A 110,846-nucleotide genomic window follows, 5' to 3' on the forward strand; every position below is an offset into this window, starting at 1 on the left:
ACGCGGCCGATGCCGCAGCCGAGATCGATCACCCGCACCCCGGGCCCGAGCAGGCCCCAGGCATCGAGCCGCGCGACGATCTCCCCGGTGGCCGCGCGCAGGAGGTCGGGATCGCCGAGGGCGTAGAGGGCGACGCTGCCCTCCGGCGCGGCCCGCGCCGCCCGGTCGAAGGCCGCGGCCAAGCGCGCCACCGCATCGGCCTCGCCCGCGGCGGAGGGCCCGTGATCGATGCCGCCGAGGACCGTGCGCACGGTCTCCCAGGCCTGCGGATTCGCCCGCCACAGGATCAGCGCCGCGGCGAGCCGCCCGCGCTCGGGCTCGGCCGCAGCGGCGAGGCGGCCGGCGAGGAGGGCCTCCACGGCGTCCCGGCTCCCGGCCCCGGCGGCGAGGTGCATCAGCGCGACGGGAGCCGGCGCCTCCCCGGAGGCCAGCCGGGCGAGCCAGTCGTCGCTCACGCCCATTGCAGGCTCCGGCAGCGGTTCCAGACGTCGGACGCCCCCCACTCGTACTTGTAGGGCTCCCGCCCGCGCAGGAAATGGAAGGACGGGGCCCCCTCCGCCCGGGCCGCGTCGAGGGCGGCGGCGATCACCGTCACGCCGGGGCTCTCGAAGCCGAAGGCCGGATCGAAGCCGCTGAGATAGGCATAGACCCCGCCACGGCCCCGCAGGGCGTAGAGCACCGCGGCGGCGGTGCCCGCGAGCCGCACCGCGTGGAAGCGCACGAGGCCCGCCGCCGCGAGCCGCGGCACCGCGGCGCGGTGGAAGTCCCGCACCGTCCCGTCGGCGAGGACGCCCGCCGCGCCGCGGCTCTCCCAGCGGGCGGCGTGGAGGGCGACGAGGTCCTCGAACAGGGCCGAGGCTCCGGCCGGATCGGCGCGGGAGAAGGTCTCGAACCCGCCGCGGCGCTCGGACCGGTTGCGGGCGAGCGCGATCTTGCGCCGCTTGGCCGGGGAACACAGATCCGCGAGGCGAGGGCCGCGACCTGACGCGCTTCCTTTCGCCGAACCGGGATCCACTTCGGCGGGAAGCGCCCTGCCGGCCTCCCGCGGCAGCGCCAGCACCGGGCAGGCCGCCCGATCCGCCACGACCTCCCGCGCGCCCGCCGGCACCGGCAGGCGCCACGCGGCGGCCCCGGGCGCCAGATCCTCGAAGGCGACGACGTCGAAGGCCGCCCGCTCCGCCGCGAGGCCGGCGGACAGGGCCGCGGCCGCCCCCTCCCCGGCCGGGTCGAGGAGCAGGTCGAGATGGTCGCTCGGGCCGATGCCGAGGAGGAGCAGGCGGCGCCCCTGCGGGCCGTCCTCGACATAGGCCGGGAGCAGCCCCGCGAGCCGGTCGCCCGCCTGGACCGCGAGGGTGAGCAGCCGCCCGGGCCGGAAGTGCCGCCACCACGGGATCAGCCAGGCCGGGGACTGGAACGGCGTGGCGGCGGGACAGCGCCCGAACAGGTCCCACCAAGCCGGCTCGATGCGGTCGAGATCCTCCGCCTCCCGCAGCACGCGGACCGTGCAGGCGGGCCCCGCGTCAGGCCGCCTGGGGATGGGACGGCCGCCCGCGGCCGCGGATGAGCTGCTCATAGGTCGCAAGATATCCCTCGATCATGGGCCGCAGGCCGAAGCGCGCCGCCGCGATCCGGCGGCAGGTCTCGGAATCGATCCGGCCGGCCTCGCGGATCGCCGCGGCCATGGCCCCGGGCGTCTCGACCAGGAACCCGGTGCGGCCCGGCTCCACCACCTCGGCCAGGGCCCCGGCCGGATAGGCGATCACCGGCGTGCCGCAGGCCATGGCCTCGCGGGCGACCAGCGAACTCGTCTCGGGCAGGCGCGCGGGCAGGAGCAGGCAGCGCGCGGCGTTGAGCAGGCGGCGCTTGCGGCGGAACCCCGCCGGGCCGAGATAGCGGCGGCGCCGGTCGAGGCGGGGCGCCACCGCCGCGGCGAAGAAGTCCCGATGGGCCGGATAGGGAAAGAGTTCGCCCGCCACCGCCAGGGCGCAGCCGGCACGGTGGGCCGCCTCGAGCGCGAGATCGACGCCCTTCTCGGGCGCGATCCGGCCGAGGAAGAGGGCGAAGTCCCCGCGCGCTCCCCCGCCGCGCAGGGCCTCGACCGGCACGCCGTTGGGGATCGGATCGAGGAGAGCGAGGCCCGGCGGCGCGCCCGCGTGCTGGTGGGCGGAGACGCAGTGGAGGAAGGTGCGCGGCCGCTCCGGCCGGAGGGCCACCGGATCGTACCAGGAGAAGGGCGCGTGCAAGGTCGCGAGGACCGGCGGTCCCGGCGGCGGCAGGTAGGTCTGGAAATCGATGCCGTGCATGTGAACGACGTCGATCTCCGGATGCGCCCGCAGGGCCGCCGCGACGGCGGCGGCGTGGCGCTCCCGCGCCGCGCGGATCGCCCCCTCGTCGAGCACGGCCGCCGCGCGCGGCACCGCGATCAGCTCGCCCGCGACCCGCGAGCCCGCGCAGGCGAGCACGAGGGAGCGGTGCCCCGCCGCCACGAGGGCCTCATCGAGGGCGGTCAGCACCTGCTCCGCGCCGCCCGCCGCGTCCGGCCCCACCGGGGCGAGCGGATAGGCGACGTGGAGGATCGTGAGCATGGGCCTAATCGCGGGCGAGGGCTTGGAGCACCGGGCGGCCGCCCGGCCAGCCGAGGCCGACCCGCGCCCCGCCCTCCGGGCCCCGTGCCGCGGCCTCGGCGAGGAGGCCGATCGCCGCCCGGTAGCCGTGCAGCGTGCCGACATCGACGTAGGCCGCCCCCGCCCGCACCCCCACCGCCCGGCCCCCCGCCGCCAGATGGGCGTTGACCAGGGTGCCGATATACTCGTCGCGGCCCTCCCGCTGCCGCCAGAGCCGGTGGAGGTCGCGCAGGGTGCGCCCCGGCATCTTGAAGGCGCCCCAGATCCACGAGGAGGTGGCGTCCTGCCGCTTCACCTGGATCTCGCGCACGGCCTCGCCGTCGAGCACCACCGCGTCGAAGAATTCCGGCCGCTCGACCGGGAAGAGCAGGAACGAGAGCACGTTGTCGGGCAGCAGGGCCAGAGCGTCGGCCGGGAACCACACCGTGTCCGGCAGGCCGACGATCACGGGCTCGTCCTCCCCGACGAGGGGCAGCGCCCGGAAGATCGCGTCGCAGAGGCCCGCCGCCTCGGACTGGACCATGTAGGCGATCGGCACGCCCGCGTAGCTCGCCCCGTAATAGTCGAGGATGTCGGACTTCCCCGGCGCGATCACGAAGCAGAGCTTGTCGGCCCCGCCGCGGATCATCCGCTCGACGAGGTACTCGCTCACCGCGCAGGGACGCTCGACGCCGTGATCGAGGCGGCTGCCGACCGGGAGAAGCTCCTTCGAGAAGGCGAGCGGCTGGATGCGGCTGCCGCGGCCCGCCGCCGGTACGATGCCCCACATGGCTCAGGCCTCTGCCGGGAGGGCGCCCGCGGGCGCCGGGGTTTCCTCGAGCGCCGCGATCAGCGTCGCGGCCCGCCGGGCCGAGCTGTGCTCGTCGAGGGTGCGCGCGCGGGCCGCTGCGGCCAGGGCGCGCCGCGCGCCCTCGTCCATGTCGAGGGCGGCCACCGCCTCGGCGGTGGTCTGCGCCACCACGATCTCGCGGCCCGGCGTGAAGAAGGCGTCGAGCCCCTCCCAGGCATCGGTGATCAGCGGCGTGCCGCAGGCGGCGGCCTCGAACAGCCGGCCGGACGGGCACCAGCCCATCGCCGCCATCGCCTCCCGGGTGACGTTGAGCGTGAAGCGCGACGAGGAGAAGAAGGCCGGATGCTCCGCCGGCGGCAGGTGGCGCACGAAGAAGATGTTGCGCGCCCACGGGAAATCCGCCGGGTACTGCGCCCCGCCGATGAGGAAGCGCTGCGATGGCCGCCGCCGGGCCGGCTCCACGAGCAGGCGCTCCACGCCTGCCTGCCGGTCGGCCGCGTAGGTGCCGAGATAGGAGAGATCGCTGGCGTAATGGGGCGCCGGCCGGGTCGGGCGGTGCGCATCCGGATCGACGTGGCCGTAGAGGGGCAGCACGCGCTCCGCCCCGAGCCGGGTGCGCAGGGCGTCGAGGGCGCCGCCGCCCGTGTAGCTCAGCACGAGGTCGAAGTCGCGCAGGCCTCGCGGACCGAGATAGGGCACGGCCTCGCCGGCCGCGAGCCGGGCGAGCGTCACCGGCGTGTCGAGGTCGTAGAAGACGCGCAGCCGCGCGCTCTGCGCGAGCCTGGTCGCCGCCAGCGCGTCCGGGCAGTAGGAGGTGACGATCACCGCATCGCTCTTGCGCACAGCCCGCGCGGCGCGGGCTTCGACCTCGGGCGTCCAGTCCGGGTAGAGGACGAGGTCGCCGCCCGGCAGGGCATGGAGGTCGCGGTTCTCCGCGTAGTAGGGCACGTCGCGCTCGAAGAAGGCGACGTGGTGCCCCGCCGCCGCGAGCGCGCGGCACAATCCCCGCCAGAGCGTCGCGTGGCCGTTGCCCCAGGACGACGAGACGGTGAGTCCGAACACGACGAGCCGCATCAGGCCTCCGCCCCCCGCAACCGGGATCGCGCGCCCGGCGGGGTGCCAACCCGGATACTGGTGGTGAGTTCCTGAATCCACGCTGCCGCAGGACAGGCGGTTGCCTCCGGACGCGTTTTGGCCGACAGCCGCGGGATTGATCGGGGGAGACAGGACCGTGTGGGAAGCCGAGGTGATCGACGGGCCGGAAACGGCCGAGGGGCTGATCTGGGTGCGGGCGCCGCGGGATTTCCCGAACGGTCTCGACGAACTCGTCGGCGGCCCCGTCTCGGTGGACGGCGTCGACCGCAGCATCCTGGACGTGGTGGAGCCCGAGGACGGGCGCGAGGTCCGCAAGGGCGACCGGCTCGGCCTGATCCTGGACCCGGCCTGAGGACGGCCGCCGCGGGGCGACCGCCGCGATATTTCTCCCCTCCCCTCTTGCGCATCGGGGCGGCTTTCGTGTTGCGTCGCAGCACGCCTCGGGAGATTCCGCGATGACCGCACGCCGCTTCGTGACCCTCGACGTCTTCACCGAGCGCCCGCTCGCCGGCAATCCGCTGGCCGTGGTGCTCGACGCGGAGGGGCTCGACGGCGCCGCCATGCAGGCCATCGCCCGCGAGTTCAACCTGTCCGAGACGGTGTTCGTGCTGCCGCCGGAGCAGCCCCGCCACCGGGCGCGCCTGCGCATCTTCACGCCCGCCCGGGAGCTGCCCTTCGCCGGGCATCCCACGGTCGGGACCGCCGTGCTGCTCGGCCTGCACGACCGGCGCGCCGGGGTCGCGGACGCGATCGCCTTCGGGCTGGAGGAGAAGGTGGGCGTGGTGCCCTGCGTGGTCGAGCCCGGCGAAGGCCGGGGGCGAGCGCGCTTCCGGCTGCCGCGCCTTCCCGAATTGTGGGGCGAGGGCGAGGATCCCGAACCCGCCACCGCCGCGGCGGCGCTCGGCCTCGCCGTCCAGGACATCGGCTACGCGCGCCACCGGCCGAGCCGGCACAGCGCGGGCACGCCCTTCACCCTCGTGCCGGTGCGCTCCCTCGACGCCCTCGGCCGGGCCCGGCCGAACGCCGAGGCGCTGGAACGGGCCTTCGGCGCGGCCGCGAAGGTCTTCCTCTACACGGGGGACACCGAGGATCCGGGCCATTCCTTCCGGGCGCGCATGTTCGCGCCGGGCGCCGGCATCGCGGAGGACCCGGCGACGGGGGCGGCGGTGGCGGCCTTCTCGGGCGCCCTGATGCAGTTCGAGCCCCTCGGCGAGGGCACCCACGACCTCGTCATCGCGCAGGGCTACGAGATGGGCCGCCCGAGCGAGATCGCGCTCCAGCTGGTGATCGAGGCGGGGGTGCTGCGCGCCGCGGAGATCGGCGGCAGCGCCGTGGTGATGACCGAGGGCGAGATCCGGGTGTGAGCGGCGGGATCAGCCTGACGCGGGTCGATCGCGTCGCCGCCGCGCTCGAACCCCACGACTGGGTTTGGGCGCGGGAGAACCGGGCGCGCATCATGGCGCACTGGGCCGAGCGCCTCGCCGCCAAGCCGCGGATGTTCAACGGACGCGTGCTGCTGGCGAGCCGGGTGACGATCCGCGACGGCACGGCCGAGGCCCGGCTGTTCGAGACCGACTTCGCGAGCCTGGTGGCGTTCCGGGATTTCGGCCTTCCCGATCCGTCCGTGAGCAACGTCTTCGCGGCGGTGGTGCCGTGCAGCCGCGACGGCGCCTATCTGCTCGGGCGCATGAACGGGCACACGGCCAATGCGGGCCAAGTGTACTTCGCCTGCGGCACGCCGGACCCCTCCGACGTCCGGGCCGACGGGGTCGTCGACCTGGCGGCGAGCGCGCTGCGCGAGCTGGAGGAGGAGACCGGCCTCGTGCCGCCGCCGGACGCGGAGGAGGGCTGGGTCCTGGTCCGCGACGGAGGCTATTTCGCCTTCCTCCGCCCGATGACGCTCGCGGAGGAGGCCGAGGCGCTGATCGCGCGGGCCGAGGCGCATTTCGCCACCGAGGCGGTGCCGGAACTCGCCGGCCTCGTGGCGGTGCGCAGCGCGCGGGACATCGATCCCGCCGTGATGCCGCCCTACGCGCAGGCCTTCCTGCACGACGCCCTGCGCGCGGGCTGAGCCGCCCGGTGCGTCATACGGTTTCCGGATGATCGCTTCGCGATGCGGAAACCGGCCTCGCTCAGGCGCCGCGCGGGCTCGTGATACGGTTTCCGAAAGTGATCTTCCGGAAACCGTATCAGATCTCGTAGATCAGCTCGGCGGGTTGGGGCGGGAACAGGTCGGGGCGGTGGCTGCGCCCGGAAGGGCAGGTCGCGCAGCGGCGCGTCATGCGCGCATGGAGGCGCTTGACGGTGTCGCTCGCCGTGGTGACGAACAGGAACGGAAACACCGCGTGCACGAAGGCCCCCGCCGCGGCGCCGAGCAGGGGTACCGCGAAGCTCAGGGCCACGCGCATGTGCTGGGTGTAGGTCTCGCCCACCGCCGCCGGGTGGGCGGTGAAGGGATTCCGAACCATCATGGCGGCCAGCTCCTCAAGCCTGGACGAGCCGGGCGGCCGGCTCCACGGACGCCATTCTAACAAGAGCCGGGCCAGATTGGTTAACGGCTCTGTGCGCCTCCGTGTCTGTGCGCCTCTGTGTGCGCGGGCGTGAGCCCGCCTTGGGCGTGAGACCGCCTACGGGTAACCGTAGCGGGCGCGGGCGGCGGCGTGCAGGCGCAGGGCCTCGCCCTCGCGCCCGGCGGAGCAGGCCGCCGCGGCCTGGGCGAGATCGGCCGAGAAGCGCTTGCCGACCGGCTCGTTGAGGTTGCCCGTGGCGACGTCGCTGTCGACGATGGCCTGGGTGCGGGCGATGGCCGGGCCGCAGCCGGCGCCGCCGGGCGGGATCGCCGGGGCGGCGGCGACGGGCGCCACGGCCGCAGCGGGCGGCGGGGTGTTCGGCTTGCAGGCGGCGAGGCTCATACCGAGCAGCAGGGCGGCGGCGAGGCCGGATTGCGGGGACATGGACGCTCTCCTGGCGGATCTGCGGCCGCGCTTGTGGCAAGGGCCGGCGCGGGGGTCAATGGAGCCCGGGACGGCGACGGCTTGCCATCCCGGCAGCCCCTCGGTACACAGGGTCCGATCAGGCGACCTGCCTTGAGGAGACCCGAGCCGTGGCGCATGCCGGCTCCCAGACGCTGCCGATGACGACCGCCCCGTGGGCGGCCCGGTCGCGCGCGCTCCTCCTTCCCGGCCTTCTTACCCGCCCCTGAGGGCCGTCCGGGCGCGCGCCTGGGCCTTCAGGGGAGCGCGACCAGCCGAGACCGATCTCATCGCGACCGCGCCGCCCGAGGGCCGCGCCGGGTCACCCAAGGACGAATTCCATCATGACCGAGACCACCGCCTCCGCCGCCGAGCGCGTCCTGATCTTCGACACCACCCTGCGCGACGGCGAGCAATGCCCCGGCGCCACCATGACCTTCGAGGAGAAGCTCGCGGTGGCCGAGATGCTCGACGCCATGGGCGTGGACATCATCGAGGCCGGCTTCCCGATCGCCTCGAACGGCGACTTCGAGGCGGTGGCCGAGATCGCCCGGCGCACGCAGAAGGCGGTGATCGCCGGCCTCGCCCGGGCCATCACGGCGGACATCGCGCGAGCCGGCGAGGCGGTGCGCTTCGCCAAGCGCGGGCGCATCCACACCTTCGTCTCGACCTCGCCGATCCACCTCGCCCACCAGATGCGCAAGAGCGAGGACGAGGTGCTGGAGATCATCCAAAAGACCGTGGCCCAGGCCCGCGACCTCGTGGAGGACGTGGAATGGTCGGCCATGGACGCGACGCGCACGCCGATCGACTATCTCTGCCGCTGCGTCGAGATGGCGATCAAGATGGGGGCGACCACCATCAACCTGCCCGACACGGTCGGCTACGCCACGCCCGACGAGTACCGCGCCATGTTCCGCCACGTGCGCGAGCGGGTGCCGAACGCCGACAAGGCGATCTTCTCGGTGCATTGCCACAACGACCTCGGCCTCGCGATCGCGAACTCGCTGGCGGGCATCGAGGGCGGCGCGCGCCAGGTGGAGTGCACCATCAACGGCATTGGCGAGCGGGCGGGCAATGCGGCGCTGGAGGAGGTGGTGATGGCGATCCGCACCCGCGCGGACGTCCTGCCCTACGCGACCGGGATCGACACCACGCAGATCATGCGCGCCTCGAAGCTGGTCGCGGCCGCGACGCATTTCCCCGTGCAGTACAACAAGGCGATCGTCGGCCGGAACGCCTTCGCCCATGAGAGCGGCATCCATCAGGACGGGATGCTCAAGAACCAGTCCACCTACGAGATCATGACGCCGGAATCGGTCGGCGTGCAGAAGACCTCGCTGGTGATGGGCAAGCATTCGGGCCGGGCCGCCTTCCGCTCCAAGCTGGAGGAGATGGGCTACCGCCTGTCCGACAACCAGTTCCAGGACGCGTTCGAGCGGTTCAAGGCGCTCGCCGACCGCAAGAAGAACGTCTACGACGAGGACATCGAGGCGCTGGTCGACGAGAATTTGGCGACGGCGCACGACCGCATCCGCCTCGTCTCGCTGACGGTGATCGCCGGGACGCGGGGACCGCAGCGGGCGACGATGCGGCTCGACATCGACGGACGAACGGCAACCGAGGAGGCGGACGGCAACGGCCCGGTGGACGCGGTCTTCAACGCGATCCACGCCCTGGTCCCGCACGAGGCGAAGCTCGAACTCTACGACGTGCACGCGGTGACGGAGGGCACCGACGCGCAGGCGGAGGTCTCGGTCCGCCTGCGCCAGGGCGAGCGCAGCGTGACGGCGCGGGGCGCCGATCCGGACACGCTGGTGGCGTCCGCGAAGGCCTATCTGGCAGCCCTGAACAAGCTGCTGGCCGGCGCGAACCGCCTGCATGCCCAGCATGCGGCGGCCGAATAGCCGCCGAAAAAACTTCGCGGCGGGTCGGATCCGGGGCTGGACAGGCCAAGCCCGACCCGCTAAACACCCGCTCATCGCCGGGGCGGTTGGTGGCCTCCCGGCGGCGCTTCAGAAAGAAGCGTCGGGTGCATAGCTCAGTTGGTAGAGCAGCTGACTCTTAATCAGCGGGTCCTAGGTTCGAGCCCTAGTGCACCCACCAAACATTCCCCTAATTAGATCAAAGAGATGGGCGAAAGCTTCTGCAATCCGTAGGAGCCTCGTTGGAAAGCCTTGGAGCTGGGGCGCTCAGCCCTCGTTCGCGCTGCGGCTCAGAGTCTTTTTGAGAATTCAGGGATGGGCCTTCCGTGGAAGAAGGATGGTGTCCATCGCGATGAGGATCATCGCCTCGGAGACGTCGAGACGTGGCTCGTAGTCGCGCACCAAGTGGCGCCAGCGTGTCAGCCAGCCGAAGCTGCGCTTCCACGACCCAGCGGCGGGGCAAGACCTGGAAGCCGGCGGCCTTGTCCATGAGCTGGAGCCGGTCGTAGGCGCCGTCCGCGAAGAGGCACCCACGGCCAGCGCTTGCGGATGGCGTCAGCATGATCTCGCCTCCAGCCGGGTCTGAGATGTCCGCCGGGGTCAGGTTCACCATCAGCCGCCGCCCGCCCGTATCGACCGCGATGTGGCGCTTGCGACCGGTCACCGTCTTGGCGGCGTCGTAGCCTCGCACGGTTCCGGGCGCCGGCGCCTTGACCGACGGGCTATCCACGACGGCCGCGGAGGGGCTCGCCGCGCGGCCACTCGCTCCCGGTCGCACATCAGGGCGAGGGCGTGGAGGGTCTGGAACAGGAAGAGTCGCATCAGGCGGCGGAACCACCCGCAGACCGTCCGCCATGGGCCAAACTCGGTCGGCAGCATCTCCCACCCGCAGCCCGAGCGCACGAGGTAGCGCAAGGCGTCCACGACCTCGCGCGGATCCACGCGCCGCGGCCGTCCGCGCCGGCGCGGGCGGGGCATCACCGGAGCGATCGGCGCCCACTCCTCGTCCGTGAGATCAGACGGGTACCGCTGGGTCTTCGTGGCAATCTCGGCCATCCGGCCACGGCTCTGCTCGGTCCACATCCCGAGCTTGAACACGCCCTCCGCCCCCAGGAAACACCGATACCTCACCTTTCAAAAGGGCTCTGAGAGCGACGGACGGGCTTTGATGTCACCGCATTTTCCACGACGAACCAGTATCCACTTCGTCGGAAAATACTCTAATGAGCGGTCGCTACGTTCTTGCCGATCCAGTCGAGGAGAATGTCAGCAATCTCAAGACTGTTATCGTCCTGCATGAGCATGTGCGAGTTCCCTTTGATGCCGATCTCCGGCAGCACGAGGAGCTCGGCCTTGCCGCCCGCAGCCGAGACCGCAGCCGCGAAGGCGCGGCAGTTCTTCAGGCGCGGTGCCCAGCGCGGGAACTCGTCGACGTAATCGCCAAACAGCACAAGGATCGGCACGCTCTTGTAGGGGGTGAGATCGGCCGTGGGCTCAGGGCAGGCGGCCGGCTCGATCGAGACGATTCCCGCCACGCCTTTGGTGCTGAGGGCCGCAGTCTGGAACGGGTAGATGCCCGACTGGGAGTGGCTCATTAGCACGGTCCCGCCAATCTTCTGTGCCAGTTCGGAGAGCGCGGCGACCGTCGGGTTCGGGTTTGGCAGGTTCGCCGCGCTGTCGGCGACCATCTGCTTCCAGAACTCGGCCTGCGCGGCGAGCGGGAAGCGCAGGCCGGGCATCACCTGCGGGTACTCACGACCGAACCGGAAGATGGCCCAGGCGCTCTCGTGCCCCGCGGAGAACACGGTCGGCAGCTTGTCGGCCGGTGCCTTGCCGAGACGGACTGCATTGATCGCGGAAGGATCCGTGGCGGACCGGCCGCGCCAAACCTGATCGATCACGTAGGTCGGATGACCGTGGCGCACGAAGGACTCGTCCCAACCCATCCTGCCATCGGGCGTCGTCTCCCAAGTCTTTCCCGTGAGGCAACAGCCGTGGATGAGCGTGATCGGCACACCAGTTCGACCGACCGGCACCTGATAACGAACGTACATCTGGTCGACCGTGATCGTGCCGGACGGATCGTAGTTCGGCAGGGTCGACAAGGTATCGGATTTGACCTCCCGACCGCCGATAAAGAAGCTGCCCTGCTTGGCAATCGTGAGTGGGCCGGGCTCGGGCTTGGCTGTCTCGGCGAGCGCCGGTGCCGCAAGAACGCAGAAGGCCGCGGCTATCAGTGACACGCGCATGAGATCGTCCTCCCTCGGGGCGCCCAGTTGGTCGGGCTTTGAACATCTTGATAGGACGCGCGGCCCCGGCTTGGCCATCGCGCCACGCTGTCCTACCAGCCATTGTCACGGTTTCAGGGTGATCCAGTTGACGGAGGAGGGGGGTCGCAGGCCGGATCATCGAAAGCCGAGGTCAGCGTCCCGCCCGAAACGGCCCTCTTCAGGGCTCCCCCATCTCGCTCGCCGCGATCAGGTCCTTTGCTCGCGCATGGGCGAGATCTCGAAGCCCGCGCTCATCGGTATTGCTGAGGTCCAAGTCCTCCCATGCCGGGCACCCCGGGATGCCCAGCCGGGTGATCTCGTGGATCTCGCGAGCGAGGATGTCGAGTGGGGTGGGCTCGGCAGTCGGTTCGGTCGCGGGGCCTGGATCAGTGAGTGGCGAGATCGAGGACGATCCGCTCCACGGCTTCGAGGAAATCGGCGTGCTCGCCCTGAATCGGCACATAGCGGCCCGCCTCCCATCTCTCGGCGGTGAACCATTCATGGGTCAGTTCGCCTTCGTCGCACGTCTGCCACAGCCGGACGCGGCCAATGGCGATGGCGGTCCCGTGGCGATAGACCCGCTTCGTGTGCGTTCCGTCCAAGCTCGGAAGCCACGCGTCATCGTAGTAGATCGACATCGGAAAGCCTCCCGGCCCCGCAGCCGCATCATACCCTATGCCGGCCTCGCCAGCAGGATCGCAGTCTTCACCGCCATGCGCTTCCGGGCAGCGGTCGCGTCCTCAGCCAGCACGTCACGCGCGTCGGCATTGCCGAGCATCACCGTCGCGGGATCCGGCGCGATCCCCTCCGTGATCAGGGCATGCCGGGCGAGGGGTCGGCGGGCGAGGAGTCGGCGGGGTAGTCGCGGACGGCGGTGTCGAGTTGCCCGTCGGCGATGGCTTCGAGCCTATGGAACTCACCGACCGCGGGGATGGTCGGCACCTCGGCCTCAGAAATCAGCAGCCGGGAAGAGCAGCGGGCCGGGGACGAGGTGTCGGAGGACTCGGATGGCCCCGGCCCGCTGATGGCGCCTCGGACGGACTTCCGGATCACATCGGACGCGCCACGGGCTCCACATCGCAGGAGAAGCCCCGAACCGTCGACCACAAAGGTTGAGCTTGGCTCCGCTAACCGGTTAGCCGCGCCCGTACTCCCACACCGCCACGCCCTCCCACGCCCCGGCTTGTGCCGCTGGCGCCGGCCGTCGGCGACGAAGGTGGACCGGGCGGGTCGAGAGGTCCGCCCGAGCCATCCCGCTTCTCGGTCAAGCCCGATCCCGGCCTCCCACATGCATCTCCGCCATCCACCGGCACCGTTCGGCCGGGAGGGGATTCGTCGGCATGGCAAAGATCGTCGCTCTCCACCATTTCGCGGTGGTGGTCCGCTGCAATTCCCTGCGCGAGGCCGCCGCCCAGCTCGACATTCATCCGAATGTCCTGGCGCGGCACATCGCGCAGCTCGAATACCACATGAACGCGCCGCTGCTGGAGCGCGGCCCGCTCGGCATCCGCCTGACCGCGGCCGGGGAACTGCTGGCCGCCAAGCTCGGGCGCACGATCAACGAACTCGACCACGTCGCCCGCCTCATCGACGACCTCAAGGGGCTGCGCAGCGGCGGCGTCAGCATCCACGCGGCGGAAGGGGTAGCCTCCGCAATCCTGCTGCCGGTCCTGACGGCCTTCTCCGCCAAGTTTCCCAGGATCAGCGTCAAGCTCCAGGTCGGGACCGCCCGGGACGCGGTGCGGGCGCTCGAAGACGCATCCTGCGACATGGCGCTCACGTTCTTCGCGCCGCCCTCCGCGACGATCACGGTCGTCAAGCACCTCCGGCTGCCGCAATTCATCATCGCCCGCCCGCACCACCCGGTGACGCTGCCCGGCGGGGCCGCGCCGCAGGCGCTCACCGGCTACGAATGGGTGCTGCCCGGCATGGATTACGGCGTGCGCACCCATATCGATCGGGTCTCGACGGCGGCCGGGCGCCGGATCGTTCCACGATACGAGGTGGCCTCCCTCGACCTGCAACGGCAGCTCATCCTGCGGGCCGGCGCCCTCGGGGTCCTCCCCCGCGCCGCGATGGCGGACGAGCTGGCGGCCGGCTCGGTCGTGGCCGTGCCCTTTCCGGAGACCATGCCGGTCGAGACCTCCCTGGACCTGTGCATCGCCCGCGACCGCCAGCCCAGCTTCGCGGCGGACAGCCTGCGGCGGGAGCTGGAGCGCGCCTTGCGGCCGCTCCAGGCCGGTGACACGGAAAGCGGTGCACAGGTGGCAGATTTTCGTCGTAGTCAGGTCACGCTGGGGCAATCATCCTGAGGCTCGTCAACGCCTGAATGCGGCCGCGCCTCCATGCCGGAATCGTCCTTGGCCTGCCGATCGTCGCCCCGGGGCGGGACCGCGCCTCCCGCGGTGCAGATCCCTGTTTGGGTGCGATGCAGCAAGTCAGCCGCGATTTCCGCTCGGTCGTCGATGGACATCGATTGATAAATCGCAACAATCCACCCGCCACGGCCTTGGCGAACGTCCGGTTGGTGCATCGATCACGAAGGGGCTCTGAGATGAGGTTTCGTCGGAATCTGATCGGCGTCATCGCCGCGGCAGCGACGGCGCTGCTGACGGCGGGCGGCTCACAAGCGCAGACGCTCAAGGTCGTGATGCATTCCGACGTCAAGATCGTCGATCCGATCTGGACCACGGCCTACATCGTCCGCAATCACGGCTACATGATCTACGACACCCTGTTCGCGCTCGACGGCAAGGGTGAGGTCAAGCCGCAGATGGTGGACAGCTACACGGAGTCGCCCGACAAGCTGACCTACACCTTCACCTTGCGGGACGGGCTCTCCTGGCACGACGGCAAGCCCGTCACGGCGGAGGATTGCATCGCCTCGATCAAGCGCTGGGGCGCCCGGGATGCGCTCGGGCAGAAGCTGATGACCTTCGTCGAGGCCATGACGGCGGACGACGCCAAGCGCTTCACCGTGAGGCTCAAGTCCCCGACCGGCCTCCTGCTGTTCGGCCTCGCGAAACCCTCCTCCAACGTGCCGTTCATGATGCCCAGGCGCGTGGCGGAGACCGATCCGAACACGCAGATCTCGGAATTCGTCGGCTCCGGCCCCTTCGTCCTCAAGACCGACGAGTGGAAGCCGGGCGACAGAATCGTCTACACCAAGTTCAAGGACTACAAGCCCCGCGCCGAGCCGGCCTCGGGCCTCGCCGGCGGCAAGGTCGTCAAGCTCGACCGGGTCGAGTGGCTCGCGATCTCCGATCAGCAGCAGGCCGTGAACGCGCTGCTCGCCGGCGAGATCGATGCCGTCGAGCAGCCGGCCTTCGACCTCATCCCGCTGCTCAAGGACGACAAGTCGATCAGGCTCGTCGACTACAATCCGCTCGGCCTGCAATACGCGATGCGGCCGAACCACCTGATCAAGCCCTTCGACAACCCGAAGGTGCGTCAGGCCCTCACCTACGCCCTGAACCAGACCGACTTCCTGCAGGCGGTGATCGGCGACCCGACCTACTACAAGGCCTGCAAGGCGATGTTCGTCTGCGGCACCCCGCTCGCCTCCGAGACGGGGATGGAGGGCCTGCTCGAATCGAACTTCGCCAAGTCGAAGCAGCTCCTCAAGGAGGCCGGCTACGACGGCACGTCGATCGTCCTGCTGCAATCGACCGACCTCCTGGCCCTCACCAATCTCGGCCCGGTCGCCAAGCAGCTCCTGGAGAAGGGCGGCTTCAAGGTCGACATGCAATCCTCCGACTGGCAGACCGTCGTCGCCCGGCGCGTGCGCAAGGACCCGGTCGACAAGGGCGGCTGGAACCTGATGCAGACCTCCTGGGTCTCCGCCGACATCCTGAACCCGGTGATGGCGAGCTTCTTCAACGCGAGCTGCGACAAGGCCGCCTTCGGCTGGCCCTGCGATGCCGAGATGGAAAAGCTGCGCGACGACTTCGCCCGCGAGACCGATCCGGCCAAGCAGAAGGCGATCGCGGAGGCGGTGCAGCTGCGCTGGCGCGACGTGGTCACCCACGTGCATCTCGGCCAATACTACGTGCCGATCGCCACGCGGCCGAACGTGAGCGGCTTCCTCACCGCGCCGGTGCCGGTGTTCTGGAACGTCGAGAAGAAATAGGCGCCGCGGGAGGTCCCGGCCGGCGCGTCCGGGACCTCCCCTGGAGACAAGCCGGGATCCGGGCCGCTTCCCGGGTCCCGGCCGAGACGCCCTCCTCCGGAAGGTCGGTCCCCGATGCTCGGTTACGTCCTGCGGCGCCTGCTGGCCGCCATCCCCGTCCTCGTGATCGTCGCCGTGCTGGTCTTCCTCATGCTGCGGCTGACGCCCGGCGATCCGGCCGCGGTGATCGCGGGCGACAACGCGTCGAGCGAGCAGATCGCCCTCGTGCGCGCCCGTCTCGGCCTCGACCAGCCCCTCCTGTCCCAGTTCGCGATCTGGGCCGGCAACCTGCTCACGGGCAATCTCGGCGAGTCGTTCTTCTTCAAGAAGAGCATCGCCGAGCTGATCCTGGGCCGGATCGAGCCGACCCTGTCGCTCGCCCTCGCCACGATGCTGATCGCGGTCGGCGTGGCGGTCCCGCTCGGGGTGATCGCGGCCTACCGGCACGGCTCGTGGATCGACCGCATCGTGATGGGCTTCTCGGTGCTCGGCTTCTCGGTGCCGGTCTTCGTGATCGGCTACCTGATGATCTACGTCTTCGCGATCACCCTCGGCTGGTTCCCGGTCCAGGGCTACCAGTCGCTCTCGGCCGGGTTCGGCGGCTACCTGCAGCGGCTGGTGCTGCCCGCCCTCACCCTCTCGGTCGTCTACATCGCGCTCATCGCCCGGATGACGCGGGCGAGCGTGCTGGAGGTGCTGCACGAGGACTACATCCGCACCGCCCGCGCCAAGGGCCAGGTGGAGCGCCGGATCCTGTTCCACCACGCCCTCAAGAACGCCGCCGTGCCGATCGTGACCGTGGTCGGCATCGGCATCGCCCTCCTCATCGGCGGGGTCGTCGTCACCGAGAGCGTCTTCGCCATCCCGGGCCTCGGCCGGCTCACCGTCGATGCGGTGCTCGCCCGCGACTACCCGACGATCCAGGCGCTGATCCTGCTCTTCTCCGGCGTCTATGTCGGCATCAACCTCCTGATCGACCTCACCTACGTCCTGTTCGACCCGAGGATCCGCCATTGAGTGCCGAGCCCAGCCTCCTCGCGCCCGTCGCCGCCGAGCCCTCGCCGCCGGCCAGGACCCTGCTGGCCCGGCTGATCTGCAACCCCGTCGTGGCGCTCGGCGCCGGCTTCCTCCTGCTCATGGCCCTGATCGGGGCTCTCGCCCCGGTCCTCGGCACCCTCGACCCGACGGCGATCGCCCCGGCGGCGCGCAACAAGGTGCCGGGCTTCGAGCGCACCATCCGCGCCGAGGACGGCTCGACCACCACCTACCGGCACCGCATGGGCACGGACACGCTCGGCCGGGACGTCTACAGCCGGGTGCTCTACGGGGCCCGGGTCTCCCTGGTGATCGCCGTCACGGTCGCCACCCTGTCGATCCTGATCGGCCTCGTCATCGGCCTCGTCGCCGGCTACGTGCGCGCCCTCGACGGGCCGATCATGCGCCTGATGGACGGGCTGATGGCGATCCCGGGGATCCTGCTCGCCATCGCGGTGGTCTCGCTGTTCCGGGCGGGGCTGCCCGCCGTGATCGTCGCGATCGTCGTCCCGGAGATCCCGCGCGTGGTGCGGCTGGTGCGCTCCATCGTGCTGTCGGTGCGCGAGGAACCCTATGTCGAGGCGGCGATCATGGCCGGCACGCGCCTGCCGACCCTGATGGTGCGCCACATCCTGCCCAACACCATCGCGCCCCTCATCGTGCAGGGCACCTTCATCGCCGCCTCCGCCATCCTGGTCGAGGCGATCCTCTCCTTCCTCGGCATCGGCATCCCGCCCGAGACGCCGAGCTGGGGCAACATCATGGCGGAGGGCCGCAACCTGTTCCGCGTCTACCCGCACTCCATCCTCTATCCGGGCGTCTTCCTGGGGCTGACGGTGCTCGCCGTGAACATGCTCGGCGACGGCCTGCGCGACACCCTCGATCCGAAGATGGCCGGCCGATGAGCGCGCCCCCCACCCCCGTCCTCGAGGTCTCGGGCCTCAGCATCGCGCTGCCCGGCGGCGGCGACCGCGCCCGCGCGGTGGACGACGTCTCCTTCCACGTGGCGCCGGGCGAGATCGTCTGCGTCGTCGGCGAATCCGGCTCGGGCAAGTCGGTGACCGCCTTCTCGGTGATGGGGCTCCTCGCCCGGGTGCTGAAGCCGGTCGCGGGCGCGATCCGGCTCGAAGGGGAGGATCTCCTCGCCGCCACGCCGCAGCGGCTGCGCGCCCTGCGCGGCGACCGGATGGCGATGATCTTCCAGGAGCCGATGACGGCGCTCAACCCGGTGCTCACCGTCGGCAGCCAGATCGAGGAGGTGCTGCGCATCCACACCATGCTCGGCGCCGCCGAGCGGCGGGCCAAGGTGCTCGCCATGCTGGAGGCCATGCACCTGCCCGATCCCGCGCGGATGCACGCCTCCTATCCGCACCAGCTCTCCGGCGGGCAGCGCCAGCGCGTGATGATCGCGGCCGCCCTCATCCTCGATCCGGCGCTCCTCATCGCCGACGAGCCGACCACCGCCCTCGACGTCACCACCCAGGCCCAGATCCTGAAGCTGATCCGCGAGATGCAGGAGCGCCGCGGCACCGGCGTGCTGTTCATCACCCACGATTTCGGCGTCGTCTCCGAGATCGCCGACCGCGTCGTGGTGATGCAGCGCGGCCGCATCGTCGAGCAGGGGCCGGCGGCCGAGGTGCTGCGGCGCCCGCAGCACCCCTACACGCAGATGCTGATGGCGGCGGTGCCGAGCATGACGCCCGCCGCGCGCCGCCCGGTGACCGGGCCGCTGGCCTTGGAGACGGCGGGCCTCGCCAAGACCTACGTCTCGCGCAGCCTGTTCGGGAAGGGCCGCAGCGTGCGCGCCGCCGCCGGGGTCGATCTGCGGATCCGGCGCGGCGAGACGGTCGGCATCGTCGGCGAATCCGGCTCCGGCAAGACCACGGTCGCCCGCTGCGTCGCCCGGCTGATGGCCCCGAGCGAGGGGCAGATCCTGGTCGGGGATCACGACATCGCCGGGATGTCCGAACGGCGGCTGCGGCCCTATCGCCGCCGGATCCAGGTGGTGTTCCAGGATCCGTTCCGCTCGCTCAATCCCCGCCTCACCGTGGGCGCCTCGATCGTCGAGGGGCCGGTGAATTTCGGCATGGCGCGCGAGGCCGCCCTGGCGCGCGCCCGCGAGCTGATGACCCTCGTCGGCCTCCAGCCCGGCGCGCTGACGCGCTACCCGCACCAGTTCTCGGGCGGGCAGCGCCAGCGCATCGCCATCGCCCGCGCGCTCGCCATGGAGCCCGAGATCCTGATCGCCGACGAGGCGGTCTCGGCCCTCGACGTCTCGGTGCAGCGCCAGGTTCTGGCGCTCCTCGACGACGTCCAGCAGCGCTTCAACCTCGCCATCCTGTTCATCACCCACGACCTGCGCGTGGCCGCGCAGATCTGCGACCGGCTGGTGGTGATGCAGAAGGGCGCCATCGTGGAGCAGGGGGAGACCGCGCGAATCTTCGCCGCCCCCGCCCATCCCTACACCCGGGCCCTGATCGAGGCCGCGCCGGGGCGCGACTTCGATCACGGGGCGGCGCCGGCCCGCGCCGGCACCGCCTGAGCGCCCCGGATCTTCGCGCGAGGACAGGAACGAGGCCATGACGCTGGCAATGAGCTGGGAGGAATGGGCGGCGCACGATGCCACGGCGCTCGCCGAGCGGGTCCGCACGAAGCAGGTCACGGCGGCCGAACTCGCCGCCCAGGTCGCTGCGGGAGTCGCCCGCACCAACCCCGCCCTGAGCGCCGTCGTCGAGCTGTTCGAGGATGCGGTGGCCGACCCCTTCGTGGACGGCACCAACGCGGCGGGCGCCTTCGCGGGGGTGCCGTTCCTGATGAAGGATCTCGGCCCGACGCTGAAGGGCCGGCTCCAGGAGATGGGCTCGCTCCTGATGCGCGGGAACCGGGCCCCCGCGGACAGCTACCTGACCGGGCGGATCCGGCAGGCCGGGCTGGCGATCCTCGGCCGCACCACCACGCCGGAATTCGGCGTGTGCAGCTCGGCGGAGAATCCGGCGGTCTACGTGACCCGCAATCCCTGGAACCTCGCCTTCACCACCTGCGGCTCCTCGGCCGGGACCGCGGCGGCGGTGGCGGCGGGCGTCGTCCCGATGGGCCATGCGACGGATGGCGGCGGCTCGATCCGCATCCCCGCGGGGGTGAACGGCAATATCGGGCTCAAGCCCTCGCGCGGGGTGTTCTCCATCGCGCCCGGCGGCTCCGACCTCATGAACGTCGTCTCCATCCAGGGCTGCCAGTCGCGCAGCGTGCGCGACACCGCCGCCTTCGTGGACCAGTGCCGCGGCGGCGCCCCGGGCGAGTTCATGACCTACTGGACCGCGCCCGAGCCCTATTCCGCCCTGATCGGGCGCGACCCGCCGCGCCTGCGCATCGCGCTCTCGCACGAATGGGGCGATTATCGCGCCGTTCCCCGGCACGTGGCGGAGCTGGAGCGGATCGGGCGCTTCCTGGCGACGCTCGGCCACCACGTGGACTGGGCCCTGCCGGCGATCGATTTCCGGGCCGCCTTCCGGGCGCAGACCACCTGCTACATCACGAATTTCGCGCAGACGATCGGCGGCCTCATCGCCGCCCGCGGCCTGGAGCGCCCCCCGGCCGACCTCGTCGAGCCGATGAACATCCGCATCTGGGAAGCCGGACGGGACGCGACCTACGCGGAGCGGGCCGAGATGCAGGCGGCGTTCAACGCGACCTCGCGCGGGTTCGGCGCCTTCCTGGAGGATTGGGACATCATCCTCACGCCGATCACGGCGCTGCCGACGCCGCGGGTCGGCACGACGGAGTACCTGACGCTCAGCGACAATCCGTCGGTGCAGGACTGGTTCGGCAACCTCTGGCGGAACTTCGCCTATACGCCGCTCTCCAACCTCTGCGGCATCCCGGCGATCTCCCTGCCGCTGGCCTGGAACGAGCACGGCCTGCCGCTGGGCATCCAGGCGCAGACCCGCCAGGGCCGGGACGGCCTGCTCCTGCAACTCGCCGCGCAGATCGAGCGGGCGATCGACGGGCGCTGGAACGACGGCCGCCGGCCCGGAGTGCACGTGACGCAGGAGGGCGGCGGCCGGTAGCCGCATAAGCCACGACGCAATCCGACACCCGCCTCGTTCCGGGCCCGGAACGAGGCGGGTGAGACGGTTTCCGGACGATCACCTTCGGAAACCGTATCACGAGCCCGCGCGGCGCCTGAGCGAGGCCGGTTTCCGCATCGCGAAGCGATCATCCGGAAACCGTATGAGACAACTGGCGCCGGCGTCAGAACGTCGGCGGGGTGCAGGCGCTGACCACCTCGCAGGGATGCGGGCCGACGCAGCGGAAGCGGTGCGGGCGGCGGCTGGAGAAGTAGTAGGCGTCCCCCGGCCCCAGGATGCGGCGCTCGTCGTCCACGGTCACCTCGAGCCGGCCGGAGAGCACGATCCCGCCCTCCTCGCCGTCATGCACCAGGGGCACGCGCCCCGTATCCGAGCCGGGCTCGTAGCGCTCCCTCAGGATCTGGAGCGCGCGGCCGAACAGGCTGTCGCCGACCTGCCGGTAGGAGATCCGGCCCTTGCCGATCTCGATCAGCTCCTCGGCCGCGTAGAACGCCTTCTCGGTGGGCTCGGGCGCGAGGGAGAAGAACTCCGAGAGCCCGATCGGGATCGCGTCGAGGATGCGCTTGAGCGCGCCGACCGAGGGATTGGTCTGCCCCGATTCGATCAGCGAGATCGTAGAATTCACCACGCCCGCCTTCCGGGCCAGGGCGCGCTGCGACAGCCCGTGCAGCAGCCGCACGTAGCGCAGCCGCGCCCCCACATCCTCGTCCGTCATCCGGGCCCTGTTGCGTGTGTTCGATATCCGCAACGATCGCGGCCGCGCTCCAGCAATGTCAACGATTTGCGCGGTCCAAGAAAAGGTCTTGTTGCCGCACGGAAACCGGTGTGTCTGCGGGGCGAACCGGAGGTCCCGCCATGTCCGCCACCCTGAACCCGAACGCCCCGCGCCTCGACGCCTACTGGATGCCCTTCACGGCCAACCGGCAGTTCAAGGCGGCGCCGCGGATGCTCGTCTCCGCGGAGGGCATGCACTACACCGCCGATGACGGGCGCAGCGTCCTCGACGGCACGGCGGGCCTGTGGTGCGTGAATGCCGGCCACGGGCGGCGGCGGATCGTGGAGGCGGTGGAGCGGCAGCTCTCGACCCTCGACTACGCCCCCTCCTTCCAGATGGGCCATCCCCTCGCCTTCCAGTTCGCCGAGCGCCTCGCGGAGATCGCGCCGGGCGGCCTCGACCGGGTGTTCTTCACCGGGTCGGGCTCCGAATCCGTGGACACCGCCCTCAAGATCGCCCTCGCCTATCAGCGCGCCATCGGCCAGGGCACCCGCACCCGGATCATCGGCCGCGAGCGCGGCTATCACGGGGTCGGCTTCGGCGGCATCTCGGCCGGCGGCCTCGTCAACAACCGCCGGATGTTCCCGCTCCTGCCCGGCGCCGACCACCTGCGCCACACGCACGATCCGGCCCGCAACAGCTTCGTGAAGGGGCAGCCGGAGCACGGCGCCGACCTCGCGGACGATCTGGAGCGCCTCGTCGCCCTGCACGGGGCGGAGACGATCGCCGCCGTGATTGTCGAGCCGGTGGCGGGCTCGACCGGCGTGCTCATCCCGCCGAAGGGCTATCTGGAGCGCCTGCGCGCCATCGCGAGCCGCCACGGCATCCTCCTGATCTTCGACGAGGTCATCACCGGCTTCGGCCGCCTCGGCGCGCCCTTCGCCACCGAGTATTTCGGCGTGACGCCCGACCTCGTGACCAGCGCCAAGGGGCTGACCAACGGCACCGTGCCGATGGGCGCGGTCTTCGCGAGCCGCGCCGTCCACGACGCGCTGATGACCGGGCCGGAGAACGCCATCGAGCTGTTCCACGGCTACACCTATTCGGGCCATCCGGTCGCCTGCGCGGCGGGCCTCGCCACCCTCGACATCTACGCGCAGGAGGGGCTCCTCACCCGCGCCGCCGGGCTTCAGGACTACTGGCACGAGGCGATGCACGCGCTGCGCGGGGCGAAGAACGTCATCGACATCCGCACCATCGGCCTCATCGCGGGCATCGAACTCGCGCCGCGCGAGGGCGCGCCGGGCGCCCGCGCCTACGAGGTCTTCGTCGATTGCTTCGAGAAGGGGCTGCTCATCCGCGTGACCGCCGACATCATCGCCTTCTCGCCGCCCCTGATCTGCGAGCGCGAGCACGTCGACACCATCGTGTCGGTCCTCTCCGACGCGCTGGCGCGCGCGGCCTGAGGCCCCCACCATCCCGGGCGCCGGACCGGATCCGGTCCGGCGCCGTTCCGACAGCGGAGATCCAGCATGCCGACCGAGATCGCTCACTTCGTGGACGGGGCCCGCGTCCCGGGCCGCAGCGGGCGCACGCAGCCCGCCTTCAACCCGGCGACGGGCGAGGCCACCGGCGCCGTGCACCTCGCGAGCGCGGCCGAGGTGGATGAAGCGGTGGCGAGCGCCAAGCGCGCCTTCCCCGGCTGGGCCGGCACGCCCCCCCTGCGCCGCGCCCGCATCCTCAACCGCTTCCTGCGCCTGTGCGAGGAGCGCACCGACCAGCTCGCCGCCATCATCACCGCCGAGCACGGCAAGGTGCTCTCGGACGCCAAGGGCGAGATCCAGCGCGGCCTCGAAGTGGTCGAGTTCGCCACCGGCATCCCGCAGCTCCTCAAGGGCGAGGTGACGGAGAATGTCGGCACCCGCGTCGACAGCCATGCCCTGCGCCAGCCCCTCGGCGTCGTGGCCGGCATCACGCCGTTCAACTTCCCCGTGATGGTGCCGATGTGGATGTTCCCGGTGGCGCTGGCCTGCGGGAACACCTTCATCCTGAAGCCGTCCGAGCGCGATCCCTCCGCCTCGCTGGTGCTCGCCGAGTGGCTGAAGGAGGCCGGCCTGCCGGACGGCGTGTTCAACGTCGTGCAGGGCGACAAGGAGGCGGTGGACGCCCTCCTGCACCATCCCGACGTGCAGGCGGTGTCCTTCGTCGGCTCGACCCCGATCGCCAAGTACATCTACGGCACCGCCGCGATGCAGGGGAAGCGCGCCCAGGCGCTGGGTGGCGCCAAGAACCACATGATCATCATGCCCGATGCCGACCTGGATCAGGCGGTGGACGCCCTGATGGGCGCGGCCTACGGCTCGGCGGGCGAGCGCTGCATGGCGATCTCGGTGGCGGTGCCGGTGGGCGAGAAGACCGCCGACGCGCTCATCGAGAAGCTCGTCCCGCGGGTGCGGGGGCTCAAGGTCGGCCCCGGCACCGATCCGGAGGCCGAGATGGGCCCGGTGGTGACGCAACAGCACCGCGACAGGGTGAAGGGCTACGTCGATCTCGGCGTCGCGGAGGGGGCGGAACTCGTCGTCGACGGCCGCGGGCTGACGCTGCAGGGCTACGAGAACGGCTACTTCATCGGCGGCTCGCTGTTCGACCGCGTGACGCCGGAGATGCGCATCTACAAGGAGGAGATCTTCGGCCCCGTGCTGGCGGTCGCCCGCGCGCCGGACTTCGCCACGGCGGCCACGTGGATCAACGAGCACGAATTCGGCAACGGCACCGCGATCTTCACCCGGGACGGCGATGCGGCGCGGGAATTCGCGCACGGGATCCAGGTCGGCATGGTCGGCATCAACGTGCCGATCCCGGTGCCGATGGCCTTCCACTCCTTCGGCGGCTGGAAGGCGTCGCTGTTCGGCGACCACCACATGCACGGCCCGGAGGGCGTGCGCTTCTACACCCGGCTGAAGACCATCACCACGCGCTGGCCGACCGGCATCCGCGCGGGCGCCGACTTCGTCATGCCGACCATGCGCTGACCGGCACCGCGGCGGCCCGAGGCCGGGCCGCCGCGCCTCATGACGGTTTCCGATCGATCGCCTGGCGATCGCTGCGCCATCGCTTGCGCGATGCGGAACCCGGCTTCGCCCAGGCGTGCGCGGAGCCCCGCTCCGCGCCGCGCGGGCCGGCGACTCGGTTTCCGGCCGGTCACGTCCGGAAACCGAGTCACAGGGGACGCCGCGCCACCAAGACGGCCCAGCCGTCCCGGTGGAAGCGCTCGCGCATCAGCGCGACGATCGTCTCCAGGTTGCCGATCGCCAGCTCCATCAGCGCGGTGCTGGTGCGCCCGACATGCAGGGCGCCGATCTCCAGGGGATGCGCTCCCGAGCCGCCCGGGGCCGCCTCGGGAGCGCCCGGGGCCGCGACGGCATCGAGACGGTCGGCCAGGGCGGTGATCGCCCGGCGCATCGGCTCGCGGTCGCCGGCGGGCGGCTCGGTCGCGCACACCATCGCCAGCACACGCACCCAGAACACGCAGGCGAGGATCGCAGGCAATTCGGAGGGGCGCTGCGCCCACCACACCAGCGTGCGGCGCGCCCGCAGGGGCCGCAGGGCGAGACGCAGGTCGCGCAGCAGCCGGTCGGCGCGGCGCAGCTCGCCGACCGGCGCCGCCGCCGCATCGCCCGCCAAGCGCCGGGCGCTCTCCCGCAGCACCCGCGCGAGCGCCGCCACGAGGTCGCCCCCCACCCGCCCCACATGCTCCTCGGTGGGGGCGGGCAGGATCGCGACGCTCACGATCGCCGCCGCCAGCGCGCCGATCGCGGTCTCTTCGAGGCGCACGATCAGGATCGTCTCGGCGGGCGTGCCGATCAGGCCGTAGATCAGCCCCAGCATGATCGTGACGCAGAAGATCGCGAGCACCTGCGAGAGGGCGAACACGTAGGCGAGCGCGAAGATGCAGACCACCAGCGCCCCGGCCTCCGCGACCGGATGGCCGGCCACCGCCACGCTGACGAGCACGCCCGCGACGAGGCCGAGCAGCGTGCCGCCGACCCGCTCCAGCCCCTTGTGGATGGCATCCCCGCTGGAGCGCGCGCCGAGGAACACGAGGTAGGCGGTCAGCACGGCCCAGAACCAGCGGTCCGGCGAGATGAGCTGGCCGCCGGCCATGCTGAGGAAGGCCGCGGCGGTGGCGCGGATCGCCGGGCGCCAGGCGGGGGCTGGCCGGGGCGCCGCGGGCGGGACCCCGGCCGTCGTGCCGCCCTGCTGCTGCTGCGCGAGACCGGCGAGCGCCTGCGCGAGGGCGAGGGCCGCCGCGTCGACCTCGGCGATGGCCGGACCGAGGGGTGCCGCGGGGCTGGCGGGCCGGGCGCGCAGCGCTCCGCGCCGCCCCACCGCGAGCCGCCGCGCCAGGAGGCGCGTCACGGCCGCGTCGCGCCGGCTCATCGGCCCGGCGGCGATGATCACCGACGAGAGGCTGATCAGGGCGAGTTCGAACCGCAGCAGCGCCAGATCGAGGGCCGGCCCGCCGCCCGCGCCGGTCGCGGCGAGGTGGTCCCCGGCCATCAGGACCGTCTCGTTGAGCTCCCCGAACAGCCGGCGCAGCCGCAGGCGCGCGGGCGGGCTGCGGTCGCGGGCGGCATCGAGGCTCGCATGAACGAGCTTGGCCCCCTGCCGCTCGACGGCCCGGACGAGGCGGCGCAGGGCCGCGAGCGGCGGCTCCCGCACGAGGGCGAAGCCGACGAGCCCGACCGCTCCCACCGCGGCCACGATGGCCAGGAGGATCGGCGGGACCTGCGCGGGCTCGACGTGCAGGAACAGGCCCAGATAGGTGTGCACGACGGCCGCGAGGCCGACCGGAACGGCGCGCACGCCCCAGGACTGGGCGGCGACGGCCGCGAACAGGATCGCCAGGAAGGCGGCCTGCCCGAGGAGCGGGGCGCCGCCGAGCAGCGCGGTCAGGAGCGTCGTGGCCATCGCCGCCGCGGCCATCGCCAGGATGGTGGCGAAGCGCTGGCGGGGCGCGGGCTCCCGCGGCAGCGAGGCGGTGAGGAGCGCCAGCATGAGGGCCGTCGCGGGTGCCGCGACCGGCAGCGCGTGCCAGACCAGCCCCGGCACGAGGATCGCCGCGGTGAGCACGACCGAGAGCGTGGTCCGGCAGGCGATGCGCAGGCGAAGCCCGCCCGGGTCCGAGGCCAGCGCCTCGAACCAGGCACGATCGAGCACGGTCCTGAGGATGCGTGGTGTGATCGGTCCCTCCCTCGCGCGGGCGGCGGGCGGCGCGTGAGCCCGCCTCAGGCGAGATATGGAGAGCACGGCCGGTGCCAACCGGAGACGGTGCGTGGGCGACGTCCGCTCCGGCTCCCCGCAGGTCCCGGCAGCCGCACCGATCCTCGTGCCGCCGTGCTTGCATCAGCAAGCCTCGAAGTGCCCCGGAACGGTGTTCCCCGGCACCGGAGCATCGGATCACCGTTCAGGCGTGCTGACGGCCATCCACTCAAGAGAACGTGTCGACCGGCCCGGTAGGCCGGCCTCCCCGCGTGCCCTACATCGGCGTTCAACTATGCCGTGCCGAGACGGGAGTTCCCGCATGATGCTCAACCGCCGGTCAGTGCTCGCCGGAGCGGCGGCCGTGGGGCTGTGGCCCGGGATCGGCCGCGCCGAGGCCGCGCCGCTGCTGCAGCGGCCCATCCCCTCCTCGGGCGAGACCGTGCCGGTGATCGGGGTCGGCACCTCGCGGCGCTACAACGTCGAGGCCACGCCCGAGGCCGTGGCGCCGCTGCGCGAGGCGGTGCGCCGCTTCCTCGATCTCGGCGGCCGGGTGATCGACACCGCTCCCGATTACGGCCGGGCCGAGGAGGTGCTGGGGGTGATCCTGCCCGAGGACGACCTCCGCCGGAAGGTGTTCCTCTGCACCAAGGTGGCGGCGCAGGGCCGCGAGGCCGGGCAGGCGCAGATCGAGCAGTCCTTCCGCCGCCTGCGCACGGACCGGATCGACCTGATCGCGGTCCACAACCTCATCGACACGGACACGCAGCTCGCCACGCTGAAGGCGCTCAAGGAGGCCGGGCGCATCCGCTATCTCGGCGCCACCACCTGGGTCGAGCGGCAATACGACGATCTCGAAGCCCTGATGCGGCGCGAGCGCCTCGACGTGGTCCAGCTCAACTACGCCATCGACGCGCGCAAGGCCGCCGAGCGCATCCTGCCCCTCGCCCGCGACCGCGGCACCGCCGTGATGGTCAACGTGCCGTTCGGGCGCGAGCGGCTGTTCACCCTCGTGCGCGGGCGGGCGCTGCCGCCCTTCGCGGCCGAGTTCGACTGCACCTCCTGGGCGCAGTTCTTCCTGAAATACGTCCTCTCGCACGAGGCGGTGACGTGCCCGGTGCCCGGCATGGCCCAGGCCCGCTACGTCGAGGACAACCTCGGCGCCGCACGCGGCCGCCTGCCCGACGCCGCCCAGCGCACGAAGATGGAGGAGTACATCGATGGCCTCTGATGCGACCCGCCGCACCCTCCTGCGGCTCGCGGGCCTCGGCGCCCTCGCGGGCGCGCTTCCGGCCGCCGCCCAGGGTCAGCCGAAGAGCCCGGTCGGCGTGATCGGCGCCGGCAATATCGGCAGCACCATCGGCGGCCTCTGGGTCAAGGCCGGGCATCCGGTGCTGTTCGCCTCCCGTCACCCGGAGGAGCTGGCCGGCCTCGTCAAGGAGCTGGGGCCGCTCGCCAAGGCCGGCACCGTGGCGGAGGCGCTCGCCTTCGGCGAGGCGGTGCTCCTCGCCGTGCCCTACCGGGCCTATCCGGATCTCGGCCGCGAGAACGCCAAGGCGCTCGCGGGCAAGGTCGTGCTCGATGCCGGCAACGCCACCCGGGCCCGCGACGGGGATCTGGCCGCCGAGGCCGAGGCGCAGGGCATCGGCGCGACCTCGGCCAAGTACCTGCCCGGAGCCCGCGTCGTGCGGGTGTTCAACGCCGCGAACTACCGGGTCTTCCAGCGCAACGCCCACCGCTCCGGCGCGCCGATGGCGGTGCCGCTCGCGGGCGACGACCCGACGGCGGTGGCCCTGGCCGAGGCGCTGGTGCGCGACGCGGGCTTCGATCCCGTGGTGGTCGGGCCCCTCGACGCGGCCCGCCGCTTCGCCATGGGCAGCCCCGGCTTCGGCCTCGAAGTGGCGGCGCCGGAGGCCCGCAAGGCCTACGGCCTGAAGCCGTGAGCGCCGCGGCCGACGCGCAGGCCATCGGCGCCCGGGTGCCCGCGTGGCTGCGCCGGCTGACCGACGTGCGGCCCGCCGAGGTGCCGGCGCTCGGCTGGTCCTGGCTCTACATCTTCGCGATCCTGTCGTCGTACTACGTGATGCGGCCGATCCGCGACCAGATGGGGCTCGCGGGCGGCCTCGAGAACCTGCCCTGGCTGTTCACCGCCACCCTGATCGGCATGCTGGCGCTCAACGTGCCGTTCGGCTGGCTGGTGCGCACGCTGCCGCGGGCCCGCTTCGTCCCCCTCACCTACCGCTTCTTCGCCCTCAACATCCTGGTCTTCGCCGGGGCCATCGCGGTCTCGGAGGGGGAGCGGCTGGTCTGGATCGGCCGCGTCTTCTTCGTCTGGCTGTCGATCTTCAACCTGTTCGTCGTCTCGATCTTCTGGGCGACCATCGTCGACGTGTTCGACACGGAGCAGGGCAAGCGCCTGTTCGGCTTCATCGCGGCGGGGGCGACGCTCGGGGCCATCACGGGCTCGGCCTTCACCGCCGTGCTCGCGCGGGACGTGCCCACCGCATTGCTGCTCATCGCCGCCGCGCTCCTGCTCGAAGTCGCGGTGTTCAGCATGCGCCGGCTCGCCCGCCTGTCGGACGCCCTGCGGCGCGAGCCCGGGGCCAGCACCGAGGCGATCGGCGGCGGCGTGATCGCGGGCATCACCCGCGCCCTCACCTCCCCCTACCTCCTCGCCATCAGCCTGTTCCTGCTGCTGTTCTCGATCACCTCGACCTTCCTGTACTTCGAGCAGGCGGCGATCGCGAAGCGCAGCTTCCCGGACCGGGGGGCGCAGACCGCCTTCTTCGCCAGCGTCGACCTCGCGGTGAACGCCCTGACGCTCGGCGTGCAGCTCTTCCTCACCGGGCGCATCGTGCGCCGCCTCGGCGTCGGGCTGACGCTGGCGATCCTGCCCCTCGTCAGCGTGCTCGGCTTCGGGCTGCTCGCCCTCTCGCCCACCATCACGGCGGTGGTGGTGTTCGGGGTGCTGCGCCGGGCCGGCAACTTCGCCATCGCCCGGCCGGTGCGCGAGGTGCTGTTCACCGTGCTGCCGCGGGAGGACCGCTACAAGGCCAAGAGCTTCATCGACACGGTGGTCTACCGCCTCGGCGATCAGGTCGGGGCGTGGTCCTACGCGCTGGCCGGAGCGATGGGGCTCGGCCCCACCGCCCTGCCGATCCTGGCGGTGCCGCTCTCGGCGATCTGGCTCCTCAACGGGCTCTGGCTCGGGCGGCGCCAGGAGGCCCTGGCGCAGGAGAGAGAGACGGAGCGGACGGACGAGGCGCCGCCCGCGCGCCCGCTCACGCGGGCTGCCGCTCCGCCAGGCTGAGGATCGTGTCCACCAGCACGCGGGTCGCCGCGTCGGCATCCTGCACGGTGATCGACTCGGCGGGGTTGTGGCTGATGCCGTCCTTGCAGCGCACGAACAGCATCGCCGCGGGGGCGATGGCCGCGAGCGCGGCGGCATCGTGCGTGGCGCCCGAGGGCAGGCGCGGCGGCGCGTAGCCGTGGCGGCGGGCCGCCGCCTCCAGGGCCGCCTGAAGGCCCGGATCGAGGACGACCGCCGTGTTGTCCATGAAGGTCTCGGCGGTGAAGCCGACGCCGCGGCGCGCCGCGATCGCGCGGCAGGCGTCATCGACCTCGGCGACGAGGCGGGCGCGCACGGCGTCGTCGGGCGCCCGCAGGTCGAGGGTGAAGTCCACCCGCCCCGCGATGACGTTGACGGCGCCGGGGGTCACCGCGAGCGCCCCCACCGTCGCCACCGCGGCGGGGGCCGCGGCGCCGAGCCGCTCGACCGCGAGCACCATCTCGGCGGCGGCGGCGAGGGCGTCCCTGCGCATGCCCATCGGCACGGTGCCGGCGTGGTTGGCCTCACCCGTGACGGTGCAGCGCGCCCGGGTGATGCCGGCGATGGCCGAGACCACGCCGACCGGCTGGTCGAGGGCCTGGAGCGCCGGCCCCTGCTCGATATGCACCTCCAGGAAGCCGAGGATCCCGGCCGGGTCGCGCCGCAGGGCCGCGATGCCGTCCGGATCGCCGCCGAAGCGGGTCAGGGCCTCGCGCAGGCTCACGCCGTCGGCGTCGCGCCCGTCGAGCCATTCGGGCTGGTAGCGGCCGGCCAGCGCCTTCGAGGTCGAGAGGCTGGTGGGGAAGCGGACGTTCTCCTCGTCCCCGAAGGCGACGAGTTCGAGGGCGAAGGGCAGGCTCGCCCCGCGCGCCGCGATCGCCTCGGCGGCGACGAGGCCGCCGATCACCCCGAGCGGGCCGTCGTAGCGTCCGGCATCGACGACGCTGTCGATGTGGGAGCCGATCATCAGCGCCGGCAGGCCGGGCTGCCGCCCCTCCCTGCGCCCGATGACGCTGCCCGCGGCATCGATCGCGACCTGGAAGCCCGCCGCCCGCATCCAGCCGGCCACCGCCTCGGCGGCGGCCCGGTGGGCGGGCGAGAGATAGAGCCGGGTCAGCCGGCCGGGCTCGTCGGTGTGGCGGGCGAGATCGTCGATCAGCGCCATCACGCGGGCGCCCAGGGAGAGGTCTTCGGTCATGCGCTCAACGGTTCGGCCGGAGGGGCGGCACCGGGACTGCAAGTCCGGCGCCACGGATCCGCCGGCAGGCGTAGCGCGATCGGGCTGCCCTCGCCAGCGGGTCCCTCACCCCCTGGCGGCGCGGCCGGCGGGCATCGGCGCCTCCCCCTCCGCCAACGCGGCGCCGAGCTCCGCGGCGAGCCCGAAGAAGCGCTCGCGCACCGCACCCGCGTAGGGGTTCAGCCGCTCGATCGCCGCGAACACCTCCGGGGCGTCGTGACGGACCATGCCGACCGCCTGCATGATCAGGTCGAAGCTCCGCGTGGTCATGCGGGTCGGCAGAGGCTCCATCTCCACCAGCACCTTGGCGATGAGGTGGGTCAGGCCCTGGACCGCGGCCATCTCGCGGTCGTGGGCCTCCGGCGTGGTCATCAGGACCGTCAGCCCGAGCCGCCGCAGGAAGGCCGCGGCCTCCGGCGCACGCCGGCCTCGGACGGGGCAGAGGGCGATGCGCAGGCCCCGGATGCCGTCGCGGGCGCTCTGCGGGCCGAACAGCGGATGGGTCGCGAGAATGTCGACCTCGGGCGGCAGCGTCTCGCGCAGGATCGCGGCCGGGAGCACCTTCACCGAGCCCACATCCGCGACCAGCGTGCCGGTGCGCAGATGCGGCGCGATCGCGCGGGCCGCCTCCGCGAGACGGGAGACCGGGGTGGCGAGGATCACCACCGGGCAACGGGCGGTCTCGCGCAGACCGGCCCGCACGGCCCCGGCCCCGTCGCCGAACGCCGCCTCCGACACGAACGGATCATGGGCCAGCACGGGGAGGCGGGGCGCGAGATGCCGTGCGATCAGGCGGCCGAAGGCGCCGAAACCGATGATGCCGACCGATGGCGGCACGGAGAATGGGTGGGGAGACGACACGACGTGACCTCCGGGAGAGAGGCGAGGCCAGCGGTCGGTGATCGAGGGTCAGCCGCTGACGACGCAGCGGCTGGGAAATGACAAGCACCCACCGCTCAAGGGAGCGGCGCGTAATACAGCCCGGACAGGAGGATGCTGGTCATGCGGCGGCTGTAGGCCAAGCCGGGGCGCGCCGTCAATCCGGTGGATCGGACTTCCCGAAGGCTTCACCCGCCGGAAGCGCCCGGCAGCGGGAGACCACGACAGCCTTCGTGGCGCGTGAACTCCCCGGCATCGAACGGCGGACGACCATCCAACACGCCCCTTTCCGGGCCCGGAAAGGCGGTGGGCAAGGCACCGATCGAGCGATGATCGGATCCTCGGCGGCGCGCCGACCACTGGGCGTTCGCCCGGTATTTTGCCTGCTAAATTTCTGCCGTCGATATATTTTGCCGGCAACTCGACTGCCGCTCTCCATGGGGCAGGGCGCTCTTCGCCAGCAGCATGTGCACGCCCTTGTTGCCGTCCACCGTCTGGGTGATGCGCAGGTTCCCGGCGAGCGAGCAGAGCATGTAGGCTTGGTTGCGCGTCAGCCGCGTGCGGGCGCAGACGTGCTTGACCATCTCGCGCACCGCCTGCCGCATGGCCTCGTCCAGGCTCTCGTGCAGGCCGATCGCCATCAGGTCGGTGGGAGTCTCCGCGAAGGGCCACGCGGCGTCGAGATCCTTGCGCACGGTGAGCCGGACGGTGCCGGTGAGGCCGGTCTCCAGGGCCGTGACGCAGACCTCGCCGTCGCCCTGCACCCCGTGTCCATCGCCCGCGTAGAAGCCCGCCCCCTCGTTGAAGACCGGCAGGTAGAGCGTGGTGCCGGCCTTCAGCTCCTTGTTGTCCATGTTGCCGCCGAAGGCCCGGGGCACCGGCGAGCTGACGCGCCCCCAGGCGCGGGGCGGCGCGGTGGCGAGGATGCCGAAGAACGGATCGAGCGGCAGCTCGGTGCCCCAGGGCAGCACCGCGACGCCGCGCTCGGCGTCGATGTCGGGATGGATGGTCTCGTAGTCGGTGAACTCGTCCGGGAGCGTGCCGAGCAGCGGCAGGATCGCGACGAAGCCCCAGTCCTGGCGCAGCTTCAGGTCGAGGATGTCGATCTGCAGCACGTCCCCGGGCAAGGCCCCGCGCACATGCACCGGGCCGGTGACGAAGTGGGGACCGAAGCCGGGGGAGAGCGCGTCGAGGGCCGCGAGGTAGTCGGCCGGGTTGCGGGCCGGATCCGGATGCAGCGAATTCCGGCCACCGGCCGGGCAGGAATGCAGGGTGACGGTGTCCCCGGACTCGACCGTGAGCACGGGCGCGTGCGCGGCATCGAAGCAGCCGAGCACCATGGTCTCGGGTGCGGCCGGGATCTCGTGATGGCGCGGCATCGGCATCCTCCTTCGCTCGGGGCGGAATCCCACGCGGGGCGCGGTCTTGCAGAAACCGGGCCGCGGGCCGGAAGCCCGGAGACTTCCGGGCACCGGCGTGCCACTCCTGTATCGCGCGGCCTCGCATCCGCGCGACAGGCCCGCGCGACAGGGAGGACGCGACACCATGCCCGTCACCATCGAAACCGGTCCGGCCGATCCGCCGAGCGCGGAGGAGATCGCGCGCTGGCGGAGCGTTCCGGTCGCCGTCGCGGTCGATCTCGGCTGGAGCCTCGGCCAGATCGACCCGGCGATCCGCCCGCTCCTGCCGCCGGGCCGCCAGCCCCGCCTGTTCGGGCGCGCCGTCACGGCCCTGTGCGAGCCGCCGGATTTCGGAGCCGTGCTGCACGCGCTGGACGTGATCGGGCCGGGCGACGTGCTGGTCATCGCGGCGGGCGGCCATGCGGAGACCGCGATGATCGGCGAGATCGTCGGCGGTCACCTGCGGCGGCGTGGCGGGGTCGGCCTGATCTGCGACGGCGCGGTGCGGGATGTCGGGATGCTCGCGGGCTGGGCCGACCTGCCGGTCTTCACCCGCTTCGTCACCCCGCGCGGGCCCGCCTCGGCCGAGCGCGGCGCCGTCAACGCGCCGGTGGTGATCGGCGGCGCGCGGGTGAATCCGGGCGACCTCCTGATCGGCGACGACGACGGGCTCGTCGTGCTGCCGCCCGCCGCGATCCGGGAGCGGATCGGTGCCGCGGAGGCGAAGCTCGCCCGCGAGGCCGAGTGGGAGGCGAGCCTCGCCGCCGGGCGCTCGATGCAGGAGACCTTCGGCCTGGCCGCGCCGCGGCCGGCAGGTGGCTGATACGGTTTCCGGAAGATCACTTTCGGAAACCGGATCAGTCGGCCTCATCGGCCCCGGACAGCGCGGCGTACCACGCCGCGTAGGGCGTGTTGCGGGCGAGGTGGCGGGTGTAGTCCGGCGCCCCGTCCGCCCACCAGACCGGGCCGCGCTCGCCGAGACCGCGCTTGGCCGCGTCGACCCGGCGGCGCGCCGCCGCGCGGGCGTCGGGATCGCCGGCCGCCGCGCGCACGGCGCGCCGGGCCCGCATCAGTTCGTCCACCAGCTCCTCGCGCCGCTCCGGGGCGAGGCCGGGATCGCTCAGCCGCCACAGCCGCCCCCGCACCACGAGGTAGCGGCCGTCCGGCGTGCGGGGCGCGGCCTCCCTCATTCCTCGATGATCACCCGGTTCGGCAGCTCGTCCGCGCTCCCGGGCTCCGGCGGCAGCCCGGCCGCCAGTCGCTCGCCCAGGCGCGTGACGGCGGCGACGAGGCCCGCCTCGACCTCGCCGCGGCGCAGGGCCGCCGTGAGATCGGCGATGAGGTCGGCCCAGGCCCGCGCGTCGAGCCGCGCCAGGACGCCCTCGTCCGCGACGATCTCGGCGTGCCGCTCGGCAAGGGCGAGGAACAGGAGGAGGCCGGTGCGCCCGCGGGTGCGGGTGAGCCCCCGCGCGCGGAAGGCGAATTGCGCCGCCTCGCGCACCCGCCCGCGCCGCAGGCTGCGCGGCATCAGGGCGAGGCGCAGCCGCTCCGAGAGGCTCGCCGTCAGGATCAGCGCCACGACCCCCGCCTGCGCCAGCAGCACGAGGCCGGTGCTCCAGCCCGTGAGCAGGAGGAGCGGCCAGGGCGCGACCAGCCCGCCGGCGAGGGCGGCGGTGAGCACCACGGAACGGTAGAGCCCGGCCCGCCCGCTCACCATGACGACGATCTCGCCCGCCGTGCCGGCTTCCGCCCGCGCCACCGCGGCGGCGATCCGCTCGCAGGCCGCGCGGCTCAGGAGGTCCTCCACCCTACCAGTCACCGGAGGCCCCTCCCCCACCCGACGAGCCGCCGCTCCCGGAGAAGCCGCCCCCGAGGCCACCGCCGCCCGAATAGCCGCCGCTCCAGCCCCCGGAGCCCGAGCCGGGACCCGGCAGGATCACGATGCCGCCACCGCGGCCGCGCCCGCCGCGGTTCATGCGCCAGAGCACGAAGACCACGAGGAAGAACAGCACGACGAGGAGGAGCACCTGCTCGGGCGCCACCTCGTCGGAGCGGACCTGAGGCCTGCGCTGCCATTCCTGCGCGTCCCCTGCCAGGATGGACAGGATCCCATCCACGCCGGCATCGATCCCGCCTGCGAAGTCGCCGGCCTTGAAGCGCGGCGCGATGGTGCCGGCGATGAGCACCTTGGACAGGGCGTCGGTGAGCGCGCCTTCGAGCCCGTAGCCCACCTCGATGCGCACCTTGCGCTCGCCCGGCGCCACGAGGAGGAGGACGCCGTTGTTGGCCTTCGCCTGGCCGAGCTTCCAGGCCCGGAACAGGCGGTTGGCGTAATCCTCGATGCTGGTGCCCTGAAGGCTCCGCACCGTCGCCACCACCACCTGATCCGAGGTCTTGTCCTCGTGGGCCTTGAGCTTGGCGTCGAGGGCGCCGCGCTGCTGGTCCGTGAGGAGGCCCGCCGCGTCGACCACCCGGCCGGTCAGGGCCGGGAAGGACAACTCGGCCGCGAGCGCCGCCGCCGCGAGCACGGCGAGCGCGAGGACCGGCAGGCAGAGCCGGAGAGCGGCCCGCATCCGAGACGCCTAGAACTTCACGTTCGGCGGCCGCGCGGAATCGGGCGTCGCCGTGAAGGTCTCCATCGGCTTCGCCTCGGGATAGAGCACCGCCGCGATCCAGCGGCCCGGGATGGTGCGCACCTCGGTGTTGTAGGCCTGCACCGCCGTGATGTAGTCGCGCCGCGCCACCGCGATCCGGTTCTCGGTGCCCTCGAGCTGCGATTGCAGGGCGAGGAAGTTCTGGTTCGACTTGAGGTCGGGATAGCGCTCGACGGTGACCAGGAGCCGGCCGAGGGCACCCGAGAGCTGGTTCTGGGCGTCCTGATATTCCTTGAACTTCTGCGGGTCGCTCACCGTGCCGGCATCGACCTTGACGCTGGAGGCCTTGGCGCGCGCCTCGGTGACCCCGATCAGCACGTCCTTCTCCTGCTGGGCATAGCCCTTCACGGTCTCGACGAGGTTGGGGATGAGGTCGGCGCGGCGCTGGTACTGGTTCTGCACCTCGCTCCAGGCCGATTTCGCCCGCTCCTCCAGGACCGGCACTTGGTTGACGGCGCTGCAGCCCGAAAGGCCGCCCGCCACTCCCGCCAGGGCCAGCGCCCCGGCGAGGCGCGACAGCCAGGGGCGGCTGCCTCCGATGCCATGCCCGCGCTTCGACCGCATTGCGACACCTCCCGCCCGTTTCCCGGCGGCCCCGATCCGGCCGCGGCTGCACACATAAGCGCTGCCGCGCCGCAGCGTTCCGGCCGCCGCAAGGTCAGCGTTCGGATGGGGTGCCGGTGCGGGCGGGCGGGGTCAAGAGGCGTCCCGGCCCGCCAAGCGGGGGCGCAGGTAGCTCGGATCGAACTCGGCGATGGCGGTGAGCCGCTCCCGGTCGAGGACGCGCAGCGAGCGCCCGCGCAGATCGGCCGCCCCCTGGCGGCGCAGCTCGTGCAAGGTGCGGTTCAGGTGGACCGTCGACATGCCGAGCGTGAGGGAGAGATCGACCTGCGTGATCGGCAGGTCGAAACCCGCCCCGGTGGCGAGCCCCACCACCTGGAACCGCTCCAGCAGCTCGCAGAACAGGTGGGCCGTGCGCTCCAGGGCCGAGCGGCAGCCGAGATTGGCGAGCCACATGCGCAGGATCGCCTCCTCGACGAGCTTGGCGGCACGCAGGCCCTGGGCGATGCCGTCGTGGACCGCGGTCAGCTCGCGCAGGAGCGGGCGCGGGATGAAGGCCACGCTGGAATGCGCCAGGGCGGCGGCGGAGAAATCCGCCCGCCGCAGCAGGGCGCCGTCCGCGTCGCAGACGTCGCCCGGCAGCAGATAGGACACGATGTGCCGGCCCCCGGCCGGGCGCTGCTTGTAGCGGCAGGCGGCGCCCGACAGGATCACGTAGGCTCCGCCCGGATCCTCGCCCTCGCGCAGGAGGTCGCTGCGCGGGCCGACCGCCCGCGGGGCCGCGCTCAGCCGGCTCAGGATGCCGATCTCGGCCTCCGTCAGATCGGCATGGCTCGCGAGCCGCCGCAGGAGCGCGTCGGGTTCCGGGCGCGGCTCGGGGCTCGGACAGATCCCACCTGCGGTCACGACGAGACCCGGGAACCGCGTGCGAGGTCGTGCAGGACCGCGAGCACGTCGCGCACCGCGGCCGGCTTGGCGAGCCAGGGCACGTCCAGGAACGCCGCCGCGAGCGGATCGCCGCGCTGGCAGCCCGTGTGCACCAGATAGGGAATCCGCCGCTCGCGCAGCTCGGAAGCGAGGACCGCGCAGGACCCGTCCTTGAGCCGCACATCGACCACCGCCGCGGCCGGACGCGCCTCCTCCAGGGCGGAGCGGACGTCGGAGATCCGCGTGAGCGGACCGATCACCCGATAGCCCGCCTCTTCCAGCGCCTCGGACAGATCCATTCCGACCAGAACGTCGTCCTCGATCAACAGAACCACCGGAAACCTTTCAGTACTGGTCATAGCCGTATCCGGCGGCGGCTCGAATAGCTGCGCTGACATAGGTGGAGAAGGCAGTGCAGCTTCGTCAATATCCTGGAAGGAACAGCCTCTGCTCTGTGTGATACCCGACACTTCAGGAAATGTCGGGTATCACACAGAACCTATAGGGGAAATTGCGTTTGCGGGCCGTGCTGGCAATAAGCCGGGCACTGCCTCGGCAACGATCCGGGCCGCGGCAGCGGGGAGACCGTCTAATACTCCCCCCACCTTGGAACGAACCGTGGCTCCGCTGCAGCAAACCGCCCTGCGCAACCGCCTGCTCAGGCAACTCCATCCGGCCGATTTCGAAGAGCTGCAGCCCCATCTCCACCCCCTGTCGACGCGTCTCAGGCAGGTGCTGATCGCGCCGAACGAGCCCGTGCGGGAGGTGTTCTTTCCCGAGACCGGCTTCGTGTCGGTGGTGACGGCGGGTCAGGGCAGCCGGGCCGAGGTCGGCCTGATCGGGCCGGAGGGGCTGGTGGGCGCCTCCCCGATCCTGCTCGGCAGCGACCGCACGCCGCACGAGCATTTCGTGCAGGGCCCGGGCGACGTGCTGGCGGTCGACAGCGCCGTGCTGACCGCGGCGGCCACCCGCAGCCCGAACCTGCGCCTCCTGTTCCTGCGCTTCGTGCAGGTGCAGATGGTCCAGACGGCGCAGACCGCCTTCGTCAACGCCACCTACCAGATCGAGGCCCGCCTCGCCCGCTGGCTGCTGATGTGCCTCGACCGCACGGAGGGGGATGAATTCCCCATCACGCACGAATTCCTCGCCCTCATGCTCGGCGTCCAGCGCACGAGCGTGACCCTGGCCCTGCAATCGCTGGAGGGCAGCCAGATGATCCGGGCCCGCCGCGGGCGCATCGCGGTGCTCGCACGGCGGGCCCTGGAGGAACTGGCCGAGGGAGCCTACGGCATCCCGGAAGCCGAGTATGCGCGGCTCCTCGGCGGAGCATGACCCGCGCGACCGCGCCTCGCCGCAGGCCCCCGCTGGAGCACACGCCCCACGGGCCGTAGGATCCGGGGCAGGGACCGGGATGCCCCCGGTCCCGGCACGACGGGAAGGTCCCCGCCCATGGCACCGCCGCCGCAAGCCACCCTGCGCAACCGCCTGCTCCGGCGGATGGCTTGCGAGGATTTCGCCCGCCTTCGCCCGCATCTCGAACCGGTCAGGACGGAACTCAGGCAGGTCCTGATCGAGACCGATGCGCCGATCGCGGCCCTCTACTTCCCCGAGACGGGCTTCAGCTCGATGACCACCCTCGGCGGGCGGGCGCGGGGCGAGATCGGGCTGGTGGGCCTGGAGGGGCTGGTGGGCGCCTCCCCGGTCCTGCTCGGCTGCGACCGCGGTCCCTTCACGCACATGGTGCAGGCGCCCGGCGCGATGCTGCGCATCGCGGCCGGGGCGCTGTTCGCCGCCGCCGAGGCGAGCCCCTCGCTGCGCCAGCTGCTCCTGCGCTCGGTGCAGGTGCAGATGATCCAGACGGCGCAGACGGCCGTCGTCAACGCCACCCATCAGATCGAGGCCCGCCTCGCCCGCTGGCTGCTGATGTGCCACGACCGCGTGGAGGGGGACGATCTCGACCTGACCCACGAGTTCCTGTCGCTGATGCTGGGCGTGCAGCGCACGAGCGTCACCCTGGCGCTCCAGACCCTCGAAGGACGCCAGATCATCCGCGCCCGGCGCGGGCGCATCACGATCGTCGACCGGCCGGCCCTGCTCGCCACGGCGGAGGGCGGCTACGGCATCCCGGAGGCCGAGCACGTCCGGCTGATCGAGGAAGGGGGATCGGGGCGGTGACGCAAGGCGACCGGTGCGATTCCCCCGCCGGCCATCCCCTTCGAACGCGGTGGCTCCCCGCTCGCCCCCTCAGGAGCGGCGCTGGCCGGAATCCCGGGCGGCGAGGCCCGGCAGGAGCTTGTCGAGGGTGAGGGGATAATCCCGCACGCGGATCCCGGTGGCGTTGTGGACGGCGTTCGCCACCGCCGCGCCGGCCCCGCAGATGCCGAGTTCGCCGAGCCCCTTGCTCTTGAGCGGATTCGCCCGGTCGTCGAGTTCGGGCAGGAACACCGCCTCCATCAGGGCGGCGCCGATCCCGAACACCATGCCGCCGATCGCCTGCGAGCGCGCGAGCTTCTGGTTGAGGATGCGCCCGCCCGTGAAGACGCCGAGCATCCGCCGCAGGCGGATCTCTCCCGTATCGGCATCGACCCCGACCTCGGCGAAATGCGCGCCGTAGGAATATTGCGCGAAGGCCTCGGTGTTGCGGCCGGGCTTGATCTCGCCCTCGGCCTCGATTCCCTCGGCGCCGATGAGCGCCGCGAGATCCGCCCGGCGGTTGCCGGAGGTGATGCGCCCCTCCGCGAAGACGGCGTTCGCCGGTTCGAGATCGGCCTTGGCGAGGAGCTTGGTGCGCAGGGCCTCGCAGGCGACGTAGAGGGCCGAGCCCGAACTCGCCGCCCCGAAGGAGCCGCCCGAGCCCGAGGAGGGCGGATCGGCGGTGTCGCCGAGGATCATCCGCACCCGCTCGACCGGCAGCCCCAGCATCTCGGCGGCGATCTGGCTCAGGATCGTGTAGGTCTCTGGGGGCTGGCCCCGCGCGGAGCGGAGACGAAAATCCCCCGGCAACGCGCCGGAATTCCGGGAGGATCCCCGTGCGGCAACACGCCCGCGCCCGCGTCGGGGACCCCTGCATCGGCGGAGGGGGTGGGGTGCGACCGCCACGGCTGGAGAGCGGGGCAGCGCCGTGCGATGCCCGGGCGGCCGAACCAGCCCCCGGCGGCCCGCACGAGAGGAGAGATCCGCGTGATCACCTTCTATTACAGCCTCGCGCCCAACCCGATGAAGGTCGTCCTCTGCCTGGAGGAGATGGGCCTGCCCTACGAGGCCCGGCCCGTGGACACCCGCAAGGGCGAGCAGCACGCGCCCGCCTTCGTGGCGCTCAACCCGAACGCCAAGGTCCCGGTCATCGTGGACGAGGAGGCGGGGGCGCGAGTCTTCGATTCGAACGCGATCCTGCTCTACCTCGCCGAGAAGACCGGGCGCTTCCTGCCCGAGGCCGGTCCGGCCGCCCGGGGCGATCTCCTCTCCTGGCTGATGTTCGTGGCGACGGGCATCGGGCCGTATTCCGGGCAGGCGGTGCATTTCCGCCATTTCGCCCCCGAGCCCAAGGATTACGCGGTGACGCGCTACCTCTACGAGGCACGGCGCCATTACGGCATCCTCGACGCCCGGCTGCGCGACCGCCCCTTCATGCTCGGCGATGCCTACACGATCGTCGACATGGCGGTGTGGGGCTGGGCCCGCATGGTGCCCTTCGTGCTCGGCTCCGGCCCCTCCGACGAATCGGTCTGGGGCGACCTGCCCCATCTCAAGCGGCTCCTCGACACCATCGGCGCACGCCCGGCGGCGCAGGCGGCGCTGGCCCTCCGGGAGCGGCACGCCTTCAAGGCGGAGATGGACGAGGAAGCGCGCCGCCACATGTTCCGCCACATCGCCACCCCGGCGGCCTGAGCGGGGCCCCGGCTCCGCCGCACGGGCGTGCGGTCCGGCTCCGCACCGATCGGTCGGAAGCCGGATCAGACGGCGGGCGCGGCCTCGCGCAGGCTGCTGAGCGGCGAGAGGGCGACCGCGGCCGCCTGCGTCAGGGCGCTCTCCGGCTGCGGCCGCAGGAACAGGTATCCCTGCATCGCACGGCAGCCGATGACGTGCAGCAGGAGCATCTGCTCGCGCGTCTCGACCCCTTCGGTGATGCACTGCATCTTCAGATTGCGGCACAGGTCGATGATCGACCGGACGATGTTCACGGAGGTCGGATTCCCGCAGATATCCGCCACGAAGGAGCGGTCGATCTTGAGCCGGTCGATGGGCAACTGGTGGACGTAGGACAGGCTCGAATGGCCGGTGCCGAAATCGTCGAGGGCGACGGTCAGCCCGAGGCGCTTCAGGTCGAGGAGGGCGCGCCGCCCCGCCGGCAGGTCGCGCATCAGCGCCGTCTCGGTCACCTCCACGATGATCCGCGCCGGCGGGATGCCGGCCGCCGCGATCGCCTCGGTGAGCCGCGCGAGGCTCTGCGGCGTGGCGAGGTCCTGGGCCGAGAGGTTGAACGACAGGCTCACCTCCGCCGGCCAGCTCCGCATCGCCGCGAGCGCCTTGCGGAACAGCGGCAGCGTGAGGGCGGGCATCAGGCCGGAGCGCTCGGCGACCGGAATGAACTCGGCCGGCGAGACGGACCCGAGGATCGGGCTGGTCCAGCGCGCCAGCGCCTCGTAGGCGGCGATGCGGCCTGCCGCGACGTCGATGATCGGCTGGTAGGCGAGATCGAATTCCCGCTCCAGGTCGGCGCTGCGCAGGGCCTGCTCGACGGCGGCGTGGCGGCGCAGCCGCGCCTCGTGCTCGGGCGCGTAGACGATCGCGGTGCCGCGATGGAGCGCCTTCGCGTGGTAGAGCGCGTAATCCGCCCGCTCCACCAGGGTCGCGGCGCAGGACGCCGCCGTGGGGAAGGCCGCGAAACCGATCGAGGCGCCGATCTGCGCCGTGGCGTCGCGCAGGGCATAAGGGGCCTGCAAGGCCGCGCAGAGCCGCCGCCCGAGGGCGTCGAGGTCGGGCTCGCCGTCGATGATCAGGCCGAACTCGTCGCCGCCGAGCCGCGCCGGCCAGCCGCAGCCCGCCGCCTGGAGGCGCCGGCCCACCTCGCACAGCACCCGATCACCCGCCAGATGGCCGAACGCGTCGTTGACCGGCTTGAACCCGTCGAGGTCGATGATCGCGATCGCGAGCGGTCCGTCCTGCCGCTCGGCCCGGTCGATCGCACTCTGGAGCCGCCCGAAGAAGGAGCGCCGGTTGGGCAGGCCGGTCAGCGGATCCGTCAGGGCCAGGGCCTCGTTCTCGGCGCCGAGCAGCACCAGGCGTCTGAAGGCGCCGTAGCAGATCGGCTGCATGCCGAACATCACGACGCTCACGCCCACGTAGGTGAGGGCCGTCACGCGGATCGCCAGCTCATCGGAGGACAGGAAGTAGAGGATGAGAGGCGCCGTGATCACGCCCATGATCGTGGTGACGGTGCGCAGGTGCGTCAGGCATAAGCAGCAGCAGACCAGGGTGACGTTCAGGAAGAACAGCACCTGCATCTGGTGGGCCGCATCGGCGTAGCGCGTCAGCAGCATGGCCCAGCCGGACACGCCGAGGCCGACGGCGATGAGGAGGGCTCGGGCCGCGGCGAGACGCCGCCGCGCCACCGCGGCATCGATGACTTGGCCCCGGCATCGCCACAGCACGACGCCGCGCCAGAGACAGACCGAGAGGATCAGGCCGAGGGCGGGTAGCGTCAGCCAATGCGGCGCAGTGCCGTAATGCGTGAAGGTTATCCCGAGCGTGTTGAGACCGAGCAGCGCGTACATCATCGGCGCCGTCTGCGTGAGCATGCGCGCTTGCGCGACCGAGACCTCGGCCGGCTCCGACGGAGCCGAGATGAGCCTGAGGATTTTGTCGATCGACGGCATGCCGAATCATCGCCCTATAGCCGGTCACGGTCAGCCTATAAGACGCAGCACCCCTTAAATATCTCGCAATGACCAAAGGGAACGGACACCCCCCGGCCGGATTGCGGCCGCAGGGCTGCCGGCCGGGGGGCGGGAGCCGCCGCACCCGCCGGGCATGGACCCGCCTTGACGTCGGACCCGGCCGCCATAGCTGCCCGGGCATGGATACTCCATAATAGTATAAGGAGGCCCGGTGCTGCTCTCCCTCGACGCCACGGCGATTCCCGAACCGGCCGAGAACGCCTCGCTGCCGGAGCCGGTGCGCGATCATCTCGGGCAAGTGCTGCGGGAACTCTACGCGGCCCATCAATCCGCGGAGCTGTCGCCCTCGCTCGACGCGCTGCTCGCGCAGCTCACCCACGCCCTCGACGCGCAGTCGGACGCGGACCTGCGCGACTTCCATGCCGGCCTCCTGAAGGCTCTGCCCTCGCTGCGCGCCTTCGCGATCAGCATGGCCGGGCGCGGCGCGGAGGCGGACGACCTCGTGCAGGAGACCGTGCTGCGGGCTTGGCAGAACCGCGAGCGGTTCACGCCCGGCACCAACCTCGACGCGTGGCTGTTCACGATCATGCGCAACCACTTCTACTCGCTGCGCCGCAAGCGCTCGCGCGAGGTGGAGGACGATGACGGGCAATACGCGGCCCAGCTCGCCGTGGCGCCGCGCCAGGATCATGGCGTGAGCCTCATGGAGGTCGAGCGGGCGCTGGGCCGCCTGCCTCCGGACATGCGCGAGACCCTGGTGCTCGTGGGCGTGCAGGAACTCACCTACGAGCAGGTGGCGACGATGATGGGCGTGGCGGTCGGCACCATCAAGAGCCGGGTGAACCGGGCGCGGGCGCGCCTCGCGGCGCTGCTCGGCTATACCGGCAGCGAACTCCAGGCCGATGCCCTGATCCAGTCGGCGCTCACCAACCGCGTCCCCCACCGGGGCTGATCCGGCGCGGCGGCTCCGCCGCCGCGCCCCTCGGGGCATGACATCGAAGCATGGCCGTTCCGCGCCGGGATCGCATTGTGGTGTGCGGTGCAGCGTGAGATACAAACGATCTCGCCGCCGCGATGGCGTCGCGGCGGCGAATGCCCTCTTGGGGCGTTTCCTCCCTAGACTTTCGGGCCGCTCCGCAAGGGCGGCCTTTTTTCTGCCTTGGGCCACAGGGTCTTAGCCGGAGCCGCGCGGCCCGACAAGCACAATTGTGCGCCATCGCCGGGGGCATGGCATTTTTGTGCGCAGCCCCGCGGGACCGCCGGTGCACGCGCGGGGCGCAGCTCGCCCCGCGCCGCCGTCAGGCCGCCCGATCCCGCGCGCGCAGGAGCATGCCGAACAGGTCGCGCGGCTCGTCGGGATCGGCCAGCAGGTCGAGTTCGGTGAAGAACGGGTAGGCTGCGAGCGTCGCGCGCAGGTAGCGCAGGGCCGAGAAATCCTCGATGGCGAAACCCACCGAGTCGAACAGCGTGACCTGGGCGGCCTCCCGCCGGCCCGGCACCCGCCCGGTGACGATCTGCCAGAGTTCGGTCACCGGATGGTCGGCGGGCAGTTGCTGGATCTCGCCCTCGATCCGGGTCTGGGGGGCGTATTCCACCACGATGTCGGAGCGCCGCAGCACGTCGGGATGCAGCTCGGTCTTGCCCGCGCAGTCGCCGCCGACGCCGTTGATGTGGATTCCCGCACCGACGAGGTTGTCGGTGAGGATGGTGGCGTTCTGCTTGTCGGCCGTGACGGTGGTGACGATCTCGGCGCCCTCGACCGCGGCGGCGATGCTGGTGCAGGGCTGGAGGTCGAAGCCGAGCCCGGCGAGGTTGCGCAGGCATTTCGCGGTCGCCGCGGGATCGATGTCGTAGAGCCGCAGGCGGTCGACGCCGAGGAGCGCCTTGAAGGCCAGGGCCTGGAACTCGGCCTGGGCGCCGTTGCCGATCAGCGCCATGGTGCGGGCGCCCGGGGGCGCGAGGTATTTCGCGGCGAGCGCCGAGGTCGCGGCCGTGCGCAGGGCCGTCAGGATCGTCATCTCGCTGAGAAGCACCGGGTAGCCGTTGCCGACATCCGCCAGCACCCCGAAGGCCGTCACCGTCTGACGGCCGGAGCGGATGTTCTTGGGGTGGCCGTTGACGTACTTGAAGCCGTAGGCCGTGCCGTCGCTCGTCGGCATCAGCTCGATGACGCCGTCGAGGCTGTGGGCGGCGATGCGGGGCGTCTTGTCGAAGCTCTCCCAGCGCCGGAAATCCGCCTCGATGCAGCCCGCGAGGTCGGCGAGCACGCGCTCGACGCCGACCGCGAGCACGATCCGCATCATGTGCTCGACGCTGACGAACGGCACGGTGTTGAGGGCGGGGGTCATCAGAAGCTCCGGGTCGGGCGGTCGAGGACGCGCCGGCCGAGCAGGCTCGCGGCGAGATCCACCATCAGCAGCGCGGTGCGGCCGCGCTCGTCGAGGAAGGGGTTGAGTTCCACGAGATCGAGGGAGCGCACGAGCCCGCTGTCGTGGAGCATCTCCATGACGAGATGCGCCTCGCGGAAGGTCGTCCCCCCCGGCACCGTGGTGCCGACGCCCGGCGCGATGCCGGGATCGAGGAAATCGACGTCGAAGCTGACATGCAGCAGGCCTTCCGCCGCCGCGACCTCGTCGAGGAAGCCGGCGAGCGGGCGCCCGATGCCCTCCTCGTCGATCATGCGCATGTCGTGGACCCGCACGCCCGCCTCGCGCAGGGCCGCGCGCTCCGCCGGATCGACGCTGCGCAGGCCGATCATGCAGACCCGCCGCGGATCGATCGGCGCCTCGAAGGGCGGGAAGTAGCCGGAGAAGCCCGGCCGCCCGGTGAGATAGGCCATCGGCACGCCGTGCAGGTTGCCGCTCGTCGTGCTGTCCAGGGTGTGGAAGTCCGGATGCGAATCGAGCCAGAGCACGAAGAGCGGGCGGCCCTCGGTGCGGGCGCGGCGGCTCATCCCCGCGATGGTGCCGGCCGAGAGGCTGTGGTCGCCGCCGAGGAAGAGCGGCAGGCTCTCGGCGGCGAGCCGCTCGGCCGTCTCCGCGAGGGCCGCGATCCAGCCCGCCACGGCCGGCAGGTTGCGGATGGCGCCGTTGGGATGGACCTGGGCCGGCCAGGGCGGCGCCGTGAGATCGCCCGCGTCGATCACCGCGAAACCGAGATCGCTCAGCGCCTCCGCGAGCCCGGCGGCCCGGTAGGCGCTCGGCCCCATGTCGCAGCCCCGCCGGCCGGCCCCCGCCTGCACCGGCGCTCCCACCAGAACACACCGCGAGCCCCGCATCCCCCACCTCCTGCTCACCGGAATCTAGAGCGGGTTCGTGGCGGATTGAACACATCAGATTGGCAGATTGGCAGGAGCGATCTATCGGATCGGCAGCTTGAGCTGAGCGGAACGGAGGCGCGATGGACGATCTCGACCGAAGGCTGATCACCATCCTGCGCCACGACGGCCGGCGCAGCATCTCCGACCTTGCCCTCGACCTCGGCGTGTCGCGCGCGACGGTGCGGGCACGGATCGAGCGCCTGGAGCGGGCGGGGGAGATCGTCGGCTACACGGTGGTGCTGCGGGCGGACGCGACCTCCCCGGCGGTGCGCGGCCTCACCCTGATCGAGGTCGAGGGACGGCGGGCGGACGACATCATCGCGGCGCTGACCGGCTTTCCGGAGGTCGGCGCGGTCCACACCACCAGCGGGCGCTGGGACATCATCGCCGAGATCCTGACCGAGACCCTGACCGGCCTCGACGCGGTGCTGAACCGGATCCGGCAGATCCCGGGCGTCACGGCCTCCGAGACCCACCTGCTGCTCGCCACGCCGCGCAGCACGAAGGCCCGCCTGTGAGACGGGGCGGTCCGGTTGCGGCGGCGAAGCGCCACCATATCTGGGCGGTGGCGCTCCTTATCGGAGCGCAGGACGGACAGTCATGGATCCTGACCACGCGGAGCGCGTCCTCATCGCCGGCGGCGGCGTCGCCGGCCTCGCCGTCGCGCGGGCGCTCGCCCGGCGCGGCATCCCCGCGCTCACGCTGGAGCGGCGCGACGGGCCGGCCGATGCCGGGCTCGCCATTAACCTGCCGGGCAACGCGATCCGGGCGCTGGTCGGCCTCGGCCTCGCGGAGGCGTTGCGGGAGACCGGCGTCCCGGTGCGGCGGCGCGAGTACCGCACGGACCGCGACCGGCTGCTCTTCGCCGTCGACGAGGCGGCGTTCTGGGGCCCCGACGCCGCCCCCCGCTGCCTGCGCCGGTCCGATCTCCTGCGCCTTCTCGGGGACGGTCTGCCGGCCGGGGCGGTCCGGCCGGATCGCGGCGTCGCGGATGTCCGGCCGTCGGAGCGCGGGGTGGCGGTCGGGCTCACGGACGGCACGACCGAGGCGGGCACCCTGCTGGTGGGGGCGGACGGCGTGCATTCGACGGTCCGCCGCCGCGTCTTCGGCGAGGAAGCCCCGCGATCCGCCCTGCTCGCCCGCGCGAGCTGGCGCTTCATGACCCCCAATCCCGGGGTCGATTGCTGGACCCTGTGGGCGGGGCCGCGGGGCATGGTCCTGCTCATCCCGGTGGATGGGGGCGAGGCCTATGGCTGGGTCGCGGCCAGCGGCCCCGCGGCGGATACGCCCGAGCTCGCGGCGGTTCAGGCCGCCTTCGAAACCTTTCCGGCGCGCATCCGCGAGATGCTCGCGCGGGTGCTGTCGCGGCCGGAGGCGATCTACCATTCGCCCCTGGAGGAGGTGCGCCTTCCGCGCTGGAGCCGGGACCGCGTGCTGCTGGTGGGCGACGCCGCTCACGCCACCGCGCCGGTCTGGGCGCAGGGTGCGGCGCTCGCCCTCGAGGACGCCCTGGTGCTGGCCGAGCTGCTGGCCACGCGGACGGATCGGAGCCGGATCGGCGCGGATTACGAGCAGGCCCGGCGCCCGCGCGTCGCCCACGTGCAGGCGATGACCGATCGCCTGTCGCGCACCGCGCGGCTGCCGACCTGGCTGCGCAGCGCCGTGCTCCCCGTCCTCGGACCGCGCAGCTACCGCGCGACCTATGGCCCGCTCCGCACCCCCGTCGTGCCGTGACCGGACAATGCTGAGGCATGGCGGGCCGGGCACGGGCAAATCCAGACCCCCCTTTCCGGGCCCACCACGCGGGCAAGCATCTGTTGGAGCCCACCGCGGACGGCGTTGATGGCCCATTCGCGGCGCCCGTGGTCTCTCGCCGCAAGAAGAAGCTCCAACCGGTGACCGCCGCCCCCGCCGACGAGCCGACGCCGCACGACCTGCCTGCTGCTCGACGAAGGGCGGATGCACGCCCATCTGCGCCGGCCGCGTCGGGGCCGGCCGGGCATGACTCCCAGGCGACGGCGTGGCGCGACCTCGTCGTCGTCTCCGGCCAGCTCGGGCCCCGCGCCGACGGCACCCCCACCGCCGCCGCGCCCTTCGCGGTGCAGGCGCGCCAAGCGCTCGGCAACCTGCTGGCGATCCTGGCCGAGGCCGGTTGCGGGCCGGAGCGGGTGACGGCCGACATCGTCGGCGTCGAGAACTGGCCGGTCTTCAACCGGGTCTATGCCGAGCTGTTCGGAGCGGCGAAGCCCGCCCGCACGGTGGTGCCGGCGCCGGAGCTGCACCACGGCTACCGGGTGGAGGCCGAGGCGATCGCCGCCCGGCCCTGACCCCGCTACTCCGCGGCGCGCCGCCCCCGCCTGACCCGCTCCCGCGGGGCTGGATCCGGGGCCTGCCCGACCCGTCCTTGCGCCGAGCGCTTGAGACGCGCGAGCCCGTCCATCAGGCCGGCGACCTCCTCCGGCGAGAGGTCGCCGAACAGCTCCTCCACCCAGGTCCTGTGCGCCTCCGCCATGGTGCGGAAGGCGGCCCGGCCCGCATGCGTCAGGCGGATCACCTGGGCCCGGCGGTCGTTGGGCGCGGTCTGGCGGGTAATGTAGCCCGAGGCGAGCAGCTTCTCGACCACCGCGGTGACGTTGCCGGCGGAGACCATCAGCAGCTTCGAGGCTTCGCTCAGCACGAGGCCGTCCTCCGCCTTGTCGAGCTGCGCCAGCAGGTCGAAGCGCGGCAGGGTGAAGTCGAACTGCGTGCGCAGCCGGCTGCGGATCTCGTTCTCGATCAGCGTCGTGCAGGTGAGGAGCCGCAGCCACGCCCGCAGGGTGAGCGTCTGGTCGGCGGTCTCGGCCGGCGGCACCGGCGCGGGGGCCGGGCTCATCGGCCGCGCCCCCGCCGCAGCGCCCGGGACGGACGGACAGGACACGGGCGATCGGCGATGGCGAAATCCGGCACGCGCGTTCGGTCTCCTCCCGGGCCCGGCTGGCCCGGCCAGGAGATTACTTCAATCTCTCAGCATGATCCAACGCGCGGCCGCCGGTGCGGGCCGCGGCGCGGGCGCCGTGGAGCAGATGCTTCATTCCTGAAGCATCTGGCGGCGGCGGCGCGTCCCGATATCGGGAGTCCGGCTTCCGCCCGGCCCCGGCATTGCGGTGCAGCACTCGTGGGCGCGGATGTCGATGGCGGCAATTCGCACACCAAAACAACACTTTGCCCTCAACTCGGGCAATGCTGCGCCGCACACGCAAATTCTCCCGATTGGCAGTTGTCAGCTGATATTTCATGCGTAAAGTATTTTACGAAACATGGGGGGCGCGGAGCCGTCGCCGCGTCCCGCGACTCGACTTCCAGCCCGCGGCGCCGGACAAGTGGCGGCCACGCTTTCGAGACGAAGGACACCTGGGATGAAGCCGATCCGGACCGACGCCATCCGCCGCCTCGGCGCGCTCCTTCTCGGCGCCACGGTGCTGGCCGGCCCGGCGGCCGCGCAGCCGGCGGCCCAGGAGGGCGGCAAGCTGCGGGTCGGCCTGATGTTCACCCTGAGCGGCCCCTCGGCGGTGCTCGGCGAGCAGGGGCGCGACGGCTTCCTCCTCGCCCTCGACACGCTCGGCAAGAAGCTCGGCGGCGTCGAGACCGAGGTGGTGACCGTCGACGACGAGCTGAAGCCCGACGTCGCCGCCAACAAGGCCCGCGAGCTGGTGCGGCGCGACCGCGTCGACTTCGTGGTCGGCCCGACCTTCTCCAACGTGCTGCGGGCGATCGCGCGGCCGGTGACGGAATCCGGCGCCTTCCTGATCAGCCCGAATGCCGGCACCTCCAACTATGCCGGCGCCGAGTGCAACCCGAACCTGTTCGTCTCCTCCTACCAGAACGATCAGGTGCACGAGGTTCTGGGCAAGTACGCGCAGAACAAGGGCTACAAGCGCCTCGTCCTGCTCGCCCCGAACTACCAGGCGGGCAAGGATTCGCTCGCGGGATTCAAGCATTCCTACAAGGGCGAGGTGGTGAACGAGATGTTCACGCCGCTCGGCCAGCTCGACTTCTCGGCGGAGCTGGCGCAGATCGCCGCCGCCCAGCCCGACGCGGTGTTCGCCTTCATGCCGGGCGGCATGGGCGTCAACCTCGTGCGGCAATACCGGCAGGCGGGTCTCGCCAACATCCCGTTCCTCTCCGCCTTCACGGTGGACGAGACCACGCTGCCCGCCCAGAAGGATGCGGCGGTCGGCTTCTTCGGCGGCGCCAACTGGGCGCCCGACATGGACAACCCGCAATCCAAGGCCTTCGTGGCCGCCTACGAGAAGAAGTACGGCAGCGTGCCGGGCACCTACGCCATGCAGGCCTACGACGCCGCCCTGATGATCGACAGCGCCGTCAAGGCGGCCAAGGGCAACCTCAAGGACAAGGACGCGATCCGGGCCGGCCTCAAGGCCGCCGACTTCACCTCGCTGCGCGGCGCCTTCAAGATCGGCAACAACCACTTCCCGATCCAGGACTTCTACCTCGTCAAGGCGGCCAAGCGCCCGGACGGCAAGTACGAGACTCAGATCGCGGAGAAGATCTTCTCGAACTACCAGGATTCCTACGCCGCCCAGTGCAAGATGTGACGGCGGGCGGCGGGCGCGGCGATGCTCAACCTGTTCCTGATCCAGGCCCTGAACGGCGTCCAGCTCGGCATCCTGCTGTTCCTGGTGGCGGCGGGGCTGACGCTGATCTTCGGCGTGATGGACCTCATCAACCTCGCCCACGGCGCCCTCTACATGGTCGGGGCCTACCTCGCCGCGACCCTGACCGGGCTCACCGGCAGCTTCCTCCTCGGCCTCGTGCTGGCCCTGCCGGCGACGCTCGTCGCCGGCCTCGTCCTCGAAGTACTGGTGATCCGCCACCTCTACGACCGCGACCACCTCGATCAGGTGCTGGCGACCTTCGGGCTGATCCTGATCCTGAACGAGGGCGTGCGCATCGTCTGGGGCGCCGCCCCGATGAGCGTGCCGGTGCCCGAGGCCCTGTCCGGCTCGGTGCGGCTCGTCGGAACCCTGCACTATCCGCTCTACCGTCTCGCCATCATCGCGGCGGGGCTCGCGGCGGCCCTCGGGCTGCACCTCCTCGTCAACCGCACCCGGCTCGGCATGCGGCTGCGGGCGGGGGCCACCCACGGGGCCATGGTGGCGGCGCTCGGCGTCGACATCCGGCGCCTGTTCATGGTGGTGTTCGGCCTCGGCGCCATGCTGGCGGGCTTCGCGGGCGCCATGGTGGCGCCGATCCTCTCGGTCGATCCCGGCATGGGCGATTCCGTGCTCATCCTCACCTTCGTGGTCATCGTGATCGGCGGCGTCGGCTCGGTGCGCGGCGCCTTCGTGGCGAGCCTGATCGTCGGCCTCGCCGACCAGCTCGGGCGCACCTTCGGGCCGATCCTGCTGCGCAGCCTGATGGACGCCTCCGCGGCCTCGCAGACCGGCCGGACCCTCGCCCCGATGCTGATCTACATCCTGATGGCGGCCGTGCTGTTCTTCCGCCCGGCCGGCCTGTTCCCGGCGCGCGGCCGATGAGCGGCGGCACCTCCGTGGCCGGCGCCATGCCCCGCCATCCGCGCCGCCCCGCGCTCTCGCGCCAGAGCGCCGCCCTCGCCCTGGTGCTCCTCGCCTTCGCGGTCCTGCCGGCCGCGGCGCAGGCGATCGGCCTGCCCTTCCTCGTCGTCACCGCGACCCGGATGATGATCCTCGGGCTCGCCGCCCTCTCCCTCGACCTCGTGCTCGGCTACGGCGCCATGGTGTCGTTCGGGCACGCGGCCTTCATCGGGATCGGCGCCTACGCGGTCGGCATCCTCGACGCGCACGGCATCCACGATCTCGCCGTGCAGGTCCCGGCGGCGCTCGCCGCCTGCGCGCTGTTCGCGCTGGCGACCGGGGCGATCTCGCTGCGCACCCGCGGCGTCTACTTCATCATGATCACGCTCGCCTTCGGGCAGATGGCGTATTTCTTCATGGTCTCGCTCGCCGCCTACGGGGGCGACGACGGCATGGCGCTCGCGCGGCGCTCGACCCTGTTCGGCCGCCCGCTGCTCGACGGCGACCTGCCGCTGTTCTACGCGGTGCTGGCGGTGCTGGCCGGCGCGCTCCTCGTCCTGCGGCGGGTGGTGGCCTCGCGCTTCGGCCGGGTGCTGCGCGGCACCCGCGACAATGCCGTGCGCATGGAGGCGATCGGCTTTTCCGCCCTCCCCTACCGGCTCACCGCCTACACCCTGGCCGGGGCCCTGGCGGGCCTCGCCGGGGTGCTCCTCGCCAATCAGGCGGAGTTCGTCTCGCCCGCCTACATGAGCTGGCAGCGCTCGGGCGAACTCATCGTCATGGTGGTGCTCGGCGGCATGGGCACCCTGGTCGGGCCCGTGGTCGGGGCGGCGGCGCTGATCGCCGTCGAGGAGGGGCTCGCGCAGTATTCCGAGCATTGGCGGCTCGGCCTCGGCCTCATCCTGGTGCTGACGGTGCTCCTCACCCGCGGCGGCCTCGCGGGCCTCGCCGCCCGGCTCACCGGAGGCCGGCCGTGAGCGCGCTCCTCTCGGTCCGCCACCTGCGCAAGGCCTACGGCGCCCTGCGGGTCACCGACGACGTCAGCCTCGACGTGGCGGCGGGGGAACTCCACGCCATCATCGGGCCGAACGGGGCCGGCAAGACCACCCTGATCCACCAGCTCTCCGGCCGCCTGCCGAGCGATGCGGGACAGGTGATCTTCGCGGGCGAGGACGTCACCCGCGCCGGCATGGTGGAGCGGGTGCGCCGGGGGCTGGCGCGCTCCTTCCAGATCACCTCGATCCTCGACGGTTTCAGCGTGCTGGAGAACGCCGCGATGGCCGTGCAGGCCCGCTCGGGATCGAGCTTCCGCTTCTGGCGCGACGCCTCCCGCGAGGCGGCCCTCAACGAGGCCGCGCTGGCGGCGCTCGCCCGGGTCGGGCTCGCCGACCGGGCGGGGCGGCGGGCGGGCAGCCTGTCGCACGGGGAGAAGCGCCAGCTCGAGATCGCCGTGGCCCTCGCCACCGGCGCCCGGATGCTGCTCCTCGACGAGCCGCTCGCCGGAACCGGTCCGGAGGAATCCGCCGTGCTGGTCGGGCTGTTGCGCGAATTGAAGGCGAGCCACACCCTGGTGCTGATCGAGCACGACATGGACGCGGTCTTCGCCCTCGCCGACCGGATCAGCGTGCTGGTCTACGGCCGGGTCGTGGCGAGCGGCGATCCGGCCGCGGTCCGGGCCGATCCGGAGGTGCGGGCGGCCTATCTCGGCGAGGAGGCGGCCTGATGCTGCGGGTCGAGGGCCTGGAGAGCGCCTACGGCGAGTCCCGCGTGCTGTTCGGGATCGACCTCACGGTCGGGCGCGGCGAGGTGGTGACGCTGATCGGCCGCAACGGCATGGGCAAGACCACGACGGTGCGCTCGATCTTCGGGCTCCTGAAGCCCCGGGCCGGGCGGATCAGCATCGACGGCGAGGACGTCACCGGGCGGCCCTCCCACGTCATCGCCCGGCGCGGCCTCGGCCTCGTGCCGGAGGGCCGGCAGATCTTCCCGACCCTCTCGGTGGAGGAGAACCTGCTCGCCACCCACCGGGCGCCCCCGGCGGGACCGGCGCAATGGACGCTGGAGGCGGTCTACCGGCTGTTCCCGCGGCTGAAGGAGCGGCGGCGCAACGGCGGCAACGAACTCTCGGGCGGCGAGCAGCAGATGCTGGCGATCGGCCGCGCCCTGATGACGAATCCGCGCCTCGTGGTGCTGGACGAGGCCACCGAGGGGCTCGCGCCCCTGATCCGCGAGGAGATCTGGGCCTGCCTGCGGGCGATCAAGGAGGCGGGCGAGGCGATCCTGGTGATCGACAAGAACGTCGACGCGCTGGTCCGCTTCGCCGACCGCCACGTGGTGATCGAGAAGGGCCGCGTGGCCTGGACCGGCACCAGCGACGACCTGCGCCGGAGCCCCGAGGTGAAGGACAGGTTCCTGCACGTGTAGCGGCATCGCCGCTGCCGGACGGGCGATCAGGAGGAAACCATGACGAGCATGACCGCAGGCGTGACCCCGGCCGGCGAGGGCATCGAGGGCATCCGCTGGAGCATCCTGGGCCAGACCTACGTGCCCAAGCAGCTCAGCGACTCCTCGCTCTCCTGGCACGCCACGCTGCCGCCGGGCACCTTCGTGCCGCCCCACATCCACCCGACCCAGGACGAGTTCATCTACATGCTCCAGGGCCGCCTGAGCCTGGAGCTGAACGGCGTGGCGAGCACCGCCGAGCCCGGCGACACCATCCGGCTGCCGCGGGGCATCCCGCACGGGCTGTTCAACCGCGGCGATGCGGACGTGAAGTGCCTGTTCTGGGTCGCGCCGGCGCGGCGCCTCTACGACCTGTTCTGGGCCCTGCACAATCTCGGGCCGAACGCCGACCCGGCCGACGTCGTGGCGGTCTCCGCCCGGCACGAGGTCGACTTCCTGCCCCCGCCGGACGCGGAGTGAGGCCATGCGCGTCGTCATCGTCGGCGCCGGAATCGGCGGGCTCGCCACCGCCCTGATGCTGCACCGGCGCGGCATCCGGGCCGTGATCTGCGAGCAATCCCCGGAGGTGCGCGAGGTCGGGGTCGGCATCAACACCCTGCCGCACGCGATCCGCGAACTCGCCGATCTCGGCCTGCTGCCCGCCCTCGACCAGGCCGCGATCCGCACCCGGGAGCTGCGCTACTACAACCGCCAGGGCCAGGAGGTCTGGCGCGAGCTGCGCGGCCTGGATGCGGGCCACCCGGTCCCGCAATTCTCGATCCATCGCGGGCGCCTGCAGGGCGTGCTCCATCGGGCCGTCCGCGAGCGTCTGGGGCCGGAGGCGGTGCAGACCGGGCTCGCCCTCTCGGGCTTCATGGAGGACGAGGGCGGCATCACGGCCCACTTCACCGATTCGGCGCGCGGCGATGCCGGGCGGACGCTGCGCGCCGACGTGCTGATCTGCGCCGACGGCATCCACTCGCTCGCCCGCCGCCGCTTCTACCCGGAGGAGGGCGCCCCCCGCTGGGACGGCGTGCTGATGTGGCGGGGCGCCACCGAATGGACGCCCTGGGGCGACGGGCGCACCATGGCGATCGGCGGCGGCATGGGCGCCAAATGCGTGCTCTACCCGATCGCCGATGCGGGGAACGGCCGCCAGCTCATGAACTGGGTGGTGCTCGCCAAGGTGGCGGACGGCACGGTCTCGCCGCCGCCGCGCGAGAGCTGGTCGCGACCGGCCCAGCGGGCGACGGTGCTGCCCTACGCGCGCCGCTTCACGATCCCTGACTTCGACTTTCCCGCGCTGGTCGAGGCGACGCCGCAGGCCTTCGAATACCCGATGTGCGACCGCGATCCCCTGCCCCGCTGGACGCATGGGCGAGTGACGCTGCTCGGCGACGCGGCGCACCCGATGTATCCGGTCGGCTCGAACGGGGCCTCGCAGGCGATTCTCGACGCGCGGGCGCTGGCCGATGCGCTCGCCAGCGCCGAGCACCCGGCCCAGGCGCTCCTCGCCTACGAGGCCGAGCGCCGGCCGAAGACGGCCGAGATCGTGCTGCTCAACCGCAAGGGTGGGCCCGAGCGGGTGATCGACGAGGTCGAGAAGCGCGCACCGGCCGGCTTCACCGCGGTCGAGGAGGTGCTGAGCGAGGCCGAACGGCGGGCGATCGTGAGTGGCTACGCGGGCAAGGCCGGCTTCGCGACCGCGACCGCCCCCTTGCGGGTGGCCGCGGAGTAGGGGCGCGGGGTTGCTCGGGATCGCGGCGCCGCCTCGCTTCGGTGACGAGGAGGTCACCAAAACCCCCTCCCCGCAGGCGGGGCGGGGAGATGCTCCCGGCCCGCGGTGTCAATCCGCGAGCACCCGCAGAGCCGGTTCCCGCACGGTCCGCATCGCGAGCGCCCCCGCGAATCCCGAAGCCCCCGCTAGGCAGCTCCGGCATGATAGTTTAAGCTTCAAGCATCGTCCTCGAACGGGTTGCCGTCATGAGCCAGCCCCGCCACGTCCTCGTCACCGGCGCGACGCGCGGGATCGGCCGGGCCATCGCGGCCGCCTTCGTGGCGGCGGGCGATCGGGTCACGGTGCTGGGGCGCAGCCCTGAGAGCGCCGCCCGGGCCCGCGACGCGATCGGCGCCGCGCACGCGGCGGCGGCGGATGTCGCCGACGAGGACGCCCTCGCCGCCGCCCTCGCGGAGGCCGCGGAGGCCGCCGGCCCGGTCGAGGTGCTCGTCAACAATGCCGGGGGCGCCGAGACCGCCCCGCTCGCCCGCAGCGACCGCGCCCAGCTGCGGCGCATGATGGCGCTCAACCTCGAACCCGTGCTCACCGCGACCCGGGCGGTGGTGCCCGCCATGCGGGCGCGCGGCACCGGCCGCATCGTCACCGTGGCCTCGACGGCGGGGCTCAAGGGCTACGCCTATGTGGGTGCCTATTGCGCGGCCAAGCACGCGGTGGTGGGGCTCACCCGAGCCCTCGCCCTCGAACTCGCCCCCACGGGCATCACCGTCAACGCGGTCTGCCCCGGCTACACCGACACCGATCTCGTGGCCGGCGCCCTCGACGGTCTCGCGGCGAAGACCGGACGCGCCCGGGACGACCTCCTCGGCGAGTTCACCCGCCACAATCCCCTCGGCCGGCTGATCCGGCCCGAGGAGGTGGCGGACAGCGTCCTGTGGCTCGCCGGCGCGGGCGCCTCGGGCATCACCGGACAAGCCGTCGCGGTGGCGGGGGGCGAGGTGTGAGCCCCGGCTCCGCGCAGCCGGTCCAGCAGGGAGGAACCATGACCCGCCAGAACGCCATCGCGGCCCCGCTCGGGGATTTCAGGCCGGCGCATTTCGGCCTGTCGCTGAGTGAGGGTATCGCCACCATCACCCTCGACCGGCCCGAGAAGAAGAACCCGCTCACCTTCGAGAGCTACGCGGAGCTGCGCGACACCTTCCGGGCGCTGCGCTACGAGGAGAGCGTCGCGGCGGTGGTGATCACCGGGGCGGGGGGCAACTTCTCCAGCGGCGGCGACGTGTTCGAGATCATCGAGCCCCTCACCCGCATGGGCGCGGCCGATCTCCACGCCTTCACCGCCATGACGGGCGACCTCGTCAAGGAGATGCGCGCCTGCCCGCAGCCCGTCGTCGCCGCGGTCGAGGGAATCTGCGCGGGCGCGGGCGCCATCATCGCCATGGCCTCCGACCTGCGGGTGGCCGCAGCGGGCGCCAAGGTGGCGTTCCTGTTCAACCGGGTCGGCCTCGCGGGCTGCGACATGGGGGCCTGCGCGATCCTGCCCCGGCTGATCGGCCAGGGCCGCGCCTCCGAGCTGCTCTATACGGGCCGCTTCATGACCGCCGAGGAGGGCGAGCGCTGGGGCTTCTTCAACCGCCTCGCCCCGGCGGGCGGCGCCCTCGCGGAGGCACAGGCGCTGGCGCGCAGCCTCGTCGCCGGCCCGACCTACGCCAACGGCCTCACCAAGCGGATGCTGCACATGGAATGGGCGATGGGGGTCGATGCCGCCATCGACGCCGAGGCCGTGGCCCAGGCGCTCTGCATGAAGACGCAGGATTTCCGCCGGGCCTTCGAGGCCTTCGCCGAGAAGCGCAAGCCGATCTTCGCGGGCGACTGAGATGCCGGACCGCAGCTTCCTCGACTGGCCCTTCTTCGAGCCCCGCCACCGCGACCTCGCGGCCGCCGCCGAGGACTGGGCCGCCCGCACCGTGCCCGGCTTGGCGGACCATCACGACGTCGACGGCTCCTGCCGCCGGCTGGTCGCGGCGCTCGGCGAGGCGGGCTTCCTCGCCTATGCCGCCCCCGAGGACGGGTGCTTCGACCTGCGGGCGCTCTGCCTCCTGCGCGAGACCTTCGCGCGCCACGACGGGCTCGCCGATTTCGCCTTCGCCATGCAGGGGCTCGGCACCGGGGCGCTCACCCTGTTCGGCACGCCGGAGCAGCGCGCGGCCGTGCTGCCGGGGGTGCGGGCGGGACGCAGCCTCGCGGCCTTCGCGCTGACCGAGCCGGAGGCGGGCTCGGACGTGGCGCAGATCGCGCTTGCGGCCGTGCCGGACGGCGAGGACGGCGTGCGCCTCGACGGGGAGAAGACCTGGATCTCCAACGGCGGCATCGCCGATCACTACGTCGTCTTTGCCCGCAGCGGCGAGGCACCGGGGGCGCGCGGCCTCTCGGCCTTTCTGGTGCCGGCGACGGCGCCGGGGCTCACGGTTGCCGAGCGCCTGGAAACCATCGCGCCCCACCCGCTCGCGCGGCTGCGCTTCGCGGCCTGCCGCATCCCCGCCCGGAACCGCATCGGCGCGGCCGGCGCCGGCTTCAAGGTCGCGATGGCGACCCTCGACGTGTTCCGCGCCACGGTGGGGGCGGCGGCGCTCGGTTTCGCCCGGCGCGCCCTCGACGCGGCGCTGGCGCGGGCGCAGGGCCGGCAGCTCTTCGGGGCGCCGCTCGCCGCCCTGCCGCTCGCCCAGACCAGCCTCGCCGAGATGGCGACCGCCATCGACACCGCGGCGCTCCACGTCTACCGCGCCGCCTGGACCCGGGACGCGGGCGCCCCCCGCATCACCCGCGAGGCGGCGATGGCCAAGATGGTCGCCACCGAAGCGGCCCAGGAGGTGATCGACCGTGCGGTGCAGCTCCACGGCGGCGAGGGCGTGCGGTCCGGCTCGGTGCCCGAGACCCTCTACCGCGAGATCCGGGCGCTGCGGATCTACGAGGGCGCCACCGAGGTGCAGAAGCTCGTCATCGCGCGCCAGCTGCTGGGCTGAATGCGCCCGAGCCCAGAGCCGCATGACCAAGCCCCGCCACCTGACGGAAGCCGCCTCGGCATCCTCGCCTATCGCGCATCCGATCAAGCCGGAGCTCGAAGGCAAGGATCCCGGCCGGAACACCGACCCGACCGGGACGCGCCTGTTCGTGGCCTTCGTCGACACGGTGAAGGCCCAGGGCGCCGGCTTCGTGGACTATCTCTGGCCGAAGCCGGGGCGGCGGGCAAGGCGCGGCGGGCCGAGGCGCTCGACCAGCTGATGCAGCGCTTCGAGGCCCGGACCGGCCGCCTCACCGGCGGCCTCGCCGCTGCGGCGGGCGATCTGGACAGCCACGGCCCGGACCCTGACCGCCACCGCCGCGCAGACCACCGCGCAGTCGGTCCGGGTGGTCGGCGCCGCCAGCGAGACCGCCGCCACCGCGTTCAGGGTGGCGGTGGCGGCCGAGGAGCTGGCGCGCTATTCCGGCGAACGCGGCCGGGAGGTGAGCGCGCTGCTCTCGGGAGTGACGGCCGCGTGACCCGCCGGGCCGTTCCGGATCTCGCCTCCGCCGCCGATTGAAGGACGTCCCGGCCGCGCGATCTATGCCGTCTCCGGGCAGCCGGAAGACCGGGAGGATTGCATGAAACGCCTGTGGACGCTGGTGTCCGCGCTCGCCATCGGCCTGCCGGCGCCCTGCGCCTTCGCTCGGACCAAGGCCGGACCGGTCCTCGTCCACGAGGGCCTATGCGAGGCCTCCGGGGCCGTCCCGTACCCGCCCGGGAGCTTCGGCGACCGCTTCCTCGTGGTGAACGACGAGGACAACGTGCTGCGCCTCTATCGGTCCGAGGAGAGCGGGCCGGCCCTCGCGCTCGACGGGGCCGATCTCGGTCCGGCCTTCGGGCTCGGGACCGGCCGGGACGCGCCGAAGGCGGATCTCGAGGCGGCCACCTGGCTCGGCGACGACCTCGTGGTGATCCGCTCCCACAGCCGCACCGACCGGGGCGAGGCCCGCGAGCCGCGGCGGCAGGTCATGGCCGTCTCGGTGGCCGGGGCCTCCGGGGCCCTGGCGCTCACGCCGAAGGGCCGCGCCTTCCAGCGACTCGCCGAGGCCTTCTCCGATCTCGATCCGCTCTTCGCGGAGCGCATCGCCCTCGACGTGCCGAAGCAGGCGGATCTCAGCCCCAAGCAACGCGGCTTCAACATCGAGGGGCTGGCGCCCGGCCCGGACGCGCGCTCGCTGCTGATCGGCCTGCGCAACCCGCTCGACGCGGAGAGGCACGCGATCGTGGTGCCGCTCGAGAATCCGGCCGAGGTGCTGGCGGGCGGAGCGGCGCCCCGGCTCGGCAAACCCACCGGCCTCGACCTTGAGGGCCGCGGCATCCGCGACATCGCCTTCGCGCCGCAGGCCCGGACCTACCTCATCGTCGCGGGCGGCACGGGCCGGGACGAGGCCTTCGACCTCTACCGCTGGTCGGGCGAGCCCGGCGCGGCGCCGGTTCGCGTGCCGGGCGCCGCGGAGATCCTGGCGGCCATCCCACATTTCCAGCCGGAGGGGCTGCTCCTCGCCCCGGATGCGAGCCGCGCGCGCCTGCTCAGCGACGACGGCGGCGGCTGCACGGACGACAAGCCGCAGCGCTTCCGCAGCATCCTCATCGAGCTGCGCTGACGCGCCCCGGCCCCCTCCCCGGATCTCCTTCCACTTTGTTCCGGTGGTCCCGGAAAGGGGCCGGCGCGATCATCTCAGGAAATGAGGCGGAGTCGTTCGGTGCAATCGAGCCGAGCCCCTCAGGCGGGGCCGGCGACCTCCAGGACGAGGAGCGCCGCGAGACTGACGAGCGCGAGCGGGATCTGCACCGGCCGCAGCCGCGCGAAGTGGCGCGGGGCCTCGCCGCTCCTCGCCGCGAGCGGATCGAGCAGGGCGACGAGCCCGTAGCCTGCGAGGAGAAGCCCGGTCGCGAGGGCCGGCCGGCCGGCGGTCAGCCCGAGGAGCGCCGAAAAGCCGAGGCCGAACAGGACCGTCATCGTGGCGATCTGCACGACGGTCGGCCCGCCCGGGGTGCGGAAGCTGAGGCCGCGCCGCACCCCGGCCAGAAAGGTGAGGATGGCGGCGGCCCAGAGGAGCGTCAGGGTGAGGACGAGCGTGCGCGCCGCGCCGCCGAGCGCCCAGGCGGCCACCGCGCCCGCGACCAGGGGCAGCATCGGCCCGAACCCGAGGACGAGGCTGAGCCACGGCACGCGCGGCGAAGCGTCCTCGGCCGTTGGCGAGGGCCTCACGATGCCGGGCTCCCCGGCGGATCGCGGCCGTCGAGGTCCGGATTGCGGCGGCGCAGATCCTCCGACAGCGCATCTCCGAAGGCGGACCACAGGGTCAGCGGCACCCCGCTCGCCGCCGCGATCCCGTCGACGCGGGCGGAGCGGGCGACGAACCCGGCCCCCGCCGCGACCACCAGCGCCCCTTCGGCGACGCTGCCCGTCAGGCTGCGCTCGCCGAACAGCACCTTCGTGTAGCCGGTGACGAGGGCGACGGTCAGCGCCCAGAGCACGATCGCCTCGTCGCGAGCGGGCGAGCGCGGCTGGCGCATCAGCCGGTAGGCACCCGCCGACATCAGCGGCAGCAGGACCGGCCAAGCCCCGGCGAAGACCGCGTCCGGCGGCTTCCAGGCCGGCGTGTCGAGCCGGCGATACCAGCGGGCGATGTCGGGATGGCTCCGGTCGGGCCGGTAGCGGCGGCTGATCAGGCCGCTGAGGGCGAGCGCCCCGCCCACGGCGAGGAGGGCCGCGCCCGGGGAGAGCGCGCCGTTGGATGATCGACGATGGGGCATCGGGTTGGCTCCGGGATCGGCCGGGCGCGCCGGCCCGCCTGCCCCAACGCCCGCCGCCGCGCGGGTGTTCACCCGCTGGCCGCGCCTCAGCTCAGGGCCTGGCTCGCCAGCCCGGAGGTGACCGGCGTCACCCCCGGCTCGGCGGGACGGGGAGGCCCGGGCCGGCCGCGCGACAGCGTGGTCACCGTGTCGTGGACCGGCACCGGAGCGCATCAGGACATCCGCGAACGGGCCGCTCTTGCGCCGCGTGTCGAGGCGCAGGAAGCGTCCGGCCCGAGCGGCCACGTGCGGGCGGGCCACCGCGATCGCGTCGGCGTCGCTCGCGGCGACGAGGGGACCGATCACGCGGCCGCGGCCGAAGGGCCGGCAGAGCGCGAAGGCGGCGATCCGCCCGTCGCGCAGGAGCACCCCCTCGGACGGCGCGCCCTTCGCCGCATGCCCCGTGGACGAGGCGGTGACGACGGCCGGCCGGGCAGTCGCCACCAGCGGCTGGGGACCGGTCCGCCCGCGCGAGCGCACCCGGGCCCTGCACCGCCGGGCCGACCTCATCGGGGCATCATAGGAAGGCGGTCTCGGCGGTTCACGGCAATCGCCGCCGGGCGAAAGCAGATTCTTCCGCATCGGCGCGCCCGGCCGGCCCGGCATAAGATGCGGCGGCCTCGCCGACGGACGGCGGATGATGTCGCCGGCCCGCCCTCGTCGCGACCATCTTCTTCGAGCCGTCGTCTACACATTCCCTCGAGAGCGTCGCGCCGGGGACACAAGGATGCGGACGGCAGAGATCGACCTGAGGACCTTCGCGTCCGAGCATCTCGACGAGGCGGTCGCCTGGACGGAGGCGCCGCCGATCGCGGCGCTCGCCGCCCTCGACCGCAGCGCCTGCGGCATGGACCGCACGGCCCTGATCGCCCGCCTCGCCGCCGAGGGGCGGATCGCGCTCCAGCACCGCGACGGCGTGCTGCGGGGCTTCGCGGCCCTGCGCCCCTTCGGCCGCGGCGAGGTGATCGGCCCCGTCGTCGCGGAGAACCCGGTGGAGGCGCGGGCGCTCCTGTCCTTCGTCATGGCCACGCGCCCCGGCGCCTTCCTGCGCGTCGACACGCCGGAGGAGACGGGCCTCGGCCCCTGGCTCGCCCCGGTCGGCCGCGGCGTCGCCATGCAGCGCGGCGGCGAGCCGCCGCGGCGGCAGGTCGCCGGCCCCCGCACCTTCGCCCTCGCGGCCCAAGCGCTCGGCTAATTCGCCCTCGGCCGATTCCGGAGACTCCTCATGCTCAGCAACTCCCTGATCGAACTCGACCGCGCCCATCTCGTCCACCCGGTCGCCTCCTATCGCGGCCACGAGCGGGTGGGCGTGCGTGTCCTGCGCTCCGCCAAGGGCGCCACCGTCACCGATGCCGGGGGCCACGAGCTGCTCGACGGCTTCGCCGGCCTCTGGTGCGTCAATGCGGGCTACGGGCACGAGAGCATCGTCGAGGCCGCCGCGCGGCAGATGCGCGAACTGCCCTACGCCACCGCCTATTTCGGGCTCGGCTCCGAACCCGCGATCCGGCTCGCCGCAGCCCTGGCGGAGCGCGCGCCGGGCGACCTCAACCACGTCTACTTCACCCTCGGCGGCTCGGACGCGGTGGACACCACGGTCCGGCTCATCCGCAACTACCAGACCGTGCGCGGCAAGCCGGAGAAGGACCAGTTCATCTCCCTGGAGCAGGGCTATCACGGCTCCTCGACGGTGGGCGCCGGCCTGACCGCGCTGCCCGCCTTCCACGCCAATTTCGGCCTGCCCTTCGACTGGCAGCACAAGATCCCCTCGCACTATGCCTACCGCAACCCCGCGGGCAGCGACCCGGCGGCGATCATCGCCGCCTCGCGCGCGGCACTGCTCGCCAAGGTGGAGGCGCTCGGCGGGCCAGAGCGCGTGGCGGCCTTCTACGCCGAGCCGATCCAGGGCTCGGGCGGCGTCCTCGTGCCGCCGCGGGGCTGGACCAAGGCGATGCGCGACCTCTGCGCGGATCTCGACATCCTGTTCGTCGCCGACGAGGTGATCACCGGCTTCGGCCGCACCGGGCCGCTCTTCGCCTGCAGCGAGGAGGAGATCGTCCCCGACCTGATGACCACCGCCAAGGGCCTCACCTCCGGCTACGTGCCGATGGGCGCGGTCTTCCTGTCGGACCGGATCTACGACACCATCGCGGACGGCGCCGGCGAGGCCGCGGTGGGCCACGGCTACACCTACTCGGCCCATCCGGTGAGCGCCGCGGTCGGCCTCGAAGTGCTGCGGCTCTACGAATCCGGCCTCTTGGAGAACGGCCGGCGGGCGGGCGCCCGGCTGATGGCGGGCCTGCGGGGCCTCGCCGACCATCCGCTGGTCGGCGAGGTGCGCGGGCGCGGCCTCCTCGCGGCGGTGGAACTCGTCACCGACAAGGCGCGCAAGACGCCCCTGCCGGCCGCCGCCGATCCGGCCCGGCGCATCTTCGACCGCGCCTGGACCAACGGGCTCGTGATCCGCGCCTTCGGCAACGGCATCCTCGGCTATGCGCCGCCCCTCTGCTGCACCGAGGCGGAGATCGACGCCATGGTCGAGCGGACCCGCCAGACCCTCGACCAGACCCTGGAGGACCCGGACGTCCGGGCGGCCATGGCCTGAGGCCTGGAGCCGGCAGCCGCTGCCGCCCCGGCGGCGCTGCCGCTCCGGCGGCGCTGCCGCCCGGATGGGCAGATTTCGCGCTGCCCATTACCTCCGCCGACGTCGTCTATTCCACCGGCAGGGCCGAGGGTCCAATCGGATCGGCTTGACGGTCCGAAGGGCGGCCGAGGGTTCGCGATCGGACCCCGGCCCTTCGCTCCGGAGCCGACGCTCCACCTCCGACCCATGTTGGGCATCTCGACGATCGCCCGGACTTCTCAAAAGCCGTCATATGGCGGTCGCCGTTCAAAGTCGGCCCGGGGTGGGAAGCGGCCTCCCGCGCGCTGATCGCGTGGCGTCAGATCGTCAACTCGCGCTCCAGCAGGGTCGTCGCCCGGTCCAGAACGCGCGGCCAGAGCCCGTCTGCGAGTGTGCAGAACTCGGCGAGGCACAGGAGCGCACGGATCTCGGCGAGCTTGACGTAGCCCGGCAGGGCCCGCCGCTCGGCCCCAGACAAGACGCGCCCCGTCTCGTAACCTGCCAGCAGCGCCACAATCAGCGCCCCGGCGCGCGACTGCTCCCGGGATACGAGGTGCCAAGCTGCGGTTCCGAGGTCGAGCAGGTAGGGGCCGTAGCCGCAATCATCGAAGTCGAGGAAGCCGACCGTGTTGCCTTGGACGACGGCGTTGGCCGACCACGCGTCCCCGTGGCAGTTTCCCGACGGCAGGTCGTGCGGTGCCGGATCGCCGAATAGCTCCGCGCGGCAATGGTCGATCGCGCGCCGAACGGCCTCGCTGCCGGGAACGCTCATCAGCGCCGCGGCGGCGCGCACGCATAGCGCCTCCGGGTTGAGAGGCCGCACGCCGCCGCCGTCGATCCCAGCAAGGGCACCATGCAGTTTCGCCAGGGCCGCCCCGAACAGCGTCACGTCGTCAGGGTGGTCGGTGACCGGTCGACCATCGAGGGCCTGGAACACGCAGGCAGCGCGGTCCAAACCGCCGAACGCGACGCGCGCGCAATCCGCACCGTCGACGGTGCGGACCGGTCGCGCCACGTCGATGCCCGGCATCGGCCGGACTTCGCGCAGCAGGCGCAACTCGAACGCGATCTCGGCGGGGGATCGACCGAGAGGCCGATAGAGACGCAAGTAGTAGACATCGTCGCCTGCGGCGAGACGGTAGGTCCGGTTGACGCCGGGGACGACCAACTCGCAGCCGGAGAACGCGCGCCCGTAGCACCGGGAGAGGTCGTGCAGGTCGATGTCGCTCATCAGCGCGGCTTACCACGCGCGGCTTGGTCCGGGCAGCATCGCCTGCTTCCGCCAAGGGTCGATAACGCTTCCCCGCATGGTCAAGCTGTGGGGTTCGGACCCTATACCGGGAACAGGCTGGTCAGCGGCATGTGGCTGCGGGCGATCGGCGTCTTCAGCACGACGAAGCTGAAATACTTGTCGATGCCGATATCCATGTCGATCAGGCGCTCCATCATGGTCTGATACTCGGCGATGCCGCTCGTCACGAACTTGACGAGGTAGTCGTAGCCGCCCGAGATGAGGTGGCATTCCACGGCCGCCTCCTCCTTCTCCATCGTCGCCAGGAAGCGGGCGAAGTCGATCTGGCGATGGTTCTTCAGCGTGATCTCGGTGAAGACCGTGAAGGTCTGGCCGAGCTTGGCGATGTTGATCAGCGCGGAATAGCCCGAGATGTAACCGGCCGCCTGCAGCTTCTTCACGCGCATCAGGCAGGGGCTCGGCGACAGATTGGCCAGCTCGGCAAGCTCCACGTTGGTGATGCGGCCGTTCTTCTGCAACTCGTAGAGGATCTTGATGTCGATTCTGTCGAGCTTCATGGCCGCTCCGCTGGGACGGGGCTGCGATCTCCCCTAGGGTAACGGCAGCACATTATGCTGCGCCGGCGCCGGGGCCAAGCCCGAAAGCCCCGCGCCGGACCCGGTGCGCGGCGGGGGGCGCCGGCCCGATGCGCTCGCAAGGTCCGAGCCAACGGAAGGAAATACCGCCACGCCCCGGTTTGCGGCGCGTGCCGCGCCGGCCGGCGGGTCGAATGCGCCCGTTCAGCCGGAGACCGAGATGCCCGCGCCGCTGCTTCCCATCGAGACCACGCCCTCCCTGCCCGACGTGGTCGTCATCGGCGGCGGGGTGGTCGGCACCTTCACCGCGGAGTACCTCGCCCGGCGCTGGCGCGCTGCGGCCCGGCGGCCTCGGCGGCTGGCAGGCCGGGCACGAGACGGCGGCGTGCTGGCGGCTCGACCAGCCGACGCCGATGGAGCGCCACCGCATCCTCGATCCGCGCCCGGATCCTCGCTTGGTGGCGGGGACGCACCGGCGCGCGCGCCTGCTGCCGGCCCTGCGCGGCACGACGATCACCGCCTCCTGGGCGAGTTCCATCGACTCGACCCCGGACGGCGTTCCGGCCATCGGCGAGGTGACGGGGCATCGGGGCTTCGTGCTGGCGGCGGGCTTCAGCGGCCACGGCTGCGGCATCGGCCCGGGTGCCGGCCACCTCATCCCCGACCTCCGCACCGGGGGCACCCCGATCGTGGATCCCCGCCCCTGTCATCCCGACCGCTTCCGGGAATCGGCAAGGTGGCGGATTTCTGAGGCGCGGGCCCTGCGGGGCCGCCCTTCCGGGATCGCGGAATCCGCCGCGCAGTGCGGGGACGAGGCGCCGACGCCGCGCCCCGTGGCGGTCGCCCCTCGCCTCAGCGAGCGTTGCATCTCCGTCCCCGCTGCAACCATCGGCTCCGCGCCTCTTCTGGATTTTAATCCATTTTTAACGAAATCGATCCCGCTGGCTCTTATCGATCGCGTTCATCCTTGATATTTTTCCATATATCCATCATGATATCCATCATGTTGCGCGCCTGCCGCAGGGTATTGTAGGAATTTCCAGCGCCGCATTCATGTTAGATTTTACATATTGCTTTCAAAGCGAATCGTGGCAATTTGCCTGCGTGCTTCGAGCGACGACAGGAGCCACCTCCGGGACGATCGATCCGCCTTCCTTTTCCCCACGATGCCGCGTTCACTGCCGGAACGATGGTCTCACGACGGCCCGAATGCCGACAGCGTGCTTGATCGTCATTGCCAATGACTGAGCCAATCCATCCGCCCACGACGTCATCCTGACATGCAGACGTTCGAGGATTGTTGAGCCTCCGCGCGCCGCGGCGGACGCATCCGGACAGACACGCGATCCCTGGAGCCCGTCTGCAAGGCTGCTTCCCAGCCCCTTGGAGGCAGTGACGGGTGGGATGAACCGAGTCGATTGAAGCTGCGAACACACTTGGACTCACCGCCCCGGCGATGAGGCCGCGAACCTGCGCGCGCAGGCATGTATTCGTGCGCTCAATCATACAAGCAACCAATACATCCAGACCTCAATACCTCGGCATCGAGAGACAATTCTTCCAGAACCTTCGGAGATCGGTATGGCAATCGTCACGGGCGGTGCGGGCAACGATACGCTGACCGGCACCAGCGGGGCAGACCAAGTGCGCGGCCTTGCCGGCGACGACACCCTGAACGGCGGGGCCGGCGACGACACGCTCATCGGCGGGGCCGGGCGGGACCGGCTCGTCGGCGGAGCCGGCCGGGACACGGCCAGCTACGCCACGGCCACTGCCGCCGTCACGCTCGACCTGAAGACCGGTCACCACACCGGCGACGCCGCCGGTGACACTTTCGAGGGCATCGAAGCCATCCTCGGCAGCAGCTTCAACGACCGTTTCGTGAGCGGCGCCGAGGCCGTGACCCTCAATGGCGGCAGCGGCGTCGATACTGTCGACTACTCCACCTCCGGCGCGGCCGTGAGCGTCAACCTCACGATCGGCACGGGCGCGGGCGGCGATGCGCAGGGCGACGGCTACGCCGGCATCGAGCGGGTGATCGGGTCGGCCTTCGGCGACCTGCTCGGCTCGGCGAGCCTCGGCCACGGCCTCGTCGGCGGGGCGGGCAACGACGTCTACGTGGTCGGCCACCAGAGCATCACGATCACCGAGGCGGCCGGCGAGGGCGACGACGAGATCCGCACGGCCCTGGCCGCCTATTCCATGGCGAGGTTCGCCCATGTCGAGCGGCTGACCTTCACCGGCGCCGGCGCCGCGACCCTCACGGGCAATGCCGGCGACAACACCATCACGGGCGGAGCGGGCAACGACACCTTGATCGGCGGCGCGGGCGCCGACCGGCTCCTGGGCGGGGCCGGCATCGACACCGCGAGCTACGCGACCGCCACTGCGGCGGTGCGGATTGATCTCAGGACCGGCATCCACACGGGGGACGCGGCCGGCGACAGCTTCGAGAGCATCGAGGCCTTCACCGGCTCGAACTTCAACGACACCTTCGTCGGCACGGCGGGCACCGACCTGTTCAATGGCGGCGCAGGAATCGACACCATCGACTATTCGCGCTCGGCCGGTGCGGTCACCGTCGATCTGACCGCCGGCACGGGCAGCGGCGGCGATGCCGAGCGCGATGTCCTGAGCAGCGTCGAGCGGGTGGTCGGATCGGCCTTCGGCGACCTGCTCGGCTCCGGCACCGCCGGCCACATCCTGGCGGGCGGGCGGGGCAACGACGTCTACTTGGCCAAGACCGCGAGCCTCGTCGTCGCGGAGGCGGCGGACGAGGGCGACGACGAGATCCGCACCCTCGCTCCCAATTTCTCGATGGCGCCCTTCGCCCATGTCGAGCGGCTCACGCTGATCGGCAAGGCGGACGCGATCCTGACCGGCAATGCCGGCGACAACATCATCACCGGCGGCGCCGGGAACGACCAGCTCAACGGCGGGGCCGGGGCCGACCGGCTCATCGGCAAGGCGGGCAACGACACGCTGATCGGCGGCGCGGGCGCCGACCGGCTCGAGGGCGGGGCCGGCACCGACACCGCGAGCTACGCCACCGCCGCAGCCGCGGTGCGGATCGATCTCACGACCGGCATCCACACGGGCGACGCGGCCGGCGACAGCTTCGAGAGCATCGAGGCCTTCACCGGCTCGGCCTTCAACGACACCTTCGTCGGCACGGCGGGCATCGACCTGTTCAACGGCGGCGCGGGCCTCGACACCATCGACTACTCGCTCTCCGCGGGCGCGGTGACCATCAACCTCGCGACCGCTGCGGTCAGCGGCGGCGACGCGGAGGGCGATGTCCTGAGCAGCGTCGAGCGGGTGATCGGCTCACGGTTCGGCGACACGCTCACCGCGCTGACCGGCGGGCATGTCCTGGCGGGTGGCGCGGGCAACGACATCTACGTGGTCGGCCACCAGGGCGTGACCATCACCGAGGCGGCGGATCAGGGCGACGACGAGATCCGCACGCGGCTCAGCACCTATTCCATGGCCGGGGCCGCCCATGTGGAACGCCTCACCTTCATCGGCACCGCAGCCGCGACACTCACGGGCAATGCCGGCGACAATGTCATCGCCGGCAACGACGGCAACGACACCCTGAGCGGCGGCGGCGGGGCGGACCGGCTCGTCGGGGGCAAGGGGAACGACAGCCTGATCGGGGGCGAGGGCGACGACGAACTCGTCGGCGGCGCCGGAAACGACACCTTGACCGGCGGGGCCGGCGCCGACCGCTTCCTCGGCGGGGACGGCATCGACACGGTCAGCTACGCCGACCGCGACGGCGGAATGACGATCCATCTCGCGGGCAGCGCCGGGGCCGGACAGGGCGAGGGCGACACCTTCGAGAGCATCGAGGCCATCCTCGGGACGCGCTACGGCGACAGGTTCATGGCCGGACCGAGCGCCGACAGCATCGATGGCGGGGCCGGAACCGACATGGTCAGCTATGCCGGCTCCGCGGGTGCGATCATCCTCGACCGGCGGGCGAAGTTCTCCACGGGCGACGCGGGCGGCGACAGGCTCGCGAACATCGAGATCATCGAAGGGACGCGCTTCGACGACGTCCTCATCGGCGACGATCGTGACGACATCTTCATCGGCGGCGGCGGCGCCGACCGGCTCGACGGCGGGAGCGGCATGGACGCCCTGTGGTATCTCACCAGTGCGGCCGGCGTCGCGGTCGATCTCGCGACCGGCGCGGCGAGCGGCGGCGATGCGGCGGGCGACACCGTCACCGGCATCGAGCACCTGATCGGATCGAACTTCGCCGACACGCTGACCGCATCCGTCGCGGGCAGCTGGCTCGAAGGCGGGGGCGGCAACGACACCATCTTCGGCGGCGACGCCGCCGACACGATCTCCGGCGGGATCGCGGCCACGACGGATCCCGGCGCCCTGGGTCCCGGCCCGGGCGGGCCGCAGGCGGACGTGATCCACGGCGGCGGCGGCGACGACGTGATCGAGGGCGCGAGCGACGACACCGGCACGCTGATCGACGGCGATGCCGGAAACGACAGGATCACCGTCGCCTCGGCCACCGCGCGCGGCGGCGCGGGGGACGACATCCTGACCGGGCGCTCCACGGGATACCAGCTCTACGGGGATGCCGGGAGCGACGAGCTTCATCTCGCCTCCGACGGCACGGCCGATGGCGGCGCGGGGGGCGACGTCTATCACGTGCGGTCCATCGTCGGGGGCCGCATCGCCGATACGGGCACGGACGGCCTCGACTACGTCATCATGGACAATGCCCGCACCAGCGCGGCCATCCTGACGGAACGGGTCGGGGACGATCTTCGCGTGACCGCGCAGGCCGATGCCAAGAACGGCCACGGCGAGAGCAGCTGGGTGACGCTGGTCGGCTGGTACACGGAGGCGCGCGCGATCGAAGGCATCTTCGCGGCGGATGGCAGCGCCGTCGCGACGCCGCTCTGAGGGTGGTTCGACCGCTTCCGGCAGCCGGATCGTCAGCCCGCGCGGCCGGGCCAAACCGGGCCCAGCCCGGTGGTCGAGATCGTTTCATCCCCAAAGGGAAGGTTCAGGTAGACTTAACCACGACGCCTCATAACTCTCGGCATTGATAGTTTCCTGGATATGGTGGCGCTGCTCGGGACGATGATGCGAGGACTGGGCCCCCACATGCTGGGGATCCTGCTCTACTCGCAGATCGTGCCGCTCGGCGCCGAACTCGCCGTCAAGGCGCGCGTCGCCCCCTCCGACATCACCCATGTGCGGGCGGGACAGCGCGCCCGCGCCAAGATCTCGGCGCTGAACGCGCGGCTCTTCGACGACGTGCCCGGCCTCGTCTCGCGCGTGGCTGCCGACGCGACCGCCGGTGAGAGAACCGGGCAGCACCATTTCGAGGTCGAGGTCCAGCTGAAGCCCGAGCAGGCCTCCGCGCGCGCCCTGCTCACCGCCGGCATGGTCGGGCAGGTCTATATCGAGGGCGAGAGCCGCACCTTCGCCTCGTACGTCCTCAGGCCGCTCATCGACAGCCTCGGTCGCTTCCGGGAACCCTGATCGTGGCGCGCGCTCCTGAGGCTGACCTGCGCCTGCCTGTGGCCGGACCCGCGACCGCCGGCGAACCCCCCGCCAGTGGGCTGCGTGCATCGATCGTCGAAGGGACCCGGCCCGCCCCGGAGCTCTCGGCTTCGGTGCCGGAGCAGGCGCGGGCGATCCGGTCGGTGCCGCCGCCCGCGCTGCCGCGCCTCTCCCTGCGGGGCAGCGCCCATCTGATGGATGCGGTCTCGATCGCCGTCGGCGAGAGTCCCCTCATCCGCGCCTGAGCCGCCTTCGCGCCGGTCATCGCGGGCACGGCCTGGATCGGGCGCGACCCGATCTCCGCGCCCTCCTTCGCCAGGCCCGGCAAGACCGCCGGCCTGTCCTTCGGCCTGCCCCTGCTCGATGGCGGGCCGCGCCTGTTCAACCGGAGCAGCGCGGAGAACGCGGCGCTCGCCGCCGATCTCCGCGCGCCACCGAAACCGTCGCGCTGGAGACCATCACCGCCGCGCTCGACCTCGATGTCGCAGTGCGCCAGTCGAAGGTGCTGGAGGACAATTTCCGCGATCTGATCCGCCTTCAGAAGGCCGTGCGCGACCGCGTCGCGGCGGGCCATGCGCGCCAGGGCGACGTCGCCGGCCTGGAGGCCGAGCTGAACGACGTCGCGCGCACCCTCGTCACGGCGCAGGCCGTGGCCGAGAAGTCCCAGACCGTGATCGCCGCCCAGATGCGGCAGGGCGCGCCGGGCCGCTTCGTGCTCCCCAACTGCGAAGCCGTCCCGCGCCAGGGCCTCGCCGCACTGCCCGCGCTGATCCGGTCGCGCAAAGCCGGGCTGCCGGCGAGCTGGCACCGCTACAACGCCGCCGATGCCCGCAAGGCCGCGATCGGCCGGTATCGGCCGCGCCTCGACCTCAAGGCCGATTGCAGGGCAGCGGAGAACTACCGCAGCTACGGCGCGCCCGACGGCTGGACCCTGGGCCTCAACGTCCCGCTGGTGGAGCTGAGCACCCTGGCAGACATCAGGGGGGCGGGCGACCTCACCGACGCGGCCATGTACCGGGCGATCGAGGAGGATCGCCGGGCGGTGACGCAGCTGAAGGTCGACCGGGTCGAACTCCGGTCGGCGGGTGAACGGGGCCGGCTCGCGCGCAGCAAGATCACGGCCCTGAGAACGGCCTACGCCCCCAAGGTCGACCAGTACGGGATCGGCCTGCTGCCCATCGACGACGTCCTGCTCGCGCGCCGCCGCCTCGCGCTCGCGACGACGGAGGAGATCGAGGCGATCAATGCGCGCTCCGCCGCGATCGTGCGCCTCGCGGCGACCTCGGGCCTCCTGCCCGAGATCGTCGGCAGCCGCGGCGCGCTCGCGGCCTTGCAGCCCTCTCCCGCGGGGATCCTCCCCACGGTCGGGGAGCGGCACCGGGTCTCGCCCCCGGAATCCGGCCGGCACCGGGGCGGGAGAGCCGTCTGGGTGGACGACGCCCATCATCTTGATCGAGGGGAGCGGGCGTTTCAGGTTCGCCCGATCGGGACAGCTTCAGTATACCCGAACCATGCCAGGCGGATCGCCCGCTCTCGTTCAGGCGGCGGCCCAGGCCGCGCCGGCGGCTTTGCGAAAGGAAACGGCATGACGGTGTCGAGCGACGACGACTTGGCGGGGCTGCAGCGGATCGGACGCATCGTTGCCGACACGCTGGCGGCGATGGGCAGGGCCATCGAGCCCGGCATGACCACGCTCGAACTCGATCAGATCGGGCGGGCGTTCATGGAAGCTGCCGGGGCCCGTTCGGCTCCGGAGACGGTCTACGCCTTTCCCGGGGCGACCTGCATCAGCGTCAACGAGGAGATCGCGCACGGCATCCCGGCCGCCCGCAGGATCAAGCCGGGCGACTTGGTCAACATCGACGTCTCCGCGGAGAAGGACGGCTATTTCGCGGATACCGGGGCGTCGTACGCCGTGCCGCCCGTGACCCGCGCGGTCGAGCGGCTGTGCAAGGACGGGCGCCGGGCGATGTGGACGGGCTTGCGTGAGGTCGGGGCCGGCAAGCCGCTGGCCGGCATCGGCCGGGCCGTGGGCGCCTTCGCGCGAAAGAACGGCTACACGCTGGTGCGCAATCTCGCCAGCCACGGCGTGGGCTTGTCGCTGCATGAGGAACCGACCGAGATCGCGACCTGGCCCGATGCCTCCGAGCGCCGGATCATGGGCGACGGGCTGGTGTTCACCGTCGAGCCCTTCCTGTCCCTCGGCGCCGAATTCGCGGAGGATGGCGACGACCCCTGGACCCTCTACAGCCAGCCGAGAGCCCTCACGGTCCAGTACGAGCACACCGTCGTTGCCACACGCAACGGACCGCTGATCCTCACCATGCCGGGGCATTAGGAGCGCGAGCGGCCCGGACCCGCGATGGCCGCGAGGTCCTCCCGAGCATCATGCGCCGAACCGGTGACCGGCTCGGCGCGATGCCGGATCGACGATCCGGATCGGACCGGGGACGATCCCGCCGCGTGCCGGTCAGGTCGGGAGAGGGTCGATCGGCAACCACTCGGCGGAACCCTGGAAGTGGATGGCGTCGACGTGGTGGAGGACGTCCCGTCCCTCGCTCGCGCTCGAGACCTGATAGCTGCCATCGGGCTTCTTGTGGGCGCTGCAATCCGAGGGCTTTCCGGGCAGCTCGACGTGGTTGACGCCGCCGCCGTCGATGGTGTCGTTCCCCGTGCCGCCGACGAAGACGTCGTTGCCGCCGCCTCCCCGCAGGATGTCATCGCCGCCGGTGCCGAGGATGAAGTCGTCGCCCTCCGTCCCGAGGGTCGGCAGGCTCGGCTTGGCGGCGAGGGCGGAGGTGGCGACGGCGGGATGATCGGCGGCGATGTGCTGGTCGCCGTCGCTGGCCGTGAGCGCGCTCGCCTTCTCGAAGGAGGTGTAGCTGACGCCCTGCCAGGTGAGCGCCCGGCCATGGATGTCCCAGCTGCCATCGGCGAGCGAGGTCTAGCCCGTGGCCTTGGCGGCCGCCGCGAAGGCCGCGGGCTGCTGGGGGTCGAGGGCGATCTCGAGGGTATCGGTGCCCGCTCCACCGGTGATGAGGCCGGCGCCGTCGCGGCTCGTTGTGCCGATCCGCAGCGTGTCGTTCCCCGCCCCCAGGTTGAGCGTCCCGTCGATCTGCCAGTCCCGGCCGATCTCCACCATCTCGGCCCCCGACCACGCCCCCACGAAGGCGCCCTTCAGCGTCAGCCCGTCGCCGATCTTCACCAGCGTGGTGGTGTTGATGCCCAGCAACCTGATCGCGCCGTTCACCGTGACGCCGTCGCCGATCGTGACCGGCACCTCCGTCCGGTCGGCGGCGGTGCCGCTGCCCGCGATGCTGATCCCCGCATCGGAGACGACCTTGTCGCCGAGAGTGAGGGTCTGGGCGGCCTTGGCGCCGCCCCCGTTCATCAGGATGGTGGCGATCCGGCTCTCGTCGCCGATCGTGAGCGTATTGGCGATGCCGCCGGCGCTCATCAGGATGTCGCCGCCGTTGAGATTGGCGCCCTTGCCGAGGCTGAGGCTGGCCGGGCCGGTGCTGGCGTCGAAGTTGAGGGCTCCCGTCCGCAAGGTGAAGTGGTCGCCGGCGATCAGGCTGTTCGCTCCCGCCCCGAAGGTCGCCCGCTGCGCCGGGGTCACGTTCTGGCCCAGGACGATGGCGTCGTCGCCGGCACCGACCTTGAGCGCCGCGACCGTGACGTTGCTCGACGCGTCGTCGTCCTCCGCCCCCCGTGATCGTCACGACGACGGTCTGGGTGGCGCGACCGCCTTTGCCGTCCGAGACCGCTCGGCCGGAGGCGCACCCTCGGCCCGCTCCGTGACATGGGCCGCGAGGGTCGAGCCGGTCACGTCGATGACCGGGGCTTGGTTCAGGCTCGGATCGTCGCGGGCGCCGTTGATCGCGACGACGACCGGGCGGGTCGCCATGCCCGTTATCGACCGTCACGGCGGAGGACGGGGCCCGGACCTCACCGGCGGCGAGGCCGTCGAGATCGGCATCCTTGATCTGGAAGCTCCAGCTCAATTGGCCGTCCGCCGCGGTGCCGAGGGTGAAGGCGCCGAGATAGCCCGGCCCGCCCGCGACGTAGCTCGCCGTGTGCCGGTCCGTGACGTCGGCACCCGTGAAGCCGATCGTGCCGGAGGTCGTCAGCGCGACGGCATTCGCCGGGCGCGCCATCGGAGAGTTCCGTGATGCTGCCCTCCCGTTCTTGGCGATGCGCATCACCCCGTCGGGATCGACACCGACGCGCCAGGTCGCCGTCTCGCCCTCCACGATCGCGTCCTTGGCGACGATGCCGTAGGCTTGGCCGCCCTGGTGGATCATGAACTCGATGTCGTGGCTCTCGCCGACCTGGCCGAGCCAGATCGTGTCGGCCTTGCCGTTCCCGAGATCGAAGATCTTCTGGTTCTTGCCGCCGTTGAGATCGTCGAACCGGGCGGTCACCGCGAGCGCGAAGGCGCCGTCGATCTGCTCGTGGTCGATGTTGTAGACGGTGGTGGGGCCGGCATTCAGGCTACCGGCCTCCTGGAGCGCCACCATGTCGACGCCCATGAGCCGGGCGACCGACGGAACGCCGCCCGTGTCGACCGCGAACAGCATCCACAAGCCGGGAATCGCGACATTGGCCTTAGGAATGGTGGCTTCGATCGTATTGCCGTCGATGATCTTGTGATCGAGTTCGATGAAGCGGACGTCGGCGTTGCCCGCATGCGTCGTGGCGCCGGACTTGATGAAGGTGATCTTGTCGATATCCGACGCACCGTCCACGGTGATGCGGAACGTCGCGCCGGCCTCGATGTTCTTCGGCGCCGCCGCGATCTCGGGGCGATCGGTGTTGATGTTGCCGTCCTTGTCGTGGAGATGGGCAGGCGTCAGGATCTGCGCGTTGGCGTTCTCCTGCGGCCCGGGCGAGCCGCTGACACCCGCGTGGATCGTGCCGTCCGGCAGCAGCAGCGCGGTCGAATGATACATCCGTGCGATCCTGCTGCTCCGAATCCGTGGTCTTGCCGGTCTCGGGATCCCAGAAGACGACCGAGCGCTGCGCATCGGCTGATGGGCGGCTCCGAGGCAGCCGCTCTTGCCGAAGGCTCGCGAATGGCAGGACGCTCCCTGCGCCAGGGCGGGCGCCCAGGCTCAGCAAGCCCCGCCGCCCGTCAGAGCGTCACGATAGGCAACATGCCCCGGCCCCTCGGGCCGGCTGAGCGCCACCGCGCCAGAGTCCAGCAACAGGACATCGCCCAGGAACGCCGCCGGGCAGCCCCAGCAATGCAGGGAATCGGCAAACATCAGGGGGACCGCCGAGACCTCGCCCGAAGCCCCGCAGATCGATGAACTCAGGGGCATGACAGCAGCCATATGCGAAGCGACCTTGATCGCTCCGCTGCCGGCACGCGCGGCTCCGGCCCATTCCAGTCCTTTTGCTGACCCATCACGCCGAGTGATAAACAGATCGTCGATGACGCTCCGATGCCTTACAGATTTTATCGGGATTTATATTACGGCATGTAGTGCGCTGAGCATTTAAAAACTTCCAAACATCGCAAGTTGGCGCTCATCGGGAGCTCGCCATAGTTAAGATGAGAATGAAGAATTCGCCGAAGATCGGCGAGATGTCGGCACGTCTCGGCAACACCGGCATGCGAACGGCTCCGGGGGATGGCACACGGCCGGCCCCGTCGCCCGCCTCACCCGCGGGCGCCGGCGGCAAGGCCCGCGGGAACGGGCCAAGGGCGCCGATGCGCGAGCGGCCGGAGCGAGCCGTCACGCCGGCCGACTTCGAAGTGCCAAAGGATGCGAGGCGACCCGGTGCCGGCCATCAGCCATCGCGCAGGATGAGATCCCCGCAGCCGGGCGAGCGCGTCACGCACTGAGAGACGGGACGGAAGCCGGTGGCGCTCTGCGAGGTCGCTCGATGCTCTGCTGGTGCTGATGGCGGAGACGGAGGGATTAGACGACTAGGATCCGTTAACCCATTCTAGCGACAGCAAGTCCAGGCGATTGCAGCCGTTTCCGGGTCGTATTACGGATCAAACCGGTTCATATCACCCCTGGGAGGGGGTCTGCCGGTGCCCCGCAAGCCTGACAAGGACAAGGCCTACCTCACAGTACACGACGGCGTCTGGCGCGTCTCCATGGGCGTGCCCCGGGAGCTTCGCGACCAGCTCGGCAGCCGCCTCGTCCGGTCCACCGGCACGAAGTCCCTGGGCGAGGCCAAGCTCGCCCGGGACCTCATCGTCCCCCAGTTCAAGAAGAAGATCGAGGATGCCTGGACCGCCCGGGGGGGCAAGCGAAACTCGCTCCTCGCCCTCACCCTGGAGACCCGCAGGCTGCTGGAGACCGCAGACGACAACCTGGCGGACTTCATGATCCAGGGCGCCCAGGAGCGGTACGAGGAAATCCTGAACGAGGGAGCGACCTGGGTGGACGAGCACACGCCTGACGGGATCATCCAGCGGCGCGTCCCCAAGCCGGAGGCGGTCAAGATGGTGTCCGAGATCCGGCGGGTTGCTGCCGGAGACACGCCGATCATCTACTACCACCAGGGCTTCGTCGACTCGCTCAAGATCAAGGCGCGCTCGAAGCTGGACGAGCCTCGCGCCCTCTCGATCCTGCTCGACTGGATGGAGTCGCAAGACATCGAACCGTTCATCGAGAACATCAACAAGCGCAACGCGATCCGCTTCCTCGACTGGCTCGACGCCGACACCAACCTGTCGTGGGCGAGCAAGGCCAAGTATTTCGGCCGGATCAAGTTCTACTGGGCGTGGCTCACCCGGCGCGAATACGCGAAGGAGAACCCCTTCAAGGACCTGAACCTGGACAAGCCCGAGACCGAGCGCGCCGACGACGAGCGGCCCTACACCGACGCGGAAGTTCAGAAGCTCCTCATGGGCAGCCCCATGGAAGGGCGCCGGATGCTCGACGTCATGATGATCGCGGCCCTGACCGGGGCGCGCCTCGACGCGGTGATCGACCTGAAGGTCGGCGGCCTGCGCAACGGGTATTTCACGTTCAAGGCGCAGAAGAAGGAGAGGGGCAGCCGCGACGTCCCGGTCCACCCGGACCTCGACGAGATCGTCGCGCGCCGGATCGCGGGCAAGGCGCCGGAGGACGACCTATTCCCTGAGTGGGGTCCCCCACCCTCTACTTCGGTTAAGCCCCGTTCATCTTACTTCTCGAAGCGGTACACCAAGTACACGTCAGATTTAGGGGTCCGAGACGAAGAGCCCGGCCGCAGGCGAAGCAAGATTAACTTCCACAGCTGGAGGCGCTGGTTCATCACGAAGCTCGAACGCGCCCGGGTCCGGGAGCCCCTGATCGCCGCCATCGTCGGCCACAAGCGCCCCGGCATGACCCTCGGGCTCTACAGCGGGGGGCCCGAGTTCATGGAGGCACAGGAGGCGATCGCCCTCGTGAAGCTCCCCCCGCTCGACGGCTCGCCCATCGTGGAGGAGCGGTCCCTGATGCCACGGAGGCGGTCATGAAATCCCCGATAGCCGGTTCGAATCCCAACCTCTCCGCCAAACCCTAGAGCCCTGCGGCCGCGCCGGGGGCGAGGACCTCCGACATGGCCCACTGGTTCACAGCAGACACCCATTTCCAGCATGAGAGCTGTATCCGCATGTGCAGCCGACCGTTCAACTCGGTCGGCGACATGGACAGGACGCTCGTCGAGCTCTGGAATGCTCGGGTCGGGCCGCGCGATACCGTTTGGCACCTTGGCGACTTCTCGTTCAAGGGCGACCCGACGCGGGACGCGGCGATCTTCGCGGCGCTCAACGGTCGCGCCAAGATCCTGATCCGGGGCAACCACGACAAGCCGCACGTCCTGGCGCTGCCGTGGACCGAGCCTCCCCGGGACCTGGCCGAGGTTTCGGTGGAAGGGACCCGCCTCGTTCTGTGCCATTACGGGATGCGCGCCTGGAAGGGCGCGTTCGGGGGCGCCCTGCAGCTGCACGGGCACACGCACGATCTCCTGCCTCCATCGACGCAGAGCTGCGACGTCGGCGTGGACAGCTGGGCTTACGCGCCGGTGTCCCTCGCCGAGATCAAGTCCCGGCTCGCAGGAGTCCGAGAGGAGCCGGAGGAGATCCGGCTCGCCCGCCTGAAGAAGGGCGGAGGTGGCCCGGTCGACGACGGCTAGGCGTTCCTGGGTGCCCACCGGGCCGCGTGCTCCTCCGCGAACGCCGAGCGCCAGCCGGTCGGCGCGGTCGGTTCGGGGGCAGGCTCCGGCGCCGGGCGGGGCAGCCTCTTGTCGGCGAACTGCTCGACGAGGGCGTCGATGTCGAAGGCCGTCCCGTCGTCGAAGGGGGCGGCCTCGGCCGCGGCGGCCGGCCCGGATTCGAGCGGGGCTTCCCCGGGCGCGTCGGGCTCGCCCTGCGCCGGAGGGGCGCCCTCATCCGACGGCGGGACGTCCTCGCCGGCCGCGATCCGGTCCAGGTCCTCGGCGCGCCGGCGCAGCTCGGCGGCCCCGTCGCGCGCGACGTCGGCCAGGACGGGGAGCATCCACCCCGGGACGGGCTTCGCGCCGTTGGCCCACTGGTTGATCCGCACGCGTGGCACCCCGCCGTCGACGACCTTTTCCAGCCTGTCGGAGAGGGCCTGCTGCCATGACGGCCCGTGCAGATGGGCACCCACGGTCATGAGCAGGCGCTGGCGCCGGGCGCGCTCTTCGGGGGTCAGGCGCTCGCGGGTCTCTGACATGGGGGCACTCCTCAAGGGTACGAATAGTAGCCCCTAAGAGGGCGCGCCGTAAGGGCTCGAATCTGCAACCGTGGACCGAGCCCTTGAAGGGTGCCGGGGCGTGAAGCCCCGGCCCGTTAGTCCCGCAGGCGATCGAGCCGCGCCGCGAAGGCTCGGACGATCGGCAGGGACTCCGCCGAGGCGGGCCCAGTGCGGATGTCGGAGGCCTTCATCCGGTCGATCGGCAGGCACTTCTCGACCACGATCTTCAGCTCGGAGGTCGCGATGTGCGTGGCGCTGCTGACGTAGTTGAGCTCGTAGTCGTAGTCGTCCGGCTCCGCGGCGAGCTCGACGAGCCGGCTCATGAGCGCCTCGCGGCTCTCGAAGGCCTCCAGCACCCTGAGGGGGAAGCGGCCGTAGCCGGAGCTGTCGCAGATGTAGAAGTTGGCCATGATGGTCACCTGAAGGAAGGCCGGTGCCCGGGGCCGGCGGTTGGGACGGGCATCCCTCAGGGGGAGCGTGAGTGCCTGTCGGCCCTCGTCGGGACCGCCCCGGCCGGGGCAATCCGGAGAAGGGCCGGGGCGCGGGGGCCCCGGCTCGTCAGCGAGCGAAAGCGATGACCTCCAGGGCGGGCAGGTCAGCGGCGAGGTTGCGTTCGGCGCGAGCCTTCTCGCGGGCGGCCCTGCGCTCAGCGACGGCCCTCGCCTTTGCGGCGCGCTCGACGATACCCTCGGCGAACGGGATGATGGGGCGTTCGCCGGCGCGCTTGCGCTCCGCCTTCGTCATCACGACGACGATGATGCGGCCGCGCTCGCCGGTCGCCCGCGTGACGGAGAGCGAGGGCTCCGCGCCCAGGCGGTTCAGCAGGGCGTTTCGGCTGTCCCGGTACTTCGTGCCGTAGCTCGCAGCCCGACCGGTCAGCTCCGACCCGGACCAAGTCCCGCAGTCGTTGAGCAGCCCGACCTGGTAGCCGCCGCGGGCGCAGGCGAAGGCGGCGACGCGGGCTTTCGGCGTGATGATCGTGCTCATGTCGATGTCCCTGTGACTGGCTGGCCCGGAGCGGGCAGCTGGAGGAAGGGCCGGGGCTTGCGCCCCGGCGGTCGGCTCAGGAGGGGAGCAAGGTCTCCGGGAGCGGGAGGTCGCGGAACTCGGCGTCGGCGATCTCGGAGAGCAGTGCGTCCAGGGCGTGGGGGCAGGGCTCGTCCGCCGCGGCCGGCTCGGCGGCGAGGTCGTCGAAGTGGAGGTCCATGTCGAAGGTGAGGTCGAGGGGCTGGGGCATCGGGGTCTCCCCGCGAGCAGGTTGCTCGCATGGGTTACTATTTAGTGCCGTTAACGGGATGACGCAAGCCTGATCGGCACTAAAAAGTAACCCTGTGGCGCGCTGCCACAGGGGATCGGTTCAGCCCTTCTTCCGGGGGCCCGGCGACCCGGCGCCGATCGCGAACATGTCCGGCAGCGGCGCGTCCGTGTATCGCTCAATGCGGGGGCACGGCTGGAGCGGCCCGGACAGCTTCGCTCGGATCTCCTCCGCCCATCGCTCCTGCTGGATCACGCGGGCGTCGCGGTCGAATAGCGGGTCGGCGTAGACGCCGCGGCCGGGCACCCAGATGACGCCCATGCAGTCCTGGATTCGGTCGTCGGGGTCCTCGCGGCCGTCGAGGACGGCTTCCAGGTGCGTCGACGTGCAGCCCGCCTGATGCATCCACCGGACGCGAGCGACCTGGCTCCGCAAGGCCTTGCGCAGGATGGCGCGCAGCTCGTCGACGCCGGGCTCGTAGTCCTCGCCGCGTGCCGCGGCGCGCTCCCATTCCTTCACGACGAGGCGGCGGACCGGGTTGCTGGGGTAGAGCTGGCTCATGTCAGGTCTCCTTTGGGTGGGGGTGGAAATCAGAAGGTGTCGGGATCGCGCATGCCGTCGACGCCGGCCCAGTCCGCCAGTAGCGACAGGCCGACGAAGGCAGGAGCCCAGACGGCGGCCCACATCAGGGGGGCCTCGTTCGGCCAGGCCTGCGGAGCGCCGACGGCCCAGAGGACGAACGCCGCGATGAAGAGGGCGCTGTTGGCGCGCAGGAAGACGAGCCCGCACGTCATGCGGATGCACTCGCGCCACGAGGGGTCGGCCCGGAGGTTGGCGGCGGCGGTGGCAAGGAGGCGGCGGATCATCATGCGGTCCTTTCGGCGTCAGCGGCGGCGAGGCCCGCGTCGGCGCGGACCCAGGTGAGAGCGTCCATGGGGGAGATCTCGGCCCGGCGGGCGAGCTCGATCGCGAGGGCCAGGTCCTCGACACCGAGGCGCCCGAGGAACCGGGGCTCGCCCGGGAGCGGGTGGACGCCGATCGACGGGTCCTCGTCCGGGGACCGGGGCGCCACGGGCACGGGGAGCCTGACACCGCCGCGGGGGCGCGTCAGGCCGAGGCGGCGCAGGTGCGTGAAGACGGCCGACTGGCTCGTCCCCCACATTGCGGCGAGGATCTTCGGGCTCGGCGTTTCGGCGTGCTGGACGCGGATCACGTCGTCGGGCGGGACGACCCGCTTCGGGCTTGGCTGCGCTGGAACAGGCATGGAGGGCTCCTCTGGGGCGGGTTCGGGGGCTGGGGGATTGGGGAGGGTCGGGAAAACGGCGAGCACGGCAGTGCGCTCGAATCCCGCGAGCGCGGCCGCGAGCGCGGGTGTCGGCTCGGGAAGCCGAGGCCGGCCTGCGGCGGGCTGCTCCGGCACGAGCGCGAGCGCTGCCACGCAGACGGCGTAGACCGCCTCGGCATGGGCACGTCGGGATTCGATGCGAGCCGCCGCGGTCGCGTCGCCGCGGGCGGCGTCCTTGGAATCCTGCGTGGCCCGGCCGCGCAGCTCGCCCGAGATGCGGGGCATGTCGAGGAGCCCGCGCGCGACGAATGCAGCACGGATCCCGTTGGGCCCCATCCCGGCCGCGACCTCCGCTGCCCGCATCTCGCCGATCGCGTAAGCAGTCTCGATCGCGGCCGCCTCCTGGGCGGGTGTCGAGGCGCGCACGCGGGGCGTGGCCGGCGCGTCCCAGCCGAGGAGGATCCGGCCGACGCGGATGCGATCCGATCGCTCGCGGTCGTGCATGAACCAATACCTGCTCGCGACGGCATCCGGGCCGTGCGAGGCCATGAGCCGGGCGATGGCCTGGGGGGTCGGGAAGGCGTGGATGGAGCGGTCGATGTCGCTCACGGGCGGGTCTCCGCCGACTCGTAGGCCCGGGGGAGCTCCCGCAGTCCGAGAGCGCTCAGGACGCGCGGGGAGATCTCGCGGCGACCCAGGAGCAACTTCGCCACGTAGCTCTGCGAGAGCCCGTGGCGGGCTCCCCAAGCGGCCTGACCGCCGGCGACGTCGACGGCCGCCTTGAGGCAGCGGAGGACGTCCTCGTCATGGAGAGGGGCGCGCTTAGCCATCACCGGGCGTCCCGCAGGCGCTCGCGGCCCCGCTCGTCCGTCGGGAGGCCATAGAGCCGCGCAGCCCGGTTGATCGTCCTGACCTCGACCCCGAAGATTCGAGCGATCCGCTTAAGCGGAACATCACTCATCGCCAGGGCCATCTGCAGCGCCGCTTCGTTCGGCGCTCTCCCGTTGACGAGCTCGCGCAGCTGCAGCTTGCGGCAACGGTACCGCACAGCGTTCTCGCCGACGGCGTACCTGCGGGCGATGTCAGCGTAGCCCTCGCCCGCAGCGAGGTGCTCCCTGAGCACTGCCGGCGCCACTCGGAACTCCTCTCTGCGCACAGTCATCTACACCTCCACCCTTCCACGCTAAGCATCTACGATGTAGCGTCATGCAGTCCATCGTTGTCCCTATCGGTACAACGATTCGGTTCAAAGGGGGAGATGAGTTGTGGCGGAAATGAGCGACAGGGTTAGCGAATGGAGTCCCGATCGGGACTGCCGGCCTACGGTGCGGGTGGTCCTGCGGGCGGGAACGAAGGTCAGCCGCGTCGGCGTCTGGGCCGGGACGAGGACGCAGACCCGAGCGCGGCTCGTGACCGGGTGGCCGTACTATTCAGCGGGGCCGCACTTCCTCGACGAGGCCCGCACCAAGTGGCAGCCCGCCTTCGACCTCCCGATCGGCGAGGTCGTCACGACTTGCCGCGTCCGGGACCCGGGCGAAGGGCAGCTCTTCCTCGTGCGCGAGGGCGGCCTGGAGCCGCTCAGCTACGCCGACGCATGGGACCGCGTGGACCCGGCCGGGGCCGCCGAGCGCGCCCTCGACCGCGAGCACGCCGCCCGGGCCGACGCGTCCCATCTGCCCCGTGAGCTGACCCGATTCGTCGGCGTTCACGGGTTGAAGGACGGGGTCCATCCCGTGGCGATTTCCCATTATTACGCAGAGCGTTGCACGGCCCGGCAGGCCTACTGGCGCAGGGCCACCAGGGCCGAGGTGGAGGCCCTGGGCGAGCGGGGCGCACGTGCGCAGGTGGATACTTGCATGTGACGCGAGCACGCTTCTCGGCAGAGGGGGCCGGCGTGGTGCCGAGCCCCCCGCCAGGAAACCAGTCGCTATGTCGCTCGCCCGAGTCCTCGCCTCGATCGCCCGTGCCATCCGGGGCGCCTTCACCTTCATCTGGGACGCCGTCGACGAGGCGGTCTCCCCCGTCACCAAGCGGATCCCGTGGCTCCGGGACCGCGCCCGCGCCGCCGGCGACGCCCTCGACCGAGGCGTCTCCACCACCGCCGACGTGGTCGCCGCCACGGCGGAGGTCGCGCTGAAGGCCCCGGGCGCCGTCGCCCGCGAGCTGGGCAGCGTGGTCGGGAGCATGCTCCCGGCGCCGCAGATCACCGGCCGAGCCCTCGCGGAGGGCGCGGCGATCTCCGACGACGAGATCCAGAAGATGATGGACCAGGCCGGCGTCGGCGAGGTCATCCCGCACTGCCCGCACGTCGGCGCCGGACACTTCTTGCAGCACGCCGTCGAGGCGTACCGCGATGGCGGCGAGAGGGCCCTCGCGCCGCACATCCGCTGGATCTCCGAGCCCGCGGCCGAGTGGATCCGAGCCCTGTCGCACTCCCAGATCGAGGCCGCGCTCGCGATGGCGCCGGAGGCCCTGAAGCGCCACACGATGCCCGAGAAAGCGTCGGACGTGTCTCCCCTCCTGCCGGAGCTCCTGCCGGTCGGACCGGCGCCAAAGGTCGATCCGACCTTGGTTACCGAAGAGATGAAGGCGGACATCATCGCGCGGGCGCGTCGGAGCATGCGCGGCGAGCGCGAGGGCATCGCGGAGATGATGAAGCGGGGCCCGGCCGCTCCGACGCGCCCGGAGCCGCGCTTCGACGCCACACCCGATGAGGCGCCCGTCTACCGCCGCGGCTACCGCCCGCGGGGCGCCTACTGACCCAACCTAGGGATTCCTGAAACGAGAAGGGCCCGCCGGTCTCCCGGCGGGCCCTTTCCTTTGCGCGGCACCCCGGTCAGGCGACGCCGCAGATCTCCTTCAGGCCGGCGGTCAGAGACTTCTCGGCGCGCAGGGCCTCGCGCAGGAGCCGGATCTCGCGCTGCGCCCCGGCCGCCTCTTGCTCGGCCTGAGCGGCCCGGGCCTCGGCGGCGGCCGCGCGGCGCAGGGCGGCGACCTGGCCGAGGCGGGCCTCCCGCAGCCGGAGGGCGACATCCTCGACCGCGCTGACCTGGCGGCGCTGCTCGCGGCGGATGTCCGACATGGCTCGCTGGATCCCGACATGCAGGCCTGCACCGACCATGCCGAGGCGGGAAGCGCTGTCGAGCGAGAGGTCGGTGGCGATGCCCATCGGGGTGTGTCCTGCGGCTGGTGTAAGCCCAGGAGAATCCACGGGGAGTCCGCCGTCAACGGCCTGCCGTTCGGGAAGGTAAAGGCTTCCCTGGCCCCCGTGGGCGCACGTCAGCCTGACGTCGGCCCGACGTCGGACCTTGTGCGCCTTCCAACATAAGAGAATTCTAAGAACGCTTAAGAGACTCTCGGGACTCAATAAAACGCTGATTTTCGGGGGCCGGGAAAACTTCGTAAAATCGTTTCACCCGTTTTTGGGGCGTTCCCGTACCCCCTCCCAAGGGACCCCGGAGCCGCCCCATCATCCTGTGGATAGAAGGCCCGCCCGATATGGGGAGCACGTGCGCAGTATTGGGTGCAGGTGCTCCCCCTGGATTTTCCTTGTATCCTCGATTCTGTTTAATGGAGTAACGCCAGGACAACCCTTCGACCCATTTTCCACTCGCCATAGAAGGGGGGCGCACGTGCCCCTTGCTCTTCAGGTCACCTGGTACGGCAGGGAGATGTCGAACCCGCTGAGGTTGGCATCCTGGAGGAGCGCGCCGGGGTCGAAGTACGTCCCGCCGAGATCAGGCGCTTCCTTGTTGGCGGCTGGCCGTCCCCTGCCTCGCTGACGAGAGCCTGCCGCCGTTCCTCGACGGGTCGAGGCGTCGAGCCGGCCATCCGAGGAGAGCGAAGCGGCGTCGGGCCCCCGCATGTGACCGGCCGCGTGGACGGACCCGGTCCGGTTCAAACCCGCAGCCGTAGCAGCCGCAATACGCCGCCTTCGCTGCCGCGGAGGACGAGCAGGGAATGCATCGACTACGCGAGGCACCCGACCCGCCTGCTTGAGACCTGCGCGGGGTGGAATCCCCTGCGGTAGGCGCGGTCCGGCTCACGGCGGAAGTCCGCGACAGGCGGCATCCTCGCAACCCCGGGGTGGCGCATGTCGGTCACGCTCTCGCTTCGAGCCGATGACGGACGCGGTCGGGGTTTTCAGCGGCCCAAGCCGGATCTTGGCTTCGCCCGCGGCCGGGCAGGCCTCGGGTCGCCAGCTCAAGCCGCCGTCAGTGCTTTGCGACCGGTGCCGGGATGGCGGGCGGCCGTCCCGGCGGCGCGGGCGTCCGCGGGCTGTGGCCGCACGACGGCCCGCGAGACCTCGTCGAACCGGGCCCTCGCGTCCGACCATCCCTGCACGAAGTCGAACAGCTCGCGCAGGGCCGGCGAGATCTCCTTGTAGGCCGCGAGCGCGGCGACGAGGGCTCCGAGCGAGAGACGGTCTTGGATGACCAGGTAGCCGCCGACCGAGAAGAAGAAGAACGGCGTCAGGTTGGCCGTGTAGTTGTAAAGGCCCTTGAGCCGGCCCTTGAGGTCGGCGATCTCGACGCGCACCCGCTCCAGCGCCTCGGCCTGGCGCATCTGCCGTAGCAGGGTCGAAGGATGTCCGGCCGGCCGGTTCTCAGGCCCGGTCAGGAGGCCGCCGAGCGCCCGGGTCGCGTGCACCCGCTCCCGCACCTTCGCGTTCAGGCGCCGCTGCAGCCGCGGCAGGAGCGAGAGCTGCACCGGCAGCATCACCATCGCGGCCAGCGCCAGGGCGGCATCCTGGAGGAGCAGGAAGGCGAGGCTGGTCAGGAGGGTGCCGCCCTGGACGAAGGGCACAGCCACCAGGCCCGCGCCGGCGTAGCCGATGGGCTCGACCTCCTGCACGGCGACGGCGGCCAGCGCGGCGCGGCGCTCGGGGGACAGCTCCCCGCGGGCCCGCCGGAAGACGGCGAGCCGCAGCCGGCGCACGAGGCGCTCATTCAGGCCCCCGCGGGCCCGGTTGACCGCGTACTTGGCGAGGCCGCCCAGCGTCAGCACGGCGAGGTAGCTCGCGCATAGCGCGAACAGCAGGCCGACGCGGCCCAGTTCGAGGCCGAGAAAGGCCATGCCGGGATGGCCGTCGCCCTCCGCGTCCGCCAGGGCGTGGTTGATGATGTGCTTGGGAATCTCCAGCACGAGCCAAGCCGCCGGGAGCGTCAGAAGGGAAAGCAGCAGCAGCCTCAGCTGCGGTCGGAGCGTCGCCTTCAGGACGTAGCGCTCAAGGGGCCAGCCCTCGTGGCTTCGCGCGCCGGGACGCCGGTGCCGTCCGCGCAGCCGTCGCCAACCGAGGCGGAGTGCCAGCCCTCCCGTCCAGGCCGGCGCCACGACGAGGACGAGGACCGAGACGAGCTCCATCCACCAATGGCCGTGGGGACCGTCCAGGCCGGCGACACGGTGGATCAGGTCGTGGATGACGACGGGCGTGAACAAGGGTGGCACCGCGACGAGAGGGTGGATGCAGGCGGGGCGGGGTCCCGCCCTGGGACCGTGCCGGATGGGAGGGCGTACCGGCCTACATGCGTTTCTTGATGCCGGAACCGACGAGCCACCAGTTGATGGGGTAGCTGGTCAGGAATCCCGCGACCATGGCGAGCTGCATGGCAGCCCAGAGCTCTACCGAGTTCACCGGGGCCCGCTGCCCCGGAGGTGCGGGAACAGGTAGAACTGCGCGAAGGCCATGAAACTGTATATGCCGACCTGCCAGGCGATCAGCGAGGCGGTATCCGCCTTCACGGCCGCCACGAGGCCCTCGCCGGGGGAGAGCCCCCGCATCGGCACGATGGCATAATACTGGAACACGATCCCGAGCGCGTAGGCGAAGACGAAGTCCAGCACCCAGACCGCGTACATCTTCTCCTCGAACAGGGAGTGCCAGCCGAACCAGACCGCCACCGCCGGCACCAGGAAGGCGAGCCACTCGGCGGCGACGTCGCCCAGCATGCAGCCGCTGCCGCAGTGGAGCGCGCCCTTGCCGACCATCACCGGGAACGGCGTGCCGGTCATGTTCGGCGGCTCCCCGCCCCGCTCCTTGGCGTGGTGGTGCGCCTCCATCGTGGCGAGGCGTCCGTATCGGAAGTAGGCCCACACCACGGCGGCAGTTCCGAACAGAGCGCTGACCGGCCAGACCACGTTCATCACGGTCATGTGCTGCGGGTGGCGGATGACCTGCACCGACAGCAGCAGGGCGCACGCGGCCCCTAGCAAGAGGGACGCGACGGTGAGGGCGTGTAGCCAGGTCGGAAACATGGAGGCTCCTAGCGGGCGGACGAAGGATCGAGCTTCGTCGCCCGCAGGCGCAGGGCGTTGCCGATCACGCTGACCGAGGAGAGCGCCATCGCCGCGGCCGCGATGACCGGCGAGAGCAGGATACCGAGGAACGGGTAGAGGATGCCCGCCGCAACCGGCACGCCGGCGGCGTTGTAGATGAAGGCGAAGAACAGGTTCTGACGGATGTTGCCCATCACCGCCCGCGACAGGCGCCGGGCCCGCACGATGCCGAGGAGGTCGCCTTTAAGCAGCGTCAGGCCGGCACTCTCGATGGCCACGTCCGTGCCCGTGCCCATGGCGATGCCGACGTCCGCCGCGGCGAGCGCGGGAGCGTCGTTGACGCCGTCTCCGGCCATCGCGACGACCTGACCGGCGGCCTTGTGGCGCTCGACCACGGCGGCCTTCTGGTCGGGCAGCACCTCGGCCTCGACCTCCTCGATGCCGAGCCGGCGCGCCACGGCATCGGCGGTTGTGCGGTTGTCCCCAGTCAGCATCACGACCCGGATGCCCTCGGCCCGAAGCGCGGCGAGCGCCTCGGGCGTCGTCGCCTTGACGGGGTCGGCGATGGCGATGACGCCGGCCACGCGCCCGTCGACGCCCGCGAAGATCGCCGTGGCGCCGTCGCGCCGGAGCTCTTCGGCCTCGGCCGCGTGGGCCGAGACATCGACGCCCTGCTCGCGCAGGAAGGCGGCGTTGCCGAGGGCCACGCGCCGGCCCTCGACGGTGCCGAGCGCACCCTTGCCCGTGGGACTGTCGAAATCCACCATGGGGGCCAGGCTGATGCCCCGCTCCTCGGCCGCCTTGACGATGGCCACGGCCAACGGGTGCTCGCTCGCGCGCTCGACGCTCGCCGAGAGGTGCAGCACGGTAGCCTCGTCGAAGCCGCCCGCCGGCACCACCCGCGTCACGGCCGGCTTGCCCTCGGTCAGCGTGCCGGTCTTGTCGACCACCAGCGTCGTGACCTTTTCCATACGTTCAAGCGCCTCGGCGTTCTTGACGAGGACGCCGGCCTGGGCGCCACGGCCGACCCCAACCATGATCGACATCGGCGTGGCGAGCCCGAGCGCGCAGGGGCAGGCGATGATGAGCACCGCCACCGCGGCCAGCAGCGCGAAGGTGAAGCGCGGTTCCGGCCCGAAGGCCATCCAGGCGACGAAGGCCACCGCCGCCACGCCGATGACCGCCGGCACGAACCAACCGGCGACCTGGTCGGCGAGGCGCTGGATGGGCGCGCGCGAGCGCTGCGCCTCGGCCACCATCTGGACGATGCGGGCCAGCATGGTGTCGCGCCCGACCTTGGTGGCCTCGACGACGAGCGAGCCGGACTGGTTGAGGCTGCCGCCGATGACCGCGCCGCCGACCTCCTTGGTGACGGGCATCGATTCCCCCGTGACCAAGCTCTCGTCGACGGAGCTGCGACCCTCCACGACGGCGCCGTCGACCGGCACCTTCTCGCCGGGCCGCACGCGCAGGCGGTCGCCGACGCCAATGGCGTCGAGTTGCACCTCCTCATCGGTGCCGTCGGGCCGGATGCGGCGGGCCGTCTTCGGCGCGAGGTCGAGCAGCGCGCGGAGGGCCCCGCCCGTGCTCTCGCGGGCCCGCAGCTCCAGCACTTGCCCGAGCAGCACCAGAACCGTGATGACGGCCGCCGCCTCGAAGTAGGCCGGCACCGCACCGCCATGCCCGCGCAGGGCCTCTGGGAAAAGCCCGGGCGCCAAGGTCGCGACTACGCTGTAGAGCCAGGCGACCCCCGTCCCGAGAGCGATCAGGGTGAACATGTTGAGGTTGCGGCTGCGGACGGATGCCCAGCCGCGCACGAAGAACGGCCAGCCGGCCCAGAGCACTACCGGGGTCGCCAGCGCGAACTGGATCCAGTTGGAGGTCTGCTGCCCGAGCCGCTCGGTCAGGCCGAACAGGTGGCCGCCCATCTCCAGCACGAACACGGGCAGGGTCAGGACCAGCCCGATCCAGAACCGGCGGGTCATGTCGACGAGCTCCTCGCTCGGGCCCTCGTCGGCGCCGATCATCGCCGGCTCCAGGGCCATGCCGCAGATCGGGCATGCCCCGGGGCCGACCTGCCGCACCTCCGGGTGCATCGGGCAGGTGTAGATCGTGCCCTCCGGTACCGGGTCGGACTTCTTCGCGGCTTGGCCGGGGTCGATAAAGCGGGCCGGGTCGGCTTCGAACTTGGTCCGGCAGCCGTTCGAGCAGAAGTAGTAGGGGTGCCTCTCGTGCTCGGCCCGGTGCCTCGTCGTATGCGGGTCGACCATCATCCCGCAGACCGGGTCCTGCACGCGGTAGGCACCGGCGTCGTTCGCCGCGATGCCGGCTTGGTCGCCGTGCGCATGGCCATGTGCGTGCCCGGCATGGCCGTGGCCGCCCGCGCAGGCGTAGCCTCCCGGGGCAGGATGGTGTCCCTGTGGCGCGTCGCTCATGACCGCTCCCTCCGCATGACCTAGGGCCCTGCCGCCGGACCGCGAACGGTCCGGCGGCCGCCAATGCCTTACTGCTGGCCTTCCTTCTTGGCGTTCTTGTCGAGCCAGGACGTGAGCTCCTTGATGCTCCTCTCCTGCTCCTGGATGGTCTTTTCGGCGATCTTCTTCGCCTCGGGATTGTCGCCGTTCCGCAGCCCGACTTGGGCCATCGCGATGGCGCCCTGGTGATGGGGGATCATGGCGCAGATCCAGGCGACGTCGGCGTCACCCGCCATCATCCCCTGCATCATGGGGCCGTTCATCTGCATCATGGCGTGCTGCAGGCCCTTCTGCGCCGCGGTCGCCTGGGTGCCCATGCCCTGCATGGCCTGGGACATGTGGCCCTGCATGTCCTTCATCATGGCGTCCTTGCCGGTCGACGCGGCCTTGCAGGCCGCTGGCAATTCGAACGAGGGGCCCTGCATGGAGCCGTGATCGTGCTCGGCGGCAAGGGCCGGAGCTGCGCAGGCGAGCGCGATGGCGAGGGTAAGGGTACGGACAAGCATCGTTGCCTCCTCAAGTCGGGTGCCGGGATGGCCGGGATGGCCTCCCGGTCAGGGTTCAGGCCGCCATCTTCCGGCAGCTCTCGGCGCAGCGGCGGCACTGCTGGACGCAGTCGTCCATGTCGCCGACCTGCTCGCAGCTCTTCGCGCAGGCCTCGCAGACCTCCGCACAGGCCCGGCAGGTGTGCCTGTGCTCGGGGGTGCCGGTCAGCATGAGGTGCGCCGAGGTCCGGCAGATCTCCGCGCAGGCCATCATCAGCCGGAAGTGTGCCGGCTCGACGTGCTTGCCGCCGGCCGGGAGGCAGTGGTTCGAGGCCATGCCCAGGCAGGTCTGGTAGCAGCGCAGGCACTCGTCGATGCAGGACTGCATCTCGCTCGACATCTGGTGCATTCAGGTACTCCGTCGTTGCAATGTTGACGCAAACGGCATGACTGGAGAACTGATTCAGAATAAAATAAGTCAGCAAGTCATGACCTGAAATACAAACTCCCGGAATACGATCGCGTTCAGAAATAAATACTCTGAACGCTCACGAATTTGGGAGCCTGACGCTGCTCAGGCCGGGCGCCCTCACTGGGTGCCCTTCTTCTTCAGGAAGGCCTCCATCTGGGCGATCTCGACGTCCTGGGCCTTGATGATGTCCTCGGCCAGCTTCCGGATCTCGGGGTCCTTGGAATACTGGAGGGCGACCTTGGCCATGGCGACGGCCCCCTTGTGGTGGGGGATCATGCCGCGCACGAAGTCGACGTCGACGTCGTTCGTGTAGCGGATGTCCATGTCCCGGTGCATCTCGGCGCCGACGTCCCGGAACGCCTTGGTCGCCGGCGTGTCCGCCTTGTCCGACGCGGCCATCGCGGCGTGGTCGTGCCCGCCATGCCCGGCATGGTCGTGGGCCTCGTGCGCCACGGCGATGCCCGAGAGGCCGAGGGCCAGGGCCGCGGCAGCGAGGGTCGAGGTCAGGGTCTTCATCGAAGGATTCTTTCTGGTGCGAGGGATCAGTTGAACTTGCCGCTGGCGGTCGCGCCGTCCGGGCCGGTGAGCTGCACGGCGCCCTTCGGGCTCTCGCCGAGCGCCGCCGCGGCCTTGCCGGTGAGGCGGTTGCCGTCGGCGGGCTCCAGGGGCACGCGGGCCGGCTTTCCGCCGACGACGAGGATGGCCGTGCCCTTGAAGCCCGCGGCCGACACCGGCTTCTGACCCTCGTCGGACAGGAACACGTCGACGGTCTCGCCCTTGGCGACGAGCTCGACGTGGAACTTGCCCGCGTCCGTCACCCGGCCGCCATGCTGTCCGGAGGTCTCGTGGGCGCACACGGCCGTCGCGGCGAGCAGGCTGGCGACGAGGGTCACTCGGGGAAGGATCATGGAGGGTCTCCTGGGTTGTGCGGGTCAGTAGGCGTCGGCCGGGCGTGGGCGCACGCCGTCCGGGGATGGGTGGGCCGGCGCCTCGGCGTGGAGGGCGCGCAGCCGCTCCAGCGGCCTGCGGCCGAAGCGCAGGAACAGGACCGGGGTCAGGAAGGTGTCGAGCAGCGTCGCGCTGACGAGGCCGCCGAAGATCGTCACCGCGACCGGGTGCAGGATCTCCTTGCCCGGGCTTGCGGCGTCGTAGAGCAGCGGCACCAGCGCGACGCCGGCCGAGAGGGCCGTCATCAGGACCGGCGTCAACCGCTCCAGGCTGCCGCGCACGACGAGGTCGGGCCCGAACGGCACGCCCTCGTGCAGCGACAGGTTGAGGTAGTGGCTGATCTTGAGGATGCCGTTGCGCGCGGCGATGCCGGTCAGCGTGATGAAGCCGATCATCGACGCCACCGACAGCGGCTGCCCGACCAGCCACAGGGCCGCCACCGAGCCGATCAGGGCGAGCGGCACGTTGCCCATGATGATGAGCGCCAGCGCGGCCGAGCGGTAGCGGCTGTAGAGGATGGCGAAGACCAGAGCCAGGGACAGGGCGGAGAGCGCGCCGATGGTCCGGCTCGCCTCCTCCTGCGCCTGGAAGGTGCCCTCCAGGCTGGTGAAGAAGCCCGGCGGGAGCGGCTCCTTCGCCACGGCCTCGCGGATGGCCGCCACGACGGTCGCCATGTCGCTCTCGCCGTTGGTGTTGGCCTGGACGACGATGCGGCGGCGGGCGTTCTCGCGCAGGATCTGGTTCGGCCCGTCCGTCTCGCGGATGTCGGCCACCTGCTTCGCCGGCACCCAGCCCGAGGGTGTCTCCAGCAGCAGGTCGCCGAGGCCCGTGGTTGTGCGGCGGTTTTCCGACAGGCGCAGCACCACGTCGAAGCGGCGCACGCCGTCGACGACCGTCGAGACCACCCGCCCGTTCGAGAGGCGGCTGATCTGCTCGACCACCGCCGCGGGCTGGACGCCGTAGAGGGCCGCCCGGGTGTAGTCGACCCGCACCTCAAGCTGCGGGATGCGCACCTGCCGCTCGACCTGCAGGTCGACGAGGCCCGGAATCGCGGCCATCCGCTCGCGGAGCGCGTTGGCCACCCGGCGCAGGGCATCAAGGTCCTCGCCGAATACCTTGAGCGCGATCTCGGCGCGCACGCCGGAGAGCATGTGGTCGAGCCGGTGCGAGATGGGCTGCCCGACGTTGACTGCCACCGGCAGGGCCGCGAGGCGCCCGCGGATGTCGGCGACGAGCGCCTCCTTCGGGCGCTTGGCGCCCTCGTCGAGCGCCACCTCGATCTCGGAGGAGTGGACCCCTTCCGCGTGCTCGTCGAGCTCGGCCCGGCCGGTGCGACGGCCAACTGCCTTCACGCCCGGGACGTCCAGCAGCAGTTTTTCCGCGATCAACCCAACCCGGTTGCTCTCGGCGAGCGAGATCCCCGGGTTGAAGGTCATGTTGACGGTGAACGAGCCCTCGTTGAACGGCGGCAGGAACGCGCGCGGCAGGTTCCAGGCGGCCACGCCCGCGGCCACGACGGCCACCACGACGCTGCCGACCAGCAGGCCCTGGTGCCGAAAGGCGACTTGCAGGAGGGCGGCGTTGCCGCGCTTGAGCAGCTTCAGGAAGCGGCTGTCGTGCTCCTCCAGGTTCTTCAGCCCCGGCAGCAGCAGGGATGCCAGGACCGGCGTCAGGGTGATGGAGGTGAGCAGGCTCGCCAGGATCGAGATGATGTAGGCCTGCCCGAGGGGGGCGAAGAGCCGGCCCTCGATGCCTGAGAGCGCGAAGAGCGGCACGAATACCAGGATGATGATCAGCGTCGCGTAGACGATGCCGGAGCGGACCTCGTTCGAGGCCTCCACCACCACCTGGAACACGCTCTTCGGGTTGCCGGCCCTCCGGTTCTCGCCGAGCCGCCGGTAGATGTTCTCGACGTCGACCACTGCGTCGTCGACGAGCTCGCCGATGGCGATGGCCAGACCGCCGAGCGTCATCGTGTTGATGGACAGCCCGAACAGGTGGAACACCACCGCGGTCGTCAGCACCGAGACCGGGATGGCGAGCAGCGAGATTGCCGTGGTGCGCACGTTCAGGAGGAAGGCGAACAGCACCACCGCCACCACCAGCACGGCCTCGACGAGGACGCGTTCCACGTTGCGGATCGAGGTCTCGATGAAGTCGGCCTGCCGGAACAGGACCTGGTCGGCCTTGATGCCGGATGGCAGGGTCGGCGACATCTCCTTCAGGGCGGTCTCGATGCTGCGGGTCAGCCGCACCGTGTCGACGTCGGGCTGCTTCTCGACCGAGACGATGACAGAGGGCTTGGCCATGTAGCCGGCATCGCCCCGCTTCACCTTCGCGGCGAAGGACACCTCGGCCACCTGGCGCAGGTGGACAGGCGTGTCGGCGACCGTCGCGACCACGAGGTTGCGCAGGTCGTCGAGGCTCATGGTCCGGCCGATGTTCCGGATGAGGTACTCGCGGGAATGCTGGTCGGTGAAGCCGCCGCCCGCGTTGGTGCCGAACTGGGCCAGCGCCGTCTCAAGCTGGGCGTTCGTCACCCCGAGCGAGCGCATGGCGGCCGGGTTCGGGCTGACCCGGAACTGGCGCACCTCGCCGCCGATGGGGATGACCTGCGCCACGCCCGGGATGGTGAGGAGCCGGGGCCGTATGGTGAAGTCGGCGACCTCGCGCACCTGCATCGGGGACGCGGTCTCGCTCGTGACCGCCACCAGCAGGATCTGGCCCATGATGGAGGAGATCGGCCCCATCACCGGGGTCACGCCCCGTGGCAGTTGGTCCTGCACCAGGGCCAGCCGCTCGGCGACCTGCTGGCGGTTACGGTAGATGTCCGTGCCCCAGTCGAACTCGACGTAGGTGATCGACAGCCCCACGCCCGAGACCGAGCGCACGCGGGTGACCCCGGGCAGCCCGTTCATCCGGGTCTCGATGGGATAGGTGACGAGCTGCTCGACCTCCTGAGGGGCGAAGCCTTCGGCCTCCGTCATGATGGTGACGGTCGGCTTGTTGAGGTCGGGGAAGACGTCGACCGGCAGCTTGGTCGCGGTGAAGGCGCCGTAGAGCACCAGCACCGTGGCCATGGCGAGCACGAGCAGGCGGTTGCGGATCGACTGGCTGACGAGGAAGGTGAACATCGCCGGCCTCCTCAGCGGACCTGGTCGAGGAGTTCGGCGCCCTGGGTCACGACCCTCTTGCCGGGTCCGATCCCCTCGGCCACCAGCACGCGGCCGCCGTCGAGCGGCTCGACCCGCACGGGCCGCGCCTCGAAGCGCTCCGCGGTGGTGTGCTCGTAGACGACGTCCTGCCCGTTGCCGGTGCGCACGACGGCCGAGCGCGGCAGCGCCAGGCCGGACTGCTCCGTGTCCGTCCCGGCCAGCACGGTGACGAACTGGCCGACCCGCAGGCCCGAGGCGTCGCCCTGGACGGCGAACTGCACCGGGATGGCCTGGTTGCGGTCGGCGAGCCCCGTGCCCTGGTAGGCGAGCTTCAGGGTCCGACCGTCCGCGAGCCGCGCGGTAGCATTTTGGGCCGCCGTCAGGGCGTCGAAGCTGAGGGCCTCGACCCAGAGACGGTTCGGGTCGACGATCTGGAAGACCATGGCGCCGGGCGCGGCCATCTGGCCGGCGACCGCGGTCGCCTGCGCAACCACCCCGTCGACCGGCGAGACCAGGGTCTCGGGCTGCTGCCGGATCTTGTCGAGGGCGGCGCGGCGGTCGTGCAGGCCGTTGAGCTCGGCCACCGCGTCGTCGAGCTGGGTCGTGGCGACGGCGCCGGTGGTCGCGAGCTTGCGATAGCGCTCGACCCGGCGCTCGACGATGGCGATCTGCTGGTCGAGCTCCCCCTGGCGCTGGCGCATATCGGAGACGTCGACGGCCTGGACCGGCGGCGTCACCGTGGCGAGCACGTCGCCCTTGCGCACCTTGGTGCCGAGGCGCGGGAAGATACCGGAAGGCGGGGGCGAGAGGCGACCGCCGACGGAGGACTGCACGACGCCGCTGGCGTTCGGGTCCGGGATGATGCGGCCGGGCAGCTCGACCGAGCGGTGGAAGCTGCCCCGCTCCGTCATGGTCGTGCGCAGCACCAGCAGGCGCTGCGTGGGCTTCGGCACGAAGACGGAGCCGTCGGGCAGGCGCTGCGCGAGGTCCGACGAGACCGGCGTGGTCTGGCGCGGCTCGATCAGGGCGGCCCCCTGCACGGGTGCGCCGTGGTCCTCGTCACCGTGCGCGAAGGCGGCGGTGCCGAGGACGAGGGTGATGCCGATGGCGAGCAGAGCAAGGGCCGGAGCCCCCCGACGGCCGCGTGCGAGCGCCGTCACGAGCACGCCGAGCAGGAAGGCGACGGCGACCGCGACCATCAGCGTCGGGTCCTTGGCCGTCAGGCGCTCCCTGAGGCTGTGGGCGACTTCGGATACGCGCGCCAGGGCAGCCTGCGCCGGAGCCGGCGCGGCAGGCGCGGCTGTCGCAGCGGCCTTCGGGTCGGGGACGGTGACCGCCACGGTCAGCACATCGACCGCGTCCCCGGCCGTGACGGTCGCCACGAGATCGTGCCGGCCAGGCTTCGACAGCCACGGGGCCGGCAGCGCGTAGCCGCCGTCGGTCGTGGCGGTCGCGACCTTGGGACCGTCCGGCGTCTCGACCTCGATGGTCGCGCCGGGCACCGGCTCGTTCGTCCGGAACCGGTCGAGGAACAGCGTCAGGGTCCCGTCGCGCGGGATGACGACGAGCTCGAAGGCGTCCGAGAGCGCCTCGCCGCGCGGGGCGATGCTCTTCGAGACAGGGGGCTGGGCGGCGCCGTGGTCGTGCCCCTCGTGGGCGAGCGCCGGCCCCGCGAGGACGGCGGCAAGCAGCGCCACCGCGCGCAGGGCGGCGGCAAAACGGGTCGACATGAACAGGAATCCTCGCGTCGGGAAGTCCGGACGGCGCCGTTCTCGGGCGCACTCCGGGCGTTGCGCGCCTCAGGCGCGCCCTACTTCACGCGAGGGTTCGTGGGGGCTTGGGCAGGGCCTCGGGGCCGGGGCCCGAACGGCCGGCGACGTCGCGCGGGATCAGCGTGACGGTCCGGAACAGGGCCGGCGACAGGGCATTGGGCCCTGACAGGACGCCGGTGGCGCAGCAGGCCATCGTCCCGCAGCAGCGGGTCTTGCAGCCGACCGGGCAGCACTCGTCCTGGCTCGGCTCGATGCGCGCGCCGTCGACCGTGGCCGGGGCGAGCGCGACCCTGGCCCATGCCGGCATGACGGCCCGGACAGCCACCTTGGGCGCCGCGGGCGCAACAGCCTTGGGCGCCGGAAAAGGGGCCACCTTCGGCTGCGCCGCGGCGTGGTGGCCGTGGTGGGCGTGCCCCTCGTGGGCCTGGACGGCGGACGGCGCGACGTAGGCGATGATCGCGAGGATCATCGCCGCCATCAGGCGCGCGATTTGCCGGTCGAGGCTCATGAGTTCTGGCTTACACCGATTCCGGTGGCGGGACTATGTCCGCCGTTGAGACGTGAATGCCTGCAGGCAAATTTGGTTGCCGTCGCGGCGTTTCAAGCCGCCGCGGGCAGCGGCTCGGCCGGGAAGCCCGCCGCGGCGATGGCCTGGGCGATCCGGTCCGCAGGGCCGGCGGCATCCCACACGGTCACGAGCTTGGCTCCGAGTTCGACCTCGACCCGTGCGTTCGGCTCGATGCCTTGGACCGCGCGGGTCACCGACTTGGCGCAGCCGCCGCAGCCCATCTTCTCGACCTTGAAGCGATGCATGACGCACTCCCTTGGATGGCGTCACACCCAGATGGGGCTTCCCATCATGGGAAGGTCAAGGGCCGGCACGGGCCCGTCAGGCCGGGACGGTCGTGACCCACGTGGCGGCGTGGTCCTGGTGGCCGTGCCGAATGCCCTCCCAGCCGAGCCAGCCCGTGTAGAGGCCAACCAGCACGATCAAGGCGGCCGACGCGTAGGGGGCCCGCCGGGCGAACGCACTGAAGCCGGACCAGCGGGTCGCCACGTGCTGAAAGCTGAGCGCCGCGATGACGCCGGCCGAGACCATTGTGAGCGCCAAGCCGACGCTGAAACAGACGACCAGCGCGAAGCCAAGGCTGAACTGCTTGAGCTGGATGCACAGAAGCAGGACGGTGATGGCGGCCGGGCATGGGATCAGCCCGCCCGTCAGGCCGAACATGACGATCTGGCCGGTCGTCACCTGCCTGCCCGAGAAGCGGCGACGGATGTCCTCGGCGTGGGCGCGGGCATGGGCGTCGTCCTCGTCGCCCAGGTTCATGTGGTCGTGGTCGTGCTCCTCGAACGCGACCTCGTGCACCTCGACCCCGGACGGTCCCTCCAGGTGCAGCCGCGTCATGAAGGCGTGCGGCTCCGGGATCTCCTCCATGCTCTCTAGGAAGTCGCCCCGGTGCGCGAACGCGAACGTCTGCCGCCCGCCATGCGGGCGGACCGTCTCGATGGTGATGGTCCCGGGGACCGGCAGCCCTCCTCGCTCGGCACGCACCCGCCAGCGCGGCGGCACGCCGTCCTCGAACACCTCCAGCGTCAGCAGGCCGGTCCCGGTCGTGATGTGCTTCGCACCGTCATGGTGGTGATGGTCGTGGTGCTGCTCGCGCCAGGTGCGCCACGCCATCCAGAGCGCGATGCCGACGATGAGGACGGCGGAGGCCAACTGGAAGTACGGCTCGGACGCCTCGCCGCCCCACTCCTGTCCAAGGTATTGCCCGCCCAGCGCGATGACCCACACGACCGCCGTGTGCGAGAGCGTCGCCGCCAGGCCGAGCAGGACCGCCTGGGTAACCGTGCCCCGGACCGCGATGATGAAGGCGGCCATCATCGTCTTCGAATGCCCGGGTTCGAGGCCATGGAGGGCCCCGAGGAGGATCGCGCTCGGCACGAACAGCCAGGCGTGGGCGGCCCCCTGCTGGAGCAGGTCGGCAAACGGGATCATGGGTCGCGTCCGTCCTATTTCAGGTAGGTCCGCACCACCTCGATGAGCTCGGCGGCGCCCCGGGCGCGCTCGGCGTCCGGCTCGGCGTCCGGGTTCACGACGTGGTGGCGGATGTGGTCTTCCATCAGCTCGGCGGTCAGGCCGTTGACGGCGCCACGCATCGAGGCGACCAGCATCAGGACGTCGGCGCAGCCGATCTCGGCCTCCAGGGCCCGTTCGACGGCTTCAGCCTGCCCCTTGAGCCGACGCACGCGGGCCAGGAGCTTGGTCTTGTCCTTGATCGTGTGAGCCATGGATACGGCTTCCGGTCTCGAATGATATATAGGGGGGTACCCTATCATTTGCCAAGCGGTGACCGCTCGACGGCGTGGCGAGGCCCTACCATGAGGAAGGACGACCCCTGCATATCGGTCTGCCAATTCGACGGCATGACCGGATGGTGCCTGGGCTGCGGGCGCACCGTCCCCGAGATACGAGCGTGGAGGAAGATGACGCCCTACCGGCGCACCGCCCTTGCGCGCGAGCTCCCGCGCAGGATCGGGCAGATGGCTTCCGCGGGACAGCGCCTCTCCCGGTCCGAAGAGGCTTGACACGCCCGGCCAAGCGGCGATGAATGGCGCCATCGGGGAGCGATCCCCCGACGAGGCTCCGGCTGAAGAATCGCGTCCCGACTGCATACGATGCAAGGACGCGTCATGCCCGTGCCCAACACCATTACCGTCGAAAAACTCGCGCGCCTGATCGGCACTTCCGGCTGCCCTGCCGTGGTCGACGTACGCTCCTACAGGGAATTCCTCGTCGACCAGCGCCACGTGCCCGGCTCCTTGCCACGGTCGGCGGAGAAGGTCGCCGAGTGGGCGCCGGGGCTGCGCGGCAGGTCCGTCGTGGTCGTCTGCGAGGACGGACGTCGTAATAGCCATGGAGTGGCCGCCTGGCTGCGCAGCGCCGGCGTCGAGGCCGAGGCCCTGCAAGGTGGCATCGCGGACTGGGCGGCCGCCGAGCTGCCGATGGTTCCGGCCAACAAGATCCGCAACCGCGACGAGCAGGGCCGCACCGTCTGGGTCACGCGCGCCCGACCCAAGGTCGACCGCATCGCCTGCCCCTGGCTGATCCGCCGCTTCGTCGACCCTGACGCGGTGTTCCTGTTCGTGCCGCCGAGCGAGGTCTCCGGGGTCGCGGAACGGTTCGAGGCGGCGCCTTTCGACATCGACGACCCGGGCACCTTCTGGAGCCACCGGGGCGAGCTCTGCACCTTCGACGTCATGGTCGAGGAGCTCGGCCTCGCGACGCCGCCGCTCCTGCACCTCGCGACGCTGGTGCGCGGAGCCGATACTGGCCGGCCCGACCTCGCCCCGGAAGCGGCGGGCCTTCTCGCGGCCTCGCTCGGCCTGTCGCGAATCTACGCGGACGACCTCGCTCAGCTCGACGCCGGGATGCTCCTCTACGACGCCTTCTACCGCTGGTGCCGGGACGCGACGGAGGAACGCCACACCTGGGAAGGCGACCGGACGAAGGGGAAGGCGTGACCATGGCCGCGACCGCAGGCATCCAAACGGCGCCGGCTCCCGGAGAGGCCGCCCCGGGAGCGCCGGTGCCCGTGACCCTGGCGCAAGCCCTGCCGGTCTGGGCCCGCATCGCCGCACTCTCCTTCGGCGGCCCGGCCGGGCAGATCGCCGTCATGCACCGCGTCCTCGTCGAGGAGAAGCGCTGGATCTCCGAGAACCGGTTCCTGCACGCGCTGAACTTCTGCACGCTGCTACCGGGACCCGAGGCCCAGCAGCTGGCCACCTATGTCGGCTGGCTGATGCACGGCACCCGCGGCGGCGTCGTCGCCGGCGGGCTGTTCGTCCTGCCGGGCGTCCTTGCCATCATGGCCCTGAGCTGGATCTACGCGCTCTACGGCAATGTCGGCCTCGTCGCCGGCCTGTTCTTCGGACTGAAGGCGGCGGTGCTCGCCATCGTGCTCCAGGCGGTGATCCGCATCGGGAAGCGGGCGCTCAAGGGCTCCCTCATGGTCGGGCTCGCGGCTGCGGCGTTCGTGGGCATCTTCTTCCTCGGTGTGCCGTTCCCGCTGATCGTGCTAACGGCCGGCGTCATCGGCTACCTCGGCGGCCGGGCCGGGCTGCCCCAGTTTAAGGCCGGCAGGCACGGGGCCGGCGGCAAGGCGGTGGCGGGCCCCTTCCTGCTCGACGACCACGAACTCCCCCGGGAGCGGGCCGCCGCCGGGCACACCCTGCGGATGCTGCTCGTCTGGGGAGCGATCTGGCTGGTTCCCGTCGCGGCCATCCTGCTCGCCCTCGGCTCGGACGACGTCTTCGCCCAGGTCGCGGTGTTCTTCTCCAAGATGGCGATGGTGACCTTCGGGGGCGCCTACGCGGTGCTCTCCTACGTCGCCCAGCAGGCGGTGGAGCATTACGGCTGGCTCAAGCCCGGCGAGATGCTGGACGGCCTCGGCATGGCCGAGACGACGCCCGGCCCGCTCATCATGGTCACCCAGTTCGTCGGCTTTCTCGCCGCCTATCGGGCGCCTGGCGCACTGCCGCCGCTCGTCGCCGGGACGCTGGGCGGTCTGCTCACCACCTGGGTGACCTTCGCGCCCTGCTTCCTCTGGATCTTCGTCGGCGCCCCTTACGTCGAGCGCCTGCGCGGAAACCGGGCCTTGGCCGGCGCGCTCTCGGCCATCACCGCGGCGGTGGTCGGCGTGATCCTCAACCTCGCGGTCTGGTTCGCCCTGCACACCGTCTTCGCCGAGACCCAGCCGTTCACGGCCGGGCCGATCCGGTTCGACGTGCCGGTACCGTCGAGCCTGAACCCGTGGGCGCTCGCCCTGGCGGCCGCGGCGGTGCTGGCGGTGTTCCGCTTCAAGGTCGGCATGGTCCCGACGCTCGCGGCCTGCGCCGCGGCCGGCGTCGCCCTGCACCTGGCGGGGCTGGTGTGATGGGCGCCGGACGCATCGCTGCCTTGGCCGTCATACTCGTCGTGACGGCAGGCCCCGCGTCCGCCGGCGAGGCGTTCCGGCGCCTGTCCGCCTCCGAGATCCGGACGTACCTCATCGGCAAGGAGGTCACGGACGAGGTGCACTGGGCCTATTCCTTCGAGCGAGGCGGCGGCTTGCGCGTGGTGTCGCTCGGACGCACCCGCACCGCGCGGTGGCGGATCGACGGCGACGGGCTCTGCCTCGATGGCCAGCCCTGCGTCGAGGTCTGGATGGCCGGCGACCGCGTCGAGTTCCGGCGGGGCGAAGGCACTCTCCCCGAGGAGGGTGTGCTGCAGGCGCCTGCCAGCCGGCGCTAAGGAACGAGAAACCCAGAGAGAGGAGACGACCATGCGCCGCTTGCTTGCATCCCTCGCCGTGCTGGGCACGGTCGCGCTCGCGTCCGCCGCGTCGGCGGGCGAACCCTGGCAGGACGCCATCGCCATCGGGCTCGGCAAGCCCGGCACCGCCATGCCGGGCGGGGTCTACCGCGTCGGCCTGCCCCGGACCGACCTGAACGTCACCCTCGACGGCGTGCAACTGAAGCCGTCCTTCGCCCTGGGTTCCTGGCTGGCCTTCGTGAAGCATGGGAGCGGCGACGAAGTCATGGTCATGGGCGACCTCGTGCTCACCGACGACGAGGTCAACCCGGTGATGAAGCGGCTGGTCGAGGGGGGGCTGGAGATCACGGCGCTGCACAATCACCTGCTGCGCAACACGCCCCACACCATGTACATGCACGTCGGCGGGCACGGGGATGCGGGCAAACTCGCGACCACGCTGCGCGAGGCCCTCGGCGCGAGCAAGACCCCCTTCGGTGGTGCGACGGCGGGGGCGACGCCTCCGAAGGCTGGCGGCGCGGAGCCCGCGTCCGCCGGGGAAGGGCCTGTGCCGGCGAAGGCGACGGCACCCGATCAGGCGCTCGACCTCGATACGGCGGCCATCGACGCGGTGCTCGGGCGCAAGGGCAAGGTCAACGGCGGCGTCTTTGCCGTGAGCGTGCCTCGTGCGGAGACGCCGAAGGACCATGGCATGGAGGTGCCGGAGGCGATGGGTTCGGCCATCGCCATCAACTTCCAGCCGACCGGCGGCGGCAAGGCGGCCATCACCGGCGACTTCGTCCTGACCGCCGACGAGGTGAACCCGGTGATCAAGGCGCTGCGGGCGAGCGGCATCGAGGTGACGGCGCTGCACAACCATATGCTCGACGACGAGCCGCGGCTTTTCTTCATGCACTTCTGGGCGAACGACGACGCGGCCAGGCTGGCCAAGGGCCTGCGGGACGCCCTCGACCAGGTGAAGGTCGCGAAGGGCTGACGCGTATGGCGAGGTCCGGCTCCCCTCCCTTCAAGGTCGCGGTCGTCTGGCGGGGCGACGCCCGGGCGCGCGCCGAGGCTCGCCCCGAGACCAGCCGGTTCGCCGCGGTCTTCGCCGCCCTTGAGCGGCAGGGGCTCGCCGCCGAGCCTGCCGTCTGGGTCGAGGGGCAGGCCGACGCTTTCCGGGCCCAGCTCGTGGCGACGGACGCGGCGCTGGTCTGGGTGAACCCGGTGACGGAGGACACCGGCGAGGGTCGCGCCGCCCTGGACGCGGTGCTGCGGGAGGTGGCCGCCGCCGGCGTCCTGGTCAGCGCCCATCCGGACGTGATCGACCGGATCGGCACCAAGGAGGTGCTGGTCCGGACGCGGGAGATGGGCTGGGGGACGGACACGCACCTCTATGCGGGCCATGCCGCCCTTGCGGCGGAGTTTCCCGGGCGCGTGGCCGAGGGGCCGCGGGTGTTGAAGCGCAGCCGCGGCAACGGCGGCATCGGCGTCTGGAAGGTCGAGCGAGCCGCGGGCCCCGAGGTCAGGGTGCAGGAGGCGCGTGACCGTACCGCGCGCACGGTGCCGCTCTACGCATTCCTAGCGGAGCGCGCCGCCGACTTCGCGGCCGGCGGCACTCTCGTCGACCAGCCGTTCCAGGCACGGCACCTGGAGGGAATGGTCCGTTGCTACGTGAGCGGCACGCAGGTCGCGGGATTCGGTGTCCAGTACGTGACCGCGCTGGCTCCGCCGGAGCACGGGCGCGCGCCGCCACGCCTCTACTCGGGGCCGGACGACGAACGCTTCCGGCGCCTGCGGGGCCTGATGGAAGCGGCGTGGATACCCGAGTTGGCGGAACGGCTGGGGTTGGGACCGGACGACTTGCCGGTCATCTGGGACGCAGACTTTCTATTGGGGCCAAAGGATGCCCCCGGCGAGGACACCTGGGTGCTCTGCGAGATCAATGCGAGCTCGGTCTACCCCATCCCCGACGAGGCGCATGACGCCCTGGCCGCGACGACGCTGCGGCGGCTGGCTGAGGCCCGTACCCGGTGAGTGGCCGGGTGACCTCGACGCGGCGGAGGGCTGACGTGCCAGATCGTCGAATTTGGGGACGTTCTGCGGCGGCCGCTCAGGCTGTCCGGCGCGCCTCAAGCATCGACCGCTTCATCCGCCGAGCTGCGGCACGCCGGAGGTCGTGACCGCTTCGAACGCTCAGATCGCGTCGGTGCCCCTGTAACGTGCGAACGGTGTCCGGATATTGGGGCCAAACAAGACGACCTCGTAGAGGTCGGGCTCCATGCCCGCGACCTCCATGCCCGGAGAGCCTGCCGGCATGCCCGGCACCGCCAGCCCGGTCCCGGCCGGCCGCTCCGCCAGGAGGCGCTTGATCGCGCTGGCCGGCACGTGCCCCTCGATTGCGTAGCCGCCGACCTGGGCGGTGTGGCAGGAGGCGAGATCCCGCGGCACGCCGAGGCGTGCCTTAACCGGGTTCACGGGCCCCTCGGTCACCGTCACCGTGAAGCCGGCATCGCGCAGGTGGGTCACCCACTTCTCGCAGCAACCGCAGTTCGGGTCCTTGGTCACCGCGACCGTGGGAAGCCCCTCCGCCAGGGCCCCCCGCCCGAGCGCCAACCACGCCGCGAGGCCCGCGAGCACGGCACGCCGGGACGGCATCGTATTGCTCCGCATCGTCATCTCCCGTTCGCTCTCACTCGGCCGCCTGCGGCAGCCTCACGTTCCCGTCCGCCGCCTCGCGTGCCACTTGGTCCGCTGGCGGCAACCCGCGCCCCTTCACCAGGGCGTAGACCGCCGGGATCACCACCAGGGTCAGCACGGTCGAGGAGACCATCCCGCCGATCATGGGCACCGCGATCCGCTGCATGACCTCGGAGCCCGAGCCGGTGCTCCAGAGGATGGGCAGGAGCCCGGCCATGATGGCGACCACCGTCATCATCTTGGGCCGGACACGCTCCACGGCCCCGACCATGATGGCCCGCCGCAGGTCCGCGCGCGTGAGGGGGCGGTCCGCGCGCGCGCACCCGACCCAGACCTCGTCGAGGGCGTGGTCGAGGTAGACCAGCATGATCACCCCGGTCTCCGCGGCGACGCCGGCGAGCGCGATGAAGCCGACCGCCACCGCGACCGACAGGTTGAAGCCCATCCACCAGAGCAGCCACACCCCGCCGACCAGCGCGAAGGGCAGCGACAGCATGACGATGAGCGTCTCGGTCAGGCGCCGGAAGTTGAGATAGAGGAGCAGGAACACGACGAGCAGTGTCAGCGGCACCACGATCCTCAGGCGCGCCTCGGCTCGTTCCAGGTACTCGTACTGCCCGCTCCACTGCAGGATCGTGCCCTGGGGCAGCTTGACCTCGTCGGCCACGGCCCGGCGCGCCTCGGCCACGTAGCCGCCGAGGTCCCGGCCCGCGATGTCGACGAAGACGTAGACCGCGAGTTGCCCGTTCTCGGTGCGGATCGAGGTCGGCCCTCGGGTGAGCTCGACCTTCGCCACCTCACCGAGCGGCACCGTGCCACCCGCCGGCAGCGGCACCTGGACCTCTGTCGCGATGGCCTTCGGGTCTGAGCGGAAGGCGCGCGGGTAGCGCACGTTGACCGTGTAGCGCTCGCGGCCCTCGACGGTGTTCGTCACGGACTGCCCACCCAAGGCGGTCGCGACGACGTCCTGCACGTCCCCGACCATCAGGCCGTAGCGCCCGAGCGTCTCGCGGTCCGGCGCGATGTCGAGGAAGTAGCCGCCGATGACGCGCTCCGCGTAGGCGCTGGAGGTGCCCGGCACGGCTCGGACGATCGCCTCGACCTGTCGGGCAACCCCCTCCATGGCCTTCAGGTCGGTGCCTAGCACCTTCACGCCCACCGGTGTGCGGATGCCGGTCGAGAGCATGTCGATGCGGGCGCGGATCGGCTGCGTCCAGGCATTCGACACGCCCGGGAACTGCAGGGCTCGGTCCATCTCTGCCTTCAGGCTCGCGAGCGTCACGCCCGGGCGCCACTCCGCCTTCGGCTTCAGCGTGATGACCGTCTCGAACATCTCCATCGGTGCCGGGTCGGTCGCGGTGTTGGCTCGTCCGGCCTTGCCGTAGACCGAGGTTACCTCGGGGAACGACTTGATGATGCGGTCCTGGGTCGCGAGGAGTTCGCCGGCCTTGGTCACCGAGATGCCCGGCAGGGTGGTCGGCATGTAGAGCAGCGTGCCCTCGTCGAGCTCCGGCATGAACTCCGAGCCGAGCTGCCGGGCCGGCCAGGCGGTCGCGGCCAGCACGCCCAAGGCGAGCAGGATGGTGAGCACCCGGGCCCGAAGCACGCCAGCGATGAGCGGCCGGTACAGCCAGATGAGAAGGCGGTTGAGCGGGTTGCGGTGCTCCGGGACGATGCGCCCGCGCACGAACAGCACCATGAGGACCGGCACCAGCGTCACCGACAGGAGCGCGGCGGCCGCCATGGCGAAGGTCTTGGTGTAGGCGAGCGGCCCGAACAGCCGTCCCTCCTGGCTCTCCAGGGTGAAGATCGGCAGGAAGGAGACCGTGATGACGAGGAGCGAGAAGAACAGGGAGGGGCCGACCTCCGCTGCAGCCTCGACCAGGATCTCGACCCGCGGCTTGCCCGGCGGCGCCCGTTCCAGGTGCTTGTGGGCGTTCTCGATCATCACGATGGCGGCGTCGATCATGGCGCCGACCGCGATGGCGATGCCGCCCAGGCTCATGATGTTGGCGCCGATTCCGAGCGCCTTCATGCCGGCGAAGGCCATCAGGATGCCGACCGGCAGCATCAGGATGGCGACCAGCGCGCTGCGCACGTGCAGCAGGAAGATGACGCAGACCAGGGAGACGACGACGCTCTCCTCGACCAGCGTGTGCCGCAGGGTATCGATGGCCGCGTCGATGAGTTGGGAGCGGTCGTAGACCGGCAGGATCTCCGTGCTGGCCGGCAGGCTTTTCGCGACCTCGGCCAGCTTCGCCTTGACCCCCTCAATGACGCTGAGTGCGTTGGCGCTGAAGCGCTGCAGGACGATGCCGCCGGCGACCTCGCCCTCGCCGTTCATCTCGGTGATGCCGCGCCGCTCGTCCGGCCCGAGCTCGACCCGGGCGACGTCCCTGACCCGCAACGGCGTGCCGCCGGAGGTCTTCAGCACGATGTTCTCGATGTCGGCGACGGTCCGGATGTAGCCGCGCCCGCGCACCATGAACTCGAACTCGGAGAGCTCGACCGTGCGGCCACCGACGTCGGCGTTGCTCGCGCGGATGGCGTCTCGGAGCTTGGTGAGGCTGATGCCCTGCGCCCGCAGCCGGTTCGGGTCGACGACGACGTTGTACTGCTTCACGAAACCGCCGACGCCCGCGACCTCGGCCACGCCCTCGGCCCGAGAGGCCCCGAAGCGGATGACCCAGTCCTGCAGGGACCGGAGCTCCGCGAGCGTCCGCTCACGCGCCACCACCACGTACTGGTAGACCCAGCCCACGCCGGTCGCGTCGGGCCCCAAAGTCGGGGTCACGCCCGCCGGAAGCTTGCTGCCGGCCGCGTTGAGGTACTCCAGCACCCGCGAGCGGCCCCAGTACGGGTCGGTGCCGTCCTCGAAGATCACGTAGACGAAGGACACGCCGAAGAACGAGAAGCCCCGGACCACCTTGGCCTTCGGCACCGTCAGCATGGCGGTCGTTAGGGGATACGTAACCTGATCTTCCACCACCTGCGGCGCCTGCCCGGGATACTCGGTGTAGACGATGGCCTGCACGTCCGAGAGGTCGGGGATGGCGTCCAGCGGCAGGGTTCGCAGCGCCAGCACGCCGGCGGCGACGGCGAACACCGTTCCGACCAGCACCAGGACGAGGTTTCGGGCCGACCAGCCGATGAGGCGCGCGATCACGGCGTGCCTCCCGCATTGGCGGCCTGCCGGTCGTCCTTCGGGGCGGCCAGGGACTGGAGCGCGGCCTTCAGGTTGCTCTCGGCGTCGATCAGGAAGTTCGCCGCCGTGACCACCCGGTCGCCGGCCGC

109 protein-coding genes, 1 tRNA gene and 6 pseudogenes (2 of these 116 cut by a window edge) are annotated in these 110,846 nt (G+C 71.5%); 54 read left to right on the forward strand and 62 right to left on the reverse strand.

All coding sequences use genetic code 11. From position 1 onward, the window contains the following. The 5 genes in view from ACE101_RS00290 to ACE101_RS00310 are tightly spaced (at most 4 nt apart) and all read right to left on the reverse strand, a layout consistent with a single transcriptional unit that may run on beyond the window. Positions 1-461 carry the 5' portion of a class I SAM-dependent methyltransferase gene (locus ACE101_RS00290; RefSeq protein ID WP_379125532.1) on the reverse strand. It extends 418 nt beyond the left edge of the window, so 461 of the gene's 879 nt are visible here — the first part of the coding sequence; its start codon is at positions 459-461; the stop codon falls past the left edge of the window. Then, positions 452-1,573, reverse strand: coding sequence for a GNAT family N-acetyltransferase (locus tag ACE101_RS00295; protein WP_379125533.1), 1,122 nt, complete (start codon positions 1,571-1,573; stop codon positions 452-454). The genes ACE101_RS00290 and ACE101_RS00295 overlap by 10 nt, the downstream gene beginning before the upstream one ends. Further along, a complete protein-coding gene (locus ACE101_RS00300) occupies positions 1,521-2,585 on the reverse strand; it encodes a glycosyltransferase (RefSeq protein WP_379125534.1) in 1,065 nt (354 codons plus the stop codon). The genes ACE101_RS00295 and ACE101_RS00300 overlap by 53 nt, the downstream gene beginning before the upstream one ends. 4 nt (positions 2,586-2,589) lie before the next feature. Continuing rightward, a complete protein-coding gene (locus ACE101_RS00305) occupies positions 2,590-3,393 on the reverse strand; it encodes a sugar phosphate nucleotidyltransferase (RefSeq protein WP_379125535.1) in 804 nt (267 codons plus the stop codon). Between the two features lie 3 nt (positions 3,394-3,396). Then, a complete protein-coding gene (locus ACE101_RS00310; RefSeq protein WP_379125536.1) occupies positions 3,397-4,488 on the reverse strand; it encodes a CgeB family protein in 1,092 nt (363 codons plus the stop codon). Between the two features lie 157 nt (positions 4,489-4,645). Here ACE101_RS00310 and ACE101_RS00315 point away from each other — a divergent pair, with 157 nt between their 5' ends. From ACE101_RS00315 to ACE101_RS00325, 3 genes are all read left to right on the forward strand, one after another. After that, positions 4,646-4,861, forward strand: coding sequence for a hypothetical protein (locus ACE101_RS00315; protein ID WP_379125538.1), 216 nt, complete (start codon positions 4,646-4,648; stop codon positions 4,859-4,861). A 103-nt stretch (positions 4,862-4,964) separates the two neighbouring features. Continuing rightward, complete coding sequence (locus ACE101_RS00320; RefSeq protein WP_379125539.1) at positions 4,965-5,873, forward strand: PhzF family phenazine biosynthesis protein; 909 nt, start codon at positions 4,965-4,967, stop codon at positions 5,871-5,873. Continuing rightward, positions 5,870-6,580, forward strand: coding sequence for an NUDIX hydrolase (locus ACE101_RS00325; protein WP_379125540.1), 711 nt, complete (start codon positions 5,870-5,872; stop codon positions 6,578-6,580). Before ACE101_RS00320 ends, ACE101_RS00325 begins: the two co-directional genes overlap by 4 nt. Positions 6,581-6,698: 118 nt before the next feature. On the opposite strand, the gene ACE101_RS00330 is transcribed toward ACE101_RS00325, so the two are convergent. Further along, positions 6,699-6,980 (reverse strand): DUF6356 family protein, encoded by a 282-nt coding sequence (locus tag ACE101_RS00330; protein ID WP_379125542.1) that lies wholly within the window; start codon positions 6,978-6,980, stop codon positions 6,699-6,701. Positions 6,981-7,136: 156 nt separating this feature from the next. After that, positions 7,137-7,463, reverse strand: a complete 327-nt coding sequence (locus tag ACE101_RS00335; protein WP_379125543.1) for a hypothetical protein — start codon at positions 7,461-7,463, stop codon at positions 7,137-7,139. A 362-nt stretch (positions 7,464-7,825) separates the two neighbouring features. On the opposite strand from ACE101_RS00335, the gene ACE101_RS00340 reads away from it, so the two are divergent. Both ACE101_RS00340 and ACE101_RS00345 read left to right on the forward strand, forming a co-directional pair. Continuing rightward, a complete protein-coding gene (locus ACE101_RS00340) occupies positions 7,826-9,388 on the forward strand; it encodes a 2-isopropylmalate synthase (RefSeq protein ID WP_379125544.1) in 1,563 nt (520 codons plus the stop codon). Between the two features lie 123 nt (positions 9,389-9,511). Further along, positions 9,512-9,587 (forward strand) — tRNA-Lys (locus ACE101_RS00345). 18 nt (positions 9,588-9,605) lie between these two features. Here ACE101_RS00345 and ACE101_RS00350 read toward each other — a convergent pair. From ACE101_RS00350 to ACE101_RS00370, 5 genes are all read right to left on the reverse strand, one after another. Continuing rightward, positions 9,606-10,184: a transposase gene (locus ACE101_RS00350; protein ID WP_379125545.1), complete on the reverse strand. Its 579-nt coding sequence runs from the start codon at positions 10,182-10,184 to the stop codon at positions 9,606-9,608. Beyond that, positions 10,067-10,489 carry a transposase gene (locus ACE101_RS00355; RefSeq protein ID WP_379138405.1) on the reverse strand — a complete coding sequence of 141 codons (423 nt, stop codon included), beginning with the start codon at positions 10,487-10,489 and terminating at the stop codon, positions 10,067-10,069. The genes ACE101_RS00350 and ACE101_RS00355 overlap by 118 nt, the downstream gene beginning before the upstream one ends. A gap of 137 nt (positions 10,490-10,626) precedes the next feature. Next, positions 10,627-11,655 (reverse strand): alpha/beta hydrolase family protein, encoded by a 1,029-nt coding sequence (locus tag ACE101_RS00360; RefSeq protein ID WP_379125546.1) that lies wholly within the window; start codon positions 11,653-11,655, stop codon positions 10,627-10,629. Positions 11,656-12,062: 407 nt separating this feature from the next. Beyond that, complete coding sequence (locus ACE101_RS00365) at positions 12,063-12,314, reverse strand: hypothetical protein (protein WP_379125547.1); 252 nt, start codon at positions 12,312-12,314, stop codon at positions 12,063-12,065. A 175-nt stretch (positions 12,315-12,489) separates the two neighbouring features. After that, the gene (locus tag ACE101_RS00370; protein WP_379125548.1) at positions 12,490-12,618 is read right to left on the reverse strand and encodes a hypothetical protein; all 129 of its coding nucleotides are present in this window, start codon (positions 12,616-12,618) and stop codon (positions 12,490-12,492) included. Between the two features lie 398 nt (positions 12,619-13,016). Here ACE101_RS00370 and ACE101_RS00375 point away from each other — a divergent pair, with 398 nt between their 5' ends. The 6 genes from ACE101_RS00375 (at position 13,017) to ACE101_RS00400 (ending at position 20,946) form a co-directional block, all read left to right on the forward strand. Then, the gene (locus ACE101_RS00375; protein ID WP_379125549.1) at positions 13,017-13,988 is read left to right on the forward strand and encodes a LysR family transcriptional regulator; all 972 of its coding nucleotides are present in this window, start codon (positions 13,017-13,019) and stop codon (positions 13,986-13,988) included. Positions 13,989-14,230: 242 nt separating this feature from the next. Further along, positions 14,231-15,805, forward strand: a complete 1,575-nt coding sequence (locus ACE101_RS00380) for an ABC transporter substrate-binding protein (RefSeq protein WP_379125550.1) — start codon at positions 14,231-14,233, stop codon at positions 15,803-15,805. Between the two features lie 114 nt (positions 15,806-15,919). Further along, the gene (locus tag ACE101_RS00385; protein WP_379125551.1) at positions 15,920-16,861 is read left to right on the forward strand and encodes an ABC transporter permease; all 942 of its coding nucleotides are present in this window, start codon (positions 15,920-15,922) and stop codon (positions 16,859-16,861) included. Beyond that, the gene (locus tag ACE101_RS00390; RefSeq protein WP_379125552.1) at positions 16,858-17,784 is read left to right on the forward strand and encodes an ABC transporter permease; all 927 of its coding nucleotides are present in this window, start codon (positions 16,858-16,860) and stop codon (positions 17,782-17,784) included. The genes ACE101_RS00385 and ACE101_RS00390 overlap by 4 nt, the downstream gene beginning before the upstream one ends. After that, a complete protein-coding gene (locus tag ACE101_RS00395; RefSeq protein ID WP_379125553.1) occupies positions 17,781-19,421 on the forward strand; it encodes an ABC transporter ATP-binding protein in 1,641 nt (546 codons plus the stop codon). Before ACE101_RS00390 ends, ACE101_RS00395 begins: the two co-directional genes overlap by 4 nt. A gap of 37 nt (positions 19,422-19,458) precedes the next feature. Then, positions 19,459-20,946, forward strand: coding sequence for an amidase (locus ACE101_RS00400; protein ID WP_379125554.1), 1,488 nt, complete (start codon positions 19,459-19,461; stop codon positions 20,944-20,946). A gap of 184 nt (positions 20,947-21,130) precedes the next feature. Here ACE101_RS00400 and ACE101_RS00405 read toward each other — a convergent pair whose 3' ends face one another. After that, entirely contained in the window at positions 21,131-21,682 is a 552-nt protein-coding gene (locus ACE101_RS00405) for a cupin domain-containing protein (protein WP_379125555.1), read from the reverse strand. Between the two features lie 140 nt (positions 21,683-21,822). On the opposite strand from ACE101_RS00405, the gene aptA reads away from it, so the two are divergent. Beyond that, the gene (gene aptA / locus ACE101_RS00410) at positions 21,823-23,148 is read left to right on the forward strand and encodes an omega-aminotransferase AptA (RefSeq protein WP_379125556.1); all 1,326 of its coding nucleotides are present in this window, start codon (positions 21,823-21,825) and stop codon (positions 23,146-23,148) included. Positions 23,149-23,214: 66 nt separating this feature from the next. After that, positions 23,215-24,714 (forward strand): CoA-acylating methylmalonate-semialdehyde dehydrogenase, encoded by a 1,500-nt coding sequence (locus tag ACE101_RS00415; protein WP_379125557.1) that lies wholly within the window; start codon positions 23,215-23,217, stop codon positions 24,712-24,714. Between the two features lie 187 nt (positions 24,715-24,901). On the opposite strand, the gene ACE101_RS00420 is transcribed toward ACE101_RS00415, so the two are convergent. Next, positions 24,902-26,902 (reverse strand): FUSC family protein, encoded by a 2,001-nt coding sequence (locus ACE101_RS00420; RefSeq protein ID WP_379125558.1) that lies wholly within the window; start codon positions 26,900-26,902, stop codon positions 24,902-24,904. 364 nt (positions 26,903-27,266) lie between these two features. On the opposite strand from ACE101_RS00420, the gene ACE101_RS00425 reads away from it, so the two are divergent. The 3 genes from ACE101_RS00425 to ACE101_RS00435 are packed head-to-tail and all read left to right on the forward strand — an operon-like array spanning position 27,267 to position 30,254. Continuing rightward, on the forward strand, positions 27,267-28,175 hold the full coding sequence (locus ACE101_RS00425) for an aldo/keto reductase (RefSeq protein WP_379125559.1): 909 nt from the start codon (positions 27,267-27,269) through the stop codon (positions 28,173-28,175). Next, positions 28,165-28,887: an NADPH-dependent F420 reductase gene (locus ACE101_RS00430; RefSeq protein ID WP_379125560.1), complete on the forward strand. Its 723-nt coding sequence runs from the start codon at positions 28,165-28,167 to the stop codon at positions 28,885-28,887. Before ACE101_RS00425 ends, ACE101_RS00430 begins: the two co-directional genes overlap by 11 nt. Next, positions 28,884-30,254, forward strand: a complete 1,371-nt coding sequence (locus ACE101_RS00435) for an NTP/NDP exchange transporter (protein ID WP_379125561.1) — start codon at positions 28,884-28,886, stop codon at positions 30,252-30,254. The genes ACE101_RS00430 and ACE101_RS00435 overlap by 4 nt, the downstream gene beginning before the upstream one ends. Here ACE101_RS00435 and ACE101_RS00440 read toward each other — a convergent pair. The 3 genes from ACE101_RS00440 to ACE101_RS00450 all read right to left on the reverse strand — a co-directional run bounded on the left by ACE101_RS00440 (position 30,226) and on the right by ACE101_RS00450 (position 33,767). Further along, the gene (locus ACE101_RS00440; protein ID WP_379125562.1) at positions 30,226-31,470 is read right to left on the reverse strand and encodes an allantoate amidohydrolase; all 1,245 of its coding nucleotides are present in this window, start codon (positions 31,468-31,470) and stop codon (positions 30,226-30,228) included. The two genes, ACE101_RS00435 and ACE101_RS00440, sit on opposite strands and share 29 nt — an antisense overlap. Before the next feature lie 105 nt (positions 31,471-31,575). Continuing rightward, on the reverse strand, positions 31,576-32,370 hold the full coding sequence (locus ACE101_RS00445) for a prephenate dehydrogenase/arogenate dehydrogenase family protein (RefSeq protein WP_379125563.1): 795 nt from the start codon (positions 32,368-32,370) through the stop codon (positions 31,576-31,578). 404 nt (positions 32,371-32,774) lie between these two features. Further along, positions 32,775-33,767: an acetamidase/formamidase family protein gene (locus ACE101_RS00450; protein WP_379125564.1), complete on the reverse strand. Its 993-nt coding sequence runs from the start codon at positions 33,765-33,767 to the stop codon at positions 32,775-32,777. Positions 33,768-33,933: 166 nt separating this feature from the next. Here ACE101_RS00450 and ACE101_RS00455 point away from each other — a divergent pair, with 166 nt between their 5' ends. Next, a complete protein-coding gene (locus tag ACE101_RS00455) occupies positions 33,934-34,611 on the forward strand; it encodes an RraA family protein (RefSeq protein ID WP_379125565.1) in 678 nt (225 codons plus the stop codon). Between the two features lie 34 nt (positions 34,612-34,645). Here ACE101_RS00455 and ACE101_RS00460 read toward each other — a convergent pair whose 3' ends face one another. The 6 genes from ACE101_RS00460 to ACE101_RS00485 form a co-directional block, all read right to left on the reverse strand. Continuing rightward, positions 34,646-34,978 carry a hypothetical protein gene (locus ACE101_RS00460; RefSeq protein ID WP_379125566.1) on the reverse strand — a complete coding sequence of 111 codons (333 nt, stop codon included), beginning with the start codon at positions 34,976-34,978 and terminating at the stop codon, positions 34,646-34,648. Beyond that, positions 34,975-35,607 (reverse strand): TPM domain-containing protein, encoded by a 633-nt coding sequence (locus tag ACE101_RS00465; protein WP_379125567.1) that lies wholly within the window; start codon positions 35,605-35,607, stop codon positions 34,975-34,977. The genes ACE101_RS00460 and ACE101_RS00465 overlap by 4 nt, the downstream gene beginning before the upstream one ends. Continuing rightward, positions 35,597-36,361: a TPM domain-containing protein gene (locus tag ACE101_RS00470; protein ID WP_379125568.1), complete on the reverse strand. Its 765-nt coding sequence runs from the start codon at positions 36,359-36,361 to the stop codon at positions 35,597-35,599. Before ACE101_RS00470 ends, ACE101_RS00465 begins: the two co-directional genes overlap by 11 nt. 9 nt (positions 36,362-36,370) lie before the next feature. Beyond that, on the reverse strand, positions 36,371-37,006 hold the full coding sequence (locus ACE101_RS00475; protein WP_379125569.1) for a LemA family protein: 636 nt from the start codon (positions 37,004-37,006) through the stop codon (positions 36,371-36,373). Positions 37,007-37,138: 132 nt separating this feature from the next. Next, a complete protein-coding gene (locus tag ACE101_RS00480; protein ID WP_379125570.1) occupies positions 37,139-37,909 on the reverse strand; it encodes a Crp/Fnr family transcriptional regulator in 771 nt (256 codons plus the stop codon). Continuing rightward, a complete protein-coding gene (locus tag ACE101_RS00485) occupies positions 37,906-38,265 on the reverse strand; it encodes a response regulator (protein WP_379125571.1) in 360 nt (119 codons plus the stop codon). The genes ACE101_RS00480 and ACE101_RS00485 overlap by 4 nt, the downstream gene beginning before the upstream one ends. Before the next feature lie 283 nt (positions 38,266-38,548). Here ACE101_RS00485 and ACE101_RS00490 point away from each other — a divergent pair, with 283 nt between their 5' ends. Both ACE101_RS00490 and ACE101_RS00495 read left to right on the forward strand, forming a co-directional pair. Next, positions 38,549-39,262 carry a Crp/Fnr family transcriptional regulator gene (locus ACE101_RS00490; protein WP_379125572.1) on the forward strand — a complete coding sequence of 238 codons (714 nt, stop codon included), beginning with the start codon at positions 38,549-38,551 and terminating at the stop codon, positions 39,260-39,262. A gap of 117 nt (positions 39,263-39,379) precedes the next feature. After that, complete coding sequence (locus ACE101_RS00495) at positions 39,380-40,105, forward strand: Crp/Fnr family transcriptional regulator (RefSeq protein ID WP_379125573.1); 726 nt, start codon at positions 39,380-39,382, stop codon at positions 40,103-40,105. Positions 40,106-40,174: 69 nt separating this feature from the next. Here the strand turns inward: ACE101_RS00495 and ACE101_RS00500 are convergent. Continuing rightward, positions 40,175-40,885, reverse strand: a pseudogene (locus ACE101_RS00500) (molybdopterin cofactor-binding domain-containing protein); the annotation flags it as partial. Between the two features lie 225 nt (positions 40,886-41,110). Here ACE101_RS00500 and ACE101_RS00505 point away from each other — a divergent pair. Beyond that, positions 41,111-41,818 (forward strand): glutathione S-transferase family protein, encoded by a 708-nt coding sequence (locus ACE101_RS00505; RefSeq protein ID WP_379125574.1) that lies wholly within the window; start codon positions 41,111-41,113, stop codon positions 41,816-41,818. 65 nt (positions 41,819-41,883) lie between these two features. Here ACE101_RS00505 and ACE101_RS00510 read toward each other — a convergent pair whose 3' ends face one another. After that, on the reverse strand, positions 41,884-43,728 hold the full coding sequence (locus ACE101_RS00510; RefSeq protein ID WP_379125575.1) for a putative bifunctional diguanylate cyclase/phosphodiesterase: 1,845 nt from the start codon (positions 43,726-43,728) through the stop codon (positions 41,884-41,886). Positions 43,729-44,038: 310 nt separating this feature from the next. On the opposite strand from ACE101_RS00510, the gene ACE101_RS00515 reads away from it, so the two are divergent. Beyond that, positions 44,039-44,779 (forward strand): sigma-70 family RNA polymerase sigma factor, encoded by a 741-nt coding sequence (locus ACE101_RS00515; RefSeq protein WP_379125576.1) that lies wholly within the window; start codon positions 44,039-44,041, stop codon positions 44,777-44,779. A gap of 346 nt (positions 44,780-45,125) precedes the next feature. Here ACE101_RS00515 and ocd read toward each other — a convergent pair whose 3' ends face one another. After that, positions 45,126-46,178 (reverse strand): ornithine cyclodeaminase, encoded by a 1,053-nt coding sequence (ocd, locus tag ACE101_RS00520; RefSeq protein ID WP_379138408.1) that lies wholly within the window; start codon positions 46,176-46,178, stop codon positions 45,126-45,128. Further along, complete coding sequence (rocF, locus tag ACE101_RS00525) at positions 46,175-47,104, reverse strand: arginase (RefSeq protein ID WP_379125577.1); 930 nt, start codon at positions 47,102-47,104, stop codon at positions 46,175-46,177. The genes ocd and rocF overlap by 4 nt, the downstream gene beginning before the upstream one ends. Positions 47,105-47,226: 122 nt before the next feature. Between rocF and ACE101_RS00530 the strand changes: the two genes are divergently transcribed. The 3 genes from ACE101_RS00530 to ACE101_RS00540 all read left to right on the forward strand — a co-directional run bounded on the left by ACE101_RS00530 (position 47,227) and on the right by ACE101_RS00540 (position 49,473). Beyond that, complete coding sequence (locus ACE101_RS00530) at positions 47,227-47,664, forward strand: Lrp/AsnC family transcriptional regulator (protein ID WP_379125578.1); 438 nt, start codon at positions 47,227-47,229, stop codon at positions 47,662-47,664. Positions 47,665-47,746: 82 nt separating this feature from the next. Continuing rightward, positions 47,747-48,880, forward strand: a complete 1,134-nt coding sequence (locus ACE101_RS00535; protein WP_379125579.1) for an FAD-dependent monooxygenase — start codon at positions 47,747-47,749, stop codon at positions 48,878-48,880. A 161-nt stretch (positions 48,881-49,041) separates the two neighbouring features. Then, positions 49,042-49,473: a RidA family protein gene (locus ACE101_RS00540; protein WP_379125580.1), complete on the forward strand. Its 432-nt coding sequence runs from the start codon at positions 49,042-49,044 to the stop codon at positions 49,471-49,473. Positions 49,474-49,478: 5 nt separating this feature from the next. On the opposite strand, the gene ACE101_RS00545 is transcribed toward ACE101_RS00540, so the two are convergent. Further along, positions 49,479-50,018, reverse strand: a complete 540-nt coding sequence (locus tag ACE101_RS00545; protein WP_379125581.1) for a MarR family winged helix-turn-helix transcriptional regulator — start codon at positions 50,016-50,018, stop codon at positions 49,479-49,481. Positions 50,019-50,541: 523 nt separating this feature from the next. Here ACE101_RS00545 and ACE101_RS00550 point away from each other — a divergent pair. The 13 genes and pseudogenes from ACE101_RS00550 to ACE101_RS00610 all read left to right on the forward strand — a co-directional run bounded on the left by ACE101_RS00550 (position 50,542) and on the right by ACE101_RS00610 (position 61,546). Further along, the gene (locus tag ACE101_RS00550; protein WP_379125582.1) at positions 50,542-51,741 is read left to right on the forward strand and encodes an ABC transporter substrate-binding protein; all 1,200 of its coding nucleotides are present in this window, start codon (positions 50,542-50,544) and stop codon (positions 51,739-51,741) included. A gap of 21 nt (positions 51,742-51,762) precedes the next feature. Further along, positions 51,763-52,683 carry a branched-chain amino acid ABC transporter permease gene (locus tag ACE101_RS00555; RefSeq protein ID WP_379125583.1) on the forward strand — a complete coding sequence of 307 codons (921 nt, stop codon included), beginning with the start codon at positions 51,763-51,765 and terminating at the stop codon, positions 52,681-52,683. Continuing rightward, a complete protein-coding gene (locus tag ACE101_RS00560; protein WP_379125584.1) occupies positions 52,680-53,678 on the forward strand; it encodes a branched-chain amino acid ABC transporter permease in 999 nt (332 codons plus the stop codon). The genes ACE101_RS00555 and ACE101_RS00560 overlap by 4 nt, the downstream gene beginning before the upstream one ends. Next, positions 53,675-54,424 (forward strand): ABC transporter ATP-binding protein, encoded by a 750-nt coding sequence (locus ACE101_RS00565; RefSeq protein WP_379125585.1) that lies wholly within the window; start codon positions 53,675-53,677, stop codon positions 54,422-54,424. Before ACE101_RS00560 ends, ACE101_RS00565 begins: the two co-directional genes overlap by 4 nt. Further along, positions 54,424-55,125, forward strand: a complete 702-nt coding sequence (locus ACE101_RS00570; RefSeq protein WP_379125586.1) for an ABC transporter ATP-binding protein — start codon at positions 54,424-54,426, stop codon at positions 55,123-55,125. The genes ACE101_RS00565 and ACE101_RS00570 overlap by 1 nt, the downstream gene beginning before the upstream one ends. A 39-nt stretch (positions 55,126-55,164) precedes the next feature. Next, positions 55,165-55,623 carry a cupin domain-containing protein gene (locus ACE101_RS00575; RefSeq protein WP_379125588.1) on the forward strand — a complete coding sequence of 153 codons (459 nt, stop codon included), beginning with the start codon at positions 55,165-55,167 and terminating at the stop codon, positions 55,621-55,623. A gap of 4 nt (positions 55,624-55,627) precedes the next feature. Further along, entirely contained in the window at positions 55,628-56,881 is a 1,254-nt protein-coding gene (locus tag ACE101_RS00580) for a flavin-dependent oxidoreductase (RefSeq protein WP_379125590.1), read from the forward strand. Between the two features lie 245 nt (positions 56,882-57,126). Beyond that, positions 57,127-57,882 (forward strand): SDR family NAD(P)-dependent oxidoreductase, encoded by a 756-nt coding sequence (locus ACE101_RS00585; RefSeq protein ID WP_379125591.1) that lies wholly within the window; start codon positions 57,127-57,129, stop codon positions 57,880-57,882. Between the two features lie 38 nt (positions 57,883-57,920). Beyond that, on the forward strand, positions 57,921-58,754 hold the full coding sequence (locus tag ACE101_RS00590) for an enoyl-CoA hydratase family protein (RefSeq protein ID WP_379125593.1): 834 nt from the start codon (positions 57,921-57,923) through the stop codon (positions 58,752-58,754). A gap of 1 nt (position 58,755) precedes the next feature. Further along, positions 58,756-59,901, forward strand: coding sequence for an acyl-CoA dehydrogenase family protein (locus ACE101_RS00595; protein ID WP_379125594.1), 1,146 nt, complete (start codon positions 58,756-58,758; stop codon positions 59,899-59,901). 58 nt (positions 59,902-59,959) lie between these two features. Then, positions 59,960-60,127, forward strand: a pseudogene (locus tag ACE101_RS00600) (cache domain-containing protein); the annotation flags it as partial. A gap of 159 nt (positions 60,128-60,286) precedes the next feature. After that, the gene (locus ACE101_RS00605) at positions 60,287-60,418 is read left to right on the forward strand and encodes a hypothetical protein (protein WP_379125597.1); all 132 of its coding nucleotides are present in this window, start codon (positions 60,287-60,289) and stop codon (positions 60,416-60,418) included. A 102-nt stretch (positions 60,419-60,520) separates the two neighbouring features. Then, positions 60,521-61,546 carry a DUF3616 domain-containing protein gene (locus ACE101_RS00610; protein WP_379125598.1) on the forward strand — a complete coding sequence of 342 codons (1,026 nt, stop codon included), beginning with the start codon at positions 60,521-60,523 and terminating at the stop codon, positions 61,544-61,546. A gap of 119 nt (positions 61,547-61,665) precedes the next feature. On the opposite strand, the gene ACE101_RS00615 is transcribed toward ACE101_RS00610, so the two are convergent. Together ACE101_RS00615 and ACE101_RS00620 are read right to left on the reverse strand one after the other, a co-directional pair. After that, a complete protein-coding gene (locus ACE101_RS00615; protein WP_379125599.1) occupies positions 61,666-62,154 on the reverse strand; it encodes a DUF3429 domain-containing protein in 489 nt (162 codons plus the stop codon). After that, the gene (locus ACE101_RS00620; protein ID WP_379125600.1) at positions 62,151-63,251 is read right to left on the reverse strand and encodes a tryptophan-rich sensory protein; all 1,101 of its coding nucleotides are present in this window, start codon (positions 63,249-63,251) and stop codon (positions 62,151-62,153) included. Before ACE101_RS00620 ends, ACE101_RS00615 begins: the two co-directional genes overlap by 4 nt. Positions 63,252-63,468: 217 nt before the next feature. Here ACE101_RS00620 and ACE101_RS00625 point away from each other — a divergent pair, with 217 nt between their 5' ends. Together ACE101_RS00625 and ACE101_RS00630 are read left to right on the forward strand one after the other, a co-directional pair. Continuing rightward, positions 63,469-63,936: a GNAT family N-acetyltransferase gene (locus ACE101_RS00625; RefSeq protein ID WP_379125601.1), complete on the forward strand. Its 468-nt coding sequence runs from the start codon at positions 63,469-63,471 to the stop codon at positions 63,934-63,936. 30 nt (positions 63,937-63,966) lie between these two features. Then, positions 63,967-65,343, forward strand: coding sequence for an aspartate aminotransferase family protein (locus ACE101_RS00630; RefSeq protein WP_379125602.1), 1,377 nt, complete (start codon positions 63,967-63,969; stop codon positions 65,341-65,343). 337 nt (positions 65,344-65,680) lie between these two features. On the opposite strand, the gene ACE101_RS00635 is transcribed toward ACE101_RS00630, so the two are convergent. Further along, a complete protein-coding gene (locus ACE101_RS00635) occupies positions 65,681-66,592 on the reverse strand; it encodes a phosphotransferase enzyme family protein (protein ID WP_379125603.1) in 912 nt (303 codons plus the stop codon). A 101-nt stretch (positions 66,593-66,693) separates the two neighbouring features. Further along, positions 66,694-67,170, reverse strand: a complete 477-nt coding sequence (locus ACE101_RS00640; RefSeq protein ID WP_379125604.1) for an Lrp/AsnC family transcriptional regulator — start codon at positions 67,168-67,170, stop codon at positions 66,694-66,696. Positions 67,171-67,507: 337 nt separating this feature from the next. On the opposite strand from ACE101_RS00640, the pseudogene ACE101_RS00645 reads away from it, so the two are divergent. The 5 genes and pseudogenes from ACE101_RS00645 to map all read left to right on the forward strand — a co-directional run. Beyond that, positions 67,508-67,940 (forward strand): annotated as a pseudogene (locus ACE101_RS00645) (NAD(P)/FAD-dependent oxidoreductase); the annotation flags it as partial. A gap of 829 nt (positions 67,941-68,769) precedes the next feature. Continuing rightward, positions 68,770-72,123: a calcium-binding protein gene (locus ACE101_RS00650; RefSeq protein ID WP_379125605.1), complete on the forward strand. Its 3,354-nt coding sequence runs from the start codon at positions 68,770-68,772 to the stop codon at positions 72,121-72,123. Positions 72,124-72,327: 204 nt separating this feature from the next. After that, positions 72,328-72,708 (forward strand): beta-barrel domain-containing protein, encoded by a 381-nt coding sequence (locus tag ACE101_RS00655; RefSeq protein WP_379125606.1) that lies wholly within the window; start codon positions 72,328-72,330, stop codon positions 72,706-72,708. A 134-nt stretch (positions 72,709-72,842) separates the two neighbouring features. Further along, complete coding sequence (locus ACE101_RS00660) at positions 72,843-72,974, forward strand: hypothetical protein (protein ID WP_379125607.1); 132 nt, start codon at positions 72,843-72,845, stop codon at positions 72,972-72,974. Between the two features lie 1,340 nt (positions 72,975-74,314). Beyond that, positions 74,315-75,067, forward strand: a complete 753-nt coding sequence (gene map, locus ACE101_RS00670; RefSeq protein WP_379138410.1) for a type I methionyl aminopeptidase — start codon at positions 74,315-74,317, stop codon at positions 75,065-75,067. A 132-nt stretch (positions 75,068-75,199) separates the two neighbouring features. On the opposite strand, the gene ACE101_RS00675 is transcribed toward map, so the two are convergent. The 4 genes and pseudogenes from ACE101_RS00675 to ACE101_RS00690 all read right to left on the reverse strand — a co-directional run. Further along, a complete protein-coding gene (locus ACE101_RS00675; protein ID WP_379138413.1) occupies positions 75,200-75,646 on the reverse strand; it encodes a hypothetical protein in 447 nt (148 codons plus the stop codon). 27 nt (positions 75,647-75,673) lie between these two features. After that, positions 75,674-76,348: a hypothetical protein gene (locus tag ACE101_RS00680; protein WP_379125608.1), complete on the reverse strand. Its 675-nt coding sequence runs from the start codon at positions 76,346-76,348 to the stop codon at positions 75,674-75,676. Between the two features lie 99 nt (positions 76,349-76,447). Beyond that, positions 76,448-76,636: a hypothetical protein gene (locus ACE101_RS00685; RefSeq protein ID WP_379125609.1), complete on the reverse strand. Its 189-nt coding sequence runs from the start codon at positions 76,634-76,636 to the stop codon at positions 76,448-76,450. A gap of 685 nt (positions 76,637-77,321) precedes the next feature. Next, positions 77,322-77,756 (reverse strand): annotated as a pseudogene (locus tag ACE101_RS00690) (galactose oxidase-like domain-containing protein); the annotation flags it as partial. A gap of 1,019 nt (positions 77,757-78,775) precedes the next feature. Here ACE101_RS00690 and ACE101_RS00695 point away from each other — a divergent pair. Together ACE101_RS00695 and ACE101_RS00700 are read left to right on the forward strand one after the other, a co-directional pair. Further along, on the forward strand, positions 78,776-80,194 hold the full coding sequence (locus ACE101_RS00695) for a site-specific integrase (RefSeq protein ID WP_379125610.1): 1,419 nt from the start codon (positions 78,776-78,778) through the stop codon (positions 80,192-80,194). Between the two features lie 83 nt (positions 80,195-80,277). Continuing rightward, entirely contained in the window at positions 80,278-80,853 is a 576-nt protein-coding gene (locus tag ACE101_RS00700; protein WP_379125611.1) for a metallophosphoesterase, read from the forward strand. On the opposite strand, the gene ACE101_RS00705 is transcribed toward ACE101_RS00700, so the two are convergent. From ACE101_RS00705 to ACE101_RS00745, 9 genes are all read right to left on the reverse strand, one after another. Next, positions 80,850-81,413, reverse strand: a complete 564-nt coding sequence (locus ACE101_RS00705; protein WP_379125612.1) for a hypothetical protein — start codon at positions 81,411-81,413, stop codon at positions 80,850-80,852. The two genes, ACE101_RS00700 and ACE101_RS00705, sit on opposite strands and share 4 nt — an antisense overlap. Positions 81,414-81,529: 116 nt before the next feature. After that, a complete protein-coding gene (locus ACE101_RS00710) occupies positions 81,530-81,844 on the reverse strand; it encodes a hypothetical protein (RefSeq protein ID WP_379125613.1) in 315 nt (104 codons plus the stop codon). A gap of 148 nt (positions 81,845-81,992) precedes the next feature. Further along, positions 81,993-82,421, reverse strand: coding sequence for a hypothetical protein (locus ACE101_RS00715; RefSeq protein WP_379125614.1), 429 nt, complete (start codon positions 82,419-82,421; stop codon positions 81,993-81,995). A 76-nt stretch (positions 82,422-82,497) separates the two neighbouring features. Continuing rightward, complete coding sequence (locus ACE101_RS00720) at positions 82,498-82,671, reverse strand: hypothetical protein (RefSeq protein ID WP_379125615.1); 174 nt, start codon at positions 82,669-82,671, stop codon at positions 82,498-82,500. Positions 82,672-82,791: 120 nt separating this feature from the next. Next, entirely contained in the window at positions 82,792-83,250 is a 459-nt protein-coding gene (locus ACE101_RS00725) for a hypothetical protein (protein WP_379125616.1), read from the reverse strand. Between the two features lie 29 nt (positions 83,251-83,279). Continuing rightward, on the reverse strand, positions 83,280-83,555 hold the full coding sequence (locus tag ACE101_RS00730; RefSeq protein WP_379125617.1) for a hypothetical protein: 276 nt from the start codon (positions 83,553-83,555) through the stop codon (positions 83,280-83,282). Then, entirely contained in the window at positions 83,555-84,583 is a 1,029-nt protein-coding gene (locus ACE101_RS00735; RefSeq protein WP_379125618.1) for a hypothetical protein, read from the reverse strand. The genes ACE101_RS00730 and ACE101_RS00735 overlap by 1 nt, the downstream gene beginning before the upstream one ends. Beyond that, on the reverse strand, positions 84,580-84,804 hold the full coding sequence (locus ACE101_RS00740) for a hypothetical protein (RefSeq protein WP_379125619.1): 225 nt from the start codon (positions 84,802-84,804) through the stop codon (positions 84,580-84,582). The genes ACE101_RS00735 and ACE101_RS00740 overlap by 4 nt, the downstream gene beginning before the upstream one ends. Then, positions 84,804-85,136, reverse strand: coding sequence for a hypothetical protein (locus tag ACE101_RS00745; protein ID WP_379125620.1), 333 nt, complete (start codon positions 85,134-85,136; stop codon positions 84,804-84,806). Before ACE101_RS00745 ends, ACE101_RS00740 begins: the two co-directional genes overlap by 1 nt. Before the next feature lie 163 nt (positions 85,137-85,299). Between ACE101_RS00745 and ACE101_RS00750 the strand changes: the two genes are divergently transcribed. Both ACE101_RS00750 and ACE101_RS00755 read left to right on the forward strand, forming a co-directional pair. Beyond that, positions 85,300-85,836 carry a hypothetical protein gene (locus ACE101_RS00750; RefSeq protein WP_379125621.1) on the forward strand — a complete coding sequence of 179 codons (537 nt, stop codon included), beginning with the start codon at positions 85,300-85,302 and terminating at the stop codon, positions 85,834-85,836. 67 nt (positions 85,837-85,903) lie between these two features. Beyond that, the gene (locus ACE101_RS00755) at positions 85,904-86,734 is read left to right on the forward strand and encodes a hypothetical protein (protein ID WP_379125622.1); all 831 of its coding nucleotides are present in this window, start codon (positions 85,904-85,906) and stop codon (positions 86,732-86,734) included. A gap of 76 nt (positions 86,735-86,810) precedes the next feature. Here the strand turns inward: ACE101_RS00755 and ACE101_RS00760 are convergent, their stop codons facing one another. From ACE101_RS00760 to ACE101_RS00825, 14 genes and pseudogenes are all read right to left on the reverse strand, one after another. Further along, positions 86,811-87,143, reverse strand: a complete 333-nt coding sequence (locus ACE101_RS00760) for a hypothetical protein (RefSeq protein ID WP_379125623.1) — start codon at positions 87,141-87,143, stop codon at positions 86,811-86,813. Between the two features lie 1,034 nt (positions 87,144-88,177). Then, entirely contained in the window at positions 88,178-89,422 is a 1,245-nt protein-coding gene (locus tag ACE101_RS00765; RefSeq protein WP_379125624.1) for a 6TM ABC transporter family protein, read from the reverse strand. A 73-nt stretch (positions 89,423-89,495) separates the two neighbouring features. Next, positions 89,496-90,229: pseudogene (locus ACE101_RS00770) on the reverse strand (DUF4396 domain-containing protein). Positions 90,230-90,237: 8 nt separating this feature from the next. Beyond that, positions 90,238-92,685 (reverse strand): heavy metal translocating P-type ATPase, encoded by a 2,448-nt coding sequence (locus tag ACE101_RS00775; RefSeq protein WP_379125625.1) that lies wholly within the window; start codon positions 92,683-92,685, stop codon positions 90,238-90,240. 68 nt (positions 92,686-92,753) lie between these two features. After that, positions 92,754-93,230, reverse strand: a complete 477-nt coding sequence (locus ACE101_RS00780; protein WP_379125626.1) for a DUF305 domain-containing protein — start codon at positions 93,228-93,230, stop codon at positions 92,754-92,756. 55 nt (positions 93,231-93,285) lie between these two features. Then, positions 93,286-93,618 (reverse strand): four-helix bundle copper-binding protein, encoded by a 333-nt coding sequence (locus ACE101_RS00785; protein ID WP_379125627.1) that lies wholly within the window; start codon positions 93,616-93,618, stop codon positions 93,286-93,288. 180 nt (positions 93,619-93,798) lie between these two features. Beyond that, positions 93,799-94,197 carry a CopM family metallochaperone gene (copM, locus tag ACE101_RS00790; RefSeq protein ID WP_133089789.1) on the reverse strand — a complete coding sequence of 133 codons (399 nt, stop codon included), beginning with the start codon at positions 94,195-94,197 and terminating at the stop codon, positions 93,799-93,801. Between the two features lie 26 nt (positions 94,198-94,223). Continuing rightward, positions 94,224-94,589 (reverse strand): hypothetical protein, encoded by a 366-nt coding sequence (locus ACE101_RS00795; RefSeq protein ID WP_379125628.1) that lies wholly within the window; start codon positions 94,587-94,589, stop codon positions 94,224-94,226. A gap of 24 nt (positions 94,590-94,613) precedes the next feature. After that, complete coding sequence (locus ACE101_RS00800) at positions 94,614-97,763, reverse strand: efflux RND transporter permease subunit (RefSeq protein ID WP_379125629.1); 3,150 nt, start codon at positions 97,761-97,763, stop codon at positions 94,614-94,616. An 11-nt stretch (positions 97,764-97,774) separates the two neighbouring features. Next, positions 97,775-99,514 carry an efflux RND transporter periplasmic adaptor subunit gene (locus ACE101_RS00805; RefSeq protein ID WP_379125630.1) on the reverse strand — a complete coding sequence of 580 codons (1,740 nt, stop codon included), beginning with the start codon at positions 99,512-99,514 and terminating at the stop codon, positions 97,775-97,777. A gap of 85 nt (positions 99,515-99,599) precedes the next feature. Continuing rightward, positions 99,600-100,064, reverse strand: coding sequence for a hypothetical protein (locus ACE101_RS00810; protein ID WP_379125631.1), 465 nt, complete (start codon positions 100,062-100,064; stop codon positions 99,600-99,602). A gap of 92 nt (positions 100,065-100,156) precedes the next feature. Next, positions 100,157-100,369 (reverse strand): heavy-metal-associated domain-containing protein, encoded by a 213-nt coding sequence (locus tag ACE101_RS00815; protein ID WP_379125632.1) that lies wholly within the window; start codon positions 100,367-100,369, stop codon positions 100,157-100,159. Positions 100,370-100,445: 76 nt separating this feature from the next. Then, the gene (locus ACE101_RS00820; RefSeq protein ID WP_379125633.1) at positions 100,446-101,558 is read right to left on the reverse strand and encodes a nickel/cobalt efflux transporter; all 1,113 of its coding nucleotides are present in this window, start codon (positions 101,556-101,558) and stop codon (positions 100,446-100,448) included. 14 nt (positions 101,559-101,572) lie between these two features. After that, the gene (locus tag ACE101_RS00825) at positions 101,573-101,851 is read right to left on the reverse strand and encodes a metal/formaldehyde-sensitive transcriptional repressor (RefSeq protein ID WP_379125634.1); all 279 of its coding nucleotides are present in this window, start codon (positions 101,849-101,851) and stop codon (positions 101,573-101,575) included. 90 nt (positions 101,852-101,941) lie between these two features. Between ACE101_RS00825 and ACE101_RS00830 the strand changes: the two genes are divergently transcribed. The 6 genes from ACE101_RS00830 to ACE101_RS00855 all read left to right on the forward strand — a co-directional run bounded on the left by ACE101_RS00830 (position 101,942) and on the right by ACE101_RS00855 (position 106,889). Next, positions 101,942-102,148 carry a DUF1289 domain-containing protein gene (locus tag ACE101_RS00830; protein ID WP_379125635.1) on the forward strand — a complete coding sequence of 69 codons (207 nt, stop codon included), beginning with the start codon at positions 101,942-101,944 and terminating at the stop codon, positions 102,146-102,148. 105 nt (positions 102,149-102,253) lie between these two features. Then, the gene (locus tag ACE101_RS00835; RefSeq protein ID WP_379125636.1) at positions 102,254-103,084 is read left to right on the forward strand and encodes a chromate resistance protein ChrB domain-containing protein; all 831 of its coding nucleotides are present in this window, start codon (positions 102,254-102,256) and stop codon (positions 103,082-103,084) included. 2 nt (positions 103,085-103,086) lie between these two features. Then, on the forward strand, positions 103,087-104,496 hold the full coding sequence (gene chrA, locus ACE101_RS00840; protein WP_379125637.1) for a chromate efflux transporter: 1,410 nt from the start codon (positions 103,087-103,089) through the stop codon (positions 104,494-104,496). A 23-nt stretch (positions 104,497-104,519) separates the two neighbouring features. Beyond that, positions 104,520-104,852: a hypothetical protein gene (locus ACE101_RS00845; protein ID WP_379125638.1), complete on the forward strand. Its 333-nt coding sequence runs from the start codon at positions 104,520-104,522 to the stop codon at positions 104,850-104,852. A 31-nt stretch (positions 104,853-104,883) separates the two neighbouring features. Next, positions 104,884-105,849 carry a DUF1259 domain-containing protein gene (locus ACE101_RS00850; protein ID WP_379125639.1) on the forward strand — a complete coding sequence of 322 codons (966 nt, stop codon included), beginning with the start codon at positions 104,884-104,886 and terminating at the stop codon, positions 105,847-105,849. Positions 105,850-105,854: 5 nt separating this feature from the next. After that, positions 105,855-106,889: a Cj0069 family protein gene (locus ACE101_RS00855; protein WP_379125640.1), complete on the forward strand. Its 1,035-nt coding sequence runs from the start codon at positions 105,855-105,857 to the stop codon at positions 106,887-106,889. A 159-nt stretch (positions 106,890-107,048) separates the two neighbouring features. Here ACE101_RS00855 and ACE101_RS00860 read toward each other — a convergent pair whose 3' ends face one another. The 3 genes and pseudogenes from ACE101_RS00860 to ACE101_RS00870 form a co-directional block, all read right to left on the reverse strand. Beyond that, positions 107,049-107,525, reverse strand: a complete 477-nt coding sequence (locus ACE101_RS00860) for a DUF411 domain-containing protein (RefSeq protein WP_379125641.1) — start codon at positions 107,523-107,525, stop codon at positions 107,049-107,051. 19 nt (positions 107,526-107,544) lie between these two features. Then, a complete protein-coding gene (locus tag ACE101_RS00865; RefSeq protein ID WP_379125642.1) occupies positions 107,545-110,718 on the reverse strand; it encodes an efflux RND transporter permease subunit in 3,174 nt (1,057 codons plus the stop codon). Beyond that, a pseudogene (locus ACE101_RS00870) lies at positions 110,715-110,846 on the reverse strand (efflux RND transporter periplasmic adaptor subunit); it runs 1,421 nt beyond the window's last position. The gene ACE101_RS00865 and the pseudogene ACE101_RS00870 overlap by 4 nt, the downstream one beginning before the upstream one ends.

It is taken from the genome of Methylobacterium carpenticola (assembly GCF_042748905.1).
GTDB classification, from domain to species: Bacteria; Pseudomonadota; Alphaproteobacteria; order Rhizobiales; family Beijerinckiaceae; genus Methylobacterium; species Methylobacterium carpenticola.

Excerpts from the sequence above, each read along its gene's own strand:
- ACE101_RS00375 (WP_379125549.1), top strand. The coding sequence starts at position 13,017 with ATGGCAAAGATCGTCGCTCTCCACCATTTCGCGGTGGTGGTCCGCTGC.
- ACE101_RS00820 (WP_379125633.1), bottom strand. The coding sequence starts at position 101,558 with ATGATCCCGTTTGCCGACCTGCTCCAGCAGGGGGCCGCCCACGCCTGG.
- ACE101_RS00810 (WP_379125631.1), bottom strand. The coding sequence starts at position 100,064 with ATGAGCCTCGACCGGCAAATCGCGCGCCTGATGGCGGCGATGATCCTC.
- ACE101_RS00825 (WP_379125634.1), bottom strand. The coding sequence starts at position 101,851 with ATGGCTCACACGATCAAGGACAAGACCAAGCTCCTGGCCCGCGTGCGT.
- ACE101_RS00700 (WP_379125611.1), top strand. The coding sequence starts at position 80,278 with ATGGCCCACTGGTTCACAGCAGACACCCATTTCCAGCATGAGAGCTGT.
- ACE101_RS00460 (WP_379125566.1), bottom strand. The coding sequence starts at position 34,978 with ATGAGGGAGGCCGCGCCCCGCACGCCGGACGGCCGCTACCTCGTGGTG.
- ACE101_RS00685 (WP_379125609.1), bottom strand. The coding sequence starts at position 76,636 with ATGGCGACCCGCCCGGTCGTCGTCGCGATCAACGGCGCCCGCGACGAT.
- ACE101_RS00730 (WP_379125617.1), bottom strand. The coding sequence starts at position 83,555 with ATGATCCGCCGCCTCCTTGCCACCGCCGCCGCCAACCTCCGGGCCGAC.
- ACE101_RS00725 (WP_379125616.1), bottom strand. The coding sequence starts at position 83,250 with ATGAGCCAGCTCTACCCCAGCAACCCGGTCCGCCGCCTCGTCGTGAAG.
- ACE101_RS00720 (WP_379125615.1), bottom strand. The coding sequence starts at position 82,671 with ATGCCCCAGCCCCTCGACCTCACCTTCGACATGGACCTCCACTTCGAC.
- ACE101_RS00535 (WP_379125579.1), top strand. The coding sequence starts at position 47,747 with ATGGATCCTGACCACGCGGAGCGCGTCCTCATCGCCGGCGGCGGCGTC.
- ACE101_RS00620 (WP_379125600.1), bottom strand. The coding sequence starts at position 63,251 with ATGAGGTCGGCCCGGCGGTGCAGGGCCCGGGTGCGCTCGCGCGGGCGG.
- ACE101_RS00630 (WP_379125602.1), top strand. The coding sequence starts at position 63,967 with ATGCTCAGCAACTCCCTGATCGAACTCGACCGCGCCCATCTCGTCCAC.
- ACE101_RS00655 (WP_379125606.1), top strand. The coding sequence starts at position 72,328 with ATGCTGGGGATCCTGCTCTACTCGCAGATCGTGCCGCTCGGCGCCGAA.
- ACE101_RS00835 (WP_379125636.1), top strand. The coding sequence starts at position 102,254 with ATGCCCGTGCCCAACACCATTACCGTCGAAAAACTCGCGCGCCTGATC.
- ACE101_RS00340 (WP_379125544.1), top strand. The coding sequence starts at position 7,826 with ATGACCGAGACCACCGCCTCCGCCGCCGAGCGCGTCCTGATCTTCGAC.
- ACE101_RS00590 (WP_379125593.1), top strand. The coding sequence starts at position 57,921 with ATGACCCGCCAGAACGCCATCGCGGCCCCGCTCGGGGATTTCAGGCCG.
- ACE101_RS00795 (WP_379125628.1), bottom strand. The coding sequence starts at position 94,589 with ATGATCCTTCCCCGAGTGACCCTCGTCGCCAGCCTGCTCGCCGCGACG.
- ACE101_RS00475 (WP_379125569.1), bottom strand. The coding sequence starts at position 37,006 with ATGCGGTCGAAGCGCGGGCATGGCATCGGAGGCAGCCGCCCCTGGCTG.
- ACE101_RS00295 (WP_379125533.1), bottom strand. The coding sequence starts at position 1,573 with ATGAGCAGCTCATCCGCGGCCGCGGGCGGCCGTCCCATCCCCAGGCGG.
- ACE101_RS00335 (WP_379125543.1), bottom strand. The coding sequence starts at position 7,463 with ATGTCCCCGCAATCCGGCCTCGCCGCCGCCCTGCTGCTCGGTATGAGC.
- ACE101_RS00755 (WP_379125622.1), top strand. The coding sequence starts at position 85,904 with ATGTCGCTCGCCCGAGTCCTCGCCTCGATCGCCCGTGCCATCCGGGGC.
- ACE101_RS00785 (WP_379125627.1), bottom strand. The coding sequence starts at position 93,618 with ATGCACCAGATGTCGAGCGAGATGCAGTCCTGCATCGACGAGTGCCTG.
- ACE101_RS00805 (WP_379125630.1), bottom strand. The coding sequence starts at position 99,514 with ATGTCGACCCGTTTTGCCGCCGCCCTGCGCGCGGTGGCGCTGCTTGCC.
- ACE101_RS00625 (WP_379125601.1), top strand. The coding sequence starts at position 63,469 with ATGCGGACGGCAGAGATCGACCTGAGGACCTTCGCGTCCGAGCATCTC.
- ACE101_RS00430 (WP_379125560.1), top strand. The coding sequence starts at position 28,165 with ATGGCCTCTGATGCGACCCGCCGCACCCTCCTGCGGCTCGCGGGCCTC.
- ACE101_RS00385 (WP_379125551.1), top strand. The coding sequence starts at position 15,920 with ATGCTCGGTTACGTCCTGCGGCGCCTGCTGGCCGCCATCCCCGTCCTC.
- ACE101_RS00320 (WP_379125539.1), top strand. The coding sequence starts at position 4,965 with ATGACCGCACGCCGCTTCGTGACCCTCGACGTCTTCACCGAGCGCCCG.
- ACE101_RS00760 (WP_379125623.1), bottom strand. The coding sequence starts at position 87,143 with ATGGGCATCGCCACCGACCTCTCGCTCGACAGCGCTTCCCGCCTCGGC.
- ACE101_RS00405 (WP_379125555.1), bottom strand. The coding sequence starts at position 21,682 with ATGACGGACGAGGATGTGGGGGCGCGGCTGCGCTACGTGCGGCTGCTG.
- ACE101_RS00815 (WP_379125632.1), bottom strand. The coding sequence starts at position 100,369 with ATGCATCGCTTCAAGGTCGAGAAGATGGGCTGCGGCGGCTGCGCCAAG.
- ACE101_RS00395 (WP_379125553.1), top strand. The coding sequence starts at position 17,781 with ATGAGCGCGCCCCCCACCCCCGTCCTCGAGGTCTCGGGCCTCAGCATC.
- ACE101_RS00560 (WP_379125584.1), top strand. The coding sequence starts at position 52,680 with ATGAGCGGCGGCACCTCCGTGGCCGGCGCCATGCCCCGCCATCCGCGC.
- ACE101_RS00575 (WP_379125588.1), top strand. The coding sequence starts at position 55,165 with ATGACGAGCATGACCGCAGGCGTGACCCCGGCCGGCGAGGGCATCGAG.
- ACE101_RS00530 (WP_379125578.1), top strand. The coding sequence starts at position 47,227 with ATGGACGATCTCGACCGAAGGCTGATCACCATCCTGCGCCACGACGGC.
- ACE101_RS00715 (WP_379125614.1), bottom strand. The coding sequence starts at position 82,421 with ATGAGCACGATCATCACGCCGAAAGCCCGCGTCGCCGCCTTCGCCTGC.
- ACE101_RS00640 (WP_379125604.1), bottom strand. The coding sequence starts at position 67,170 with ATGAAGCTCGACAGAATCGACATCAAGATCCTCTACGAGTTGCAGAAG.
- chrA (WP_379125637.1), top strand. The coding sequence starts at position 103,087 with ATGGCCGCGACCGCAGGCATCCAAACGGCGCCGGCTCCCGGAGAGGCC.
- ACE101_RS00850 (WP_379125639.1), top strand. The coding sequence starts at position 104,884 with ATGCGCCGCTTGCTTGCATCCCTCGCCGTGCTGGGCACGGTCGCGCTC.
- ACE101_RS00740 (WP_379125619.1), bottom strand. The coding sequence starts at position 84,804 with ATGGCTAAGCGCGCCCCTCTCCATGACGAGGACGTCCTCCGCTGCCTC.
- ACE101_RS00780 (WP_379125626.1), bottom strand. The coding sequence starts at position 93,230 with ATGCTTGTCCGTACCCTTACCCTCGCCATCGCGCTCGCCTGCGCAGCT.
- ACE101_RS00360 (WP_379125546.1), bottom strand. The coding sequence starts at position 11,655 with ATGCGCGTGTCACTGATAGCCGCGGCCTTCTGCGTTCTTGCGGCACCG.
- ACE101_RS00855 (WP_379125640.1), top strand. The coding sequence starts at position 105,855 with ATGGCGAGGTCCGGCTCCCCTCCCTTCAAGGTCGCGGTCGTCTGGCGG.
- ACE101_RS00305 (WP_379125535.1), bottom strand. The coding sequence starts at position 3,393 with ATGTGGGGCATCGTACCGGCGGCGGGCCGCGGCAGCCGCATCCAGCCG.
- ACE101_RS00425 (WP_379125559.1), top strand. The coding sequence starts at position 27,267 with ATGATGCTCAACCGCCGGTCAGTGCTCGCCGGAGCGGCGGCCGTGGGG.
- ACE101_RS00355 (WP_379138405.1), bottom strand. The coding sequence starts at position 10,489 with ATGTGGACCGAGCAGAGCCGTGGCCGGATGGCCGAGATTGCCACGAAG.
- ACE101_RS00330 (WP_379125542.1), bottom strand. The coding sequence starts at position 6,980 with ATGATGGTTCGGAATCCCTTCACCGCCCACCCGGCGGCGGTGGGCGAG.
- ACE101_RS00800 (WP_379125629.1), bottom strand. The coding sequence starts at position 97,763 with ATGTTCACCTTCCTCGTCAGCCAGTCGATCCGCAACCGCCTGCTCGTG.
- ACE101_RS00775 (WP_379125625.1), bottom strand. The coding sequence starts at position 92,685 with ATGAGCGACGCGCCACAGGGACACCATCCTGCCCCGGGAGGCTACGCC.
- ACE101_RS00510 (WP_379125575.1), bottom strand. The coding sequence starts at position 43,728 with ATGCTCACGCAGACGGCGCCGATGATGTACGCGCTGCTCGGTCTCAAC.
- rocF (WP_379125577.1), bottom strand. The coding sequence starts at position 47,104 with ATGCGGGGCTCGCGGTGTGTTCTGGTGGGAGCGCCGGTGCAGGCGGGG.
- ACE101_RS00400 (WP_379125554.1), top strand. The coding sequence starts at position 19,459 with ATGACGCTGGCAATGAGCTGGGAGGAATGGGCGGCGCACGATGCCACG.
- ACE101_RS00380 (WP_379125550.1), top strand. The coding sequence starts at position 14,231 with ATGAGGTTTCGTCGGAATCTGATCGGCGTCATCGCCGCGGCAGCGACG.
- ACE101_RS00415 (WP_379125557.1), top strand. The coding sequence starts at position 23,215 with ATGCCGACCGAGATCGCTCACTTCGTGGACGGGGCCCGCGTCCCGGGC.
- ACE101_RS00585 (WP_379125591.1), top strand. The coding sequence starts at position 57,127 with ATGAGCCAGCCCCGCCACGTCCTCGTCACCGGCGCGACGCGCGGGATC.
- ACE101_RS00580 (WP_379125590.1), top strand. The coding sequence starts at position 55,628 with ATGCGCGTCGTCATCGTCGGCGCCGGAATCGGCGGGCTCGCCACCGCC.
- ACE101_RS00470 (WP_379125568.1), bottom strand. The coding sequence starts at position 36,361 with ATGCGGGCCGCTCTCCGGCTCTGCCTGCCGGTCCTCGCGCTCGCCGTG.
- ACE101_RS00595 (WP_379125594.1), top strand. The coding sequence starts at position 58,756 with ATGCCGGACCGCAGCTTCCTCGACTGGCCCTTCTTCGAGCCCCGCCAC.
- ACE101_RS00570 (WP_379125586.1), top strand. The coding sequence starts at position 54,424 with ATGCTGCGGGTCGAGGGCCTGGAGAGCGCCTACGGCGAGTCCCGCGTG.
- map (WP_379138410.1), top strand. The coding sequence starts at position 74,315 with ATGACGGTGTCGAGCGACGACGACTTGGCGGGGCTGCAGCGGATCGGA.
- ACE101_RS00365 (WP_379125547.1), bottom strand. The coding sequence starts at position 12,314 with ATGTCGATCTACTACGATGACGCGTGGCTTCCGAGCTTGGACGGAACG.
- ACE101_RS00705 (WP_379125612.1), bottom strand. The coding sequence starts at position 81,413 with ATGTCAGAGACCCGCGAGCGCCTGACCCCCGAAGAGCGCGCCCGGCGC.
- ACE101_RS00440 (WP_379125562.1), bottom strand. The coding sequence starts at position 31,470 with ATGACCGAAGACCTCTCCCTGGGCGCCCGCGTGATGGCGCTGATCGAC.
- ACE101_RS00545 (WP_379125581.1), bottom strand. The coding sequence starts at position 50,018 with ATGAGCCCGGCCCCCGCGCCGGTGCCGCCGGCCGAGACCGCCGACCAG.
- ACE101_RS00450 (WP_379125564.1), bottom strand. The coding sequence starts at position 33,767 with ATGCCGCGCCATCACGAGATCCCGGCCGCACCCGAGACCATGGTGCTC.
- ACE101_RS00635 (WP_379125603.1), bottom strand. The coding sequence starts at position 66,592 with ATGAGCGACATCGACCTGCACGACCTCTCCCGGTGCTACGGGCGCGCG.
- ACE101_RS00495 (WP_379125573.1), top strand. The coding sequence starts at position 39,380 with ATGGCACCGCCGCCGCAAGCCACCCTGCGCAACCGCCTGCTCCGGCGG.
- ACE101_RS00455 (WP_379125565.1), top strand. The coding sequence starts at position 33,934 with ATGCCCGTCACCATCGAAACCGGTCCGGCCGATCCGCCGAGCGCGGAG.
- ACE101_RS00710 (WP_379125613.1), bottom strand. The coding sequence starts at position 81,844 with ATGGCCAACTTCTACATCTGCGACAGCTCCGGCTACGGCCGCTTCCCC.
- ACE101_RS00650 (WP_379125605.1), top strand. The coding sequence starts at position 68,770 with ATGGCAATCGTCACGGGCGGTGCGGGCAACGATACGCTGACCGGCACC.
- ACE101_RS00550 (WP_379125582.1), top strand. The coding sequence starts at position 50,542 with ATGAAGCCGATCCGGACCGACGCCATCCGCCGCCTCGGCGCGCTCCTT.
- ACE101_RS00555 (WP_379125583.1), top strand. The coding sequence starts at position 51,763 with ATGCTCAACCTGTTCCTGATCCAGGCCCTGAACGGCGTCCAGCTCGGC.
- aptA (WP_379125556.1), top strand. The coding sequence starts at position 21,823 with ATGTCCGCCACCCTGAACCCGAACGCCCCGCGCCTCGACGCCTACTGG.
- ACE101_RS00860 (WP_379125641.1), bottom strand. The coding sequence starts at position 107,525 with ATGCGGAGCAATACGATGCCGTCCCGGCGTGCCGTGCTCGCGGGCCTC.
- ACE101_RS00830 (WP_379125635.1), top strand. The coding sequence starts at position 101,942 with ATGAGGAAGGACGACCCCTGCATATCGGTCTGCCAATTCGACGGCATG.
- ACE101_RS00310 (WP_379125536.1), bottom strand. The coding sequence starts at position 4,488 with ATGCGGCTCGTCGTGTTCGGACTCACCGTCTCGTCGTCCTGGGGCAAC.
- ACE101_RS00610 (WP_379125598.1), top strand. The coding sequence starts at position 60,521 with ATGAAACGCCTGTGGACGCTGGTGTCCGCGCTCGCCATCGGCCTGCCG.
- copM (WP_133089789.1), bottom strand. The coding sequence starts at position 94,197 with ATGAAGACCCTGACCTCGACCCTCGCTGCCGCGGCCCTGGCCCTCGGC.
- ACE101_RS00300 (WP_379125534.1), bottom strand. The coding sequence starts at position 2,585 with ATGCTCACGATCCTCCACGTCGCCTATCCGCTCGCCCCGGTGGGGCCG.
- ACE101_RS00745 (WP_379125620.1), bottom strand. The coding sequence starts at position 85,136 with ATGACTGTGCGCAGAGAGGAGTTCCGAGTGGCGCCGGCAGTGCTCAGG.